Source organism: Yersinia frederiksenii ATCC 33641 (assembly GCF_000754805.1).
Lineage (GTDB): Bacteria > Pseudomonadota > Gammaproteobacteria > Enterobacterales > Enterobacteriaceae > Yersinia > Yersinia frederiksenii.
Genome location: NZ_KN150731.1, coordinates 459,420 through 574,762 on the forward strand (window position 1 = coordinate 459,420; position 115,343 = coordinate 574,762).

Sequence of the window (115,343 nt, forward strand, 5' to 3'; positions counted from 1 at the left end):
AAATGCTATTGCACTCTGTCCGAACTGTCACCGCGAAGCACACTACGGCGCGCTTGTGTTGAAGCCGGCTAACATTAAGTAGTCTTCTTATAGCCCTCAACGTCTGCTCCTCGCTCATTGCTGCCTTTATGGCTTTTACTGCGACACGTGAGAGTTATAAGCGGATTTGCTAACTAAATGGTAGGCTTTACACCCCCCAAATCTCACTTTCAGCCCATGCCGTTTTCCAGCACTCCCATGCATTGCTAGTGGCCGGGTCGTCATACTTTCCTTCAATTTTGAGTAAGTCGAAGCCTTTAGTATCAGCCCAAATTTCAAATCGCTCTTCGCAAGTATTCATCATTAATCACTTACTGCTAGTCAGGTTTTATATAACGTCTGGAAGATTTCATATAGGACAATAACTTGATCCCAGTTGATTGACACACGGCATTGTTAGCAATATCCATGAGGAGTCAATTTCGAACGTCTGCTGGTCGCTCAAAGCTGCTGGAGATCAATCTATAGACAGGTTAGTACCAGAAGCGGATGTTTAAGCATTGCGCTATGTTAATTTACGGGGAGCCGATCAGGTCAGTCGTGTGCTTTCTCTTTCAAGCCGGAGTAAATATGGTTTATCCCTATGGGATCTTAGCAACTCGATACTACGAAACCTGCGAGGCGAACTAATCACCTATGTAATGAAAATGAGGGTGTAAAGGAAATGGATCTTAGTGGGTATAGTTTCGAGCAGAAACTTTCCGATCTTCTTCTGCCAAATAAAGAATTTTACGTTACCGTAAATGCTGCATACTTTAATACTGGTGGTGTGTACGTTCTACGGAGTTTTGACGATGCGGGGCAAGTGCTGACCATACCAAGAGTATTAGGTGATGACCATGATGGGATTTTGTACATCGGCAAGGCTAAACTATTTTGTCATCGCACAGGCGACCTTGCACGTTCTTTTAGCTTTCAATATCGGCAGAGTAAGCACCAGACCGGGCAGCGTTATTGGAGCGACGAACGATACCAGAAACGTTACCCGTATGAGCATCTAAGAATGTTTATGTGGGTTAGTGATTATCCCACCGAACTCGAACAGTTATTCTTTCAAAGCTACCTTACAAAATTTGGTGAGACTCCCCCGCTTAACCGAGTGTAGATGAAGGACGCACTTTATATTAGTGGATAATGTGTATGGGGTCAGATTTGGTATGACACTGTTACTGCACAGAGCAATCCCCTAATCTGAGCAGCAGTGTGCCAAGAGCGGACGTTGCTAACAACAGTATGGGTTAATCAACAGGGAGCAGGTCAATCCCATCATAGCAAGCTAATTGCTTGGGTATATATAAAAAAACACCCTGCCAGCATAGCGCTCACAGGGTGTACAGCTAAAACTATTAGGTAACAGAGTCTTCTTTCCTGCCGTTAGCGGACTAATTTCTTTAGAAGCCTTAGTTGTAATTTTAGCGTTTATATCGCAATGAGTTCACTAGCCTATCCCAAATTTCAATCATCTGAGCTTCGCTATAACTCGTTTTTATATCATCATTACTTATTCCAATGGTTAACCATGGCTTGTTCGATGTCGCCCCGGCTTCATTAGCATAGAAAGTAAAGTCATAGGCAGGAATAACTTCATCCTCTCGGGTCACTGTATCTTCAAATTTTTGTTTACCACGAGATAACCATTCCTGTGATGGTATTCCGTCAGGCGATAGTTCGCCTTTTTTAATAGTGAACTGATTAGAGACTTTCATCGCCTCATCAATCTGAGCACTTCGATTCAAAAGCGTGTCACTTGACCCAGAAAAAGTATTGTTGGTATATAACCCCAAAATAAAGTCATCATTCTTATAACTAAACGATACTTTTTCGCTATGCTTACTGCCATCATCCTTAATAAACCCATTCGGAATACACACGCCTTTCTCTGTCGGAACATCCTCATCCTTTCTACCGCTTAATCTTGATATTAGGGATTTCATTGCTGCTAACTTTGCGGGTTTCTCATTCATCTGAGCTTCAGTAAATCCAGCATTAATATATACTTTTTTTCTTTCTGAGTATTTATCGTCTGATAAGACTAATATTTTTGTTGTTATAATAAATGCGGTCATATCTACATAAACATGGGCTTCTAAAATACGACCCAGGTCATCCTCTCCTGAAATATTTCTATCAAAAATAACACCTTTCCCCTCAGGTAAAATGATAGTTTCTTTTATGAATGGAGCGTTTTCCAGATCATTTTCAGGCTTGTGTATTTCATTCCGTAATGCTTGCTCTCGAAGAGCTATCCGTTGCTTGAAGGCGGGCGGATAGAGAAATTTACTTTCGATTTTAAAGTCATCAATAAAAATCATGTTATGGAGCTGGTTATCAAATGATTGAGGAACATCAATCACATAACGGCCAATACATTGCGGTTTGGTTTGAGAAAATAAGCTCTCTATCACTGGATTGTCCTTATGAGAGAATGTCGATGCCATGACCGGCGAAAAATGAATCATGCCCATCATAATGAGAGGTAATACCGTAAGCTGTCGGGAGTTTTTCATGGGGAGGATACCTCTTGCACCATTTTAACAATTGCTCTAAGGGTAAACTGAATCGCAGGTTTAGAATATATGTCCTTTAAATTACTGACGTTATAGGCACCCTGATGGTCAACATTGGTCGCAAGGACACTCTTGATACCGTTATCGTGACGTATCATTCTCAATGACTCGACAGGCACAGTCCCATCCCCCGGCGTCTTTGATGAGACAACTTGGTATATCTGAGAGTTATTAAATGGCAAAGGAATATTTCGATAATCATTCGGTAGTTTTTTATTACTCTCATGCATATTCTTAGTATATGTGACTGACGTTTTTCGCCATGTTAACGAGCCATCTGAGTCAATCTTATTACCATAAAATGCGTAGGTATTCGGGTGATACCCTTTTAGTTCTAATTTAGAAATAAACTGACGAACAGGTCTATCAACTAATTGGACGTAGGCATTCCAATTACTTTCACTGGTCGCCACATCTTTATCGATGATGTCTGATTCATATAAACGCCACCAGAGGGTTTTATTCAGGTAGATTTCAGTGAAGGGATCTTGATTTTTTGGTAATTTTAAATCGCTGCCATCCACGTTACCACCTTTAATGGTTAACCAGGGGGCACCGGAGAGATATTTTTCTGAGGGCAGCAATTGGAGGGGGGCGGGGGCACGGGCTAATACCGGCATGAGTTCTTCCGCCGACTTACCTAAAACAATACCTGCGGCCCCCTCTTGCTTTGCTCCAATCTTCATTCGTCTATACGCGGCTGGGGAACCGAGGTCAGGAATAACGCCGTGGATAATACCAAGAATATTATCTTTGGCCCCAAAGACTTGAGATGCATATCGAGCAACCAGTCCTCCCATTGAGTGCGTAACGATAATGACTTTTTCCTGTCCTTCAGGAAACGGCATTCCATTACCATGATGGTATTTATAGGTTTCAATTACTTTATCAATATATTTAACCAGTTCTCCCGCTGACGTTTTATTATCCTGAAGCCAGTTATAACCAAAAACATGAACCGGAAATAGAAACTTTTTAAAATGACTTAATTCGTCATCTGTCATCACTGATTCATTGGTGATCTCTGCACCTTTATCGTCAGCTAAACGTTTGTTCCTCAATTCACTTAATACACCATTTTTGCCATTGGTCTGTTTTGCTGCATTCATCATGACCTGCTGCCAGTCATCCATCAGTGCGCCCTGAAAGATACTTAAAAACTCACCATAGCTGAATGATAAAACTTCGCCCCAGCCTCGTTCTTGCCGAGATTGAAACATTTTGCCATTCGCCGATTTTCCATCATCTGAATACTTAGAATAGATTTTTTTACTGACATTACCGCGGTTATCAACATTCGTCGTCTCTGGATTGAGCAGTTCTCGACGTTGATTACCATCTTTTCTAGCCCATTCTGCATACACACCGACTTCACTGTCACCTCGCCAAATAGCTTTATCTTTTCCTTCTTGGCTAGACTTCAGATTTGACCCCATTACACCGGGGATAAATATGACGGGAATGACCTTAGTCGGCGGTTTAATTAAAATAGCCATGGCATTCAATGAGCTATCTTGGCACAACACTTCATCCCAATATACTTTCCCACTATCGTCCCATTTAGGGAGGTGATAGGAAGTATGTTGGCACTCACCTGAGGCTAACGTTTTTTCATCTGACATCACGACATCCTTATCTCGGGTTATCCATAAGCCCAATAATTTAACGCAATTTACGACATGTTACTGTCCGGAAGACTCAAAATTCTATTTGACGACGTTAGCATATCATTACCCCTTCAGCGAAATAGTCAGTACGATTTTAGGTTGACACTTAATTTTAAGATTTATTTGATAAAATGATAAAACCTGAAGGGGTTCACTCAGTGCTGCTTAGCCGTTTTCATAGAGTACAAAACCTAGCATCGATCTTTCTCAAATATCACTAGCCATCAATCTCAAATAAGTAGACTCCACTGATATCCTTCAAAGCATTGCAATAGAGTATCAATAATCTCTTGGTGTAACTCTAATGATACTGTATCGTTAACCTCAGATTAATGAGACCCGAGGTGGTTATGGCTTCTTTTGGATATGTGCGTGTCAGTAGCAAAGATCAGAATGTGAGTAGGCAAGTTGAAGCATTGCAGAACATCGGTATAGAAGAGCCGTGTTTATTCATTGATAAAGTCAGTGGTAAGAATACAGAACGGCCCGAACTCCAAAAGCTCCTAAACAAAGTACGTGCAGGCGATAAGGTCACAGTGAAATCAGTTGATCGATTAGCTCGTAACACAAAAGACCTTTTAGCTTTGCTGGAGGAATTGACCACTAAGGGTGTGTCTGTTTACTTTTTAGACAACTCTATGATGTTTGATGATAGTCCCACCAGCAAGTTCATGATTACCATGCTGGGAGCTGTGGGTGAACTAGAACGTAGCTTCATCCGCCAGCGCCAGCAGGAAGGTATAGCAATCGCTAAAGCGAAAGGTGGAGTATTCAAAGGTAAAGCAAGAGATGAAGAGTTACATACTCGGGTAAAGAGCTACCTTACTAATAGCCAGTTATCCGCTGATGAGATTGCTAAGCTATGCGAATGTGGGCGTGCTACAGTATTCCGCATTAAGAAGGAAATGGTTTTAAGTTGACGCTTGGTTGAGGCTGAATTGTTAGGAAAAACTATCAATGATAAAAAGCTTAGCACAGGGCGATTTAAGGCTATTTGATTCATACCCTTTGGGCTAGCATTGCTAGCACTTTAAAAGCACCACAACAAGGCTCTCAGGGGATTCTGGCTGCATTATAGCACTGTATCTGCGACCAAGATGAATTAATAATTTAAATCTGTAATCCTAGAGTGTGGAAAGAGCTTTGTTAAGCAGCCGACTTCTCAATGCTTCACAATATTCTTGGTAGCCAGTTTACCAAAGAGTCTGGAGCCATCAAAGCGTTTAGTTTTGTCCCCCTCAGAATATTTACCTTTGTCCTTGGCTAGATAAGATACCCGGTAAACGAACTTTTTTAATTCTCTGTTATCGTTTTGCTTAATCATATACGAATTCTCAGCCAAGTGAGAACACCCCAGCCCTTTAGTTAGCTTTTGCCACAAGTCATTTATTATCTTGAACAACCCATACTTAACATGACCCGTCTTATGTACCTGATTTCCGGGTAGTGCAATCCATAGGTGATAGTGTGGTTTTTCGGCTTTTTTAGCAGCCTCCCATACCCATCCGTAAGCAAATTTTTTAATAGGTTGGTTATCCCATTGCTTGGCTTTGAATTTGTCTCTTAATTTAGAAAATAGCACACTGATCAGAGAGTTAGATTCATCAACACTCATTCCATCAGGAATATGTAAGTCAAATCTGAATGCAAAGGTACGGTTATAGCTACTACGCATTGCATTAATTTCATTGGTAAATTTATCTAAGATCTCAATACAGATTGGTGAATATTTACGCTTTTTACCATAGTAAACCTTGTAACTCAATGAGTTATGTAAATACGGACCACTATGAAGAAGCGTAGAACGCCCCTTTCTTCTCAATGAAACATTAGTCATCAAAATACCCCTAAGCAAAAAACAAAAGAAAACCCAGCCAATCTGATGATTAGAATCCAGATAGCAGAAAGGCAGGGACAACGGTTGGATAGCGTAGGAGACCAGAGAGTTCACCCATATATCTCTGTATTCTACCCCTATATTATTTAAAACCCGTAAAAATGACATGCTGAACGCATGACTATGGCACGTTCGAATCCTAGAAAGGAGAAGGGTTTCCGGTAAGAAATTACATAAAGCGCAGAGCTAACATTTCAATCCGTAAATGTTGCAAATAAAAATACCCCAATAAATATTATATTACTTCCATACCTTTTGGCAACTGTAAAAAGAAGGTAAACCTTTTTTTTCGTCCCTCCCTTACCAGATTTCTTGGTCAACTTACTGAATAGTAAAATAAATCCTAAACTACATTTTTTATGTGATTAGGAAAATCAGTATACCAACCTTACTTAGCCTGATTACAAATCAATCTCACAGGATTTGTAGAAATTATTTTGCCAGTGATAACACTCAGTACGCCCACACAAGTCAATTGATCAATTTTACCGATCAATTTTTGTTTATCGATCGTTATTATTGATCAATAATGCATATAATGATTAACCATGCTTTACAGTAACCTTTTGTTAATTTTGATTAAATGGAGTTTTTAATGAAAAAAATGCTACTTGTAGGAACCCTGCTAGCTATCACCTTTGGGGCTAATGCAGGAGATGGGGCAAGCCAAGAATTCAAAGATGCTTCGCAAGCGATGATTATTGTCCATGGTTTTTCATGTAAAAAAGTTGATAGCGTTATACAAACGGAAGCTGGAGAGTGGCGAGTCTGGTGCAATGGGATGTACTACCAGTACAAAATTGTTGATAACGGTGGGAACTACACTGTTACATCTGAGAATTAAGTTCAAACTGAAAATACCGAGCTCGCGTTCAGCGAGCTTTTTTATATCCATGGGGTTTTATTGTAGGGACTAGGGGATGGGCTCAAGCGGTCATTAGGGTCCAAGGCTACCAATGTAAGAAAGTAAATAACGTTTTCACTAAGTATTTAGGCGGTGAGGTCGATGTGTTTTGTGATGCCATTTGCCACTACGCCATTAAAGGCAAAGGTAGTTGGTACATTGTCGAGGTAAATAACTAATGGGTTCCTTCATACACTAGACAGACGTGATAAAGGGATATACAGCACCATCTAGGTTGATGGCTAATTAATAAGTAAGGAGAATACTGGTGGCACTGAAGAATTGCCGTGAATGCAATGCTCAAGTTTCATCTGAAGCACGAGTTTGCCCACATTGTGGTATAAAGAAACCATACCAATCTCGAGTTAAGTCAATAATATTAATACTTATAATTGCATTTGTAGGGTATGTAAAGTTTAGTAGTGAAGGCCATGACTCCAGTACCTCTAAAGAATCTGCTACAACTTTTCATTCCCCCAAGGTTAATGAACCTGCAAACGAAGTTAAGCCTTTTACATTGTATCAAGTATGCCGCGCTGGTATTGCAACGGTTATGGGTCGAGAGATAAAGACAATTAAAGCATCTGCATCCCCTTCCTCGGAGATCGTTTTACTTACGTATACACGACCAGATGATAGAAAAGTTTTTTCCTACCAATGTAAATTATCTGGCAATTTTATTATTTGGTCTGAGGCTGGCGTGAGCACTAATCGCTGGGAGGGTAATGGAGAAATAGATAGTTTATTAACATATACAGTAAATACCCAAGATGAGACAACTAAAAAGAAAAGCAGGAGCGAGTTAGTGATTGAGGAGAAATATCCTGATGGAGACCAAACCTCAAAAAGCTTCCTCCTTTCAGAATTCTATACCCTAGGCAAGTAAAATCATCAAAATACATTAACATGAGACAGTGAGAGAGCCACGCTCTCTCCAAATTAGAATTTTAAATCCGGAGCCAATATATGAAACCACCACGGTATTTAGTATTAATCGGAGTGCTTATCTTCTCAGATAGCCACGCGACGGTGAACACCCTTACATTAATCGATTCCTATCCTACACAGGATGGCAAAGTCTGTGTTTACAGTGATGGTCATAGAACTGAATCCATTGTGAAGAAAGGAGTTGGTAGTTGCCCCAGTAAGAAGATATTTCGTTAATTATCCAATCTCATTTGGATCGTCATGCTCAACCTAGGCTATCAACAATGGTGATATGCTAACCATGAGCGGTACATCCAAACTGTTTTTCTAGTACTGCTAATTCTGGGATAATGATGAATATTATTTTAGTGGGAAGGAAAAAGAGAACCGCACAATTCAAATATGGCGTTCATGAAAGAACAATATAAATTATTAAAAAAAGGAAGTGATAGAATGGAGTTAATACCTAGTGTGATATTATTAGTTAGTGCGTTATGGGTCATGAAAGATGCACATAATAACCAGTTAAATCATCCTGTTAGGTGGGGTATTGGCACTGCTATTCTCTGGGTAATTGTACTACCCATATATTTAATCAAACGTAAAAAATTAATCACTGAACAAAAAATGAGAAATGGGGCTATTTCTTCATTAAATGACAGATCAACTATCTGGGGAACAGAGAAAGACTCCACCAATCTGTGGGCTGGTGGTGCCTTTATTTTTATTGCTGCTTTCGCACCGTATGCGTGGGGTGTATGGAACGGTGCATTACCTAAATGTGATTCATCAGATGTTGATAAAGTGCTTACTCAACTTTTACCCAACACTGTTTTTTCAAATCCGGCACAATATGATTATGAAAGAATTAACGAAGTACGCCATTGTAATTTAACCATTGATAACGGTATCCATTCATTTACAGTTAAATGGTACTCTGATACCAGAGAAGAATTTGTAGTGAAGTTTGAATAAACCCACAGAATAGTCCCGCTGGCTAGAAAGCTCGGATATTCAGTGCTGCTTGACCAGCTCCCCTGAGGGGCTGAGTCTAATTATAATCTTTCTCAAATATGACCAAACCTAGCGCTTAACTCACCATTAATTCATTGAAAGAAAGAGAAAAATCATGAGTAAGTTGCTATATTCAATGAACCTGCCATTAGCAGGTGATTACTACCCCAATGCCAGAAAGACCATCACCTGTAGGCTTAGCATCCCGCTCAACCATTAGGCTAATAGGCCAATTTATTAGTGGTCTATAACTTTTTTTATTGAGATATTAATTACCTACAGCTTGTACAACAACGGTAGTTACAAAGGAACAAGTAAATATGTACAATACAAAAACAAAAAACTTAACCTATTGATATAAAAAGACTATATTAGGCTTATTTGATTCAACTCAGTCGCCTTCACAGGCGTCGTGTTATATATTGTAATCAATAAGTTAAGCTCACAATCAAGCAGAACTCACTGATTGTAATACATTTTGGAACACAGCATGGTGCGCAGAGAAAGACGCAGACGCCCCCACACGCTGGTTCGTGACCAGACATATTACACTAATTTCACTGTCAGGGATTCAAAAAGTATCCCAACATCAGAAATGAGGCTTCCGGCTTATTCCGGTAAACATGTCAGTGCAGGTGGCGTTCTTAGGTGAAGGAAACTTAAATCGTTATTTGAGAGAAGAACTCAGCACAATTAATCTATTATAATACCGGACAGTCACAGCCTAAGCCGTCGTATATTGTGGCTCCGGGCTGATGTTACGCAATAGCTGTGAAACAATCCCTGCATTCATCAACATCGGTTGTAGTGTGTTGATCCCTAATTTGCCCAAAGCACTGCGCTTATGATAGCTGACCGTTTTGTTGCTTAATTGCAAATGGTCGGCAATGTCATTGTTCGATTTACCTTGCAGTAACAGAGCCAGAACGGTTCTTTCTCGTTTCGATAATATACAAGGCCGCTTCTTACTTAACTCTGGCGAGTTTGAGAATACCCGGTTTAATTGAGCAACAAATTGGCTCAGAGGCGCATTTTGCGCGATAACGGCGTAGACCTGCTCTACCCCATAGAAATATTGTTTTAGCAGATAGACACAAAATTCATCAGCGATGACAATCACGCGGCAGTGTGGACGCTGTATCCGCAACCAATCAACCACCAAACTAAGACTATCGCCAGAGGTATAATCCTCACCGCGTAAATTCAGAATAGCCAAATGCACTGCCGGAAACTTGACCAAATTATCATAGCAATCAGTCAGGGAGCTGACACTGGCGGCTATCTTGACCGATTCACTCATTAAGAGTTTTTTTAAAATACGTTCCAGAGTGAAACGGGTAAAAAAACATGGGTGTTGAATGATAGCAAGTTTCTCTTCCATAGCGCTTATTCCCTTTTAGACACATAGGTTAAATTTTATTTATCTAAATCTTCTTAATTTTTTAAGAAATACATTTATAAAAAACATGGCAATCATTGCGGAAATAAGTGATAACCATAATGAGAGCGCGATTAGCGAGTCATAAGTCTCTGCTGAGACAATGGCACCGAGATAAATTGAGTGTATGTAGTTCATAAATTCTGGAAATGTCTCAACAATAATCAAACTAAAAAGGCAAAACAGCCAGATAAACCAAAAAAGATAAAGTGAAAATGATGTCAATTTATTCATAGGGTTATAACCATAATGTCATTAATTTTGAGGGGGAACCTATAAAGCGATTATGCATTTACTGGCAAATCTAGCTGGGGGAAGCAGCAATATCCCGACATAACCGCATCAATTGCCCCGTCAAGATTAATGACGTCATCCTTTTTATATACGTATCCGCGGACCCCTATGCCAAGGCACATTTTCAGGTAGTAAATTGAGGTTAAAGAGGTATAAATAAGTACCTTTGATTCAGGTGACATCAGCATCAACTTTTGAATAAGATTAAGTTGAACATTTTTATATCCGACAAAATCTATAACAATGATGCTCGGTTTATAAATACTGGCCATTTTAATCGATTCTAACTCTTCGCCTGTTTCATAAACTTTACCCCCCTTACATTCTATAAGGCCCCTCACTACATGCCTTATTAAAGGATGTTGATCAATAATCAAAGCTGAAATGGATTTATTCATAGTAACTTCCTCGTGAAGTTATGAATATTTAGGCGAAATTATCATTAAGAATAAAATCGCCGGATAATATATTGATTTAATTAAGTGTATATTGCCCCGAAAGAGCACAATTTAAATTAAGTGATGTCTCGGCTGATGTCGACGGTGAGGAGACATACAGTCCATAAAAAATATCGTTCGTATTATACTGTTCAGAAATACCGTCAAACCCTGCAACACTAATTGGGCGCGAGAATGTATATCCTGCGGCAGTCCCTGCACTTGCATTGCTGTAGGCCCCGCAAGTCACCTGAGTGTCGCCGCCGCTCGCTATTGTTGTATTGGGCGTAATAGAGAAGTTCAGTGTTTTATTTTTTGCCGTTGATAACCAGTTAACACAATTAACCGATAAGCTGATCGCACCAATATTCTGCGACAACCGTGAGGCACTACTGTTATGTAAATAAAGATGATCGCCGCTCAACGTATTCTCAATACTAAGAGGTCCGGACGCATTGGCCTCACAAGCAACATCAAGATTTTGTTGGCTCAAATTGATGGTGTTAGTTGTATAACCGGTTCCACCGCTAGCCAGTGTACAATTGGTACCATTAAGACATGAATAACCCTCTGAAGAGGTTATAACAATAAAACGCCCATCACTGCCAACTAACTTTGAAATTTCGGCATAAGGGATTGATACATTTTGATTGAGAACGACACCATGGGCCTCTGCCACTCTAAGTGCATCATAATGATATTGTGCATTCGACAATTCAAGGTCATAGCTGCCATCACCCCGAAGGTCAATCTCACCTCGTTGTATTAGGGTACTTCCTGTTACTAAATTGAATACATAGACCAATTTGCAAGATTGTAACGATTGAGTTCCTGTCCCTGTTTTCATTTTGCATGTATTAGGATGATTAGTTAGGTGGCCAGATAAATAATAATGTTTTAAGTCAAAAGTGAGTTCACTTAAGCTGGTTCGCGGATTTTCAACTTGATAATGACCTAATGCCACATTTGGTAATACAGAAAAGGCTAATGTGAATGCTAATAAATTAAATAATTTCATAGTAAATATCCAAAATAAGATAATGACAAAGTCGGCATAAGTTCTGGCAAAGAACATTGCCTTCTTTTTAACTATTAAGCGGCGTATAGAGGGTATTAACGCTATTAAGATACCCTCTATACGGCCATTTATTTCACTATCGCCTTACATTGTTAAAACGAATTTCACACTGAATGGCACCGCTATAAACGTCGCGATATCCGTATCAGTGGTACCATTGATGGTTGCCGTCACTGTGCTATCCCCTGGGTTGGCACTGACAAGTGTCATGACGATCTCACCATTAATATCGGTTGTACCGCTAGCCGCTATCGTTGCACTGTTTGTCGCATTGAAGCTCACCAATTGATTCGCCACCACATTACCGAATGCATCGGTGACTCTGGCCTTAACACTATTTTGTGCTGTGCCATCTGCGGGCATATTGCCAATAACAGACTCCAAGCTGACCCTTGCGGTGCTGGCATTGGAGATAAAAGTGGTATCCACCACTTGGTTATTGCCATTGACCGTCGCTGTCACTTTGGTGATACCTGACTTGGTGTTGATTAGGGTCAATGTGACCGAACCATCTGCACCCGTCGTACCACTGGCGGCAATGACACCCGTGTTATCAGCAATGAAGTTGACGAGCAGATTCGGTACCCGGTTTCCGTGTGCATCGGTCACGATGGCTTTCACCGAGTTGGTTGCCACCCCATCGGCCAGCGCGCCATCCGTCTCGATACTGAGCGCGCCACTGATAATCGTTGCCGTGCCACTGTCAGGAATAAAGGTCACATCGACTACCTGACTACTGCCGTTCACCGCGGCGGTGACCCGACTGGCCCCGGCGGTGGTGCTGATCAGCGTTAATGTCACCGAACCATCGGGACCGGTGGTGCCACTGGCAGCAATCACCGCACCATTATCGGCACTGAAATTCACCAGCAGATTCGGTACACGGTTCCCTTGTGCATCGGTCACAATGGCTTTCACCGAGTTGGTAGCCGCCCCATTGGCCAGCGCGCCATCCGTCTCGATACTGAGCGCGCCACTGATAATCGTTGCCGTGCCACTGTCAGGAATAAAGGTCACATCGACGGCCTGACTACTGCCGTTCACCGCGGCGGTGACCCGACTGGCCCCGGCGGTGGTGCTGATCAGCGTTAAGGTCACCGAACCATCGGGACCGGTGGTGCCACTGGCAGCAATCACCGCACCATTATCGGCACTGAAATTCACCAGCAGATTCGGTACACGGTTCCCTTGTGCATCGGTCACAATGGCTTTCACCGAGTTGGTTGCCGCCCCATCAGCCAGTGCGCCATCCGTCTCGATACTGAGCGCACCACTGATAATCGTTGCCGTGCCACTGTCAGGAATAAAGGTCACATCGACGGCCTGACTACTGCCGTTCACCGCGGCGGTGACCCGACTAACCCCGGCGGTGGTGCTGATCAGCGTTAATGTCACCGAACCATCGGTACCGGTGGTGCCACTGGTAGCAATCACCGCACCATTATTGGCACTGAAATTCACCAGCAGATTCGGTACGCGGTTACCTTGTGCATCGGTCACAATGGCTTTCACCGAGTTGGTTGCCGCCCCATCAGCTAGCGCGCCATCCGACTCGATACTGAGCGCACCACTGATAATCGTTGCCGTGCCACTGTCAGGAATAAAGGTCACATCGACTGCCTGGCTGTTGCCATTCACGGTAGCAGTAACATGACTTATCCCAGAAGTGGGGCTGGTCAGTGTCAGTGTTACTGAGCCATCACTTCCCGTGGTGCCACTGGCGGCAATTACCGCACCATTATTGGCACTGAAATTCACCAGCAGATTGGGTACCCGGTTTCCTTGTGCATCGGTCACGATGGCTTTCACCGAGTTGGTTGCCGCCCCATCAGCTAGCGCGCCATTCGTCTCGATACTGAGCGCACCACTGATAATCGTTGCTGTGCCACTGTCGGGAATAAAGGTCACATCGACTGCCTGACTACTGCCGTTCACCGCGGCAGTGACTCGACTAATCCCGGCGGTGGCGCTGGTCAGCGTTAATGTCACCGAACCATCGGTACCGGTGGTGCCGCTGGCAGCAATCACCGCACCATTATTGGCACTGAAATTCACCAGCACATTCGGTACTCTGTTTCCTTGTGCATCGGTCACAATGGCTTTCACCGAGTTGGTTGTCGCCCCATCAGCCAGTGCGCCATTCGTCTCGATACTGAGCGCGCCACTGATAATCGTTGCCGTGCCACTGTCAGGAATAAAGGTCACATCGACTGCCTGACTGTTGCCATTCACGGTAGCGGTGACATGGCTTATCCCAGAAGTGGAACTGGTCAGTGTCAATGTTACCGAGCCATCACTTCCCGTGGTGCCACTGGCGGCAATCACAGCGCTGTTATCAGCAACGAAAGTCACCACTTTATTGGGTACCAGATTACCGGTGGCATCAGTCACAACAGCTTTAACCGAGTTAGTCGATGTACCATCTGCGGTGGCATTGTCACTGATGATCGTCAGTGCTCCACTCAGGATAGTGGCAGTACTGCCATCTGGAATAAAGGTCACATCCACCGTCTGGCTATGACCATTCACCGTAGCAGTGACATGAGTTACACCGGCAACAGTGCTGGTCACAGGCAGAGTGATAGAACCATTGGTATCCGTGGTGCCACTGGCGGCAATGACTGCACTGTTATCCGCCGTGAAGGTCACTACCTGATTCGGCACCAGATTGCCGGTAGAATCGGTCACGATGGCTTGTACCGAGTTGGTCGCAACACCATTTGCTGGCTCATTATCATGACTGACGGTCAATGCTCCACTGATAATAGTGGCGGTTCCGCTGTCGGGGATGAAGGTCACATCTACACTTTGGCTGTTACCGTTAATAGTTGCAGTCACGTGAACAACCGTTGCCGTCACATTGGTCAGTGACAGTGTTACAGCACCATCTGCACCCGTCGTCCCATTGGCAGCAATCACCGCGCCATTATCGGCGGTGAACGTCACGACCTGATTCGGTATTAGATTACCGGTGGCATCGGTCACGATGGCTTTCACCGAGTTGGTCGCTATACCATTTGCCACGGCATTGTCACTGATGATAGTCAGTGCGCCATTGACGATGGTGGCGGTGCCACTGTCGGGAATAAAGTTCACATTCACAGCCTGGCTGTTGCCATTCACCGCAGCGGTGACACGACTGGCCCCGGCGGTGCTGCTGACCAGTGTTAAGGTCACCGAACCATCGCTACCGGTGGTGCCGCTGGCAGCAATCAACGCACCATTATTGGCACTGAAATTCACCAGCAGATTGGGTATCCGGTTTCCTTGTGCATCGGTCACGATGGCTTTCACCGAGTTGGTTGCCGCCCCATCGGCCAGTGCGCCATCCGTCTCGATACTGAGCGCACCACTGATAATCGTTGCCGTGCCGCTGTCAGGAACAAAGGTCACATCCACCGCCTGGCTATGACCATTCACGCTAGCAGTCACATGAGTCACACCCGCAGTCGTATTGGTCAACGGTTGTGTAACGGAACCATCAGCCCCCGTCGTGCCATTAGCCGCTATATTTGCGCCATTACTGCCAACGAAACTAACAACAAAATTAGGAATCGGGTTCCCTCCGGCATCCGTTACCACCGCTTTTACCGAGTTTGGAGCACTGCCATTAGCCAGTGCGTTATCGGTAAGGACAGTCAGTGCTCCGGCGGCAATCGTCGCGGTACCATTGTCTGGAATAAAGTTAACCGGCACACTTTGACTCGAACCATTTAACGTAGCCGTGATATTGGTTACGCCCGTCGTAGTGTTAACGGCCGTGACAATGATCGTCCCATTGGCGTCGGTAATGCCGCTAGAGAAAGAGAGTGTGGCACCATTGTCAGCATTGAAATTAACCAGTTGGTTAGGGACAGGGTTGCCATTAGCATCTGTTACCATGACCTGAACACTGTCGGTCGCAGTGCCATTGGCCAAGGCATTGTTGCTCAGCACCGTCAAGTTATCGCTAAGAATGGAGGCGGTACTTTCATCCGCCATAAACATCACTGCGGCTTGAGCTCTGTTACCATTATCTAACACGGCATGAACTTGTCCTGCACCCGCCAAGGTACTCTTAACGGAAACTGTTGCCCGCCCCATGTTATCGGTGGTGCCAACCGGAGTGACAACGTCACCAATAGTGGCATTAAAAGCAACATTCATACCGGCCATAGGTGTATTCGCCCCATTAGCGGTATCAACCACGGAGGCCCGATAAGTGACCAATGCACTGCCATCAGCTGTTGCGGAAGTGCTCGATCCCACCACGTTTAGCGCTATCTGATGTGGTGATTCCTGCACAATAATTTGGGTGGTTGCTGTGTTAGATTTATTGCCACGAATGTCATAAGCAACCGCGCTGACTTGATAACTATTGATATTTTGCAGAGGTTGATAGGCCGGGAGTGTGACGACCGCAGACTCCATCGCCAGTGGTGTCAGGGCTCCACCTGTAGTAACCAATACCGGCGCACTCCACTCAATCCGTTCGGTGCCGTATTTAGAGGCCACGGTTCCGGTTAGGGTGACATTTTCCAGCGCATGAGCTGAAATTGTTTCCGGTAACGTTAAATTGATCAGATTCTGTTTTTCATACTGCATAACAATATTGTAATTACGATCAACCAAATCATAACGGCTGCCCGCAAGGCTGCGCATCAAGGCCACCGTGTCTTTATTAATTTGATCAATCCAAGGCACACCGAAGCGGTAATTAAAGTTCAAACCAACCTGAAGTTCATTTGAGGTGTTTTGGCCTTTCTTATGAGCGACATCGACGGTGATTAGCGGGATCGGTGTATAATTCACGCCCAATGTAACCGCGGATGGTGAGTCGCCTAAATCATCTGGGCTAGTGCTCCCGCTGTTGAGCGCCACACCTTTGCCGAAGTATTTTTCATACATTAATGAGCCGCCCAACTGAGGATAGGCAGGCAGGTAGGCCGCGGCCCGGACATCAAAGCCATTTGCCGGTCGCTCGTTATAATCTTCCATATCAGACAGCACAGATTGGTGCCAGTCAGTTAAGCGAAAATAGCCATTGGCAGAGAACTTAAGATTGTCAGTCCAGGCTTCAGCCCCTACCCCTACCCGGCTATTTTTACCCGTCAGGTCATAGTCATAAAAGCTGTTGACACCGAACATCCAGTTTTCGGTAAATTGACGAACCCCAATACCCGCATTATTTGTCGTCCGATATCCATCGTAACGCACACCTAATTGACCAAATAACAGGTTATCTTGCGATTCAACCAGTGGCAGTAAAATATCTGCATTGCCGGTACCGGAGGAATTCAGTTGAACTCTGGCATGACCAAATTGGCTTAGCCAGTCAGAGGCTGCCTGTGCTGCTAAACCTGAGGATACACCTCTTACGGCACTTTCTGCCGCTTTCGCCGAATTATCATTGCCCATTACGCCCCAAAATTGGGTGGCCGTGCTGGCAACATTATCTTCGGTGATATTAAATTTATTCGCGCCCGAACTCTCGGCTTGCGGCAAATTTTCGGAACCTAAATTAGGTAACGTACTGTCCGGCGGCACATTGACTGGAGCTTCATTCCCTATGAAAGGATTCACTGGTTGGTAATAGTAAGGAACAGCGGGTTTTTCGATATGATTATTGGGCTGTTCAGAATAAGTCTTAGGTGCCACCGCCATGGGTTCAACCAGTATTTCGGAGGAACGCATCTTCGCCATTATCTCGTCTAATTCATCTGCTCGCACAGATAGCGATATTAGCGGTGTGAAAGCTATAGTTATGGGCAGCAGTAATTGCATTAAAAGTGTATTAATTGCGACTGCTCGCATAAGTGATTTATTTGAATGGAAACCGTTCATAGTGAATTCAAAGTTCCGATTTTGAATGGCGATATCCGTTACCGCATAGATACAAGCCGTTTTATTATTGACAGACATACACATAGTCATCATTTATTAACATTAATGATGTTATTCTGTGTCTCACCCAATAAACTCAATTTTATTGATTTTGTAATAATGTAGATTACGAAAAGAAATGAGCAATTTAGCGAACTAAACTGCTCTAATCCAAATGACTATATTTGAAGTATTTCATTACCATAAAATACAATATCTGTCTCAACTAGAAGTTGAGAATGATAATCATATAAAATGCAAAACATATACACACGGATTGTTATAATTACTGCATATAGCAAATATCACTGTGTCTTATTGGATGAAAAGGCTAGATCCGTGAAAGATAATTCACTTTGTTTTGTACTTCGTTGAACGCAGTATTTCTAACTCTGGCACACACCATTTTAAGTTTTGAATCCAGTTCCAGAGAAATGAGCTGCTTAGGATCATTATCCAAAATATTTCTATTCTGTTCTAAGAAGGCATACATATCGTTGATTTGGTCAAACTGCCCTCTAAATACACCAAACTCATTTGTATTCAGTTTTTTTACCATGGAGAAATTATTGACGCACTGATCGTTGGTACTCTTTTTAATAATGGCTGCGGTCTGCTTCTCGGAGTCAATCTTTGCCTGTGTGCTGCATCCTCCCAATACTGCACTTGCCATCAAAATTACTATCGCCACTGCTTTCATAAAATACCCTCATTAATCCTTTATAAGTACTCAACCTTCTATCGGATATGCTGACACTGATGCCGATATCATTTCCACTGATTATCTGCGTAGTGATATCAGTTGCATTTGTTCAATAGAATGCCACCCAACAAATGTAGCAGGGACACTCTACATGGCGATCTTTTATGCTGTCAAACTGCATTATGTCAGATCTATACGCTAACTTATCTCATTAGTCCAGTTTAATAAACTAATTGATAATCCTGAAATGGATGTAAAGATCGTATTTTATATGTTTGGTGGTTTTATATTTCAAATTATTTATACAAAACAGTTGATCAGCCTAATTAAATTTCTGGCAAAAAAAACATAAAATAAATTAAATTTGTTGACAGAGAGCATAAAAATTAAATGTCAATTATCACCCGCTATCAAAAATAAAACATTCTGTCAGCAAGTTAATAACAATATATATCCAATCGGGGATTGTTAAATATATCTTACAGGATTGAAGGGGTTAAGAATTATCTTGGAAAATAAAAAACAGAAAACATTCAGATAAATATTGTTTTACATAAATAAAACTTACCGTTTATTTATGAGTCAATAACTCCTTTAGCATTCCATTAATTTCTTTGACGCCTAACTTATTATAGATATTACGCCGATGTGCACTCACTGTTTTGCTCTTCATATCAAGCAGCCTTGATATATCACCATTACTTAAATCCGATAATATATACTCAAGAACTTCATTCTCTTTTGGGGTTAATTGTAATTTAACTTTCTTTGAAAATGCTATTTGATCAAATTTCTTTGGTTTTTTTTGTGAAGATAACAATTTAGCTATCGCCGCTTCTATTTTATTAACAGCAGCAGCCTTACATACCACACCATCACATGATTCTGACAGACAAATAATGTCTCCGGAGTTCTCTGGTGTGCTATAAAAAGCCATAATATAAGCAGATGGGCTTAATGTCCTTATCTGCTCAATAGAGTTTAAAACCTGAATTGAAGATGTATCATCAATAATAATAACATCCCCTGGGCCTAATGAATTAGATATAATCTCATTACTGATGGAGGGATATAGCTCAACATTAATATCCTGATATTTATCCAGGATATATTTCACTCCCTTAGTTATTATTTCTAAGGACAGTCTTGTTAAGCCACAATGACTAATCACAATGACTTTCATAACGTTGTGTTATTCCTTATTTAAAGTTTTGGTTTATTCAGAATGGAATTATATTAAGTTGCTGGCACATAAATAACGGTGCCGAAGCACCGTTATTTATGAATCTTGATGACGATTAGAAGTTGTATTTAACCCCTAACATAACTGCGGTATCACTGTAGCCTTTATCGCCCAATTGCTGACCGACATTGCCCCAGACATTGAGTTGCTTGTTTAATTGCCCCTCGACACCCAGTTTCAGCTCACCAATATTTTTCGCACCGGCCTGTTTCACATCAATCGAGTTCATATTGGCACCGAAGTCTTTGGTATTGTGGATCCAGTTGGCTTCCACAAACGGCTGGAACTCACGATCCTTGCCATTATCACTTTCGTGGTGGCCTTTCATATAAGAACGAACCCCCAGACGCGTCTGGATATTACCGTCGCCCTGACCATTCACTTGAGTACCATTGGCTTCACGGTGCTCATCAGCCTTCACCCCCATCCAGGTAATCTGCGCTTTCGGCTGGATAAAGTAGGTTTCATTTTTAGACTTGTTTTCACCAATCTTAAAGGTATAGCCGCTTTCAACCGAGGCGGTAATCCCCTTTGATTTGTACTCTTCAGAGACTAAACCTTCGCCCTGTACAGTATTGTTAAACCAGCTGTATTGCGCCCATCCATCCACATACAATCCGGATTTGTCTTCGTTATTGGCGTACCAGGTGCTGTACACACCCGCGGTGTAACCATCAACAGAGCCATCAGACTGGTAACCGGATGTCGAACGAGTGTTGTTTTTGCTGTTACCGTAACCCGCCATGACACCTAAATGTAATCGGTCGAGGTCATTGTTACTCCACTGGGCGATATCGCCACCCAATTGCATCACATACCGGTTGCTTTGGGTTTTCAACTGACCACTGGTATCACGTGAACGGTTATGGCCACCTTCATTTCTCAGCCACATGCTGGTCACTTTCTGCTCGCCGGTCAGGGCGTCGATATATTGAGTTTCCCCTAAACGATCGTGCAAGCGGGTCACAAACATCGTGTTAGCGGCAGCCAGGTTAGCGGTATAACTGCCCGCTTCAGGACGTTTGGTTTCTTCACCCGGATTAACCGGACTTTCTGGATCAACCGGATTCTCAGGGTCAACCGGCAAATTACTCAAGCTGGTCAGGTACCAGTTAGTCGCGTTCTGCCCTACACCACGTACCAGAGAATAGTCATACGCCCCCGCTACAATACGGCCACTTTTGAAATCACCGTCTGACTGGCCGTTGACCTGAATCAGTTCAATACCATTTAGCGTTTTAGCCCCCAGACCACCGGCGTTATCCACACTCACATTGGTGGTTCCGCTGGTGTTGCCGTTGACTATCATGCTGTCCGTGGCGGAGTTGTCATCACCCAGTGCGGTGTTGAAATGCAGTAAACCGTTGTTACCAATATAGTTGCCATTCACCACTAATTGATTGCCGGTGGTGCCCGTGCCGTCACTGGTCTTGTTGCCGATAAAGACCGTGCCGCTGTTGGTTAAATCCGTCCCAACGGTAAATACGTTGCTGGCAGGTGCCAACCGACTCAGTACTGAAGTCACCGATGCCACCGGGTTACCGACAAATAAGGTTCCCTGATTATCAATTGCCCCCGCCACACCACCAAAGCCGCCCATAAAGGCACCGTTGGCAATATTGACTTGCTGGCTAGCCAGTGTCATTGGATCTGCACTGCTGCCCAAGATCAGGCCGCCCGCGTTAATGTCAGTTTGACCGGTATAGGCCGCAGACTGTGTTAACGATACCGTGCCAACACCATTCTTAGTCAGACTGCCGCTGCCGGTAACGTTATTTGCCAATGCCCAATGAGTGGCCGAGTTCAAGACTAATGAGCCGTTATTGGCAACAGCTGCAGTGCCTAAATTCGCGGCCTGAGAAACCGTTAACTGACTGGCATTATTGATATCAAACAGGCCGCTGAACTGGCTGTTATCACCACTGGCAGTAATATCGCTGCTATCTTGCAATACCACACTTCCGGTATCACTAATCGCATTAACCAACTGACCTGCCGCACCGGTCAATGTTAATAGACCGGCATTGATAATGTCGCCATTTCCCAGACCGGCGACATCGTTCAGTAACGCTTGTGCGCCACTGGCAATCGTAGTCACCGCGCTCAGGCCACTGTTAGCGCCATTCACGGTCAGCACATCAGCGGCAATCGTCAACGCGCCGTTACCGGTGAGTTCACCGTCAGAAATACCGCCTTGACTCAGCGTCAGACTGCCACCATTGAAGTTCAATGATGAACCGGCAGTACCGTTCAATTCACCCACTGTCTGGCTGTGGCCATCCATATCAAAAACAGTATCGGCTGCCAGAGATAACAGAGACGTATTCCCCAGCACATTGTCATTGAGCATCTGCAAGGTTCCACTACGAACCTCAGTAGCGCCGGTGTAATCGTTGTCCAGATTAGACAGTGTCACGGTATTGCCTGCGCCAGTATCAATGGCCAGATCACCCATGCCGGTGATTTTGGCACTCAACTCTGCCGCCGGACCGGTTTTATTGGTGGCATACAGTGACAGCGCATCAGCACCGCTCCCCTGCAACTCAACTTGAGTCAGACCGTAACTCACATACAAACCATCGTTATTCACGCCACTGGTCAGGCGATAATCGTAAGTCCCTTTGGCGACAGTGGTGCCATTTTGGGCAATATCAGCCGTAGTGGCATCAGTAATGATATTGCCATACTGGTCTTTCAGCACCAGATTGCCGCCATTGCCCTGTACCGCTACATCACTTATTGCCAGTTGTAGCAGGGTATTGGCATCATCTTGTTCCATGATAGGTAATACCGGATTGACTGGCGTCTGGCTGTTGTCGACACTCTCAATATTCACCTCGACTGTACCGGTACCCAACAGGTCCATCTCATTGGTCGTGTGGATAGTGCTTTGCGCGACCGTTTCACCCGGTGTGCCGGTGTTAAATTTCGCGGTACCGCCGTCGAAAATTAGCCCGCCGATAGTCTGGACCCCGTCAGCGACCGTGGTGATGCTATCAGCACCCAGTTTCAGGCTGGCATTGACCAGTGCCGTGGTATTCTGTGCTGCCAGATCAAAAGTGGCATTGCCCAGAGCTAGCACTCCGTTAAAGGCATTCTGTGCTGCATTGGCGGTAAAGTTGAATGCATTACCTGCGGTATCAACACCGACCGTACCCAACCCATTCAACTTGCTGTTGAAATCGACGGCATTCAGGTTATTAACCTGCAACAAACTGCCGTCGCCAAGGTTGAAACCGGTATTCGCATTGTCATCCTGAGCATTACCCAACGCCAGCAGGACATTATCCATTGTCAGTGTTGAGTTATTGATCAGGTCGATGTAATCCATATTTTGGATGGCATCAACATTACTTAGGGTATAAAGCGAATTATCCAAAGTCAGTGTATCGGTACCCGTGCCACCATTCAGCGAACTGAATACGCCAGTATCAGCCAGTGTCAGGTCCCGCAGGATAAATTCGTCATCACCGCTGCCGGTGGTGAAATCAGTACCTTTACTGCCTTGCATCAAGGTGACTGTGTTGTTTCCAGTCAATAAATTGACTTGACCGATAATGCTGCCGCTAGTTTGGTTAGTGAAGGCCACACCGTTCCCGGTATTGGTCACAACCGCCTGTTGTGCTGCACTGCTGGCATGGATCGCGCCACTGTTAGTGAAACTGGTGACATAACCGTTGTTGATATCCACAACCGGGTTAGTAAGTGACTGTGATGTCAAGTTACCCGACTGCTCGACCTCACTGGTAGTGCCTTGCACAATCAGCGCGGCACCACCTGCGGCATCATTGACGTTCACACTGGCACCGGTTTTCAGATTCTGACTGGAATGAGTGACAATCCCTTTACCGGCAGCCGAATTGACATTAATCACCAGACCTGCGGAGTCAGACATATCCAGCGTATTATCGGTAATGGTGTTGCCAGTGTTGGCAAACAAAATACCGGTACCGCTGCCGTTAACATTGATGGTGCCCGAGTTGGTGGCCGCCATCGATGCGCCGGTGCGGATGCCCGCGCCATTGCCCACGGTCAACGTGGTGTCTTTTAACTGAATACCTGAAATTTCGGCTTGGTTCTCAATAGCATTACCTGAACCGCCGGCAGTCATGGTAATGGTTGCGCCATCGACAGTCAGTGCTGTGGCACCGGTATCTAGCAAGACACCGTGGGCTGTGCCGCCCGCTTTGGTTTCACCATTACCCGACAGAGTCAAACTGGCTCCAGCGCCCAATAAGAAAGCGGCGGTGCCATCAGTGGCATTAACAGTACCCGAGTTATTGACTGTCGAGTTGGCACCCTGAATATTTACTGCGGTACCATTTACTGAGATCAGATTCTGGTTTGTCAGTATCCCGCCATCCACCAGCACACCCGTGCTGCCGGACTGAGTAAAATCGATGGTACCTTTGTGGATCAACTCACCGCCATTGCGGGCAATATAGCCATAAGCACCAGACGCGGTGTTGCCAGTGGTCAATACTGCAGAGCTGGTTAAGACAGATTTGCCGGTAGCGCCGGTCGCTATCCCATCCAAGCCGTAATAGTTGCCGTCAACGATACCGGCAGTGGCACCATCGCCACTGAGTGTCAGGCTAGCGTCGGCTGTGATGATACCGGTCGCCCCACCTTCAACTTTCACCCCTGTAGCACCCTCACCTGAAAGCACCATATCTAGCGCACCAGAACTGAAGTTACTACCTGCACCTGTAACCTGAATCAGAGATGAATTCTGACCGGTTGCATTCATGGTCGAGGCCGTGGTTCCCGCAAAACTGGCTCCTTTATCAACACGATATAAGGTAGAGCCTTCGGTTGAAACCGTTTCATCACCACTGGCGGTATTATTGACGCTCGCACCCGCACCATAAATCAGGTATCCCACCTGCTTCTTACCTGACACAAATTCAACCTGACCATTACCGGTAACGTTGATGGTACCTTTATCTTCAGCCACCACGCCAATAGCCCCATCGCCAGACAGATTTACCTGACCGGAAAGATTAGCGACAGCACCGACACCGACGGCCTGAATACCGTAGTTGGCCAGATTGGTGGCAGCATCAAGTCCTTTATTGACATAAATGTTACCCGCATTCGTCGCGGCGCTGTTTGTCAGCACTTTCATACCAACGGTATTGATACCATTGATAATAATATCGCCGTTATTGAAGATATTAGTGGCATTTAAGCTGGAGGAAATACCGATATTCTGTGCCGCGTTTTGTCCTGGCGTTGCACCCGCACCATTGAGCTCAATAGTGCCGTTCTGACTCACAGCTGTTCTGGCTCCTTGTGCGAGAATCGCGGTGGAGTTTTCAGTTTTACTGCCAATAACAATTTTACCACCTACATTATTGATAAATGTGGCGATATTGCTCAAATTCACAGTATCTTGAACTAATTTAACCGCATAAGATTCGGTTTTTATTGCCAGGTCAGTGACCACATCCGTTAATGAGCGCTGAGCTTGGCGACCAATATAGACAGAGCCATTATTTTCAAAGGTAGAGCCTTTCTGAACACTCACCCCTTCATTCAGATATCCGGCTGCAGGCGATGTATCGACAGTGGCAGCAATATTGATATTACCGTTATTGACGAAGGTCGAGGTGCCGTCGATGATGGCCGCGCGGGTATAAACACTGGCGCCACGTGACGCGGTATTAATCACACCATTGTTAGTGACTGAAGAGGTGCCATTAGCCAAAATCGCGGTGTGACTGCCACTGGCAACATTCAGTGGTAATGTGGCGGTCGGTGTAGATTGGAAATCCAGCATATCAGGGTTAGTCCCTGCATCCAGCACCCCAGTGGCTTCATTAATAACCGTACTGTCAGTGGCAAAAATAATATTAGTGCCACGCACCGTGGCGGCAGCTGAACCTAAAATCCCGGCATTATTCAGTGTTGCACCGTCTTGTAGACGTACAACTGAAATATCAGTGTTAAAAGCTTGAATATTGGCATCAGACCCAATATTCACAATGGCATGCTGGCCATCACCATGAATAAAGGCAACGCGAGTAGAATCGATAATATGATTTACAGCATCATTGGCATCAATCCCCATATCTAGATAGATCGGGGTAACTTTTGGTGAGGTATTAGAGCCGTTAGTGAAATAGGCTCGAGCCAGCTCGGCCTGGTAGCCTTTACTGTCCAGAACAATCGCGCCACTTTTAATACCGGCGATCAAATCATTGTTGTATTTTTGAAAATCAGCAAAATTTTGAACATTTTGCGCACCTAAATAGGGACTGGTGAAAGCACCGGTAAAGTCATCAAGTACCGCATTGGCCACTGAGGTACCGCTATCACGAATATTATTACTATTATTACCCAGATTAACGACTGTTTTAGAATTATAATTTAGTACAGTATTCTGCGATGAGGCATTATTCGAATCGACATAGAACCCAGAAGAGGTAGTTGCTGCTGTCTCATTTTTTAAACCACCTTTAAGGATGGCGCTAAAATAATTCGTACTATCATTAACCCAACCCAGAGTTGTGCTACCAACATTGACCGTAAGATCACTGCTATCTTGCACATGGAATAAGTTACGATTCACATACTGACCATCCTCACCCACTGCGTAGGAGACTGGTACCGTAAAATCAGCAAGTGGCTTAATTGACATCGCGGTGCTGCTAAATACATTAATAGTAATTAATGCGCCAGTTCCTTTGGGATCAAGGAAGGTTTCAGTAACCATGTCGCCTAAATTGAAAATATTTTTACTGATCAGATTCTCTGCACCATTGAGGAAGTTCCCCGCTGGAATATCGCCTAGCTTGCTGTTTTTAAAGCCAGCATCACCTCGGGCAATGTTACTAAAGCTCCCCGATAAAGTATTCGCGGTGCCTGTAAATGATTGTTCAAAATCAACTTCTGGCGTAAATACCGGAACAGTAATATCTGCGGCAAAAGCAGAGCTAGCCCCTAAGGTCAACATTAAGGTTATAGCCATCTGACTTAAACAAGAAGGTGCCGTTAAACTTAGAGTAGCAGCGACAGTTCCTGAACAGCATGACTTGGTTTTTTTTCCTGACTTAGAAAACTCTGATGCAACATCGTAGCGACCTAAGGCACTATTCCAAATGACTCTAAATACTCGATTCATAAGACTCTCAACTTTATCTCTATAAATGGATTGTAATTAACGAGCAATATCCTTACTTGAATAGAAAGTAATTAACCTGGCAAGCCTCCACTGATAAATGGCTTAACTCTGACATTGCATCATTAATTAAATTATAAACGTACAAGATCATACATATATATAGGAGCTGAGGACAAAATGCGTAGGAGTAATCCTACAAATCATGAGCTCTCGATTTATTACACATATATATCAATGGATTATGCACAAAAACAGCATAGGAATTATCTTGTATGGACGTATTAGCCATATATAAGACACTTCCAATTTTCTATTTATCTTAGTGACTCTCTATAGGTATTCATCAAGAAGAAAACAAAGGGAAATACTCTCAACAAAAAAACAGCAGCAAGTACTTGTTGGTGAAGCACTTTTATTTATCATCGCAGATGTAAATTCTGAGAGCATTTTTAATGAAAACTGCACAATTATACACAAAAAATGAATTTATTGTGTTTTATGATCGCAATTTTGATAAATGCGACATATAAATCTAATCGATGAAAAATAAACATATTTTATAGGATATTATTCTATTTAAGTGTTTGATGCTTAGAATAAAAGATCGTCAAATTAAAATGATATGAAATAAGGTATATTTACAATTAAATTTTCATTGGATGTGTCTTAAAAAATAATGACAGATAAAAAACATTAAATAGGCAAATAAATAATAAGTTAATTATTGTTGAGAATTTAGTTTAGCGAGCATGAAAATACACTTAACCGTTAAAAATAACGAGTCATTCATAGCGGGCCGCTACAAAATAGCATTTAAAAGCAGATAAATAGGTGAGTGATATCTTTATTTGTAGAGGATAGATTATTGAGGTGATACCCATTAACCGAATGTGGGATTGACTCTAATAACGATGTGCCATACAAAATATAAAAATAGCAGCATAAGAATAGCTATTAGAATGGGTCTAAGAGGGGGCGGGTAAACGAGTTGGATACGGGTATTTCACAAAGTAACTGATACCGTATCCAACAATTGCGAATATCTAGCGAGATGAAGCTTAGCGGAATGGGGTGGCGTCCCCCGCTCCTTCACGGATAACTTCAGGTGACGAATCAGTCAAGTCAATAACCGTTGTCGGTTGCTGGCCTAATGAGCCACCGTGAATGATTAAATCCACTTGTTTGCCCAAGTGTTCTTTGATCTCTTCAGGATCTGATTCAGCGAAATCATTACCAGGCAACATTAAGGTGGTCGACATCAATGGCTCACCCAATACATCCAGCAGAGCCAGAGCGATAGGGTTAGAGGGGACACGCAGACCAATAGTTTTACGTTTGTCATTCATCAAACGCCGGGGCACTTCTTTGGTCGCTTTTAAAATAAAGGTGTAATTGCCGGGGGTATTATTTTTGATCAACCGAAATGCCGAGTTATCGACATAGGCGTAAGTCGACAGTTCGGATAAATCACGACATACCAAGGTAAAATTATGATTGCCATCCAACTGACGAATACGACAAATACGCTCCATTGCCGATTTGTCTTCTAAACGGCAACCAAGGGCATAACCGGAATCTGTCGGATAGACAACAACCCCCCCCTTACGCAACACATCAACGCTTTGGTTGATCAGCCGTGGCTGTGGGTTTTCCGGGTGAATATAAAAAAACTGACTCATGACTTTACCTCATCATTCAACATTCGAGTTGGCTGGCTCTGTAGGCCAATCACGCCATACCGGCTCCACCCCAGCGGGCAGCCACAATTTGCGGCCTAGCTCAATCCAAGAACAAGGTTGATGGAAATCAGACCCTTGGGATGCAAGTAAATTATAATCGCGCGCATATTGGGCAAGCTGTGCTCGTTCGTGGGGGGCTTGCTGGCATTGAGCAACCTCCATGGCATCGCCGCCAAACTCGGCAAAATGAGCCAATAGCCGTTTCAACCATTTGGCGGTTAAATCATAACGACCAGGATGCGCCAGTACCGCTTGCCCACCAGATTGCTTAATTGCATCAATAGCTTGTTCTATTGTACACCATTGCGCGGGAACATAACCGGTCTTGCCTTTGGCTAAATATTTTTTAAAAACCTGCCCAACATTGCTGGCCAGTCCTAGCTCAACTAAATAGCGAGCAAAATGCCCACGGGTAACCTGACCACCACTCGCCAGCCGGTTAGCCCCTTCCCAGGCATCTGGAATACGTGCTTTTGCCAGACGAGCGCTTATCTCCTGCGCGCGAATATAGCGATGATGAGATTGTTCACTCAGCAGCTGGCAAATACTGTCATGATGAATATCAATGCCGAGTCCCACAATATGGATTTCATGGTTTTCCCATAAAGTAGAAATTTCAACGCCGGGGATAAGCCGTAATGCCAGTTGCTGCTGCGCAATAGTCGCTGCCGCTTCTGCTAATCCCGCCGTCGTATCGTGATCGGTGATAGCCAAAACCCCCACCCGCATCTGCGCTGCTCTTATCACTAGCGCCGCTGGCGTCAACGAGCCGTCCGATGCCGTGGTATGGCTATGCAAATCATAGAGTGTAAATGCCGTTGAACCAGCGACGGGATCAGGTAAATCAGCCGGACCCGATAAGGTGGCGTTATCAGATAAAACGAGTTTATTTGTCAAAACGGTCTTATTAACCAAAACAAAAATCCAGAGAAAACGTGGTTGAGTATGATACCTGCTAATAAGATTTTTACGCACCTTAATTGAAACTCGCACACGTCAGCCGCGCAAAGCAGATAAAAAAACAATCATTCAGGGGGTTGACATTCACCTCGCGAACCAGTTAACTAGTACACAAGTTCACGGGGCACTAAATTGATGTTCCCAAATAAAGCAATCTTAGAGAGTAGTGACTGAAATGAAAACTTCCCTGATTTCCTTACTGCGTTGGTGGCACATCTCCCTCACTCGGGCGATGTAATCACGCATATCAGTCATCAGACAGTGCAGATTGCTTCAGCCCGCTAATAGCGGGTTTTTTTATGGACAAATTTTGGCGAAATCACTTTTTCAGGATCAACAAATAATGATGCAAACCTCGCGCCCTACTTTACAGCTACTCACCGCCACGGCGTGTTACCGCGATGATCCTACCACACTGTTTCATCAACTTTGCGGCGCACGCCCTGCCACTTTGCTGCTCGAATCAGCAGAGGTGACCAGCAAACAGAACCTGAAGAGTCTGCTCATTATCGATAGCGCACTGCGCATTACCGCATTGGGACAAAAAGTGACCCTTGAGGCGCTCACCCGCAATGGTGCGTCTTTGTTAACATTATTAGATAGTGCCTTACCGGCTGAAGTTGATATTCAAGTGCGCCCTAATGGCCGTGAATTAACGTTCCCGGTCATTACTGCGGTACAAGATGAAGACTCTCGCCTACAGGCGCTGTCGGTTTTTGATGCGCTGCGGCTGCTATTAAAACTGGTTGATTCCCCAGTCTCCGAGCGCCAAGCCATGTTCCTTGGCGGCCTGTTTGCCTACGATTTGGTGGCGGGTTTTGAAAACTTACCGCCACTGCGCCATGAAAATCGTTGCCCGGACTTCTGCTTCTATCTGGCCGAAACCTTGTTAGTGTTGGACCATCAAAATCGCTCAACCCATTTGCAAGCCAGTCTGTTCACCCCGGATAACACCGAGCATCTGCGCCTGAGCAGCCGCTTAGAGCAACTTAGCCATCAATTGCAGCAAGCGCCGCAACCAATTCCGGCAAAATCAGTTCCTGACATGACGTTACAGTGTAACCAATCAGATGAAGAATATGGCGCGGTAGTCAGTCAATTACAGCACGCTATTCGTGAGGGAGAAATTTTCCAGGTGGTCCCGTCACGCCGATTCTCACTGCCTTGCCCATCTCCTCTGGCGGCTTACCAAACCCTGAAAGACCATAATCCCAGCCCTTATATGTTCTTTATGCAGGATAACGAATTCTCTCTGTTTGGCGCATCACCTGAAAGCGCACTGAAGTACGATGCGACTAACCGCCAAATTGAGATTTACCCCATTGCTGGTACCCGCCCACGTGGTCGCCGTGCCAATGGCGAGTTGGACCGCGATTTAGACAGCCGCATTGAGCTGGAAATGCGGACTGACCATAAAGAACTCGCTGAACATTTAATGCTGGTGGATTTGGCTCGTAATGACCTGGCGCGCATTTGTGAGCCCGGTAGCCGTTATGTTGCCGACTTAACCAAAGTTGACCGCTACTCCTTTGTTATGCATCTGGTTTCCCGCGTGGTGGGGACTCTGCGCCAAGATCTGGACGTACTGCATGCTTATCAGGCTTGCATGAATATGGGGACCTTGAGCGGCGCGCCAAAAGTTCGAGCCATGCAATTGATTGCTGGCAGTGAAGGTGCGCGACGTGGCAGTTACGGTGGCGCAGTCGGCTATTTTACTGCCCAGGGTGATTTGGATACTTGCATTGTTATCCGCTCGGCTTATGTCGAGGACGGTATCGCGACAGTGCAGGCCGGAGCCGGTGTGGTGCTCGACTCCATTCCACAGGCGGAAGCCGATGAAACCCGCAATAAAGCACGCGCTGTGTTGCGGGCGATTGCCACCGCACACCATGCCAAGGAGGTGTTCTAATGGCTGATATCTTACTGCTCGATAATATCGATTCCTTTACTTATAACCTGGTTGATCAACTGCGCTCCAGTGGCCACCGCGTGGTGATTTATCGTAACCAAATTGCGGCCGAGACCATTATTGAACGCCTGCAGCAACTCGAACAACCGGTGTTGATGTTGTCTCCTGGCCCCGGCACTCCTGCACAAGCAGGCTGCATGCCTGAATTACTGCAACGGTTATGCGGCCAATTACCGATTATCGGTATTTGCCTGGGTCATCAGGCCATCGTTGAAGCTTATGGCGGTCACGTGGGTCAAGCGGGTGAAATATTGCATGGCAAGGCCTCAGCCATTGAACATGATGGGCAAGGGATGTTTGCCGGTCTGCCAAACCCATTGCCGGTTGCCCGCTACCACTCATTAGTCGGCAGTAATATCCCGGCAGAATTAACCGTTAATGCCCGTTTTGGCGAGATGGTTATGGCGGTTCGTCATGATGCGCATCGAGTTTGTGGCTACCAGTTCCACCCGGAATCGATTTTAACCACGCAGGGTGCCCGTTTGCTTGAGCAGACATTGGCTTGGGCGTTATCCCCATCCTACGCAAAGCCGCAGGGGTGTTAGCTGCTCTCTTATACCCAAATCACTGACCAGAGTTAGCTTACTGCCTACCTGCAACTCCACGTTCTCGGGGCGGGTGTAAATAAGGAATATCAGATGCAAAATTTATCTTCTAAAGACATGCTGTTAGCCAAAGATCTGTTACTGACTAAAGAGCAGTTATTAGAAAAACTGTTTCAGGCCGAGGTCATGACCCAGCAAGAAAGCCAGATGCTGTTTGCGGCTATCGTGCGTGGTGAGCTGGAAGCCAGCCAACTGGCAGCAGCATTAATCAGCATGAAAGTTCGCGGTGAAACCCCGGCCGAGATTGCCGGTGCTGCCCAAGCGTTGTTGGCCGATGCCCAACCCTTCCCGCGCCCTGATTACTTGTTTGCAGATATCGTCGGTACCGGTGGTGATGGCACAAACAGCATTAATATTTCCACCGCCAGCGCCTTTGTTGCTGCCGGTTGTGGCATAAAAGTCGCCAAACACGGTAACCGCAGTGTATCTAGCCGTTCTGGCTCGTCAGACTTGCTGGCTGCGTTTGGTATTCGTCTGGATATGACGGCTGAACAATCGCGGCTAGCATTGGATGAATTAGGGGTTTGCTTCCTGTTTGCGCCGCAGTATCACACCGGTTTTCGCCATGCCATGCCAGTACGCCAACAGTTGAAAACCCGCACCCTGTTTAATGTGCTGGGGCCATTGATTAACCCTGCTCGCCCACCACTGGCATTAATTGGTGTTTACAGCCCAGAGTTGGTGTTACCCATTGCACAAACCCTGAAAGTGCTGGGTTATCAACGCGCTGCAGTGGTGCATGGCGGCGGAATGGATGAAGTGGCTATTCACGCGCCAACGCAGGTGGCAGAGCTGAATAACGGCAGCATCGAAAGCTATGAATTAGCCCCAGAAGATTTTGGTTTAAACCGCTATCCACTGGGTTCGTTGCAAGGTGGCGCACCTGAAGAAAACCGTGACATTTTAGCAAGGTTGTTACAAGGTAAGGGTGAAGCAGCGCACGCCGCAGCCGTCGCGGCTAACGTCGCGTTATTACTGAAGTTGCACGGTCAAGAAAACCTGCGTCATAACGCACAACAAGCATTGGAAATGATTCACAGCGGTCAAGCTTTCTCACGAGTGACTGCTCTGGCAGCAAGAGGATAAATCATGCAGGAAACCGTACTTCACAAAATAGTGCGCGATAAGGAAATCTGGGTTGCCGCGCGGAAATTGCAACAGCCTCTGGCCAGCTTTCAACACGCTATCACCCAAAGCCAGCGCGACTTTTATCAAGCGCTGCAAGGCAATAAAACCGTTTTTATTCTGGAATGCAAAAAAGCGTCGCCCTCCAAGGGGGTCATTCGTGACAATTTTAATCCGGCAGAAATTGCCGCTGTTTATAAAAACTATGCTTCCGCTATCTCAGTATTAACTGACGAAAAATACTTCCAAGGCAGCTTTGATTTTTTACCACAAGTCAGCGCGGTGGTGACTCAGCCAGTATTGTGCAAAGATTTTATTATTGATGCTTATCAGATTCAACTGGCCCGTTTTTACCAGGCTGATGCTATTTTGCTGATGCTGTCAGTGCTGGACGATGATACCTACCGCCAGTTGGCGGCGGTAGCACATAGCCTGAATATGGGGGTGCTGACCGAAGCCAGCAATGCCGAAGAACTGGATCGCGCCATTACACTGGGCGCTAAAGTGGTGGGCATCAACAACCGTGATTTACGCGACTTGTCTATTGACCTTAATCGTACCCGTGAGCTGGCACCTCGCCTGCCTGAAGGCGTCACTGTGATCAGCGAGTCTGGCATTAATCATTATCGACAGGTGCGCGAACTGAGCCATATCGCTAACGGTTTCCTGATTGGCAGTGCGCTGATGTCTGAAGCAGACCTTAATGCTGCGGTACGCCGGGTATTGCTGGGTGAGAACAAAGTCTGTGGGCTGACTCGCGCCCAGGATGCCGTTGCGGCATACCATGCCGGTGCGGTGTATGGCGGGTTGATTTTTGTGAGCAGTTCACCGCGCCATGTGGATATTGCGCAGGCCCGCACGGTTATCAGTGGCGCGCCGCTGAAATACGTCGGGGTATTCCGTGATGCTGAAATCAATACCATCCAACAAACCGCCGAGCGCTTATCTCTGACTGCCGTGCAATTACATGGGCACGAAGACCAGCCTTACATCAATCAGTTGCGTGAAGTTTTACCCGCCAACTGCCAAATTTGGAAGGCATTGAGTGTCGGTGACACCTTACCCGCGCGCAACTTACAGCATGTCGAACGTTATGTTTTGGATAATGGCAACGGCGGTACCGGCCAGCACTTTAACTGGTCACTATTAGCTGACCACGCTTTGGATAACGTGCTGCTGGCTGGCGGCTTAAATGCTCAGAATTGTGACGCGGCAGCTCAATTGGGTGCTGCAGGTCTGGATTTCAATTCCGGTGTAGAAAGCGCCCCCGGCATCAAAGACCCACAACTGATCGCCACCGTATTCCAAACATTACGCGCTTACTGATTTCTAAACACATTTGAGTTAACCCTATACCCAATAGATTTCAAGATGCAGCCAACACGCCTGCAGTTTGAAAGATGACGGGCATATAAAGGACAGAAAAATGACCACATTGAATCCTTATTTTGGCGAGTTCGGTGGCATGTATGTGCCCCAGATTCTGATGCCAGCATTGAAGCAACTGGAAGAGGCTTTTGTCAGTGCGCAACTGGACCCTGAGTTTCAGGCGGCATTTCAGGATTTGTTAAAGAACTATGCCGGGCGTCCAACCGCCCTGACCCTGTGTCAGAATCTGACCGCAGGGACAAAGACCAAGTTATATTTGAAGCGCGAAGATCTGCTGCACGGCGGCGCGCACAAAACTAACCAGGTGTTGGGCCAAGCTTTATTAGCCAAGCGTATGGGTAAGACTGAGATTATTGCAGAAACCGGTGCAGGCCAGCATGGGGTGGCGTCAGCATTAGCCTGCGCCCTGCTAGGTTTGAAATGCCGCATTTATATGGGCGCGAAAGATATTGAACGCCAATCACCGAATGTGTTCCGTATGCGACTGATGGGCGCAGAAGTTATTCCGGTACACAGTGGCTCATCAACCTTGAAAGATGCCTGTAATGAGGCACTGCGTGACTGGTCTGGCAGCTACGAAACCGCTCACTATATGTTGGGAACCGCTGCTGGCCCACACCCTTATCCCACTATTGTGCGTGAATTCCAACGGATGATCGGTGAAGAGACCAAAGCACAGATATTAGCCAAAGAAGGCCGTTTACCGGATGCGGTATTGGCATGTGTCGGCGGTGGTTCAAACGCGATTGGGATGTTTGCCGATTTTATCGATGAAGAAGGTGTTGGCTTAATTGGTGTTGAACCTGCCGGATTGGGTATCGAAACTGGCCAACATGGTGCTCCGCTTAAACACGGTAAAGTGGGTATCTACTTCGGCATGAAATCCCCGATGATGCAAACCAGTGATGGTCAGATTGAAGAATCTTACTCAATCTCGGCTGGATTAGACTTCCCGTCAGTCGGGCCACAGCATGCTTACTTAAATAGTATTGGTCGCGCCGATTATGTTTCGGTCACTGATGACGAAGCGCTGGAAGCATTTAAAGCCTTGTCATGTAAAGAAGGGATTATTCCGGCATTGGAGTCTTCCCATGCGCTGGCACATGCCCTGAAAATGATTAAAGCATCGCCGGAAAAAGAACAGATATTGGTGGTTAATCTGTCCGGGCGGGGTGATAAAGATATTTTCACCGTCCACGATATCCTGAAAGCACGGGGAGAAATTTAATGGAGCGTTATCAGCAGCTTTTCAAACAGTTGGCGGCCAAGAATGAAGGCGCTTTTGTTCCTTTCGTACAATTAGGTGACCCGTCGCCAGCAATATCATTAGATATCATTGATACCTTAATTGCGGCAGGTGCTGATGCCTTGGAGTTGGGTATCCCATTCTCTGATCCACTGGCGGATGGCCCAACCATTCAAAACGCGGCATTGCGGGCTTTTGCTGCGGGCGTGACGCCGGGTATCTGCTTTGAGATGCTGGCGGAGATCCGCAAAAAGCACCCGACCATTCCTATTGGCTTGCTGATGTATGCAAATCTGGTATTCCACAATGGCATTGATACTTTCTATCAGCGCTGTGCCGAGGTGGGTGTCGACTCAGTTCTTATTGCTGACGTACCATTTGAAGAGTCGGCCCCCTTCCGGGCTGCCGCATCCCGTTATGGTATTGCACCAATATTCATTTGTCCGCCCAATGCTGATGATGATTTATTACGCGAAATCGCCTCTCATGGCCGTGGCTATACTTATCTACTCTCACGCGCGGGTGTGACTGGTGCGGAAAATCATGGCCATCTGCCGTTAAATCACTTGATTGATAAATTGCGCGAGTATCACGCCGCCCCTGCACTGCAAGGTTTTGGCATTTCAGAGCCTGAGCAGGTAAAAACCAGTTTAGCGGCAGGTGCTGCCGGCGTAATTTCTGGCTCCGTGATGGTAAAAATCATTGAAAACAATCTCTCGCAACCCGCAGAGATGTTGGCTCAGTTATCCCGTTTTGTGACAGAAATGAAAGCCGCCACTCGTCTTTGATGTTACCTAGCGCCTGATGGTTTACCCTTTCGGGCGCTATATCCTCTTATTTTCAATATCTTCCGCACTACTGATATCAGCCATCCATTTGAATAAAACTCATTCATAACCAATACTAATTACTGCGTAATACATGCCCTATGATATCGATAAACATGGAGAGTCATTTATGAAGATTTTCAAGACCCTTTCAGCTTTATGCATGGTAGTAATTATGGCGATGGCAGTCTCTGCCTGCGCGCCTACCGCGAAGTCAGAAGGAACCGGGGGGTATCTGGATGATACCGTCGTCACCACGAAAGTGAAATCAGCGCTGCTGGGTGAGAAAAATCTAAAATCCACTGAAATCAGTGTTGAGACGTTCAAAGGTCGGGTTCAGTTGAGTGGTTTTGTGAGTTCACGTCAGGATGCAAACCGCGCAGTGCAGATCACCCGAACTGTACCAGGGGTGAAATCTGTTAGTGATCAGATGCTTATCAGATAATATAACGCTCGGAGGCGCATTTCTGCGCCTCCTTTGTGACCCAACTCTGCAATATCAAGTCCCAAGGGCTTGCCCAAAGTTATTGCCGTTATAGTTAGAAACGATAACCCGCGCCAAACATAAACACCCACGGATCAAGACGAGTATGAATAGTCTGCTCTTCACCACCCGCTTTGAATTTGACGTCGGTTTCGATATTCATCCACCAGACAGACATATTCAGCATCCAGTTCTCGCTGACCATATAATCCAGACCCGCTTGCCCTGCCACACCCCATGAATCTTTAACACTCAAATCCGTCAAACCGGCAGAGCTGCCCGTGTTATTGAATTTCTCATCAAAGAAAGTGGTGTAGTTCAGGCCGATCCCTAAATATGGCCGCAGTTTGTCTTGTTTATCACGGAAATAATATTGAGCCATTAATGTCGGCGGCAATTGCTTAACTTCTGCAATATTCCCGGTCGGCTCTAAGCCAATTTTATGGCGGAACGGTGTAGCCGCCAACAATTCTACCCCAATATTATCAGTAATGAGATAGCTGAAGGTCAGGCCCAACTGAGTATTGTTATCTGCCTTGAAAGAACCATAACCTAGTACATCATCAGACCCGGCATTGGGTCTGACAGTCGCCGTCCCTGCCCGGAAAATATAATCGCCTGCTTGATGTGCGCTTACCGCAGTCGATGCCAGAGTTGCTACGGCTAACAATGCCAAAGTGACTTTTTTCATTATCCATTCCATTTGTAGGTATATTCGCGAACTGAATATACCTACAAATGAGTATTCATGATCCAATAGAGATCACACCTTTAGCAACAAATTGAATAAATCCTAAATTAAGTAAGGTTATTTAATTCCTTAATATCATTGAAATTGATCTGGATCATAAATGACTCTTTCGCACCAAATCGCACTAATACGCATTGATGAAAAAGAGAACAGTGGTCATGCTGCTATGCTTGGATATCGTATGTGTGAAATCGTGATCGGTTGGCTGTTTACTTTGTAAGGAGCAGTAGATTAAAGATGAGCGCGGAAATGAATCCCTGTGTGAACTGCGGTGCCTGCTGTGCCTATTTTCGGGTGTCATTCTATTGGGCTGAGGCTCAAGAAGGCGGCGGTACCGTTCCTAATGCCATGACTGAGCAAGTCACTCCCTTTATCAGTTGCATGTCTGGCACCAACAGCAAATCCCCTCGCTGTATGGCCCTGCAAGGAGAGGTCGGTCAGTCTGTTTCCTGCTCAATTTATGGTGACCGGCCACCTCCTTGCCATGAATTTACACCTTCAGGTGAAGTAGGCGTTCGCAATCCACACTGTGATCGCGCCCGCGCCCACTATGGTTTGCCACCGTTACCTGTTGATAACATCCAGATAATTAGATTAGAAGAAATTGGTCATTGGCCTATCACGGGATCCCACAGCGCCCCATAACAAGGTATAATCATCGGCTAAGCGCTATTTTTTCGATCCCAAGGAGCTTTCATGCCTATCACGGCTAACACTTTATACCGTGACAGTTTTAACTTTTTACGTAATCAGCTGCCGGCTATCCTGTTACTGGCTTTGCTAACTGCGTTCATTACCGTCATGCTGAATCAGGCATTTATCCCTGGTACAGAACAACTGAGTATTTTGAGTGCTTCAGAAAGTGATTTTGCGTCATCAGGGAATGTCAGCATTCGGGATATGGTGGCGCAATTGACTCCTGAGCAACAAATCGTGCTGCTCAAAGTCTCTGCGGCGGCAACTTTTTCTGCACTAGTGGGTAATGTCTTATTAGTGGGCGGGATGCTAACGCTGATATCGATGGTATCAATGGGGCGTCGTGTAAGTGCATTGCAGGCCATTGGTCTTTCCGTGCCTACTTTGCCTCGCTTACTGTTACTGATGTTTATTGGTACGTTGCTCATCCAGTTAGGATTAATGATCTTTATCGTGCCCGGTATCGCCATTGCTGTCGCACTTTCATTGTCGCCGGTTATCGTAACCACAGAGAAAATAGGCGTTTTTGCCGCCATAAAAGCCAGTTCTAAACTGGCCTTTTCCAATGTGCGGTTAATTATTCCTGCCATGATGTTGTGGATAGCGGCCAAATTAGTCTTGCTGTATCTGGTCAATCACTTGACCGCACTGCCGACGCCAATTGCTAGTGTCATTTTAAGTACGCTGAGTAATCTGGTTTCTGCATTATTGTTGGTTTACCTGTTCCGCTTATATATGTTGCTGCGTCCAACCGATGCCAGCGCCTAAATAGCGGCTCAGATAGAACCGTAAAAAGGGCCATTACGGCCCTTTTCTCTTTACAATAATGTCCATCAGTTAATTTCAGGCTCTCCACTCTCCACTGACTCTTGTTTCTCGGCCACTCGCTGTTTACTTTGAATCAGCTTAAGGGCCAGATACAGATCGGGCACCAAGATCAAATCCTCATCATGGCTTTTTAGCCGATTAATGCGGAACCAGCGCGTCAACTCAGTACGTCTTCCGGCTAATATCAGCTTAACATTACGCTGCTTCAAATCGCGTTTAAGTTCATCAATGGCGGCCAGCACACTGATGTCGGCATAGGTAAAACTGGCGACAGCATCAATGACCACCCAATCAGCGGGATGTAGAGCGCTATCAACCAGATTCAAAATCCGCCGCTTAAAATAAGCCACATTGAAATAGGTCAATGGCGAGTTAAAACGGTACATCATAACGCCGGGGACTGGCTTAATCCCATTACCACTGCGCATCGAATGGATCATGCCATCAACGTTAACCCCCAATAGCTGCTCAGTCGGGCGGAATACCGTACGCAGGAATTGTAGTAACCCGAGTAATACGGCTAAACCAATCCCGCTAATCACCCCCACTAACACCACGCTGATAAAGGTAAAAAGCGCCAGATAGAAAGCTTGAGTATTACGTTTACGTAATTGCCATAGACTTCTGAACCCCAGCAATGACCAGGCAGCATAAATCAGCACCACCCCCAAGGCTGCGATAGGGATAAATTGCAGTGGGCGCGTCATAAATAGCAATACCATCGCAATAACCAGTGCAGCAATAATAGAAACCAACTGGCTCTTACCATTATTGGCATCATTCACTGCCGTGCGAGTACTGGCCCCACTGATAGCAAACCCTTGAGATAAGGCAGAGACGATATTGGTGATACCCAATGCACGTAATTCCACATCGGCATCAACCTCATAACCGTTTTTGGCGGCAAAACTGCGGGCCGTCAGCATCATGCTAACGAAACTCACCACGGCCAAGTTGAGTGCGGGGATAACCATGTCACGCAGCAGACCCGGTTGGAAGTCAGGCCAATGCACCATGGGCAGGCCACCTTCAAATCCCCCGACGATTGAGACACCAAATTGCTGCATATTGGCAGCCCACGAGACAAAGGTGGCAATGACAATCGCCAACAGTGGCGCAGGCCAGTTTGGTCTTAACCACTTGACACCATACAGCACCACAAACGTCAGTAACGAGATAGCGACCGTCGGCAAATGGGTATTCATCAAGTTATGTGGCAGCGCCAACACCCGCTCAATCAACTGCGGCGGCCGGGTCATAAAGCCAAAAACCTTACCTAGTTGGTCAACAATGATGGTGATGGCAACCCCATTAAGCAACCCGGTCAATATGGGTCGTGATAATAAATCAGCCAATGCGCCAAGTTTGAAACGGCTGGCCACCAAGCACCACGTCCCCATCATCAATGTCATCATTATAGTGAGTTGCCAGTGAACCTCACTATTCCCCGCCGCCAGTGGTGCCACTACCGCGGCGATCACCGCACAAGTGGCAGCATCAGGCCCCACGATCAATTGTCGCGAAGAGCCAAAAAATGCATAGGCAATCATCGGCAAAATACACGAATACAAACCGACAGCGGCGCTGACACCGGTTAATTCGGCATAAGCGATGGCAATGGGTAATGCCACTGCGGCGACGGATAATCCCGCTCTAATATCAGGCTTGAACCAGTCTCTTTCATAAGCCATTAATTGGGTCAAACCCGGCATCCAATACCGGAGTGATTTTCTCTGCATAGTTACTCCACCAAGCCTTAACCCAATATTCATTACGTATCATGCTGGGTTAATGCATGGCTGGCAATATACAGACAAAATCTGTTACTTGTTTATCGTAAGTTTCTGCAAATTCCACTGGCAGAACGCGCATTCCGGCAGATAATTAAGGATAATAGTGTTTTACCGCGGGTACCCTCACCTCACTGAATCCGGTATAGTCGGGCGATGTACAAATGATGGATTGATTCATGAAGCAACTTTTAGATTTTCTCCCATTGGTCGTATTTTTCGTTTTCTACAAGATGTATGACATTTTTGTCGCCTCAGGGGCGTTGATTGTCGCAACATTGCTGGCATTGGCCTTTACTTGGGTCAAATATCGCAAAGTAGAAAAAATGACATTGGTTACCGCAATTATGGTGTTGGTATTCGGTACCTTAACGCTGGCATTCCACAGTGACTTATTCATTAAGTGGAAAGTGACGGTGTTGTATGTGTTGTTCGCCGCCGCGTTATTAATCAGCCAGTGGTTTATGAAAAAACCATTGATTCAGCGGATGCTGGGTAAAGAGCTGTCATTGCCTGATGCCGTATGGTCAACATTGAATATGTCTTGGGCAATATTCTTCCTGGCCTGCGGCTTGCTGAACATCTATGTCGCATTCTGGTTACCGCAAGATATCTGGGTGAATTTTAAAGTCTTTGGCTTAACCGCGCTGACGTTGGTATTCACCCTGATCAGCGGCGTTTATATTTACCGACATATGCCAGAAGAACAGAAAAAGTCGTAACGTTAACGATTACCCTCGCAAATAAATGAAGTATTTGTTGCCCACTGACCTTCCAGTGGGCTATTCCAGGTGAGCAGATTTTTAGTAGGCAGAGATGACTCAGGAACAATTATCACCTCACGGTGAGCAATCATTACCTAACGGTGAATTGGTACTCCGTACCCTTGCCATGCCCGCTGACACTAATGCCAATGGCGATATATTCGGCGGCTGGTTGATGTCACAAATGGATATCGGCGGCGCTATTCAGGCGAAAGAAATAGCACAGGGCCGGGTGGTCACGGTACGTGTTGACGGGATGACATTCCTCAAGCCGGTGGCTGTGGGTGATGTCGTTTGCTGCTATGCCCGCTGTATCAAGACTGGCCGCAGCTCTATTACTATCAATATCGAAGTCTGGGTGAAAAAAGTCTCTTCCGAGCCTATCGGTCAGCGCTATCGTGCGACTGAAGCGGTCTTCACCTACGTTGCAGTGGATGATGCTGGGAAAGCTCGCGCTTTACCGGATGGCAGAGGTAATTTTGAGGTCGGTGCGACCCAATAATCGCTAACCGGGTTCTGCCGATGCAAAAAGGGTCGCATTAAAGCGGCCCTTTTTATTGTGCTGACTAAATCATGTTTAAACTAGTGCATTGATGCCTTAGTTCATCTCCATGTTGCCACCAATCTTGAACACGATGGTTGTAACATAATCTTTGGCAGCAACCGCTTCAAACCGCCACTTACGCATAACCTGCTTCACCTCACGCTCAAAGGTATTTCGCGGAGTCGCTTCCAAGATACGTACATTTGTCACACGGCCATTTTCATCAATGTCGTATTGTACTTTAACCTGCCCTTCAACTCCCAAGGCCAAGGCGCGGGCGGGATAAGTGGGTTTCGCCTTACTCAGTGCTTTTGGTCCGGCTGATGTTGATGCCCCAGGCACCGATGTCTTAGGTGCTGATTTTACCGGCGCATTATTAGAAACCAACGCAGGCTCATCAGATTTAAAGAGTTTATCATCCGGCGGAGCCACTGTTTTCTTAACATCTGGCTTCTTCACTTCCGGCTTTTTCACTTCTTTTTTCACTGGTTTAGGTTTGGGCTTAGGTTTCACCGGTTCAGGGAGTGGAACAGGGACCGGCTCTGGCAACACTTCGGGCTCAGGTGGTGTCTCTTCGACCGTTTCAGGCTCGGGTTCTGCCTGTGGTTCCGCCGCCGCAGGTTGTGGAGCGGCAAAAGTGGCAATATTGACCATAGTGACAGCCAGCGGGGCGTCCTCAATTTCAGGTTGTTCCCGCATTTGTTCGACAGATACATATAGCAATGCTGCAACTACGCTGCCATGTAGCCCTACTGAAAGTACGATTGGCCATCTAAGGCGCCGACCCAGAAAAAATTTATTTAGCTGCATAATAATTCACTGTCCTCTGATGCAGCTAAGTTTAAATGCAAATAGCAATCATATTCAATAAGCAACTGCAAACTATCTCATCGATAGGTCTTAAATGGTGTTTTAAGCGGCAATATCAACGAAATGACACTTTCTATTTACGCTTAGTTATCATTTTATTTCATTATCAATTACCGGTGTATACCAAGATTTCTACGTGACACCCAAGATTGAATTTAGTAATGGAACATGCTGTTATGGAATACCAAACTAATATCATGATAATGATTTTAAAGGTGAAACATGCTTTACGTAATCTTTGCTACCGACGTCCCGGACTCACTTGAAAAGCGTTTATCCGTGCGCCCCGCGCATCTGGCTCGCTTACAAGCATTGCAGGACCAAGGGCGCTTACTGACTGCAGGCCCAAACCCCGCCATTGACAGTGCAGACCCAGGTGCTGCCGGGTTCACCGGCTCAACGGTGATTGCTGAATTTACCTCACAACAAGAGGCTGAGGCTTGGGCTGAACAAGACCCTTATGTGGCCGCTGGCGTCTACCAATCGGTTATCATTAAACCTTATAAACGGGTATTTTGATGGCTCAATTGAAACAATACGCCTGAATTTAGGCGTATTGTATTTTAGCTATGTCATGAGATAGGCGGTACCTTATACCACTACACTTTGTAGTGCTTTAACCAATGATCCTCGCAAGCTTCCACCGCTTTATCCAGCATGTGTGCAGGTGATTTTAATATCATATGGTCTTTTCTTACCCATACAGGATAAGTGTGTTTCCCGGCAGCAATGACTTGTTCAGAATAAACAGCAGCGTGGTATATCAACTCAGACTCCTCACAATAAATCTCATATTTATAAAGTGCGGTGCTGGTTTTTAAATCCCCAAAGAATACTGTTTTAGCTAATTTATATTGAGACATGAACGATAGCCTTTGCTGTAATAGGGATTGTATCATCCACTGAACAGCATCATATAACTGTGATATTCACAGCAAAAGCCCTCTAAGTTAATGTCCTGTCAATATAATTTACCTTTTTTTGAGTGGCAGCCATGACCTTGAGCTAACGACTACCGGGCTAATATCGCGCTGAATCTATCTAATATTGGCATGCTCATAACGTAGTGGAAGATGATTTAGCTCATCCAATACCACCGAGCTAAATAAGTAACCTTGCATGGCATCAACGCCCATATTAGCAAGCTGGCTAAACTGCTGATGAGTTTCGACCCCTTCAACAACAACATTCTGGCAATGATCACGTAAACGCATCAACAGGTTATCAAAGGTGGCACTCCCTCCCCACTGCCAGTAAAAATGCTTGTCAATTTTGACACATTCAAAGAAACCACTGGCGGCCGCGGCAATGTGAGCATTGCCACTGCCAAAATCATCCAACCACAAGGAGTATCGTTTAGCCAGCTTACTTAATGGGGTATTCCTCACCCCTTCACTAAGATTGGGAAAGCTCTCCATTATCTCCAACCGGATGAAAGGCATCGAACTCAATAATGATATGACAGACTCGTCACCTAGCACGGCTTGTGTCATATCAAAATCTATATTAATTGAGAGTATTATTTGATGCTCAATAAACCATTTCTGCTGTTTTTTTACCGCCGATAATTGGTCATACAACAAGGTTGCTTTCATCTGGGCATTAAGCTGATGCAAGAAACGTTCGGTATAAATAGGCGATTTAAAAGAGCTCGTTGTGAACCGGCTCAATAACTCTACTGCAAATAACTTACCATTAAGTTTGTAAACCGGCTCACAGATAAAAGTGCAATCGACTGCAATGTTTAGCCTGCTATCCACGGTAAAAATCCTTTTATTTGATTAGAACAGCAGTATTGATCAATTGGTAAAATTGATCAATTTTTTATTATTGATCACTAAAAACGATAACAACAATTGACAAAAGAAAACACACAAAATAACAAGTCATTGATAGATAACAAAGTATTAGACAATCACGATGATTATCAAGTTTATTATTTCATAATCATTTATTTAACAGGAGAATGGCCGCCTCACCCCCTCGACAGTAACACCCCTGAAACTGAACGATGAGAACGAAGCGGCCTAATATATAGAGTAGCGCGATGTCATTCTGATGTGAAATAAACTGATTAATTGCTATTTTGCACTGTCTATTATTAATAATAACATCAGAATTATCGCATTTTGTTAATTTAGGATAGGGATGATTTTTCTGCGAAGAAAAACGTGATCTAAAGAGGAAAATATCATTAGTCAATTTCAAGTTAGCCACGAAATGTTAAAACCGTCATCGGCAACATCACAGCCAGGGAGAGTCATACTCGACGTTTTCAATAGTGAAAAATTAATAACTCGCAGGTTCTCAGAATGGTGAAAACAAAAACAGCCTCATAAAGAGACTGTTTTCATTATCTACCACGGTGAATCACCATTCATAAGCCACGGTGAACAATAGCGCCCTACGATGCTGATGTTCATGAAGCTGCCGCACACTATATATATGGCGATAACGTCGCGATTGACCTTCCAGCCAGCGGTTTCTACGGCGCTGATTTTGCCGCAGCATACGCCAACGGCCTACCTCATTCTTACTCCGTCTCATGAAGACATTCTTCCAAAGCTGAGAACCGGCTCATTATAGGCCTTTCATCTTTTGATCCAAGTCACTGTGTGGCAAAAATGCATGTTTAACCCTAAATTCCATCATCATCAGGACCGGAGTACTAGCAAACCTCTGCTATATTTACTCTTGCAAGTCCTTTAGCCTAAAAGATTTTATCTCGTAATATATCCGATTAAAGGTTTCGCCTTTAGCATACTGTGCGTACACTCTTTACTGACCGTTTGTGAACAGGATTTCCGCCCTTATGACAACATTTTATACCGTGATCAGTTGGCTCTCAGTTTTTGGCTATTGGTTGCTTATTGCCGGGGTAACATTGCGTATTCTGATGAAACGCAGAGCCGTTCCTTCGGCCATGGCATGGCTGCTTGTTATTTATATTCTGCCTTTGGTGGGAATTATTGCTTACCTCTCATTTGGTGAGCTTCATCTGGGTAAGCGGCGTGCTGAGCGGGCAAAAGCAATGTGGCCTTCCACTGCTCGCTGGCTCAGTGAGCTGAAAGACTGCCAGCACATATTTGCCAGCTCAAATAGTGAGGTGGCAACCCCCCTGTTTCAATTATGCGAACGCCGCCAAGGCATCAGTGGCGTCAAAGGTAATCAATTACAATTATTAACCACTACCGATGACACATTAAAAGCGCTGGTGCGTGACATCGAATTGGCTCGTCATAATATAGAGATGGTTTTTTATATCTGGCAGCCAGGCGGCTTAGTTGATCAAGTTGCTGAGTCTCTAATGGCCGCAGCACGGCGCGGTGTTCATTGCCGACTGATGCTTGATTCGGCCGGGAGTCAGCAATTCTTCCGTACCCCATACCCTTCCATGATGCGCAATGCTGGCATCGAAGTGGTCGAAGCGCTTAAGGTGAATGTCTTCCGGGTATTCTTTCGCCGAATGGATTTACGTCAACACCGCAAAGTGGTCTTGATTGATAACTATGTAGCCTACACCGGCAGCATGAATATGGTGGATCCGCGCTTCTTCAAACAAGATGCGGGTGTGGGTCAATGGATTGATATGATGGCGCGTATGGAAGGCCCGGTAGCGACCACTATAGGTATCGTATATGCCTGTGATTGGGAGATTGAAACCGGTAAGCGTATTCTGCCACCGCCACCCGATACTCATGTCATGCCGTTCGAAGAAGAGAGCGGCCATACCATTCAGGTTATTGCTTCCGGCCCGGGTTTCCCTGAAGAGATGATTCATCAGGCATTATTAACGGCCGTGTATGCCGCACGTCAGCAATTGGTCATGACTACTCCTTATTTAGTGCCGAGCGATGATTTGCTGCATGCCATTTGTACCGCGGCGCAGCGCGGTGTCGATGTCAGTATTATCGTGCCAAAAGATAACGATTCGATGATGGTGCGCTGGGCTAGCCGTGGCTTCTTCTCTGAATTGCTTGAAGCAGGCGTTAAAATTTACCAGTTTGAAGGAGGTCTGTTGCACAGCAAGAGTGTGCTAGTTGACGGGCAATTAAGTCTGGTGGGCACCGTTAACCTAGATATGCGCAGCTTATGGCTTAATTTTGAAATTACGCTGGTGATTGATGATGATGGTTTTGGGGCAGACTTGGCGCAAGTGCAAGATGACTATATTGCTCGTTCAGTGTTATTAGATGAGGAACAGTGGAACAAGCGCCCTCTCTGGCACCGAGTCACTGAAAGACTATTCTATTTTTTCAGCCCATTCTTGTAATAAATTCAAAGCCAACGGTCAGCCAGTTGTAGATTCTCTGAGTTATGAGCTTTCAGCAGCATAATAATTGTAAAAGTGACATAGAGAATGTTTTAATGAGCGCAATCTGCAAATACTAAATGGGAATCTGCAAATGGATCAGAATACACCAGAGCCAAGCACCATGGACCTTAATAATCGCCTGACTGAAGATGAAACACTGGAGCAGGCTTACGATATTTTTCTGGAACTGGCGGGTGATAACCTCGACCCAGCAGACATCTTATTGTTTAACCTTCAGTTTGAAGAACGTGGCGGTGCTGAGTTGTTTGATCCCGCGGAAGACTGGCAAGACCATGTCGATTTTGATTTAAACCCGGATTTTTTTGCCGAGGTGGTCATTGGTCTGGCTGACAATGATGGTGAAGAGATAAACGATGTATTTGCCCGTGTTCTATTATGCCGTGAAAAAGACCATAAGCTTTGCCACATTCTGTGGAAAGAGTAATAGGCGACTGGCCCGAACCTATGCCGTCGGTGTTTATCGGCTGTAGTTCGTCATAAACATTGATAGAAAAAATCCCCGCTTATTTATTTGGCGGGGATTTTTTTATTAACTTATCAATGTCTGAATGATGGCATCACAAAGGGTCCACTTTCAGGCAAGAGACCGCATGGCGGAAGCTTCCTTCTAATAATGGACGTGTCTTGGCACACTCTGGTCCCGCAATCGGGCAGCGAGTACGAAACACACAACCAGAAGGTGGGTTTATCGGAGACGGTAACTCCCCCTCCAGCAGTTGAATAACTTTCGCCCTCTCTTTGTCAGGATCAGGGATTGGGACTGCCGACATTAGAGCCTTGGTATAAGGGTGCTGTGGATTATGATAAACCTCATCATAGGTACCCAATTCAACCGCGTGGCCTAGATACATCACCAATACTCGGTCAGAAATGTGCTTTACCACTGCCAAATCGTGCGCAATAAAGATCAGAGATAACCCCATCTCTCGCTGTAATTGCTGCAATAAATTCACGACTTGAGCTTGAATTGACACATCTAGCGCCGATACGGGTTCATCACAAATCACCAGTTTCGGTTCCAAAATCAACGCGCGTGCAATACCTATTCGCTGGCACTGCCCCCCAGAAAACTCATGGGGATAGCGGTTGATTAAGTTAGGCAGTAAGCCCACTTTCAGCATCATAGCTTTAACTTTGTCTTTGATTTCCTGACGCGGCATTTTGGGATGATAAGTCCGCAATGGCTCGGCAATGATTTCGCCTATAGTCATTCGCGGATTTAATGACGCGAGCGGGTCTTGGAATATCATCTGAATATCACTGCGAGTCGCACGCCATTCGGCAGCACTCATATTCAGCAAATCTTTACCTAACCACGCCACACTGCCGCCAGTCGCTTTCACTAAACCAATAATGGCGCGGGCAAAGGTTGATTTGCCACAACCTGACTCACCCACAACCCCTAAAGTCTCGCCCTCATACAAACGCAGGGTGACACCATCAACCGCTTTTAGTGTTTTACTCGGCTGCCAGAACCACTGTTTACCATCCTGAATATCAAAATGAACTTTCAGATCAGCCACTTCTAACAAGACTTTCTTCTCTGTCACGGCATTCATACTAATTCCCCTACTGGCTTATAGCAGGCACGTAAACGGCCATCACCAAAGTGCTCTAATGCCGGAGCCGTTGAACAGCGGTCCATGGCATATTGGCAACGAGGCTGGAACGGGCAGCCTTTCGGCAAACGCAGTAAGTTGGGTGGATTACCCGGAATGGTCATGAGAGATTCGCCTTCAGCATCAAGACGAGGAACTGCATTCAACAGGCCAATAGAATAAGGGTGGCTTGGGTGATAAAAAATATCACGCGCCTGACCATACTCCATTGTTCGGCCGGCATACATCACCAGAACTTTATTACAAATACCGGCAACCACCCCCAAGTCATGGGTGATCATGATAATGGCGGTATTAAACTCATTTTTCAGTTCATTCAGCAAAGTCATGATTTGAGCTTGAACGGTAACATCCAGTGCCGTTGTCGGCTCATCGGCAATTAACAGCTTAGGCCGGCACAGCAATGCCATGGCAATCATCACTCGTTGCCGCATACCACCTGAAAATTCATGGGGATACATGCGCATCCGTTTACGTGCTTCCGGCATTTTTACCGCATCAAGCATGCGGATTGACTCTTCAAAGGCTTCACTCTTACTCATCTTTTTATGCAGTTGCAGCACTTCCATCAGCTGCTCACCCACGCGCATATAAGGATTCAGAGAGGTCATTGGGTCTTGGAAAATCATCGAGATCTCTTCGGCCCGTAAACGGTTCAGTTGTTTCTCCGGCAGGTTGAGAATTTCACGACCATTAAACTTAGCCGACCCCCCTATCCGACCATTACTGGCCAACAACCCCATTAAAGCAAACGCCGTTTGCGATTTACCGGAGCCTGACTCGCCAACGATGCCCAAAGTTTCACCGGCGCGCAGATCAAAATTAAGTGCGTTAACTGCGGTAACATCACCATCCGGCGTACCGAAGGTGACAGTCAAATCCTTTACATCCAGCAGTACATTTTGCTCAAACAAGGCAGATTGCTGAACAGTAGACTGATTATCTATCGTCGTCATGGCGCCACTCCTCAGCGATCTTTCGGGTCGAGGGCATCACGCAAGCCATCGCCGATAAAGTTAAAACAGAACAAAGTCACTACCAGGAAACCAGCAGGGAACATCAATAACCACGGAGAAACCTCCATTGAGTTGGCACCATCACTCAGTAATGCGCCCCAGCTACTCAGCGGCTCCTGAGTCCCTAACCCCAGAAAACTCAGGAAGGATTCAAACAAAATCATGCTCGGAACCAGCAGAGAAGCATATACCACCACTACACCTAATACGTTCGGGACGATATGGCGCAACACAATATTACGCGTGGAAACGCCCCCCACCAGCGCAGCTTCAATGAATTCTTTCCGTTTCAGGCTTAAGGTTTGTCCGCGCACAATACGCGCCATATCCAGCCAGGAAACCATGCCGATTGCGACAAATATCAACAGGATATTCTGTCCAAAGAAGGTCACCAGCAAAATAACGAAGAACATGAAAGGGAATGAGTTAAGGATTTCCAGCAAGCGCATCATCAATGAATCGACTTTACCCCCCAGATAGCCCGATAAAGATCCATACAGTGTACCGACCACCACTGCAACTAGCGCAGCAGCAACGCCCACCATTAATGATATCCGTCCACCAATAGCGACACGAACCAACAGGTCACGGCCCGAGGAATCGGTACCAAAATAGTGCCCGGATTCCATATCGGGTGCGGACGACATCATGCCCCAATCAGTATCCGAATAGGAAAACTGCGCTAACATTGGAGCCAGAATAACAAATAAGGTAATTAACATAAGGATCACCAAACTGGTGATCGCCGCACGGTTATGAATAAAGCGGCGGCGGGCATCCTGCCAAAGGCTACGCCCTTCAACTTCCAGTTTTTCACTGAAAACTTCCAGAGCTTCGCTATTTTTCTTGCTCAACATAATTGGCGTGCTCCAGTGCTAGTAACGGATTTTCGGATCAATGACGGCATAGAGCACATCAACAATCGCATTGAATAAAATAGTTAAGGCGCCCACTAGAATGGTCAAACTCAAGACCAAAGAGTAATCGCGGTTTAACGCTCCGTTGACGAACAACTGACCAATACCCGGTAGACCAAAGATAGTCTCAATAACCATTGAACCGGTGATAATTCCGACAAATGCCGGTCCCATATAAGATAGAACGGGGAGCAATGCCGGTTTTAAAGCATGTCGTAATACAATCGTTCGCAGTGGCAAGCCTTTAGCTCGCGCCGTGCGGATGAAATTAGAATGAAGAACTTCAATCATTGAGCCACGGGTAATTCGCGCGATACTGGCAATATAAGCCAGTGACAACGCCACCATCGGCAGAATAATATACTTCGGTGCTCCACCGTTCCATCCCCCACCGGGCAGCCATTTTAATATAATGGCGAAAACCAATACCAATAAAGGCGCGACCACGAAACTGGGGATAACCACTCCGGTCATGGCAAACCCCATTACCGTATAATCCCATTTGGTATTTTGATTTAATGCTGCAATAACTCCGGCACTAACACCTAAAACTACAGCTAATAAAAATGCAGCGAATCCGAGTTTTGCTGAAACCGGAAACGATGCTGAAACCAACTCATTCACGGTGTAATCTTTATATTTGAACGAAGGCCCAAGATCACCTTGCGCCAGTTGCCCCAAGTAATTGAAATACTGTTTGTAAACGGGGTCATTAAGGTGATATTTCGCCTCAATATTCGCCATAACTTCGGGAGGAAGATTACGTTCGCCGGTAAATGGGCTGCCCGGAGCGAGCCGCATCATAAAGAATGAAATGGTTATCAAAATGAAAAGTGTCGGAATTGCTTCCAGACAGCGGCGTAGAATAAATTTTAACATTGCCTGTACCTTTAGCCTCTTACTGCGACTTTATATTTCAAAGCAATAAGGGCAGCACACCGATTTAGTGGCTGCCCTTACTATACTAGTGCTTGATAATATAAAGATCTTTAACGTGCATATTATCCAGTGGATCTTTACCGGTGTAACCACCGACATAAGGCTTCACTAAACGGGCATTCACGTAGTAGAACAATGGCACAATTGAAGAGTCTTTATCCAGCTGTACTTCAGCTTGTTGGTACAAACCCGCACGCTCTTTCTCCGATGTAACTTTCAACGTATCTTGTATCAACTTATCAAACGTTGGGTTCTTATAATGCGCGGTATTATTACTGCTGTCGGATAGCATTATGTTCAGGAATGAAGAAGGTTCGTTATAGTCAGCGCACCAGCCGGCACGAGCAACATCGAAAGTCCCTTGATGGCGGGTATCCAAGAAGGTTTTCCACTCTTGGTTTTCTAGCTTGACGTCAACACCCAAGTTTTTCTTCCAGATAGATGCCGCGGCAATAGCCAGCTTCTTATGCAAATCTGATGAGTTATATAGCAGATTAAATGTCAGTGGCTTGTCTTGGGTATAGCCCGCTTCTGCCAGCAATTTCTTAGCCACTTCATTACGTTTTTCTTGTGTCCAGCCAAACCATTCTGGTGGTGTCAACTCAGCACCACTGGTATACGGTGGGGTGAAACCATAAGCAGGTAAATCACCTTGGTTTTTCACTTTGTTCACAATAATGTCGCGATCCATACCCAGTTTCAGAGCTTCACGAACCCGAGCATCGGTGAATGGGGCTTTCTGATTGTTGATTTCGTAGTAATAAGTACACAGATATGGGTCAACGTGAACTTCTTGCGGGATCTCTTTTTTCAGTTTCTGGAATAATTCAATCGGCATGTTGTTATAAGTCATGTCGATTTCGCCGCTGCGATAGCGGTTAACATCAGTCACTTCAGAAGAGATTGGCAGATAAGTGACCTGATTAATCACAGTTTTCGCGTTATCCCAATAAGTGGGGCTGCGCTCTAATACAATACGTTCGTTAACGGTCCAGTTTTTCAACTTATAGGCACCATTACCGACAAAGTTTTGTGGTTGCGTCCACTTCTCACCAAACTTCTCAACCACAGTTTTATTAACCGGTGACATAGATGGGTGAGCTAACAGCTTATCCAAATAAGGAACAGGTTCAGTCAGCGTGACTTCCAGAGTATGGTCATCCAACGCCTTCACACCCAAAGTATCAGGTGACTTTTTGCCAGTGATAATATCGTCGATATTGGCAATATGTGCATATTGCACATAGCTTGCATAAGGAGAAACTGTTTTAGGATCAGCCAGACGTTGCCAACTATAAACAAAATCCTGGGCCGTTACAGGGTCACCATTTGACCATTTAGCATCTTTACGAAGATGGAAAGTCCAAACTTTAAAGTCCTTATTATCCCAGCTTTCTGCGACACCCGGCAGTATTTTGCCGTTAGGATCGTTAATAACCAATCCTTCTAACAGGTCACGAGAGATATTTGATTCTGGCACACCTTCAATTTTATGTGGGTCCAGCGACTGAGGCTCGGAACCGTTATTACGGACTAAAACTTGTTTTTCTGCCAGTTGTACGCCTGCAGGTACATTAGCCGCAAACGTATTCCCCACAGCCATCATACCTAAGGCAGCTATAATACCCGCGGCCAGGAGACTTTTCTTCGTGATGTTGGTCATGCTGATATCCACTCCAGTTTTTATTATTGCATCACCCAGTGACTGGGCAAGCTTCACCTTTAAAAGGTATTTTTAAATTACATCACTCGGGGAACGAATCCGGTGATGTAAACACCCTATGTATTAACACCAGACGAAAATTTGTACTGTGTTATACATCCCTATTACTCTGTCTTTCCTAAATACTTTGTGACTCTATTTCTGGCTACAGTCAATATGACTGATAACTATAATTTATGTATATACAGATTTTTCAAATCCACCAAATCTTGTGGGTCTTTGCCGGTAAATCCCCCCACCGTTGGCCGAATAAGTCGAACACTGACACGGTAGTAAACCGGCACCATAGCCGAGTCTTTATCCAATAAATTCTCAGCTTGTTGGTACAAAGCGGCACGTGCTTTAGCATCGGGAGCGGCCAGAGTTTTGGCTAACAATGCATCAAACTCAGGGCTTTTATAGAAGAAAGTATTATTGCTGCTATCTGATAACAACATATTAAGGAAAGCGGTCGGCTCATTATAATCACCACACCACGTCGCCCTAGCGACATCAAATTGGCCCTGATGACGACTTTCTAATGATGTTTTCCACTCTTGATTCTGCAAAGTTACCGTGGCACCCAGATTTTTTTGCCACATAGATGCGGCGGCAATAGCCTGCTGTTTGTTTTGATCTGAGGTGTTGTAGAGCAAATTAAATTTCAATGGGTTTTCGGCGTTAAAACCGGCTTCAGCAAGCAGTTTCCTAGCCTCAGCATTGCGTTTTTCCTGAGTCCAACTTGCCCACTCTGGTGGTGCAAAATTGCCCCCGTCAGTAAATGTTGGGGTAAAACCATAAGCGGGGATCTGCCCTTGCCCCATAATTTTGGTCGCGATGATGTCACGATCCAAGGTTAATTTGATTGCCGTTCTTACCTTTGCATCAGTAAAGGGTGCTTTCTTATTATTAATTTCGTAATAGAAGGTACAAAGGTATGGATTGACGTGAACCTGCGATGGCAGGTCTTTCTTCATTTTTGCAAACAGATTGGGGGGGATGGCACTGTTGGTAATATCAATCTCGCCACTGCGATAACGATTAATATCACTGACTTCAGAGGTTATTGGTAAGAAAGTGGCCTTATTAATAACTGTTTCTTTGTTATTCCAATAAGTCGGGCTACGTTCAAGCACAATACGCTCATTAACCACCCAATCTTTTAGCCGGTAAGCACCATTACCCACAAAATTGTGCGGTAGAGTCCATTTATCACCATATTTCTCAACGAGATCGCGTTTAACTGGTTTCATCGAGGTGTGTGACAACATGCTGATAAAATAAGGGACGGGTTCGGTCAAAGTGACTTGCAAAGTTTTATTATCGAGTGCTTTTACGCCTAATTCATCAGGCTTTTTAGTCCCCTTTAGGACTTCATCAACATTCTCAATTTGGGCATATTGCAAATAGCTGGCATAAGGTGAACCTATTTTCGGATTTGCCAATCGCTGCCAGCTATAAACAAAATCCTGTGCGGTGACTGGCGAACCATCACTCCAAACGGCATCATTCCGTAGGTGGAAAGTCCAGATTTTATAACCGTCATTATTCCAGTGAGTTGCAACCGCCGGAATGACATGGCCATTAGCATCATTACTCACCAAGCCTTCTAATAGATTTAGAATAATATTTGTTTCAGGATTTCCTTCGACCTTATGCGGGTCCAAAGAAGCGACCTCGGAACCATTATTGATAGTAATACTCTGATCTATCGCTAATTCCACACCATTAGGAACAGTTGCTGCCATTGCTACACAGGAAAATGATAAACCCAGAATAGTGCTAATTATTGCCAGTGGTCGCTGCTTAAACTTTATTTGCATTTCTAACCGCCCTTTTACGAGATTTATGATGTTTTTCTCTAGGATTGCGTCAATCTGCTGCCCACAACGACTAGCAATAACTATTCCAGAATAAAAATTACGGCGCGATATTTTCTAAAAAAACAAGAAATCTCTCGGCAGAGAGTCGTCGGGAAACTAACAGAAGCCGAAATCTGACGCCAATAATTTTTACAGAAATGTTAAGCAATTCTCTTTTTCAATGAGTCACTAACGACAGTAGGGAACTATATTAGTTACAGGTAAAACACTTAACCCATTGATTATAGTTACAAAAAACAATGATGACATTAAATTCACATCAATAATTATGTTTCAAAACAACCTAAAGAAACATTAAGTTAACATTAACATCGTTAGCAGAATAAACCCCTGCTCATTGGAATGTATTCACTAATAACATCTAGATAAATTCAGCACAAGCCCCACAGAATGATGTGAGCATTTTAACAACAAACAGTGGGGTTAATTTAAACAGATGGGGGTTCAATCATTTATTAAAGATGTAAAAATAAGCCTTAAGTTAAATTTTTTATACCGAAAGGCTATTATTGCAACAATTGAGTGCAACAGATTAAACTTCATACATTATTTGCACCAAATTAAGGCTGAAATACTTGAATTGCTTCTTCATTAAACAAAAAAGGCCACCAATAATAAACAGGTGGCCCTTCTATGACGATGAGATGAATAGCTAACGGCGTGACAGCGAATTAAAGCAAACCGGGGAAAATAGCTTTGATGCCTGTCACAATAAATTCGATACCCAAGGCCATCAGCAGTAACCCCATAATACGTGTTATGACGTTAATACCGGTTTGCCCTAACAAGCGAACTAATAGTGGTGCAGCACGAAATAATAGCCAGCAGCAAAATGCAAATAGAGCAATCGCGACGGTTAACCCCAACAGGTTCTGCCAACTGTGGTAGCGCGAACTCCAAACTATGGTTGAACTGATAGCCCCCGGTCCGGCCATTAATGGCAATGCCAGTGGAACGACCCCGATACTTTCTCGTACCGCAGTTTCTGTTTTTTCTTGCTTGTTTTGTTTGTCTTCGCCGAGCTTGCCGCTGATCATCGACATCGCGATACTGACCACCAAGATCCCACCGGCAATACGGAATGAATCAATAGAAATACCGAATATTTTCAGGATGGCGTCGCCCAAGAACAGAGAGATCCACAAAATAATAGCTACCGACAGATTAGCTGTCAGATTAGTTTTATCCCGCCCTGCGGCTGCCTGATAGCTGGTCATACTGATAAAAACCGGCAGTATACCGACCGGGTTCACCAGCGCAAATAAGCCAACAAAAAACTTGATGTAACCTGAAAGGTCCAACAGTGATTGACTCACACATCACTCCGCGAAATTGCTAATAAATACATCACAGATTACAGGTCATTATAACTAATGCCCCAGACAACACACTCTATGGCCCGAATCAGGAAAATTTGCAGCACAAACGATGTTGCCTGCCCGCAGAAACTATTCTGCATTATTCAAATATCCCACCACAGTACTTTTCACCCAAAATCACCCTTAGGGCATCGCCCTACAGATGTGCGCGCTAATGTAATAGAATTAGTTACAGGAATCCACGGAATAAAGCCGCATTTATACTGGGTTTGCCCGGCCCCTCTAAAATGATGATTATTGTTAATATTCTGTAGTATCAGTGATGATTTAACGTCACGAATTATCACTTTATTCACGCTAATGATAATTACTCTCAACAAATAATAGCTGAATGGTGTCAGCTTGACGTTTTTGTGATTTAAATCACGAAAAATATACCTAGGAATAGTTAAGCTCTGAGCATTGGTAGAGAACACGCAGTGAAAGAAATTGAATATAAAGGTTGAAAATGGTCTTGTTTCCCCCATTTTATTCCTAGTGCACCAAAAGCTCTTTCAGTAAATCAGCGGTGAAAATGAGAAAGTAAGATACCAAAACTATCTCTAATTGACAGTACAGCATGCTATAGCCTGTCTATACTAATTGCTTCAACAGCTCATTTACTAAAAGAGTTTAACATTATCAGGAGAGCATTATGGCTGTAACGAATGTCGCTGAACTTAACGAGCTAGTAGCACGCGTCAAGAAAGCCCAGCGCGAGTATGCCAACTTCACTCAAGAGCAGGTTGATAAAATCTTCCGTGCCGCAGCTCTGGCTGCAGCAGATGCCCGTATTCCTTTAGCCAAATTAGCGGTAGAAGAATCAGGCATGGGTATTGTAGAAGACAAAGTCATCAAGAACCACTTTGCTTCTGAATACATCTACAATGCGTACAAAGATGAAAAAACTTGTGGCATTCTAGAAGAAGATAAAACCTTTGGTACCATCACTATCGCTGAACCTATCGGTTTAATTTGCGGTATCGTACCAACTACTAACCCAACCTCTACCGCGATTTTCAAGGCATTGATTAGCCTGAAGACCCGTAACGGTATCGTATTCTCTCCACATCCACGAGCTAAAGACGCAACCAATAAAGCCGCAGATATCGTGCTGCAAGCCGCTATCGCCGCAGGTGCGCCAGCAGATATTATCGGTTGGATTGATGCGCCGACAGTTGAGTTATCTAACCAACTGATGCACCACCCAGACATTAACCTGATCCTGGCAACCGGTGGCCCAGGCATGGTTAAGGCTGCTTACAGTTCGGGTAAACCCGCAATCGGCGTTGGTGCAGGTAACACTCCGGTTGTTGTTGACGAAACTGCGGATATCAAACGTGTTGTCGCATCTATCTTGATGTCTAAAACCTTTGATAACGGTGTGATTTGTGCGTCAGAGCAGTCCATCATTGTGGTGGATTCTGTGTACGACGCCGTTCGCGAGCGTTTCTCTTCCCATGGTGGCTACCTGTTACAAGGTAAAGAACTGAAAGCTGTTCAGGATATCATCCTGAAAAATGGTGGTCTGAACGCCGCTATTGTTGGTCAGCCAGCAACTAAAATTGCTGAAATGGCCGGCATCAAAGTTCCATCTAATACCAAAATTCTTATCGGTGAAGTTAAAGTTGTTGATGAGTCTGAACCATTCGCTCACGAAAAACTGTCACCGACTCTGGCAATGTATCGTGCGAAGAACTTCGAAGACGCTGTTGCAAAAGCAGAAAAACTGGTGGAAATGGGCGGTATCGGCCATACATCTTGCCTGTATACAGACCAAGATAACCAGCCTGCACGCGTTAAGTATTTCGGCGATAAAATGAAGACCGCCCGAATTCTGATCAACACTCCTGCCTCTCATGGTGGTATCGGTGACCTGTATAACTTCAAAGTAGCGCCTTCACTGACGCTGGGTTGCGGTTCTTGGGGTGGTAACTCCATCTCTGAAAACGTCGGTCCGAAACACTTGATCAACAAGAAAACTGTGGCTAAGCGAGCAGAAAACATGTTGTGGCATAAACTCCCGAAATCTATTTACTTCCGCCGCGGCTCTCTGCCTATCGCATTGGAAGAAGTGGCAACTGACGGTGCAAAACGTGCCTTCATCGTGACTGACCGCTACCTATTCAATAACGGCTATGCAGATCAAATCACTAGCGTACTGAAATCTCACGGGATCGAAACTGAAGTCTTCTTCGAAGTAGAAGCTGACCCTACCCTGAGCATCGTACGTAAAGGTGCGGAACAGATGAACTCCTTCAAACCAGACGTGATCATCGCGCTGGGTGGTGGTTCACCGATGGATGCCGCAAAAATCATGTGGGTAATGTACGAGCATCCTGAAACCCACTTCGAAGAACTGGCATTGCGCTTTATGGATATCCGTAAACGTATTTACAAGTTCCCGAAAATGGGTGTGAAAGCGAAGATGATCGCCGTCACAACCACATCAGGTACCGGTTCAGAAGTCACACCATTCGCGGTAGTGACCGACGATGCTACCGGCCAGAAATATCCATTGGCTGACTATGCATTGACTCCAGATATGGCAATCGTTGATGCCAACCTGGTTATGAATATGCCTAAGTCTCTGTGTGCCTTCGGTGGTTTGGACGCAGTAACCCATGCGATGGAAGCTTATGTTTCTGTATTGGCAAATGAATACTCTGATGGCCAGGCTCTGCAAGCACTGAAACTGCTGAAAGAATTCTTACCAGCAAGCTACAACGAAGGTGCTAAGAACCCGGTGGCGCGCGAACGTGTTCACAACGCTGCGACCATTGCCGGTATTGCTTTTGCTAACGCCTTCTTGGGTGTCTGTCACTCAATGGCCCATAAACTGGGTTCTGAGTTCCACATTCCACACGGCTTGGCAAACGCCATGTTGATTTCTAACGTGATCCGCTATAACGCGAATGACAACCCAACTAAGCAGACTGCTTTCAGCCAGTATGACCGCCCACAAGCGCGTCGTCGTTATGCTGAAATTGCAGACCATCTGGGTCTGAGTGCACCGGGCGACCGTACTGCACAGAAAATCCAGAAACTGCTGACTTGGTTAGATGAAATCAAAGCAGAACTGGGTATCCCTGCTTCAATCCGTGAAGCTGGCGTTCAGGAAGCTGATTTCTTGGCTAAAGTAGACAAACTGTCTGAAGATGCATTTGATGACCAGTGTACCGGTGCTAACCCACGTTACCCACTGATCTCTGAGCTGAAACAGATTCTGATGGATACTTACTACGGCCGTGAATTCAGTGAAGAGCTTGGCCGTGAAGAAGTTGCCGCAGTGGCAGCTCCAGCAGCGAAAGCTGAAAAGAAAACCAAGAAGTAATATCAATCTTAATGTGTAAACCTCATGTTTAATTGAGGCAAGCAATAGAAGATATAACCCCCGAGCAGCAACTGCTATTCGGGGGTTTCTTTTTATCTGCCGTCAGTGGGCATACATCACTGCTATTACCGTCTTAAACGCCCTCAGAACGACTATTTAACCAACCTTTACCGTTCTACTCTTTTTATTAAATAAGCTCGCCACGCCCCACCGATAGAACTGCATGTAGCGAAATGCCAAGTTAATCGCTGATAAAATAAACTAGCCTTAAAATCATCTGCGTTGAGATTATGGATAAAACGCTTAATAAACGATTCGTGTTGGCGCTGGATAAGAATAACCTGCAAAGAAGAGCTTGCATGGCGTTTAAGCGCGATGAATAAGGCACTATGGCGTTAATACCAGAAGAGGCTAACTACCTCACGGCTGCAATGATAAAGCGCGTGAGGTATGCGGGTTGAGATATTGGGTGCTTAAGAATGCAACGGAAGACAAGCCGCTTTGATGGCTTCTTTATAATGGCGGCGACAAACAGAAACGTAGCTTTCATTCCCCCCTATCACGACTTGTTCACCATCGTGCACTGCCCGGCCCTGCTCATCCAATCGCAACACCATATTCGCTTTGCGCCCACAATGACAAATCGTTTTTAGTTCCACCAACTTGTCAGCCCACGACAGCAGATATTTACTGCCAGGGAATAACTCACCGAGGAAATCGGTACGCAAGCCGTAACACAAAACAGGAATATGCAATTCATCGACCACCTGGCACAATTCCTGAACTTGTTCTTTGGTCAAGAACTGGCATTCATCGAGCAGAATACAATGCACAGGTTTGTCCTGATGCTCTGCGCTAATAATAGATAATAATTGTGTTCCGCTATTGTACAGTAGAGCCTGCGAAGACAGTCCAATACGAGAACTGACAGTTCCCACGCCAAAGCGATTATCAATCTCGGCAGTAAACACCAGAGTACGCATGCCACGCTCTTGGTAGTTATAAGAAGACTGTAGCAGCGCGGTAGACTTACCTGCATTCATAGCTGAGTAATAGAAATAAAGTTGAGCCATGGGCCCGTGACTCCAATGATATAATAGATAGTCATAGTGACAACGTATCCGAAGTTTATCATAAATTCAGGCGTTACGGGGAGCTGACGAGTTTCTCTATATTACTGTTTTCTATATTAAGTAATGATATAACGAATGAAATTGATAGCAATTTCAAGCCAAGCGCTTCGCTATTATTAGGTACATTACATGACCTATTTCACAATATTGATACAGGATAAATATTGTGCTTGAACATTAACCAGCCTCAAGAGAGCGGAAAGCAATTGTGTTCGATATGCGCGCCGCACGATTGGTTCATTAATCATACGAGTAATGTGTTCTCATGATTAATTGGTAAAATAGTGATAACAAATATTGTCATCATCTGACAAATCCTATGTAGCATGCTTTTTTCTTACTCAATATTTCGTTCAGCTATATCAATATCTCGTGGTACTCATGTGATCAGTTATTGTGCATCCCAATGCTGGAAGTAACCTATTTTGGCTTTATTGATATAAAGCAAACTTATAACTTAGTGGGAAAATCATGTTTGAGAGTAGGATCATTAGGGAGCAAAATGAACTTTCGTGTTAAAAAGAGCTCAGATAATAACAAGTGCCCATCGTTTATTAGTAGCAAGCAGCAAGTTTTCGCTAATAAAATACGTAAATTCGAGTATACCTATCAAATTGGCTATTGCAGAAATTAAAATAGCACTCTATTATTAACCAGACGCCCCCCCACCAATTATAATTTGAGACCAGGACAATGAGCGAAGCGTTAAAAATTCTTAACAACATCCGTACTCTGCGTGCACAAGCACGTGAATGCACTCTTGAAACATTAGAAGAGATGCTTGAGAAACTCGAAGTGGTCGTTAACGAGCGCCGCGAAGAAGACTCCCAAGCACAAGCAGAAATTGAAGAACGCACACGTAAATTACAGCAGTACCGTGAAATGCTTATTGCAGACGGTATTGATCCAAATGAATTGTTGAATACTATGGCTGCTGCAAAAGCTGCTACTGGTAAATCAAAACGTGCTGCGCGCCCTGCTAAATATCAGTACACAGATGAAAATGGCGATGTGAAAACCTGGACAGGCCAAGGCCGTACTCCAGCTGTGATTAAGAAAGCCATTGAAGAACAAGGTAAATCACTGGATGATTTCCTGCTGTAATTGTAATAGATAATTGACTATTATGATGAAAATACCCTCCTATTATATGGGGGGTATTTTTTTGTTTATCTCTTGGCAGCCATTCAGCAATTGTGCCACCTATTGATGAATAATCGCGCTCAATCGTTAACAGACAATCGCAAAGTACCAGTCAGCCTGAACATATCACTTTCAATAAATAACACTTAGTAACCACTCTGGTTGTAAATCGATAAGAATACTCTGCTAATTTATAACAGTTTAATAATCGATATAACTGTCATGCCCGAACGACACCATAGTTTTGTGATATAAGTAAACTTTGGCAATACATTGCTGTTACTGAATCCCACAATGATGGGGTTGGATACAAAACAGGGCTAATTAAATTGTTGTACCCAACACATAAGTTCATCATTATCACTTATTATGCACGACTAATCGAAGCGCCACGGCCAATGCCATAATAAGTGAATCCTCGGCTATTTAGGCGCTCAGGATCGTACAAATTACGTCCATCGAAAATAACAGGTTGCGTTAACCGGGCTTTGATCATGTCAAAATCAGGCGCTCTAAAATTCTGCCATTCCGTACAAATAATCAATGCATCCGCACCTTGTAATGCTGACTCTTTTGTACCCATTAATCTTAAGTCATCCCTTGCGCCATAAATTCGCTGAGCTTCATCCATTGCCTCTGGGTCATAAGCTTGAATGGTCACCCCCGCTTTCCATAATGTCTCCATTAAGATTCGGCTTGGAGCCTCTCGCATATCATCAGTATTGGGTTTAAATGCTAACCCCCAAAGGGCCAATGTTTTCCCTGCAAGTTGTGAAGAAAAATGATGTTGAATAAATTCGACCAATTTATACTTCTGCTCGTTATTGATTTGTTCGACTGCCTGTAACAGTTTAGGTTGATAGCCACAACTTTCCGCTGTACGAATTAATGCCTGAATATCTTTAGGGAAACAGGACCCCCCGTAACCACAGCCGGAATAAATAAAGTGGTAACCGATGCGGGAGTCAGAACCAATACCTTGCCGTACCTTTTCGATATCTGCACCGAGCCGTTCCGCTATATTAGCGATCTCATTCATAAAGCTGATTTTGGTGGCAAGCATGCCATTTGCTGCATATTTCGTCAGCTCCGCACTGCGAATATCCATAATTAACATACGGTCATGATTTCGATTAAAGGGCTCATATAGCTCACTAATTAAATCAATCACGCCATTATCATTAGTATCAATGCCGATGACGATACGCTCAGGACGTTTACAATCAGCAACAGCTGCCCCTTCTTTTAAAAATTCAGGGTTTGAAACAACGTTGAATGCTATTTCCTGGCCACGTTGCTGTAGAATAGTTTTTATCCTTTGCTGCACTTTATCCGCAGTTCCTACCGGCACAGTAGATTTATCGATAATGACTTTAGGTGCATCCATATATTTTGCAATAGTACTCGCGACCTCAAGGACATATTTCAGGTCAGCAGCACCATCTTCATCAGGGGGCGTTCCAACGGCAATAAACTGAATAGTGCCGTGTGCCACACCTGCTTCTGCATCCGTAGAAAACCGCAATCTACCCTCTTCATAATTTTCTTTCACCAGTGACGCTAGTCCGGGCTCAAAAATAGCGATACGGCCTTTTTGTAGGTCAGCAACTTTATTTGCATCCACATCAATGCAAAGTACATCATGGCCAACCTCGGCCAGTACTGCTGCCTGAACCAGTCCTACATAACCAATACCAAAAACCGTAACTTTCATCCAAACAATCCTCGAGTAGAAATCCGATAAGGGTGTACTGTTAGCCATTATCAAGAACTAATCTTAATTTAACCTGAAGCGACGCAACCTTATTGCTAGCGAATAATAAAGCTAGCCGTAAATTTGCAGAGATAAGTAAGGAGGAAAGTATATCAATCGATATTTTTCACATCTCGGTCATACACATCGATTGAAACAAATTAGCGTTATTTCACAGATTCGTTATAGAACGATTTATGTTGAGGCAGATGTAAGGCAAATAAAAGGAGAGACATATTAATGATCAGAACGATTCATCAGTTGAAAGCATCAAACGTAAGCGACTCCCGCCCCCCCAGACTTGACATTGCCATGCTTCACAGCGCTGGCTAATTTGATTCAAGTGGGTTGTTTTTAATGTTCCCAAGGGCACACCATTACTAAGTTGAATCTGATTTTTACCGGCGTTGACGTTTGCATGTAACCCCGCAGATACCAAGATTAAATTCTGATATTCCACATGATAATAGCCAACCAGCAAAGGAAATTGTCCATCAAGATGAGTGCGTCTCAATAGCTGATTAACCTGTTCGAGTAGGGATGACATCTGCGGCAGACGATGTTGCTGATGTGCCAGATGCTCTTGTAAAATTCCGTTAAATAACACGCGCAATAGCAAAGCCGCTAAAACACCATTATCTCCTGCTCGTGTAACGTCCAGACAGTAAAAAGCTAAATCCTTATCTGACAATGCTGCAATATCAAGAACTAATCCCGGCTTCTCAACCATCGTTAATTGTCGGTAATTGATGCGACAGCGAGCAATAGTTTGTTGGGCCGGAGGTTGCAGTTGTTTTAATAGTTGAGCTGCCTCATAAGGATTCTTACGTAGGGCATCCCAATCTTGTATCAACTCAGTCTCTTCGATAGCATGAGAGGTGAACAATGCAGGGTAAAGGCAAGCCAACACAGCTTCGCGCAAGCGATTTAAATCAACAATCGGCTTTAGCAGCACGTCCTTAACACCCAGACGCAAGACTTTAGCAATATCAGCCATTTTATCTGTCGCCGATATCACCAAAACAGGGATTTTTACACCTTGAATCAGTAAGTGCTCAACAAATTCAATTCCTCCCATCTTTGGCATAGCCAGATCGCACAAAATAAGTTCAGGAGTCTGGATTTTTAGCTGTTCTAAAGCCTCCAGCCCATTGCCAGCCTGGTGGACCGTCGCACCAAGTGACCCTAAGAATCCCGCTATTACTGAGCGAAAAACCGTTTCATCCTCGATGACTAAAATATGTTTACCTGCTAGTGGTTTTTCCATGCCCTGCTTCTCTTACTAACCTTAATGGTAATAGTGGCTCATAATGATAGATTGTGCTTGTCAGAAATTGTCATGCTTTGTTTTCAAATACATACTAAACCCTATCTCGGCCTTATCAGATGGCACAACATGTCGGCATTTTTCTCCGTGGCTAATTGTCCTGCAGTAATGGCTTCATCTGCACGATGGAAATCCAGCATGGATATCTGTGGGCAATAAGGTTGGATCAGCACATCAGGAGGATCACCCGCCATACGGTTACGTTTCAGACGGTTTTCCAGCACTTGTATAGAGGTAGACATTATCTCCATCGCACTCGGAACACGATTTGCTGGGCTGGCTGACATATTTGTTATCCGCGCCGTCAAGCGCTTATGCCAACTTTCAGAAATATTAGCAGGCTTGTCTTCAACCGGTGTTTGTGAGGAGAACATATCTTGTTGGATCAAATGAGCATCATGTTGCAAGTCAACTGCAATCACGACATCAGCCCCCATGGCTCTGGCTAATGAGACAGGAACCGGATTAACGACGGCACCATCAACTAGCCAATACCCACCAAACCAAACTGGTGAAAGTAAACCAGGCATGCTGCACGAAGCTCTAATTGCTTGTTTAATATCCCCTTCAGTTAACCATAACTCACGACCCGTGGTTAAATTGGTCACCACTGATCCGAAAGGGAGTCTACACTCTGCAATATCCTGCACTTCTATGATTCTGTTGACTGCATTGAAGACCCGTTCCCCACGCAGTAATCCGCCGCGGCGCCACGAAAAATCCATCAGTCGAATAACATCCCAGTACTTAAATGAGCGAACCCAGTGCTCCATGACAGCCAAATGGTCACTGGCATAAGCTGCACCGACCAGAGAGCCAACCGAACATCCCGCCACCACATCGATCTTTACGCCCATTTTATTCAGAGCATTAATGACACCGATGTGTGCCCATCCTTTAGCAGCCCCGGCTCCCAGTGCCAATCCAACCTTGATCTGTCTCATTGTATTTCATCCATTTTCAACTGATTCGGCGCTTTATTATAGCCTGAACAAATCGAATAAACGTCGCCTGGTCCACCTAACTAGTCGGTCCGCAAATTAGCGAAAACCAACGTCCCTTATGCTCAGTAGTAAAATGTATATTTCTCAACTTACTTAGCTGGATCACTTATATAACTATAGTGAATATTTATCTTCCTGGTAATTTGATACAAATATTTTACATTTAATGGCTAAGATATAACGTGAAATGCGAAGGATATACTATGAACATTGAAATATGCCAAACCGATCGGTTTATTCCTGAACTTATTGCATTGATTAGTCAATTAGATGCGTACCAAGAGGCACTCTACCCAGATGAAAGTAATCATGCAGAATCCATTGAAAACCTGGCTCAGGCAACCACTTTCATTTATATCGCAAAACGGGAAGAATCTATTGTCGGATGCGCAATGCTTACGCTACCCGAAACAGCATACCCTGAAGTTAAACGTGTTTTTGTCAATCCAGAGTACCGAGGACACGGGATTGCATCATTACTGATGACAGCTATCTTAGAGAAAGCGAATTCATTGAAATTAGCTAACATTTACCTTGAAACAGGGAGTTACCAACCTGAAGCAATAAGGCTGTATAAGCGATTCGGTTTTGAATTGATACCTCAATTTGGACATTATCAATATGATCCATTGAGTATATATATGATGAAATCGCTAACGGCTAATCAATCAGCGAATGGAGAAACTTATAGGTAAGTGGGTAATTTATCAAATCGCTTAATTTACAACTATCTGTCACTCAAAATTTATTATTCCAGCAATAGATTAAATGCAAAATAGCCACACTAATTGGCGGCTATTTAGAGCAAACATTCTGAATTAAGTAAAATAAAAAGATTAAATATCTTCTAATAATAACAAATCCGATAAATAGGTCGAGCGCACTTTGCTTTCGCTTTCTGGCCTGCTTGCAATAGATGCAGCGCCATTACCTACCAACCGAATTTAAATCAGAATATTATGAATAATTTTCTAGTTAATAGTGAAACAATTAACCGTTGATAGTGCCAAATGAGACACTCATTTTTTCGAACATTGCGATAACTTTATTGATCAGTTTCATAGGTTGCTCCTGTAAATATCTTTATTTTTATGTGATACACATCACAGTTATTAAGTTACGCCAGAATGAAACGATGGTCAAGTTTTTTTGTGAGGTGCATCACAAATCTTTTCACCCTCTTGCCTCTCTTGCGAGATTATCAACTTTGAACCTCTACACGTGATTAGGTAAGATAGCGTCTTTACCAATACACCATGTTCCAGCCTTGGTCTGTTGCTAACCACCACGCCAGATATCACGGCCAAATTGATTATTTCGGAGAGATTTTGTCAGAACAATGTCCATGCGGCAGCCAACTTGAATATCAGAAGTGCTGTGAACCTTATATTCTGGGCGAGAAAATTGCAGCGAAACCGGCAATTTTGATGCGCTCACGCTATAGCGCCTATGTAAGAAAGAATGCAGATTATCTGATTAACACTTGGCATCCCGAATGCAATGCTCAGGAATGGCGTGATGGCATAACTCAAAGTTTTACCCAGACAACATGGCACGGGTTAACCGTCATTGCTGAGAGTGCAGGTGCAGACGATAATGAAGCTTTTGTTGAGTTCATGGCGCGTTTTACTGATGAAAATAATCTCCAGATAATCACAATGCATGAACGTTCGCGCTTCCTTCGCATAAATGAACACTGGTACTATATTGACGGAATCCGACCATCCGTAGGTAGAAATGATTCATGTCCTTGCGGTTCGGGGAAAAAATATAAGAAATGCTGCGGACACTAACAGTAAAATCGTTCCATTACTGACCGTAACATCAAACATTTACATAACATCAAGTCATGTTAAGACAGGATTTACCACCTTATGCCACACCAGAATGTACAAAAGAAAGTGTTACGCACTATTTGCCCTGATGCCAAAGGCTTAATCGCAAAAATCACCAATATCTGTTACAAGCATCAACTGAATATTGTGCAAAATAATGAATTTGTAGACCATCTAACAGGTCGCTTTTTCATGCGTACAGAGCTTGAAGGAATTTTTAACGATACGACCCTGCTAGCGGATCTGGATGATGCATTACCAGAAGGAACCAACCGAGAATTACATACTGCTGGACGTCGTCGCATTGTAATTATGGTGACCAAAGAAGCGCACTGCCTCGGTGACTTATTAATGAAAAGTGCTTACGGTGGCCTAGATGTTGAAATTGCGGCCGTCATTGGTAATCACGATGCATTACAAAATTTGGTTGAGCGCTTTGATATTCCCTTCCATCTTATTAGCCATGAAGGTCTGACCCGCGATCAGCATGACCAACTGTTGATTGAACAAATTGAGCAATACCAACCAGACTATGTGGTATTGGCAAAATATATGCGTGTATTAACACCAGCTTTTGTTCAGCGTTTCCCTTATCAGATTATTAATATTCATCACTCATTCTTGCCCGCATTTATCGGGGCGCGTCCTTATCATCAGGCTTATGAACGAGGTGTGAAAATTATTGGTGCTACTGCACATTATGTGAATGATAGTCTGGATGAAGGGCCAATCATTATGCAGGATGTGATCCATGTCGATCACTCTTATACTGCAGAAGATATGATGCGAGCGGGTCGAGATGTTGAGAAAAATGTTCTAAGCCGCGCGCTATATCGTGTTTTAGCGCAGCGCGTTTTTGTTTACGGTAACCGTACTGTTATTCTGTAACCACACAATAAATCGATATTTTTTGCCCATATAAACATCGTCACGGACAAAAAAGCATCGAACGAATTATTTTTTTCATTTCAAGTCTTTACAGGGGCGCTTCATTTGATATGATGCGCCCCGCTTACCAAGACAGTGTTGTTGAGCAGTTAGGCCAGTGGTGGGGTTCCCGAGCGGCCAAAGGGAGCAGACTGTAAATCTGCCGTCATCGACTTCGAAGGTTCGAATCCTTCCCCCACCACCATTTCTGACCTTGAGCCTTAAATGATTTGAAGTAATGAATCTAAATAGAACTCCAGGGGGAAAATAGAGCTTTTATATTGAGTATGTACGGCCAAATATCTTAGTGTTAAAAACCACGAATTCTGTGGTGGGGTTCCCGAGCGGCCAAAGGGAGCAGACTGTAAATCTGCCGTCATCGACTTCGAAGGTTCGAATCCTTCCCCCACCACCATCTCTTAGTTATCCTCTATCTGCCCAATAAATAATTAAATCAAAAATAACAGCTATTCGGGGAAGGTAAGAACCTTCAACCAGGTTCGCACCGAGCGCAGTGAGACAACGACGCAAAGCGGCGGCCCGCAGGGTGAGCGAATAATCCTTCCCCATCACTAATACATTATAATGCTCCCCACTTCACCAATGAATTGGGTAATAGGTAATTATTTAGTTAAGGGAAGGAAATAATACTTAATAATGTCGGACTAACAGTAAATTAATGAGATGACAATTTCAGGTCAGCATACAGATGTAGTCAATAAGCCTATTTAAGACGCTCGAATGTGACCTTGATTTATAAAAATATAATTTACTCTCATCTTGAAAACTCGCTAAATTAATAAAATCTAATTGAGAATCTCCGTTGAAATTATCCATAATAGAGTCTGTAATACATATGTATCGCCCTGAGTAGATAAAATCCAAACAACAAGCCAAGTTATCCACCAACCTGACGCTCACTTTACTATGTTGTTTTTTAACGCATTCTTCTAGGTATTTAACAAACTTGCTTCTATATAACGTTGGATTGCACAGCCAAATATTGTTATGAAGAATGTTAATAACATCCTGACTTTCATTGATAATGTCTTTTCTTCCATAAATACCAAAACCACTATCCGGAACTTCATTCAGTAGTATAAATCTTTCACTGGTGACTTTTTCAGATGACAAAATAAGCGAATTACCATCATAATCTCCAATCTCATCAATGTTTTCATAATAAAATTTTATTATATTAGCCTGGATGTTATTCTTTTCAGCGACATTATATAAATCTGTCAACTTTTCACTTTTCCCCCAGTCGTAATAAATATTGATGACATTGGAAATATGCCCTGTCAGATGCTTTTTAGTTATTTCTTTTTCTTGCTGATATAAATCTTTTAGATCATTATAAAGCACCTCACCATCGCGTGTTAAACTCATACCAAACTTCTCTCGTTTAAATAATTTCTTCCCTATTATGCTCTCAAAATCCTTTATAGACTTAGCCACCGGTGGCGTAGTCCTGTTCATAACTCTTGCAGCTTTACTTAGCGAACCATTTTCGACTACAGCCATAAAGGCTTCCAACTTACGAGATAAAAACATAATTCACCAATCCTTTGCTTTGCGTCAAAATTGAACAGAAAAAAAAGACAAGCATGCCTACATATATAATGCTAACTTTAGATATTCTTTTATATATAATGTAAAACACACCAGTTGGATTTGGAATAATTGAGAGAAAAATTATTATCGCGTAGAAAATAGCGACGTGAAGTTGCATGTTTTGCAATCAATACTTTAGAAATCTTGTGTATTACTGCTCTATTACTACAAATATTTCTAACAGAGATCACTATGTAGATCCATGATATTAAATGACTATTTTTTATTTACCTTGTTACAAAATTAATTAACTCAGTCAAAAATCAATTAAGTAAAAATGTTTTTTATTTATGATGGAAATTAATTTATGCACTTAAGCATATAAGACATTTTCAAGAATATTCATGACGAAAGAATAAAAAAACAGATTGATAGATGCTTGTTACAACTAATAACTTAAAGCGAAAAAATTTTTAATGGGTATTTAAAAAATGGATATCTATTGAAGATATTTAAATTGATCACCAAAAAATCTCCATGACCAATGGGTGTATACAATTTTCATTAAATTCATCATGACTGATATGGCTTAAATTTAATACATAACAAAGTGATATTAATATGATTATTTTAAATTCCTTGTCACTCTTATTCATAAATATTTATTGATTACCTATTTTTATTATCTATTCTCTGCTGGTGCATTACATTTTTATTTTGCATCTGCTAAAATTCCAATTCATTTCTAACGAATAAAACGGTGCTGACCATGAAGTTTGTCTCTTTTAATATCAATGGCCTACGTGCTCGACCTCACCAACTGGCGGCTATCATTGAACAACATCAGCCTGATGTTATCGGACTTCAGGAAACGAAAGTGCATGATGATATGTTTCCGCTTGAAGACGTCAGTCAGCATGGTTATCACGTCTTTTATCATGGGCAAAAAGGTCATTACGGTGTAGCACTGCTGACCAAGCAAGAGCCTTTAGCTGTTCGTCGTGGTTTTCCGAGTGACGAAGAAGATGCTCAACGCCGTATTATCATGGCGGATATAGCAACACCACAAGGGACTTTAACTGTTATTAATGGCTATTTCCCACAAGGAGAAAGTCGCGACCATCCAACAAAGTTTCCTGCTAAAGAGCGCTTTTATGCTGACTTGCAGCAGTATTTGGAACAACAACTTTCTGCTGATGCACAGATTCTTATTATGGGGGATTTAAATATCAGCCCAACGGACCTGGATATTGGTATTGGTGAAGAAAGCCGCAAACGTTGGTTGCGTACCGGTAAGTGTTCATTCTTGCCTGAAGAACGCGCATGGTTGGAACGTTTGCAAAGTTGGGGTCTGGTTGATACTTTCCGTGCAGCTAATCCTGATTGTAACGATCAATTTTCGTGGTTTGATTACCGCTCACGGGGTTTTGATGAAAATAGAGGTCTGCGCATAGATTTATTGCTGGCAAGTCAGCCATTGGCTGCTCGTTGTATTGCCACTGGCATCGACTATAAAATCCGTGGAATGGAAAAACCGTCAGATCACGCACCGGTATGGTCTGAGTTCGCACTCTGATTTTTATATCCTCGCTCCGACCATTATGGAAACGACCATATCATTTATTTGAGTCGTGCAGTTCCAATCGTTCTGGGTATATCGCCGCTATTTAAATATAGGGCGATTTCTCAATGGAATATACCCACCATCGTTATCAGGGAAAAAGAAATGATTGATGTCGTCGCAGCGATAATTGAACGAAATGGCAAAATTCTATTGGCACAGCGAGACTCACAACGTGATCAGGCTGGGTTGTGGGAGTTCCCCGGCGGGAAAGTTGAAGCCGGTGAGAGTCAACCTCAGGCTTTGATACGTGAACTGGCTGAAGAATTGAATATTACGGCCACAGTCGCAGAGTATATTGCAACCAACCAGTGGGATTCGCCAAAAAACACCATCCGGCTGCACGCCTGGCATATAGAAAGCTTTAGTGGCGAGCCTGTTTTACATTGTCACTCAGCGCTGCTTTGGTTAGCACCAGAGGATGCTTACCGCTACCCTCTGGCACCCGCCGATATTCCACTGCTAGATGCTTTTATTGCCCAAAAGCGCTAAGCCACTATTTGGTTAATCGTTTCCAAATTAGTGGGTTAGTTCCAATAACACTGGAATCACGCACACATTGCAGCACTTCACCCTCGACCCGCAATACCGCCCCTTCCGAGTAGTTCTGGTTTTGATAAACACAACAACGGGTGCATGGATTATTGTTAGTATTACGATTTGCGGCGTTATTCCATATCTCTGGCGGCAAAGGAACGACAACATCGACATTATTTCGGTTCGCCATAGCCGCACCGGAAATCAGCGTGGTAACACCAATAACCCCCAACAGTAACCGTGTTCTCATGACTTATTCTCCTTGGCTTTAGACGGTGTTTTCTTGCGCTTCTTTGTCGCACCAGAGGGGGCTGCTGGCAACCCACGGAAAACCTGAGGTGAACGATTCTGTTTTGCCTGACTAATGAGATCCTGCAAAGTTGCCACCAGCGGTTGCATAAAATCCTGATACCGACAATTTTTTTCACTAATTTGGGTCAGTGTCGATTCCCAATGTGCTGTCATATCAGGTCGCGCCGCGATATCGGGCAATGCATGAATCAATGCTCTTCCCGCCGGGCTGGCATGAATATAGCGGCCTTTTTTAAACAAAAAAGTTCGTTTGAAGAGCAGTTCAATAATACCTGCGCGCGTTGCCTCGGTACCCAGCCCATCAGTGGCGCGCAGCACTTTCTTCAGCTCTTTATCTTGCACAAAGCGCGCGATCCCTGTCATGGCCGATAACAAACTGGCATCTGTGAATGGCCGTGGGGGTTGAGTTTGACGCTCAACAACCTCACCCCGCTCACACAATAATTCAGCCCCTTTCTCCACCACGGGCAGCGGCGCGCCTTCGTTTTCTTCATCACGTTCTTTACTGCCCAGCAACGTCCGCCAACCGGCTTCAGCCAGAAAACGAGCTTTAGCAATAAACTTTCCACCGGCAATATCCAATTCAATGACGCATTTACGAAACTGAGCATCAGGGCAGAACTGCATCAGATATTGTTGCGCCACTAGTCGGTAAACCTTGCTCTCATCAGTGGTTAGATTCACCTTACTGGCGCGCGCAGTGGGAATGATGGCATGGTGCGCATCCACTTTTTTGTCATCCCAACAACGGTTACGCCGGTCACTGTCCATTACCTCCAGCGGCAAAAGATCGGCCTGGTGGATACTGATGGCATTGAGCACGGAATGACGTCCGGCAAAATGCTCTTCAGGTAGGTATCGGCAATCTGAGCGAGGATACGTAATCAATTTGTGCGTTTCATATAAACGCTGGCAAATATCTAACACTTGCTGGGCACTCAGACCAAATCGTTTGGCAGCTTCAATCTGCAACGTCGAGAGAGAAAATGGTAAGGGTGCAGTTTCTGATTCCCGTTTATCATTATAGGACGTGACAATGGCTGGCTGCCCAGTGATCCGGTTAACCACGTGTTCTGCCAGCGGACGATGCAATAAACGCCCTTCTTCATCCTGATAAGATTCACAAGAATCACTGGGTTGCCAAAGTGCAATAAAACGCTCATCAGCGGGGGTGACAATGTGCGCTTTAACTTCAAAAAAATCTTTGGCAACAAAATCTTCAATCTCTTCATCGCGACGTACTACCAGCCCCAATACCGGCGTCTGTACTCGCCCGACCGACAAAACACCGTCATAGCCAGCATTACGGCCAAGAATGGTATAGGCCCGTGTCATATTGATGCCATAGAGCCAATCGGCTCTGGCCCTTGCCAGGGCGGAAACACACAGCGGGATAAACTCACGGTTATAGCGTAAACGCTCTACTGCGCGCTCGACTGCCTGTGGGTTTAAGTCATTAATCAAACAACGGCGCACATTTTGCCGTTTCTCTGTCGCTAAATCGAGGTAGTCCAGCACCTCGTCAACTAAGAGTTGCCCTTCACGGTCAGGGTCACCCGCATGTACGACTTCATCAGCCTGTTGTAATAACTGTTTGATAACATTCAGTTGCTTACTCACCGAGGGCCGTGGTTGTAATCGCCACTTTTCAGGAATAATCGGCAAATCAGCTAATGACCAACGTGCGTAACGGCTATCGTAGGCATCAGGTTGGGCTTGTTCCAACAAGTGCCCCACGCACCAGGTCACCATTTGGTCACTACCACAGGCAATGAATCCATCCCCGCGGCGATGCGGCTTCGGCAATATATCGGCAATAGCCCGTGCCAAACTGGGTTTTTCGGCAATAAATAGTCGCATCATTCACCGCATAACTGCATCAAAGAAAGGGTCATTCTGTTATCTCAATCAGCGCCCGGCCATTATCCACCCCATTTAGCTCGCCAATAGCACTGAGCGTCATACCATGTTGAGCGGCAACTTCTTGTACTTGTGCTTCAGCCTCAGGCAGTACCGCCAGCAGCAAACCGCCGGATGTCTGCGGGTCACAGAGTAGATTTTTTTGTAACTCAGACATCTTGCCAATCAGATGACCATAGCTATCAAAGTTTCGCCCGGTGCCTCCCGGTACACAGCCAGCCGCAATATACTCTTCCACCGCCGGCAAACGTGGGATAGCTGAAAAATGGAGTGTCGCCTGCACCCCCGACCCCTGACAAATTTCACTTAAATGCCCTAACAGACCGAAACCGGTCACATCTGTCATGGCGGTCACACCCGGAATATGCGCAAAGTCAGCACCTGATTTATTCAACTGGCACATGGTTTGTGTAGCGACACCCTGATGTTCCGGGCGTAATTTACTTTTCTTTTCTGCCGTGGTCAGGATGCCTATCCCCAGCGGTTTGGTCAGAAACAACTTGCAACCGGCTTGGGCTGCACTGTTCTTCTTCACTTGATCAGTGCTGACAATACCGGTCACCGCTAAACCAAAAATCGGTTCCGGCGCATCGATAGAGTGCCCTCCAGCCAGTGAAATACCGGCTTGCTGGCAAACATAGCGCCCACCTTCGATGACCTGCTGGGCAACTTCTGGTGCCAACTTGTCAATGGGCCACCCCAAAATGGCAATCGCCATAATAGGCTTACCCCCCATGGCATAAATATCACTAATGGCGTTTGTGGCAGCGATGCGCCCAAAATCGAAAGGATCATCAACAATCGGCATAAAGAAGTCAGTAGTACTGATAATGCCAACGCCACTGCCAATATCATAGACAGCAGCATCATCACGGGTTTCGTTGCCCACCAGCAGACGGGGATCTAAGAATTTTTGTTGCTCAGAATGCAAAATTTTATCCAAAACTTTGGGCGAAATTTTGCAACCGCAGCCCGCTCCGTGGCTGTATTGAGTAAGACGTATCGCTGGCGATGTCATAACACTCTCCCGTCTGAAGGTTCAATAAAAAGCAGTTTAATCAATCTGTAAGCTATTTAGTCAGGAATGATGCATATAGGGCAAGTATCCAATGTGGCCTATGGTAGCGCCTATAGCATAGCTTGGTAAGTAGATAGCGGTTATCAGGCAGATAGGTTGGTCACAAAGCGCGCTAAAACGCAGCTTATTGCTGGAAAAACCGGCAAGCTGCGTCTTAACATGAGAAACAAAGTATAAGTGTTAGAAATGGCGAACAAAAGTCGAGTAATCCGCTGGCGTCACTTTGGTCGCTGACTTCAGTTGTGGTGTTCCAAGATAGAGGAAACCGACAATTTCATCTTGTTCGCGGCAAGCAAAACCCTGACGAACAACCGGGTGCTGAGTCCAAGAGCCGGTGCGCCAAATGCCATTAAATCCTTGTGCCAAGGCTGCCATTTGCATCGCTTGTACTGCACAACCCGCAGAAACGATCTGTTCCCAATTCGGTACTTTAGGATTTTCTGTTACATGAGCAATCACCGTAATAATCAAAGGTGCGCGGAATGGTGCCAACTTGGCTTTTTCCAATACTGCAGCATCTGATCCATCGTGTTTAACGGCATCTTGTAATAACTGGCTAAAGCGCTCTAAACCCTCATTTTGGATTAAAACAAAGCGCCATGGTTGTAATGTGCCATGATCAGGTGCACGCATACCAGCATGGATAATATGATCCAATGCGTCTCCCGTAGGGGCTGGAGTGGTAAGGCGGGACGCCGAACGACGATTGAGTAACAATTCCAATGCATCCATCATTTTCTCCTGATAACGATTTTCATTTTCAGCACGGTAGCATAAGTTGTCGTTTTGTTACCAGTGTTGACCTATTAGCTAGGTTTTTCGGTGATTTAAAGCTGACTTTTGTTCGTCAGGTCATTAGGATAACGATACTTGCCCGGTTTTGTTGGAGATAACATGCGCACTTTGTGGCGAATTATTGCTGGTTTTTTCAAGTGGACCTGGCGTCTGCTGAATTTTGTCAGAGAGTTTATTCTTAATCTTTTTCTAATACTGCTGATTTTGGTCGGCGTCGGTATTTACCTTCAGTTCCAAAGCAAACCGGCAGAACCGGTTAAGGGCGCACTGTTAGTTAATTTAAGTGGTGTAGTGGTTGACCAGCCAGCGGTCAATAATAAGCTACGCCAATTGGGGCGCGAGTTATTAGGGTCATCCAGTAATCGTCTACAGGAAAACTCTCTGTTTGATATTGTAGAAACTATTCGTTTGGCAAAAACCGATAACAATATTACTGGTTTGGTATTATCGCTGAGCGATTTTACCGGTGCTGACCAGCCCTCTCTACAATATATCGGTAAAGCACTGCGGGAATTCCGTGACACTGGCAAGCCGATTTATGCTATTGGCGACAGTTATAATCAGACGCAATATTATTTAGCCAGCTTTGCTAACAAAATCTATCTATCGCCACAAGGGGCAGTCGACCTGCATGGCTTTGCCAGCAATAATCTGTATTACAAATCGTTGTTGGAAAAACTCAAAGTCACTACTAATATTTTCCGCGTGGGTACCTATAAATCTGCGGTTGAACCAATGATTCGTGATGATATGTCCCCGGCAGCCCGTGAAGCGGATAGCCGCTGGATTGGTGGGTTATGGCAAAATTATTTGACTGCTGTTTCCGCTAATCGACAATTAACGCCAGAGCAATTGTTCCCAGGTGCAGCCGGTGTTATCAGCGGATTACAAGCTGCAGACGGCTCCCCTGCGCAATATGCTCTTACTAGCAAACTGGTCGATCAATTAGCCTCTCGTCCAGAAATGGAAACAGAACTGGTTAAAACCTTTGGTTGGGACAAAAAGAATAATGACTTTAATTACGTCAGTATTTATGACTACCAACCAACGCCAGCCCCGCAACAAGGTGAGCAGATAGCCGTTCTCTTTGCTAACGGCGCAATCATGGATGGCCCGCAAACCCCAGGGAATGTCGGCGGCGATGCACTGGCGGCGCAAATTCGTCAAGCGCGTTTAGATCCGAAAATCAAAGCGGTCATCTTGCGGGTAAACAGCCCTGGGGGCAGTGTCAGCGCCTCTGAGTTAATTCGTTCTGAGTTAGCGGCATTGCGCGCAGCCAATAAGCCATTGGTAGTGTCAATGGGTGGCATGGCGGCCTCGGGTGGCTATTGGATCTCGACTCCAGCCAACTATATTATCGCCAACCCAAGTACATTGACCGGCTCAATTGGTATCTTCGGTGTGATTAATACATTCCAAAACTCGCTGGAGAGTATTGGGGTTCATACTGATGGTGTTGCCACCTCGCCTCTGGCGAATGTGTCGATGACCAAAGATTTGCCGCCTGAATTCTCCCAGATGATGCAAATCAATATCGAAAACGGCTATAAGACCTTTATCGATCTGGTGGCCACCTCACGCCACAAAACACCTGAACAAGTCGATCAAATTGCGCAAGGCCACGTATGGATTGGTATGGATGCCAAAAATAATGGTTTGGTAGATCAGTTAGGTGACTTCGATGATGCCGTTAATAAAGTGGCTGAACTGGCAAAACTGAAAACCTGGCAGCTGAATTGGTTTGTTGATGAGCCAAGCCTCAGCGATTTGATTTTTGGCCAAATGAGCGCGTCAGTACAGGCGATTTTGCCTGCCGCAATTCAGGCCTGGTTACCTGCGCCAATCTCTGCCATGGCACAGGCCGTCAAAGATCAACCTAGTTTGCTCAATACCCTCAATGACCCGCAGAATCGCTATGCGTTATGTCTTACTTGTGGTGATGTGCGCTAGTTAATGCATTAAATTGTAGATAAATACTCCGCCCGGCACCTGCCGGGCTTTTTTTCCTCGCCAGTCGCCCTATAATTCACCCATCTTATTCAGCTCGACTTATCAGGCATATTGCTTATGCAGAAGAAATCTATTTACGTCGCCTATACCGGCGGCACGATTGGTATGCAGCGTTCCGATCACGGATACATCCCTGTATCAGGCCACCTGCAACGCCAACTGGCGCTGATGCCTGAGTTTCATCGACCAGAAATGCCTGATTTTACTATTCATGAATATGCCCCATTAATTGATTCCTCAGATATGACTCCTGAGGACTGGCAGCATATCGCCAATGATATTCAGCAGAATTACGATTTATACGACGGTTTTGTTATTTTGCATGGTACCGACACCATGGCATTTACCGCATCAGCCCTCTCTTTTATGCTGGAAAACTTGGCTAAGCCGGTAATAGTTACTGGCTCACAAATCCCTCTGGCCGAGCTGCGTTCTGACGGGCAAACCAACTTGCTGAATGCCCTGTATCTGGCGGCTAATCATCCAGTCAATGAAGTCAGTTTGTTCTTTAACAACAAACTGTTCCGTGGCAACCGCACAACAAAAGCGCATGCTGATGGCTTTGATGCTTTTGCTTCGCCCAACCTCTCGGTGTTGCTTGAAGCGGGTATCCACATTCGTCGTATGGCCTCAGTGGTGTCACCAATCAACAATGGTTCATTGATTGTCCATAGCATCACACCGCAGCCGATTGGCGTGGTGACTATTTATCCTGGAATTTCCGGTGCGGTGGTGCGTAACTTCCTCCTTCAACCGGTGAAAGCCCTTATTCTGCGGTCCTATGGCGTGGGCAACGCACCACAGAAAGCCGAGTTATTGGACGAATTAAAAAATGCCAGCGAGCGCGGTATTGTGGTGGTCAATCTGACTCAATGTATTTCTGGCAGAGTGAATATGGGCGGATATGCAACTGGCAATGCTCTAGCGCATGCGGGGGTTATCAGTGGCTTTGATATGACAGTTGAAGCCGCCCTGACAAAACTGCATTTTCTGTTGAGTCAATCGCTATCCCCTGAAGATATCCGCCGATTAATGCAACAGAACCTGCGCGGTGAATTAACTGACACTAACTGATCTGGCGGAGTTTTTATGAATGCGGCACTGCTCTTAATTGATTTGCAAAATGACTTCTGCCCAGGTGGGGCTTTGGCAGTTGAGGAAGGTGACCGGGCGATTGTGGTTGCCAATGAGGCCATTGCTGCTTGTTTGGCACAACAAATACCGATCATTGCCAGCCAAGATTGGCACCCCGCCGAACATCGGAGTTTTGCCATCAACTCCAATGCGGAGCCAGGAAGCGTCGGTAAGTTAGAGGGCTTAACGCAAGTCTGGTGGCCGGTGCATTGTGTGCAGGATAAACCTGGTGCTGCACTGCACCCGCAGTTGAACCAAGCGGCTATTACCGCAATTTTCCGTAAAGGCCAAGACCCGAATATCGACAGCTACAGTGCCTTTTTCGACAATGGTCGGCGAGCCAAAACCCCCTTGGATGAGTGGTTGCAGCAGCACGGAATAAACCGTTTGTTCATTATGGGATTGGCGACAGATTACTGCGTGAAATACACCGTTTTGGATGCATTAGCCTTAGGCTACCAAACCACCGTCATCAGTGATGGTTGTCGTGGCGTCAACCTGCAACCACAAGACAGCCAGCAAGCCTTTGATGTTATGCGTGACGCAGGGGCAAACATACAGACCTTGGCGCACTTCCTTGCTGACTGAAGCGAACAACAGCTCATTAAGATTAATACTCAACGGAGCCGTTATCAGCACCGTTGAGTCTTTCACTCCGGCTTCAGCTTCACCAAGGTTGGTTGGTTGAATTGCTGTTTCAGCTCTTGCTTCGATTTCATCACGATCTGACCATCAGTGCCAATACTCATATGCTGAGCATTGGTGTTATGACGGGCTTGCCATAGCATCACCATTTGCAGGCTATTCTCTTTCTGCTCTGGCGTGAGTGCCACGCCGTCTGGCCATTTCCCTAACTCAACGGCTTGCACCAAACGTTGATAGATTTCCGGCGTCATCACTGAAATCAGGTCTTCAAGCTCCATCAAAGCATCCTCAGGTAAACGAATAATAAGCTGAATCGATTTTTCTTAAATCAAATAGGGACGTCAGGCCGCACTACCCGGCGGTCTGTTCACCATTTTGGTCATCAACAAAATTCAGTGATGCCGAATTCACGCAGTAGCGCTCTCCGGTAGGCTGCGGGCCATCAGGAAACACATGTCCCAAATGGGCATCACAATTACCACAGCGAATCTCGACACGATGCATATTATGAGAATAATCATCAATATAGCGAATTGAGTTAGCATCAAGAGGTTGATAGAAACTCGGCCAACCACAGCCTGAATCAAACTTGGATTCGGAGATAAAAAGCGGTTGATGGCAGCACAAACATTGGTATACACCATCACGTTTATTATGCAGTAATTTGCCGCTAAACGGCGCTTCTGTCCCCCGTTGTTGGGTGACATGACGCTGAATATCGGACAGTTTCTCAATATTTTCTGTAGGGTTCAGTTCTTTAGCCATTTGTGCGGTTCTCTGGCAGGAAATAAAGTCAACGAAAACAACGTCTAATAATAACAAAAAATTAACAACAAAGCAGTTAAAATTGTCCTAAACTGTATGCCATCGAAGCGGCAACAGTATAAATGTGATAAAAATCGCAAATATTACTGATTCTCACTTTAAACTGAATAATTCGCCCCAATATAAAAATGAGGCTAATCGTATCAAGGAAACGCGCGATTAATGCTCGATCTACCTCCCCTGGTTTGATTTGTAGCAATAATTGACACGATTCCGCTTGACGCTCGGTAAGGTTTTTGTAATTTTACAACCAACCTTTTATTCACTAACAAATAGCTGGTGGAATATATGACTATCAAAGTAGGTATCAACGGTTTTGGCCGTATCGGTCGCATTGTTTTCCGTGCTGCTCAGGAACGTTCTGACATCGAAATCGTTGCAATCAACGATCTGTTGGACGCTGACTACATGGCGTACATGCTGAAATACGACTCTACCCATGGTCGTTTCGACGGTACAGTAGAAGTAAAAGACGGCCATCTGGTTGTTAACGGTAAAACCATCCGTGTTACCGCAGAGAGAGATCCGGCTAACCTGAAGTGGAACGAAGTTAACGTGGACGTCGTTGCTGAAGCCACTGGTCTGTTCCTGACCGACGAAACTGCACGTAAGCACATCGCTGCTGGCGCGAAGAAAGTGGTTCTGACTGGTCCTTCTAAAGACGACACCCCGATGTTCGTTATGGGCGTTAACCACAAGTCTTATGCTGGCCAAGAAATCGTTTCTAACGCTTCTTGCACCACTAACTGCCTGGCTCCACTGGCTAAAGTTATCAACGACAAGTTCGGTATCGTTGAAGCGCTGATGACCACTGTGCATGCAACTACCGCAACTCAAAAAACTGTTGATGGCCCGTCTCACAAAGACTGGCGCGGCGGCCGCGGCGCATCCCAGAACATCATCCCTTCTTCTACCGGTGCTGCTAAAGCAGTAGGTAAAGTTATCCCAGAACTGAACGGCAAACTGACTGGTATGGCGTTCCGCGTTCCTACCCCTAACGTTTCTGTTGTTGACCTGACTGCACGTCTGGAAAAACCAGCTTCTTACAAAGAAATCTGTGCTGCCATCAAAGCAGCTTCAGAAGGCGAGCTGAAAGGCGTTCTGGGCTACACCGAAGATGACGTTGTTTCTACCGACTTCAACGGCGAAAAACTGACTTCAGTATTTGATGCTAAAGCAGGTATCGCGCTGAATGACAACTTTGTGAAACTGGTTTCTTGGTACGATAACGAAACTGGCTACTCAAACAAAGTTCTGGATCTGATCTCTCACATCTCCAAATAATGGATTGATGTAGATTTCTGCCAAAAGCCACCTTCGGGTGGCTTTTTTATTGTCTAAAAACAGCGAGATAAGTGTGACAGTTAATTAGACAATAAATTGCGCAATATCAATGATTCACTACTACTCTGCCCTAGGTTTGCTGCAAGATCTGACGGCTGTGATATTATCGAAAATCTGAAGTTCAATGGATCTCAAGCTCCTATTCCCATAAGGCCAAACGAATGAACGAGAAAATATTCACCCTACCTGTTGTTGAACAAATTTCGCCTTACATCAGCCAACGCCAGTTAGATGAACTGCCCGTCGTGGTTGTTTCCCATCCGAAAGTGCGCGCAGCAGTGAGCTTGCAAGGTGCTCATTTACTGGCATTCCAGCCAAGTGGTGAGCAACCGGTCATCTGGTTGAGTAATAACACCCCATTTAAAGATGGCGTCGCTATTCGTGGCGGTGTGCCTATCTGCTGGCCTTGGTTTGGTCCATCCGCACAGCCTTCTCATGGGTTTGCTCGTTTATTGCCATGGACTCTCAGCGCACACGATGAGAATGAGAATGGGGTTATCCTGACCTTCACTCTGGAAGACAGCGATGCATCACGTAAATTCTGGCCACATGCATTCACTTTGATTGCTCGCTTCAAGCTGGGTGATGAATGTGAAATGGAATTAGAATCACATGGTGATTACGAAGCCGTGGCAGCGTTACATACCTACTTCCAGATTGGTGATATAAACCAAGTTAAAATCAGCGGTCTGGGTGAAAAATACCTGGATAAAGTGCTAAAAGTTGCTGATGCCACCCAGCAAGGTGACTTAGTCTTTAATGGTCAAACTGACCGAATCTATACACAGCCAGAAGCTTATAGCCTGATAAAAGATGCCGCACTGAAACGCACCATTGAAGTGCATCATCATCACCAAAGTGATGTTGTTGCCTGGAACCCTGGTGCTGAACTGTCCAGCAGCATGGTCGATATGCCAAATGATGGTTATAAAACGATGGTTTGCGTGGAAACTGCGCGGGTGAATAAGCCGTTAGTCGCGACACCAGATGCCCCTGCGCGTCTGGCCATGACTATTCGTAGCCGTAAAAATTCCTGATAACGATATAAACTGTCAGATATAAAAATGGGGCTTTGTGCCCCATTTTTTATTATTCGCTTTTTATTGCATCGATGTTTTGTGCAGTAAATTAACGGAAAGTATAAGTCACACCAGTCCACAATAAGCCGCTATACGATGCATCGACCATTGGGCTGTTTTTTACTTCGCTAGCCAAACGAATATAACGGCCAGTAAAGAAAGCATTCCAGTTTGGATTAATGTTGTAGTTGACCGATAACTCCAGATACGGAGCCCAGCTATCACTAGGGCTGTATTGTGCTAAACCACTACGCGCTGATTCACTACGGCTGACACCATAGTAGTAATCATTCTGATCGTCACTACTCCAGCTAACACCCACACCTGGTGTCAAGGTCCAGCTATCGACGTTAAAGCGATAGAGGTAGGCCAGATCGCCGATAAACCCACCGCTGTTATCCAGTACATCGCCAGAGAACATCGTGCGCAGAGTCCCCCAATCTTCGATATGGGAATATGAAACCCCAGCCATCATGGTACTGCGGCGTTTATCCAACTGCTTCATCTGCTGATCATCACTGTCGCCTGGCTTAAAGTGCAGCGGCAAAAAATAAGCATCAATAGATAAACGATTAGTATCATCTTTCCACAGGTAATAACCGGCCGCCAAGGTTCGGAAGTAGAAATTATCACTTTCATAAGAAACGATAGGCACAGGATAGACACGGTCATTCTTACCGCGGTAAGGGTCTGGACTGACTAAGGCGGATGCCCCCAGAGACCATGTTCCAGCCATCGCGCTTGGCATACAAACCGCAGTAGCAACAGCCAATGCTGCCAAGGTTTTTACTTGTTTCGCTTTTATGTAATGTTTTTTCACGGATTAAATCCCATTGGTAACAAAATCATGAGTTAACGTAGTGTAAATCAATTGTTTGCCCGTGGCGAAATCTTTACACATGCCAGCCTGACATCAATAGTTTCTGTACAACTTATCACCGATACACCGCACACTGACAAGCTAAAAATTTACGTAGATTTGATTACAATAAAATAACAATATATTCAAGTAGATAATCTCGATTAATCATATATAAAACACTGTAAATGAAATAAAAAATAGATTTAATTACCAAATGGTGGTTATTTATTGTACTAGAGGTGGCAAATCTGTGATTAAGGTGAACTTGACCTTTAGAGGAGACGCGACCATAACAATAAGGTAGTAGTTTCAAAATTTTAACCCAATAAAGCGCTACTATTATTTTATGTTCCCAACCATTCAAACAGGACGGGCATCGCTATGAACATATTTGATCACTATCGCCAGCGCTACGAAGCTGCCAAGGACGAAGAGTTCACACTGCAGGAGTTCCTCACTATCTGCCAGCAAGATCGCAGTGCCTATGCCAATGCGGCTGAGCGTCTGCTGATGGCTATTGGTGAACCAGTCATGGTCGATACCGCGCTTGAGTCCCGCATGTCTCGGCTGTTCTCGAACCGAGTTATCGCCCGTTACCCTGCATTTGAAGAATTCTATGGCATGGAAGAAGCCATAGAGCAGATCGTTTCCTATCTCAAACATGCTGCACAAGGACTGGAAGAGAAGAAACAGATTCTGTATTTATTGGGTCCAGTAGGTGGGGGTAAATCATCACTGGCCGAACGTTTGAAAGCACTGATGCAGCGCGTGCCAATCTATATTCTCAGTGCCAATGGAGAGCGCAGCCCGGTCAATGACCATCCATTGTGTTTATTCAACCCGCAGGAAGATGCGGCCATTTTGGCCAAAGAATACAATATTCCGAGCCGTTATCTCGGCACGATTATGTCGCCGTGGGCGGCTAAACGCCTGCATGAGTTTGGTGGTGATATTACCAAATTCAAAGTTATCAAAGTCTGGCCGTCTATCCTTGAGCAAGTGGCGATAGCGAAGACTGAGCCAGGTGATGAAAACAACCAGGATATCTCAGCACTGGTCGGTAAAGTTGATATCCGTAAACTGGAGAATCACGCCCAGAACGATCCTGATGCCTATGGTTATTCAGGGGCATTGTGCCGTGCAAACCAAGGGATAATGGAATTCGTCGAGATGTTCAAAGCACCCATTAAGGTGCTGCACCCGCTGCTGACAGCGACCCAGGAAGGGAACTATAACGGTACCGAGGGAATATCTGCCCTTCCATTTAGCGGCATTATTCTCGCGCACTCTAACGAATCAGAGTGGGTCACATTCCGTAACAACAAGAATAATGAGGCATTCCTTGACCGTGTCTATATCGTCAAAGTGCCTTATTGCCTGCGGGTTTCAGAAGAGATCAAAATCTACGACAAACTGTTGAATCACAGTGAGTTAACCCATGCACCTTGCGCCCCTGGCACCTTGGAAACACTGGCTCGCTTCTCGATTCTTTCTCGCATGAAAGAACCGGAAAACTCCAGTATTTACTCCAAAATGCGGGTATATGACGGTGAAAGCCTGAAAGATACCGATCCGAAAGCCAAGTCTTATCAGGAGTATCGGGACTACGCCGGGGTTGATGAAGGCATGAACGGTCTTTCTACCCGTTTTGCCTTCAAAATCCTGTCACGGGTGTTTAACTTTGACCACGCTGAGGTCGCCGCTAACCCGGTACATCTCTTCTATGTATTGGAGCAGCAGATTGAGCGTGAACAGTTCCAGCAAGATGTCGCGGAAAAATACCTCGAACATCTCAAAGGCTATCTGATCCCGAAATATGCTGAGTTTATCGGCAAAGAGATCCAGACAGCTTATCTGGAATCCTACTCTGAGTATGGACAGAATATTTTCGACCGCTATGTTATCTACGCCGATTTCTGGATTCAGGATCAAGAGTATCGTGACCCAGATACCGGGCAACTGTTTGACCGCGAATCACTGAATGCTGAACTGGAGAAAATTGAAAAACCTGCGGGTATCAGCAACCCGAAAGACTTCCGTAATGAAATCGTCAACTTTGTGTTGCGTGCCAGAGCCAATAACAATGGCCGTAATCCAAACTGGACCAGTTATGAGAAGCTGCGCACGGTTATCGAGAAGAAAATGTTCTCCAACACTGAAGAGTTATTGCCGGTCATCTCCTTTAACGCCAAGACCTCAACGGATGAGCAGAAAAAACATGATGACTTTGTCGATCGAATGATGGAGAAAGGTTATACCCGTAAGCAAGTTCGTTTACTGTGTGAATGGTATCTGCGGGTAAGAAAATCATCATAATCTGATGAACCCCGGGAGTTTAGTTGACTAAGTGACCGGGGTGAATAAAGGCAGCCAACACCGCAACAACGTGAAAGATACAGGGTCCACCCTAATAACTTTCGCGTTGTAGCAAGGCGGCAACTGAGCGAAACCCTGGGAACTGAGTCCGCTAAGTGACTAGGGTGAGTGAAGGCGGCCAACACAGCAACGACGGGAAAGATGCAGGGGCTGGGGGAGCTATGGGCTACTTTATTGACCGACGACTCAACGGCAAAAATAAAAGCATGGTCAATCGCCAGCGCTTTTTGCGCCGCTATAAGTCGCAAATTAAACAATCTATTTCCGATGCTATCAATAAAAGGTCGGTCACTGATATTGAAAGTGGCGAATCAGTCTCTATACCTATCGATGATATAAATGAACCGATGTTCCATCAGGGCCGCGGTGGATTACGCCATCGAGTACACCCCGGCAATGATCACTTTGTGACCAATGACCGAGTGGAGCGCCCTCAAGGTGGCGGCGGTGGTAGCGGCAGTGGTCAGGGTAATGCCGGTCAGGATGGTGAAGGCGAGGACGAGTTTGTCTTTCAGATTTCCAAAGACGAATACCTTGATTTACTATTTGAAGACCTTGCACTGCCCAATCTGAAGAAAAATCAGTACAAACAACTGACTGAGTTTAAAACTCATCGTGCGGGTTATACCTCCAATGGCGTGCCGGCCAATATCAGTGTGGTACGTTCACTGCAAAACTCACTGGCGCGTCGCACGGCCATGACAGCCAGTAAACGTCGCGAACTGCGTGAGTTGGAAGCGACCCTCACCGTGCTGGAAAACTCTGAGCCAGCACAATTGCTGGAAGAAGAACGTCTGCGTAAAGCTATTGCCGAATTAAAACAGAAAATCGCCCGGGTACCTTTTATTGATACCTTCGATTTACGTTATAAAAATTATGAACGTCGCCCTGAGCCTTCAAGTCAGGCGGTGATGTTCTGCCTGATGGATGTGTCCGGTTCAATGGATCAGGCGACCAAAGATATGGCAAAACGGTTTTATATCCTGCTGTATCTTTTCCTGAGTCGCACCTATAAAAACGTCGATGTGGTGTATATCCGCCACCATACACAAGCGAAAGAAGTGGATGAACAGGAGTTTTTCTACTCGCAAGAAACCGGCGGAACCATTGTCTCCAGTGCCCTTAAACTGATGGATGAAGTGGTTCAGGAGCGCTATGACCCGGCCCAATGGAATATCTACGCCGCCCAAGCCTCTGATGGTGATAACTGGGCTGATGACTCGCCGCTGTGTCATGAATTACTGGCGAAAAAGATTTTGCCGGTGGTGCGTTACTACAGTTATATCGAAATAACGCGCCGTGCCCATCAAACGTTATGGCGGGAATATGAAGACTTGCAGGCAAGATATGAGAATTTTGCCATGCAACACATTCGTGAACCCGAAGATATCTACCCAGTATTCCGTGAGCTGTTCCATCGGCAAACCGTGGAGAATTGAGTTCGACGCTAACGACCCAGCCGGTTAACTTTTTCTGTGACAGAAATAGCTTTCCGGCTTTTTTATGTTCATGCGTTAGAATAACCCCTCCTTTGTTATCTTCAGAGTGACCCAATGAAATGGCATGATGGATTACGCCAGCCCGGTGTGCTTGCTGCGTTAACCGCCGCAATACTGTTTGGCACCGGTACTCCGCTGGCAAAACAGTTGCTTAATACTGTTAGCCCATGGCTACTGGCGGGCTTGCTTTATTTAGGCTCTGGTGTGGGCCTGGCACTCTATCGGTTAATCACTCGTCCGCCAGCCGTCCGCCTGCCACGCAATGAACTACTGTGGTTGATTGGCGCGATTACCTCGGGTGGGATTATTGCTCCGGTGTTATTGATGGTCGGCTTGACCGGAATGCCCGCCTCAGGCGCTTCACTGCTCCTCAATGCTGAAGGGGTATTTACTGCCCTGCTGGCTTGGTTTGCTTTCAAAGAGAATTTTGACCGTCGCATTGCCTTAGGCATGATAGTTATCGTCGCCGGTGCGGCGATTTTAACTTGGCCGGGTGAAGCACGTTTTGCCGGTTTATGGCCGACGTTGGCCATTCTTGGTGCCTGCTTCGCATGGGGGATTGATAACAATCTGACTCGCAAAGTCTCTCTGACGGATGCCACCTGGATTGCATCCGTCAAAGGGCTGATTGCGGGAATGGTCAACCTCAGTCTGGCTTTTGCTCTCGGTGCTACCTTGCCGCCACTAACGAATTTGGCCGGGGCTTTACTGGTCGGATTTTTTGCTTATGGTGTCAGTCTGGCGCTATTTGTGATTGGTTTACGTCACCTTGGCACTGCGCGCACTGGGGCTTATTTCTCTATCGCACCCTTTTTAGGGGCGATATTGGCTGTTGCAATGGGCGATGCTGTCACACTGCCATTAATCGTCGCTGGCCTGCTGATGGCAATAGGGATTTGGTTGCATCTGACTGAGCAACATGAACACCTACATCATCATGATGATTTGATACATGAACACGAGCATCTGCATGATGAACATCATCAGCATTCACATGATTGCCCAGTTAGTCCAGGGGTGCCACATAAACATTCCCATCAGCACCAACCGCTAGAGCACTCTCACCCGCATTTTCCCGATTCACACCATCGCCACAAACATTAATACAAATAAGGATTAACATTGATAAATCATCATTTCATACTGTCGTAATCGGCACTTTGCATGAGGTTGCCAAGGTTAATCCGCGCAAAAACAGGCTTTACTGCCACATGGGATAAACGGATGAAAGTCTGGGGGCAATATTGCCGCCACAAAACAGTGAATGACCGCCAGATGAGTTTATCGGTCATCCAGTTGGCTAAAACGCAGCTCCAAATAGTCAAGCACGCTGCGCACTGAGGGGAGTAATCCTCGCCGTGACGCAAACACGGCATGGATGATTTCGTGGCGCAGTGACCAATCCGGTAGCAGGCGAATAAGTGCGCCTGTCGCCAATGACTCAGTTACCATCATTACCGGGAGTTGCACCACCCCGACCCCACTGAGTGCCGCACTACGCAAAGTGGTCATGTCTGCCGTCACCAACCGTGGTTGATGATAAATAGCAGCATGCGCCCCTTCCGGCCCATCTAAATGCCAGATAAACTCTTGTTGTGGCTGCCCTAGCCCAAGGCTTGGCCACCCGGTTAAATCAGCAGGAGCGTTGACCTCCCCTTGGCGCGTTAGCAACTCAGGGCTGGCAACCAGGCATTGACAGCGATTACCCAACACCTTCAATACCAACTCACTGTCTTGCAATGGTGGTGGCCGGACACGAATAGCAATATCTACGGCCTCAGCGATCGGATCGACTTGCCGGTTAGTTGACTCAAGGTGAATTGTCACCAAAGGACAAGTGGCCATAAAATCCGCCAGCATAGTACTGACCGTTGCCTGTAACAATGCCACTGGGCAAGTTATGCGCACCACCCCACGGGGTTCCGCCCGGGTTAAATCAATTGACTCTTGCGCGGCCCTGGCTTCTTCCAACATCGCCTTACAGTGTTCGTAATAGCTGCGGCCAATATCCGTCACGGCGAAACGTCGCGTGGAGCGCTGAATTAGCCGGACACCTAACCGCTCCTCTAGCAAGGCCACCCGTCGGCTCAGCTTTGACTTCGGCAGGCCTAATACCCTGGCTGCGGCGCTAAATCCGCCATGCTCTACCACCTCTGCATAATAATAGAGATCATTAAGATCCTGCATAAGCCGCCTCTCAGCTATTGGCCTTCACTTTGATTATTGTTCCAATAATAGAACACTGATACTCAATTTCGCTATCTACTGCTTAGATTATCCCGAATATATACTTTCTCCAACTTGTGGCCAGAGGCATAAAGCAACATGGCTGCTATAACTTATTAATGATGCTGTAAGGAGAAAGTGATGAAAAAAGTTCAGGGTATTTATCGTGCTCCACGTCAACATTGGGTGGGTGATGGCTTCCCGGTACGTTCACTGTTTTCATATCAGAGCCATGGCAAGCAACTGAGTCCTTTCTTACTGCTGGATTATGCCGGGCCGATGGATTTTACCGCCACCCAGCATCGTCGTGGGGTCGGGCAGCATCCACATCGTGGCTTTGAAACGGTCACTATCGTTTACCACGGTGAAGTTGAACATCGTGACTCTACCGGTAAAGGCGGTGTTATTGGCCCCGGTGATGTGCAATGGATGACGGCAGGCGGTGGTATTTTGCATGAAGAGTTTCATTCAGATGCATTTGCACAACGTGGTGGGGCCTTTGAAATGGTGCAATTGTGGGTCAATCTACCGGCCAAAGACAAAATGACAGCGCCCGGTTATCAAGCGATTCGCAGTGAAATGATTCCTCGGGTTGCATTGCCAGAAGAGGCTGGCAGCCTGCGCGTTATCGCAGGTGACTATGTGGGGAAAAATGGCCCAGCTCATACTTTCTCACCCCTGAATGTATGGGATATCCGGCTGAATCAGGGTAAAAGCGCCGAGTTCTCACTTCCGAATGGCTGGAACACCGCACTGATTGTGTTGCGGGGCACGGTGCAGGTTAATGGTGATGCCATTGCCCGCGATGCAGAAATGGTATTGCTGGATGCTGCAGGCAGCCATGTGACTATTGAGGCCAATAATGACGCCGTGCTGTTATTACTTAGCGGCGAACCTATTGATGAGCCTATTATTGGTTATGGGCCATTTGTGATGAACTCGCAAGAGCAAATCGCTGAAGCTATTGCTGATTTTAACAGTGGTCGTTTTGGCTCGATGGATGCCCAACCTTAACTGCTGATCTGCCTGCCATTACCTGATAGCCATGTTGTCAGGTAATGGCATTTTTTTGTCTGCAGAAAATACGCCGTTAGAAACAGACCGCTCGCGGCGTAATACACGCAATAAATTCCTCTTTTTCCTCTCCGGTTATCAACTAAACTTACTGATATACCAAATATATGAAAATAGTGCTGAGATAAATAAGACGGCAGTATTTTTTTAACATTTATTGTTAATTAGCACTTTAATATTTGTCATTTATCCTATTTTATTTATTCATAAATAGTGATATCTCAATGGGGATACCTAATTTGATTTAGCTAATACGACTGCCAGCGCTTCTTTCGCATAGGAATTCACCATGAAGCCCAAACACACAGCGGCATCACAAGATGTCACGCAGTCTGAATACAACGAAAACAGTGCATTATTAAGTGCCTTAGATCGGTCATTAGCCATTATTGAGTTTGACCTTTCCAGCCGTATTATCACGGTTAACCAAAACTATCTTGATTATTTTGGCTATCAGCGTGATGAAGTTATTGGTCAACATCACTTGATGTTTTGCCCTCCGGGTTACAGCACTAGCGAAGAATATCAAACACTTAAAAAACGCTTAAGTGCCGGAGAATCTCTGGAGGGAACTTTTGAGCGATTGCACAAAGATGGCTCAACGGTCTGGCTGGCTGCAATTTATCAACCGGTTCCCGGCCCTGATGGCTCACTGACCCGCATGGTGAAAATTGCCAAGGACATTACTTTTTTAATTGAGCAACAAAAAACCACCCAAGAGTGGGTACAACTGCTGACTCAATTAACCGACCGTAGCGACAGTGCGATGTTTATTGCGGCCAATAGTAGTCATGGGCAACAAGCCGTTTATATCAATCAAGGGTTCACAAAGTTATTTGGCTATACCCCTGAGCAAGCCCTTGGGCAAAATATGGTGGATTTGCTCCAAAGCGCCCATCCTGAACAGTTGGCATTGATAGATTCATCAGCCACTGATGTGCGCCAACAACTGCTGCCTAAAGAGCTTTTCTACAGTAAGGATAGGCAACCCCATTGGTGCTCCGCAGTGATTAACTCGCTGGTTAATGAGCAAGGTGAGCAGAGTTATAGCATCGGCGTATTAACCGATATTACCCTGACCAAAATGTACGAAGTGTTGCAATATAAAGTATTAGAAGCGCTGGTTAAGGAACGTCCTCTTGAAGAAGTGATGTCTTTGCTGTGCTATGAAGTCGAACGCATTGCTCCAGAGGTAACTGCCAGTATTTTACTGGCTAATGGGCCTGAGCACCTGAGCCACCTCGCCGCGCCGAGCCTCCCGCTAAGTTATACCGACGCGCTCACCAATGTGCCTATCGGGCCATACGCGGGCTCCTGTGGCACCGCCGCTTTTCGTAAAGAGCCCGTCGATGTACAAGATATTGCCACTGACCCATTGTGGGCGGACTATCGCCACTTAATTCTGCCATATGGGTTATTGGCCTGCTGGTCAACGCCCATTCTGTCCAGTCAAGGGGAAATCCTCGGTACTTTTGCTTTCTATTACAAGCAGAAACGTAGCCCAAGCGAATTTCATCGCCAGTTAGTCAAGTTAATTGCCAACTTGTGTTCTCTGGCGATGGAGCGGGAAGTATCACGCAAACAAATTCAACATTTGGCATTTTATGATTCTCTGACCGGTTTACCTAATCGCAGCCAGTTTTTGATTTATGCTAAAAAAACCATTGCGTTAGCCGCTGAAGTTGGCCACTCACTGGCGGTTTTAGTGATTAACTTAGATCGCTTCAAGCAAGTGAATGATTCTCTTGGACATGCGGCTGGCGATGAACTTCTGGCGTCTATCGCCCAACGACTACGCAATGAGCTGCCAAAAAATGACATTATTGGCCGCCTGTCTGGCGATGAATTTATTATTATTCTGTCCTCTTGCACCATGCAGCAAGCCACCGTAAAAGTTGAGAAGATGCTCAGTTTACTGTCTCAGCCCTGCATGATAGCCAACGTCAATATTATTCCTTCCGCCAGTATTGGGATCAGTTTATATCCAGAAAATGGTGAGGAAATGGATACGTTGATGAACCATGCCGATATTGCGATGCATAAAGCCAAAAATAGAGGGCATGGGCATTTCAATTTCTTCAGTGTGGAAATGAATGATATCAATCAACAACGCCAGGATATGGAAGATGCCCTGCGTCATGCCTTCCATATCGGTTCTCTTGAGTTATTTTATCAACCACAAGTAATGCTGAAAGATGGGCATCTGTATGGTGTCGAAGCCCTGAGCCGCTGGGTTCACCCAATACTGGGTAATATCCCACCACAGCGTTTTATTCCTATTGCCGAAGAGAGCGGCCTGATTAACGAACTTGCTCTGTGGGCGATTGAAACAGCCTGTGAGCAGTTGGCTGACTGGCGTTTGCGAGGGATTGATGTCCCCTCGGTATCGGTGAACTTGTCTCCGACCAACTTCCACAATCCCGGCTTAGCCGACATGATTTTGCATATTTTGCAGCATTATCATTTGCCGCCACAGGACCTGACGTTAGAGATTACTGAAGATATATTGATTGAAAATAACCCGGCGATTTTCACCACCATCGAAAAGATTCATCGTCTAGGCGTTCGATTATCTATGGATGACTTTGGCACCGGTTACTCTAGCCTGAGCTACCTGCGCCGTCTGGACCTCGATGAGATCAAGCTGGATAAGAGTTTTGTCCACGACCTTGAGCATGATGAAACTAGCCGCACCCTGAGTGAGGCCGTGATACGCATTGGCGAAAGCTTGCAACTCTCGGTCATTGTTGAGGGGGTCGAAAACGAAGCTCAGCGCACTTTATTGAGCCGTCAAGGCTATCAGATTGGTCAAGGGTTCCTGTTCTCTGAAGCCCTACCCGCCATCAAACTGGAGAAATGGCTAGAACACCGCCTTACCACTTAATGGTTCCCCCAGTTAATGAGTGATAAGTAATTGTTAATGAATAATAAGAAATAGTGAGTGAATGACAAGAGATATCTGATGAGTTGTAGTACCCTACTAGCCGATTCCAAACACTAATAAGTGACACCGTCACTATTTTTGGTTTTGGCTGTGCTCAACCTTTTCATTAGTCGGCGGATATTTATCCTTGCCACCTGTGTAATCTGGATGTCGTCTTGTTGCCATGCAAAAATTTCTCTTTCTATTATTAAGCCTCATTCTACTCGGCCCATTGGGTATCGACCTCTATCTACCGACGATTCCGGCCATCGCTATAGGGCTCAACAGTAGTGAGTCACTGATCCAGTCTACGATTGCCCTGTTTATTCTGGTGCTGGGCCTGGGTCAACTCATAGCCGGCCCCTTGGTTGATAAATATGGTCGCAAGCCAATCGCTATCATCGGTATCATTCTTTACATGCTGGGTGCCGCTATGGCCGCGCTGGCGGTCAGCCCGATGATGTTTGTCAGTTCCCGCCTGCTACAGGGTGTGGCGGTTTGTTGCACTGCGGTGGTAGCCTTCAGTGGCGTGCGTGACCGTCTTAATGGCAATGAAGCCGCCCGCGCCTTTGGATTCCTCAATGGAACATTAAATATTGTTCCGGCATTGGCCCCCCTGCTGGGTGGTTTATTAGCCGAAGCCTTTGGTTGGCGCGCCCCTTTCTGGTTCCTGGCACTCTACGGCTTATTAGTGTTAATTCTGATAATTATTTTCCTACCAGAAACTCGTCCGGCAGATACACAGCCGGTAAAAAGTTTACCCATAAAGAATTATCTACGCATCTTGCGTGATGACCGCTTCCTGATTTTCTCACTGGTTAACGCGGGTGCAATGGGCATGGCATTGACCTATGTTTCGCTGGCCCCCAATGTGTTGATGGTTGGCGCAGGGCTCAGCCCATTGCAATTTTCGCTGGTGTTTGGGGCCAATGGTTTTTGGATTATGGCGGTCAGCTTTTTTGCCAGCCGGGTTATCCAGAAAGTGGGCCGTCCGACGTGCCTGATGACCGGCAGTGTACTGATGGCACTAGGTTGTCTGGGGTTACTATTCGGGCTGACCCAACTGTCAACTGCCACACAGGATCACTGGTTGGTTTACATGTTACCGGTCGCCAGTGCCTGTGCCGGTTTAGCCTTTATGATGGGGCCCGCCACCAGTTATGCACTGGAGCCTTATGCCAATGAAGCTGGTGTTGCCTCAGCCTTAGTCGGTTTTGTGCAAATGGCAGGGGGAGCCGGATTAGGTTTACTGGCCATGGCACTCCCCATTGAGCCAAAACTCTCACTGGCTATTGTGATGCTGGTAGGTTGCATACTGGCATGGCTAGCACGCCGCGCCAGTAAACATGTTCGTGGGACACTACAAAAAATCAACTAACATACCGCAAACACTGGCCAATACCTTTGGCGTTGTAGCTGGACAGCAAACCAATGGCTCACGATGAGCAGATGATACTCATTGGGTGATAACAGCCGCTGACCATGTGACAACGTCAAGGGCGTAAGGTAACCGGCACTCTATTGGCCAGCGCGCACATCAACTCATACCCCACTGTGCCCGCGGCTTTAGCCACATCATCAATAGGTTGGTTTTCACCCCAGACTTCGACTTTGCTACCTATTTGCGCTTGCGGGCACGGGGTTAAATCTACCGTCAACATATCCATCGAGATTGACCCGACCGTCTGCGTCAATATGCCGTCGACCCTGATGGGTGTCCCACTGGGTGCCAGCCGTGGGTAACCATCGGCATAGCCACAGGCAACCACACCGATCCGTTGCGCCGCACTGGCGGTGTAGCGGCTGCCATAGCCCACCGAGTGACCGGTTGACAATGATTGCAGCGCAATAATTTCACTGTTCAAGCTCATCACCGGTTGCAGCCCCATTTCTGCGATATCGGCACTATCACCACTGGGTGCCGCGCCGTAGAGGATAATGCCGGGGCGCACCCAGTCATAGTGAGTTTCTGGATGACGCAATATTGCGGCTGAATTCGCAAAGCATCGCGCGGCCGGAATCTGCGCGGTGGCCTGTTGAATAAGGGAAAATTGCGTCTCTACACCGATATCATTATCCGCATTGGCAAAATGGCTCATTAGCGTCACCTCACCCACGTGACTCAAACTCTTCGCCCATTGCCAGATGGCCTCCGCCTGCCCAACCGGAAAACCTAAGCGATTCATCCCACTGTTGAGTTTTAAATAAATATTCAGCGGAGCAGACAAACGGGCGGCTTTGATCGCCTCAAGCTGCCAGTCACTGTGCACCGTAGTCGTTAGGCGATAGTAGTCCAGCAGCACTAAGTCCTGCGGCTGAAAGAAGCCCTCAAGCAGCAAAATCGGCCCCTGCCAGCCCTGTTCACGCAACATTATTGCTTCATTTAAATCCAACAGTGCAAAGCCATCCGTTGCCGCCAGCCCTTGCCAAATACGCGCCAGACCGTGCCCATAGGCATTGGCTTTCACCACTGACCATATCTTGGCGGATCCGGCATGATGGCGAACAGTACTCAAATTATGGCGCAGTGCAGATAAATTAAGGGTGGCAGATATCGGGCGAGGCATGCTTATTCCTTCCAAAGCAGTAGTCAGCCATACACAACCTATTGCAGTTTTTCCATAGATTATGCATGGCTGATACGAGTTTTAGCGAACCGGGTGAATGTCGTGTAATGGCGCAGTATTCAATGGCCGAAAGCCCGCGCTATAACGCGATACCGCAAGGTCATCAGCCAAAATTGCAGGTCGGCGACCATACATAATATCAGCCAATAATTGGCCTGAACCACAGGCCATCGTCCAGCCCAAAGTGCCGTGCCCGGTATTCAGATAGAGGTTCTTAATAGAGGTTCGCCCGACGATGGGCGTGCCATCCGGCGTCATTGGGCGCAAACCGGTCCAGAATATGGCCTGGCTAATATTGCCCCCATGGGGATACAAATCTGTGACCACCATTTCCAATGTTTCACGCCGTGCCTGTTCCAATTGGGTATTAAATCCGACAATTTCGGCCATACCGCCAACGCGGATGCGGTCGTCAAAGCGAGTAATTGCAATCTTGTAGGTTTCATCCAACACGGTAGAAAATGGGGCTGACGCCGGGTCAGTGATAGGGATAGTCAGTGAGTAGCCTTTGAGTGGATAAACGGGAATCGACACTAACCCGGCTAACAGCGCAGTTGAGTAAGCACCAAAAGCGACCACATAAGCATCTGCTTTTATGATGTCATCGCCACACAATACTCCCGCGATTTGATCACCATCCACCAGCAACTTATCCACCGAACAGTTAAAGATGAATTTGACTCCGGCGTGTTCCGCCATTTTTGCCAGCCGCTCGGTAAATAGCTGACAGTCACCCGTTTCATCATTGGGGAGACGTAAACCACCCGTGAGTTTGTGTGCCACTTTGGCCAATGCCGGTTCGACAGTAGCCAGCTGATCAGCCGTCAGCAACGAATATGGCACCCCTGCATCATCCAATACCGCAATATCTTTCGCCGCATTATCAAATTGCTGTTCGGTACGGAACAGTTGCAGTGTGCCCCCCTGCCGGCCCTCATACTGAATCCCCGTCTCTTCGCGCAGGTCTTTTAAACAATCGCGACTGTACTCCGCCAGCCGAACCATACGGCTTTTATTGGTCATATAGTGGGAAGTGTCGCAGTTTCTCAACATCTGCCACATCCAGCGCAACTGGAATGCACTGCCATCCAGATGAATCGCCAGCGGGGCGTGGCGTTGAAACATCCATTTAATGGCCTTTAAGGGAACACCGGGCGCGGCCCAAGGGGCGGCATATCCGGGGGATATTTGGCCCGCATTAGCGGCACTGGTCTCTTGCGCGGGCCCCTCCTGGCGGTCAATGACGGTGACATCATGGCCATCTTTGGCTAAGTACCAGGCACTGGCGACACCCACTACACCACTTCCTAAAATGACAACGCGCATATCATCCTCACTCCAAAATCACATCAAAAGCATAATATTCTGTTGACATAAAATTAACCTAGCAGAAAAAACTATCCAACACATTAATTATAGACCGTGACTTGATTCACAATTAATTTACAGTGCCGTGACTTTCTAATTCAATAGCGTCAGGAAAATAGCGATAAGATGCTATTTTTATGCGATTAAACAAAAAAAAGGCTGAGAAATTGGCTAAATATCCCTATTAACAGCACGAATAATTAGCATGTTGCAGAAGTTGATTTTATTGGTTTTATATTCCAGAAAATAAGCAAAATTACAGAATAATAATCTAATAAAAACCCATTTAAGATTATCCGTTAGGACGATAAAAAATAATCTATATTGACATAAGGTCTTGCCATGCCTCAGTTTGTTTATATTGAGCTAGGATTATTGAAGTGACCAGTATTTTGCAGGGTTATAAAACCGTGAGGATGCGCTAATGACAACTTCAACACCGAAACACACCGCGCAAGATAAGCGCCTGACTGACGGCCCGGACTGGACATTTGAATTGTTACAGGTCTATCTGGATCAAATCGACCGGGTGGCAAAACATTACCGGCTTGATACCTATCCCCATCAGATAGAGGTGATCACCTCAGAACAAATGATGGATGCCTATTCAAGTATCGGCATGCCAATCAACTATACCCATTGGTCTTTCGGTAAGAAATTTATCGAAACCGAGCAAAAATATAAGCATGGTCAACAAGGACTGGCCTACGAGATTGTGATTAACTCCAATCCTTGCATTGCTTATTTAATGGAAGAAAACACCATCACTATGCAAGCCTTAGTCATGGCTCACGCCTGCTATGGCCATAATTCCTTCTTTAAGAATAACTATTTATTCCGCGCGTGGACGGATGCCAGTTCCATCGTGGATTATCTGCTGTTTGCTCGCCATTACATTAGTGAATGCGAAGAACGTTATGGTGTTGAAGAAGTCGAGCGCCTACTCGACTCTTGCCACGCACTGATGAATTATGGGGTGGATCGCTATAAACGCCCGCAAAAAATATCTTTAATTGAGGAAACTGCCCGCCAGAAAAGCCGTGAGGAGTATCTGCAAAGTCAGGTCAACTCTTTGTGGAAAACCTTACCACGTAAGGATCGGGGGGAAGTACAAGCTCAGGCTCAGCGCTATCCGAGTGAGCCACAAGAAAATCTGCTGTATTTCATGGAGAAAAATGCCCCACTGTTGGAATCATGGCAGCGGGAAGTGCTGCGCATTGTGCGCAAAGTTAGCCAGTATTTTTATCCACAGAAACAGACTCAAGTGATGAATGAAGGCTGGGCCACCTTCTGGCATTACACTATTTTGAACCATCTGTATGACGAGGGCCGAGTCACAGATAGGTTTATGATGGAGTTCTTGCACAGCCATACTAACGTGGTCTACCAGCCGCCGTACAACAGCCCTTATTACAATGGTATTAACCCCTATGCTCTGGGGTTTGCCATGTTCCAAGATATCAAGCGCATCTGCCAATTTCCAACTGAAGAGGACTATTACTGGTTCCCTGATATTGCCGGTAAAGATTGGTTGGATACCCTGCATTTTGCCATGCGCGACTTTAAGGATGAAAGCTTCATCAGCCAATTCTTATCACCGAAAGTGATGCGTGACTTCCGTCTCTTTACTGTGATGGATGATGATAAGAATAATTATCTGGAAATTTCGGCCATTCATAACGAAGAGGGTTATCGCGCCATTCGTAATGAGTTGTCTGCTCAATATAATTTGAGCAACCATGAGCCAAACATTCAGGTCTGGAATGTTGATTTGCGCGGTGACCGCTCTCTGACGCTACGCTATATTCCTCATGACCGGGCGCCACTGGATAAAAGTCGTCAGCAAGTGATGAAACATATTCATCGGTTATGGGGGTTTGATATTCATATGGAACAACTGAATGCTGATGGCAGTATTGAATTGCTCGACAGCGTTCCGCCCAGGGCCAACAAACTCTAAACGCGATTAACAATCATGAAAAAGGGGCATCGAATGCCCCTTTTGCTTTATTATTTTAACGCTATTACCTAGCGGCGAGCTTCAGCCAAATCACTTGGCATGGTGCCCTGCATACTGTGCCAGATAGCGCCACTCTCTTTACCGTAGGTCCGCAAGCATTCTAATACCTGCTCGTGCCCTTTCTCATCGCACAATGTCGACAGTTTGCTATAAAACGTCAGTGCCAACTTACGCGCTTCAGGATTAGAGAAATAGTAACGCCCCACCCGGGTATAAAGCCCTTTCAGTCCATTGAGGATCAAGCCATAGATCGGATTACCTGAAGCAAACGCCAAACCACGGAAAATACCATAATCCAGAGCAGTAAAGGCCTCTGAATTATCATCAACCGTCTGGGCTTGTGCCAGAATTTCCTGGGCTTTTTCCGGATGATTACGAATAGCCGTCCGGACAAAGATGGTAGCGATATTGGTTCGAACAGCCAGTAAGTTGTCTATCAATTGTGGCACACTGTCATGGTCAAGCCGCGCCAGCGTTTCCAAGATATTAAGACCGGACGTCTCCCAAAAGTTGTTTACTTTCGTCGGTTTACCATGCTGAATAGTGAGCCAGCCATCGCGGGCTAGCCGTTGCAGCACTTCGCGCAATGTTGTGCGGGTAACTCCAATAAGCTCTGAAAGTTCACGTTCCGCGGGCAAAATAGTGCCTGGAGGGAAGCGATTATTCCAAATACTTTCAATAATATACTCTTCCGCGAAACCGGCAGGACTTTGCGCCTTTATAACCATATTTTTTGACGTTCCGTAGCGATAAATATCAGCAATTTAGTGTGCTCATCATACCAGACGACTCTATTCTGACATAGCATCGGAGCAGAACAAATGGTGAAAGCAGTCATAAAGTTGCAAAAATTGCGCAGATAGAATGATGAGCAGATTATACGTGTTGCATTTAGACCAATAACGTAAAGTAAAATGTAACTTTGAGCAGCAATAGCATCATAATAATTTATTAAGGAGACCATAAGCCACAATGGATATGACCATTAGACAAGCCGTACTTAGGAATTTTCTTGGTAACTCACCAGATTGGTACAAACTGGCAATTATAGGGTTCCTCATCATTAACCCGTTGGTGTTTTTCTTCGTCAGCCCGTTTCTCGCCGGTTGGATGCTGGTGATAGAATTCATCTTTACACTGGCAATGGCACTGAAATGTTATCCACTGCAACCCGGTGGTTTACTCGCCATTCAAGCCGTAGCTATCGGTATGACCAGCCCGCATCAAGTAGCCGAAGAGATTGCTAATAATCTGGAAGTCCTGTTGCTACTGGTGTTTATGGTAGCGGGCATCTACTTTATGAAGCAGCTATTATTATTCGTTTTTACCAAACTGCTACTCAACATCCGTTCAAAGATTACGCTGTCATTAGCCTTCTGTGTGGCTTCTGCTTTTCTTTCCGCTTTCCTGGATGCCTTAACCGTTATCGCGGTAGTTATTAGTGTCTCTGTCGGTTTTTATACTATTTATCATCATGTTGCATCCAATCACTCGGATAAAGACATTAACGATGACAGTTGGATCGACAGTCAAGATAATCGCAAAACACTGGAGCAATTCCGAGCATTTCTGCGCAGCCTAATGATGCATGCAGGGGTGGGCACTGCACTGGGTGGCGTGATGACCATGGTGGGAGAACCGCAAAATCTGATTATCGCCAAAAGTGCAGGTTGGAATTTTGCGGATTTCTTTATCCGCATGTTGCCTGTCACTCTGCCGGTGCTGTGCTGCGGTTTATTGGTATGCCTGTTGGTAGAACGTTTTAAACTGTTTGGCTATGGTACAGAGTTACCTGAGCGTGTCCGTCAGGTTTTAACTGATTACGACAAACAAGCCAGTGCAAAGCGAACCCGGCAGGAGAAAATGAAACTTCTGGTTCAGGCGCTGATTGGCGTGTGGCTGGTACTGGCGCTAGCATTCCATTTAGCCGAGGTAGGCTTGGTGGGGCTGTCGGTCATTATTCTTGCGACCTCTCTTTGCGGCATCACCAATGAACATGCACTGGGTAAAGCATTTCAGGAAGCATTGCCTTTCACTGCCCTGCTCACGGTCTTTTTCGCGGTGGTGGCAGTAATTATCGAGCAAAGTTTATTCACACCTATTATTCAGTTCGTTCTGCAATCTTCACCATCAGCTCAGTTATCCCTGTTTTATCTGTTTAACGGTTTGCTATCGTCGGTATCAGATAATGTCTTTGTTGGCACGGTGTATATCAATGAGGCGCGCAATGCATTTGAGCATGGCATCATTTCACTCCAGCAATTTGAATTATTGGCTGTCGCCATTAATACCGGGACTAACTTGCCGTCAGTTGCCACACCAAATGGTCAAGCCGCATTCTTGTTCCTGCTGACCTCGGCACTCGCACCATTGATTCGCCTCTCATATGGCCGCATGGTGTATATGGCCCTGCCTTATACCATCGTGATGACAGTTGTGGGTCTGTTGGGTGTTGAGTATCTATTAGTTCCGGTGACAGAATGGATGATGCAAAGTGGCTGGATAAGTTTGCCTCACATAGCGACCGAGGTTAGCATCACACACTGATTGCTTGCATTATTGTCTCTGCCAGCCCTACACTTTCCCTCGCCACGAGGGACAGTGCTATACCCATAGACATGAGTTTCAAATACTATGGGGTAGACTTAAAAGGATTATGGGCTGGCAAAACAAACCAATATCTTACCCAAAGCAAAATTTATGTTCGTGGTAGTCGGTCATTCGCGAGAAATAACTGATTTTTGCCTAATTTTGCCTTTGGGTAGCTGGCAGCAAAGATGAATTGGTTTACACTGCCGGTACAATTGCTTACTGCATGGAAAATAAAGATATGTTGCAATTCCTTAACCGCTGCTCTAAAGGGCGCGGTGCTTGGCTATTACTGGCCCTGACTGCACTTGCATTAGAATTAGTTGCGCTCTATTTTCAACACGTGATGCTGCTGCAGCCTTGCGTGATGTGTATTTACGAACGCGCCGCATTATTCGGTATTCTTGGTGCAGCATTGCTGGGTGCTATTGCACCTAAATCACCTTTGCGTTATCTGGCTATTTTCATCTGGATTTACAGCGCCTGGAAAGGGGTTCAGCTGGCCTGGACACATACCATGCTGCAACTGCATCCATCACCTTTCACCACCTGTGATTTCTTTGTGAGCTTCCCCTCTTGGCTACCATTGGATAAATGGTTCCCGGCTATTTTTGTTGCCAGTGGCGATTGTGCGGTAAAGCAATGGGAATTCTTGAGCTTGGAAATGCCACAATGGTTAGTGGGTATTTTTGCGGTTTACCTGTTGGTGTCGCTATTAGTGCTGATAAGTCAGTTTGTTAAGCCGAAAAGACGCGATCTGTTTGGCCGATAGTTTTCATACATATCTTTATCTGTTTAAGGCGCCCATAGAATGTGGCGCCTTTTTTATATACACTAACAGAGTGAAGCTATCACACTGCTAGTGGTACTGACCCGCATGAGAAATAAGACAAATCAGCAATCTTTGACCTGATTCATTTAACGAATAATTCCACGTGCAGAGCGGGAGAAAAAAGGCTTATAGGGGATTAATATTTGCCACTCTTTCGCCAAGGTCTCAATTTCTTCATTAACATCCGCGACCAATTTACCCGCATGATAAATAAGCTGATAAGCATTTTGGACAGCTTGCCCATCCCCCCAGTTTAGCCCATCTGCCTTGACGCCAATGGGTACAGCACGATTCCCTTCGGCAATAACATACGGAGGAATATCCTGTACCACACAGGAACCTGTATTGACCAATGCATAAGTACCAATCACGCAAAATTGATGCACCGCACTTGCTGCCCCGATGACTGCAAAATCATCAATCTCAACGTGCCCGGCTAATCCCACATTCGACGCCAATAAACAGTGGTTACCAATAATGCAATCATGACCAATATGGACGTGGCTCATCAGATTATTATCATCACCAATATGGGTCACGCCGCCACCCTGCAAGGTACCGCGATGGATAGTGACATTCTGTTGAATCAAATTACGGCTGCCGATAACAACCTTAGTGGCCTCACCCTTATATTTAAGATCCTGATTAACCTCCCCAATGGAGGAGAACTGTCCAATATTATTGTCACATCCCAGCTCAGTAATACCATTAATCACGACATGTGATTTAAGTACTGTGCCAGAACCAATAGTGACTTGAGAACCAATGTAACAAAAGTGACCAATCTGTACATTCGCACCAATCACCGCGCCCTTCTCAATGATTGCAGAAGCAGAAATTATTGCGGTGTTATCAATCAAGCTATTTAACTCTTCAGATGGAAGACTCACTTTACTACTTTGTGGGTAACTTCAGCATCGGCTAAGGATTAATCCATCCGTTGGTTTAATCAAATTTACTAATATAAAAAAGTGGCTGTCATTTTGTTTAGTTAGGCCCAGATACAAAAAACCCTGGCAAAAACCAGGGTTTTAAAAGGGTGCCGGTGCTTTCCCGACCGTCATGTTATGGTGTAAGCGTTCATCGTACACTCCAACGTTACACAGCCTAAGCATGACTATTGCACAACAGAGAAACGCACTGGAAAACCACCCACTAAGCTTCTCTGTTAAGCATCTTTCTTTCGGCCATCTAACTGCGCGATGACCAAAAATATTGCTATGCATTTACTTCATCGGACTAATAATCATACAGCGTTATAATATTTCATCAAGATAAATTGAAAATTTTCTTCCACCGAGACTCTCTTTGGATTTTTTATTTCTCAACTTTTATGCGTAGAACTTTTTTGCTACGGGTCACATAATTAAAAAGGCCACCGTTAGGCAGCCTTAAGTGAATCCAGTTATCAAAGGGTTAAGCTTTGGTATGAGTGCAAATATATTGATTAGCTTGCTCACCATCGACAATAGCCAAACGAATTGGCAATGCCGAAATGTTAAGAGAAGCGATCACTTGCTCTTGGCTACTGGCCTTCTGGAAGATTAACGACTCACCCTGACCTTCTGGATTTACTTTCACAAATTGAAACACCGAGTTATCGATGGTCAATTGCTGATTTGGACCATCCAATACCGCGGTAAGGCTGGCGCCATCCTTCAATTCACACTCAAGGTTAATTAACGAAGCCCCTGCGGCCTGAACCTGGTGTGAAACACTACCTAAAGTAGCGGAGATGCCGATGATGACAGCGGCTAATGTTGAATATTTCATTTTTTAGGTTTCTTGGTTAAATTTCGGCGTAAGTCAGCCATATCGAGCTTATTCATAGATAAGAACTATCTGGCCCACTGTGGTTTATTCAGAATGTGATCTTGCCAGTCAATGACTTCGCTCTCGCGAACCGCAATATGACGCACTGAAATTCGTTCACCATGCATCGCAGATTTTGACCCGGTTAACAGTGGATGCCAGCTTGGTAAATCATGGCCCTCACCAATTAAACGATAGGCACATGTTGGTGGCAGCCAATCAAAAGTGACCAGATTTTCGCGCGTTAACTTGATGCAATCTTCTTCTAATTCAAAGCGACGCTCATAGTTACGGCATTGACAGGTTTTAATATTGAGCTGATCACAGGCCACATTGGTGAAATAGATTTCATCAGTGTCCTCATCAATCAATTTATTTAAACAGCATTGACCGCATCCGTCACACAGCGATTCCCATTCACTATCTGACATCTCAGCGAGTGTTTTTTGTTGCCAAAAAGGACGTTGTGACATATCTGTATCCGGTGTAGTTGATGAGCATGCAGCTAATGGGCATATAGCTAAATAAGCGGGTCGTTATAGACGTTTTGGCTATCAGATGCAAGTTTTGCCGCCCATCCAAGTGGACAAACGGCACTGTTTTCTTAGATTATGCGGGTGTTTAACGTTTTACCATTTAGCATAATTTTAAGCATATCGCCTGATTTCATCGGCCCGACACCCTGTGGCGTTCCTGTCAGCACCACATCGCCCGCACGTAATGTAAAGAAGCGGCTGATATAGCTTATCAATGGAATGATCGGGGTAATCATGTCGCGAGTGTTACCCTGCTGGCGGATTTCATCATTAATGGTCAGGGACAAATCAGCATTTTGTGCATCGCCAAATTCAGCCACCGGTATAAAACCGGAAATGGGGCACGATCCATCAAATGCCTTGGATTTCTCCCACGGTTGCCCCGCTTTTTTCAAGCCTGATTGTAGTTCACGCAGCGTTAAATCCAATGCCACACCATAACCGGCAATAGCACGCGCCACTCTATCTTCATTGGCTTGTTTTAACGGCGTACCGATCAAGACCGCTAATTCCACTTCATGATGTACCGCACCGAAATCTTTCGGAATAGAGACCGGCTGGCGAATATCGCATAATGCCGTTTCAGGTTTGATAAACAGCACCGGTTCAGCTGAGGCTGTACTCCCCATTTCTTTAATATGTTCGGCATAGTTGCTGCCGACACAAACCACTTTACTTACTGGAAAATCCAGCAAAGACCCTTGCCAGTCTCTATGTTGGTACATACTGCCTCTCCTGAATTCACATCCTGATAGACACTACACCGCGGCTATTTAACCGGGGTATACAACAACTATTTAATCATAGATATTATTAGCCACAAACATTATTGGCTAATGCTATCAGCCATCATACCTATGCTGATGGCGAAATAGTAAGAGCGGTTCCAGTGCATAATGGTCCGAAAATTATCATAGACCAGAAATGCTCGCCCTTGAATATCATCGGGGATAACCACCCAAGCACGTAAGCCTGGGTTAGCAACCTTCCCGACCGGTATCGGTGTCACACCAAGCTGTTGCCATTGTGCCACTGTCTTGGCTTGCTTATCTTTTAAACCCGCAAGTGCAACATTGAATCCTGCCGGCAACTGCGCTTCCTGACCCCAACCTATGTCGGGTTGCCAACCTTCAGTAGACAGATAGTTAGCAGTAGAAGCAAATACATCATCAATATTATTCCAAATATCGATTTTGCCATCGCCATCACCATCGGCACCATAGGTCAGGAAAGAACTGGGCATAAACTGACTTTGCCCCATAGCTCCGGCCCAAGACCCTTTTAATTGCCGGTCCTCAACCTTACCTTGTTGGATAATCTGTAGCGCCGCCATCAGTTCTTGAGTAAAAAAAGCTTCTCGCCGCCCTTCAAATGCTAATGTCGATAAAGCCGAAATCACATCTTCTTTACCCTGAATCTTGCCAAAACTACTCTCCAGCCCCCACAGCGCAACAATATAGCGCTCAGGTACACCGTAGCGGGCGGTCACTTGAGATAACTGAGGTCGATAGCGCTGATAGTTCTCCTTGCCCTGCTTTATTCTGTTCGCCGTCAAAACCTTGGCCAGGTAATCATCCAGTGTGACTTTCTTCTCTAGCTGATTACGGTCAGATTGAATCACCCGGTCAACAAAATGAATATTTGCAAAAGCAACATTCAACGTCGCATCACTGATCCCATTGACGCGGGCCTGGGTTTTCAACTGTTCAACATAAGCAGGGAATGCCGCCGGATCCCGCCCCTGCGAAGAGAGCATCGTTGCAGTATTGCTGCTATTGGTAGAGGCTGACGTTGCCATCACTTGAGGTGCCGCAACTTGGGTTTGTATTGGCGCGGCCGAATTCTTATTGGCACAACCCACAGAGATAACCGTCAGCAGTGCGACGGCAATCTTTGACAATTTCATCGGCGCATTCCTATGTAAAGCAACAGCCAGTGAGGAAGCTGGGCGTTTAAAATCAGTGGGTTTCACCCAAATGCATTTTCAACAAACTTTCTGGCGGCGGCGGGACTTGCAAATAAAACCCCTGTTCGACAAGTGCCTTTTTTACTTTCTCGATATCCGCTGTTGCCAGGCTTTTGCGCTCGTTCAATGAAAGCAGCATCGCGAATTGCGGTTTGCCAAAACTGGCAAGTAACTCAGCCGGGACTCTCGAAAAATCATCTTTTGTTTCAATATATAGGTAGGTTTGATCCCGTTTCGGACTTCTATAGATAGCACAAAGCATGTTCTGGACTCTGGTTGATAAATTCAATAATAAAACAGCATAGTTAGCTTAAGATTATAACACGTCAGGCCCTGTTGCAGGCCCGAGTTGTCAATAGACGGGAATTTCTATGCCTACACGGCCCGCACAAGGGTCTGGCGTATAGTATTGATACTTACCATTGTCAGCACGTCGGCGTGATAGATATTCCTGCTGCTGACATTTGGCCTGTTTCTCAGCTTCACGTCTTGCCGTCTCTGCATCCATCCGCGCTTTTTCTTCATCCAGTTGCCGTTGCCATGAGTCCGCATCCGGAACCACCGAACCGAGCGCCTTACGTTTTTCCAGATAATCGGGAGAAACCTTACTATCTTTTGGAATTTCAGCATGATAACTATAGTCAGCCGATGTAGTTACCGGGGTAGACAATGCTGTAATGCAGATAAATGATAGCAGGATGAAATTCCTTTTCATCATTGATTTCCTTTAGATTGAACGTCATAGAAAGCGCAAATTATCACAAAATGATTATCATTCTCAATGTTAAATAACTAAAAATAGCACTTATTGGCGCAGTTTATATCGAGCCCAAAAAAATGGACTGGGCCTTATCATTTATGATCATTTTCCATTCTGTTTCACACATTGGCAAAGTACTAAGTGAGATTTTTCTGAAATAATATTGTGAGGTATTTCACCAAGCCGATAATAACAACATTCGCCACCCCAATTTCATCATCTTAAAAGTGATAATAATGGTCAGCTATTACTATATTTTATAAAAAACAACTTCAACTGATAAAAAAATGACCACATTGTAGAGAAAAAAACGATTTTTATGGGCAGAGCGAAATCCGCATAAAACCACGCTGACTGCTGAAAAAACAAACAACTCAATCATGGTCGTGATAATAGCTAAATATAGGCGGGTCAGGGCTAGCGAATAAGCAGAAGTTATGCTGTAATTTCTTGTCGGATTGGAGTCATTGTGACCATAGGATTTCAATATATTGATACGGATAGATTTCTTTTTATATTACCTATAACATGCTTAGGAAGATCAGAATATTGTACCCCGAATGATATTGCGGGGATTAAGCGCAGCTGAAACTGAGTCAGGATAGATGTCACAATCGCCAATTGAGTTAAAAGGCAGTAGTTTTACCCTATCGGTCGTTCACTTACATGATTCTCGACCAGAGATAATCCGTCAGGCATTACAGGAAAAGGTAGATCAAGCGCCTGCTTTCCTGAAAAACGCCCCTGTTGTGATTAACGTTGCAACGTTACCTAACGGTGCTAACTGGAAAGATCTCCAACAGGCTGTCACTTCAGCAGGTCTGCGTATTGTGGGCATCAGTGGTTGTCAGGATGAACGTCAAAAACGTGCAATAGCGCGTGCAGGCTTGCCGTTACTGAGCGAAGGCAAAGGCCAGAAAATGGCGCCAGAGCCAGTTGTCAGCCCGCCTGAAAACGTTCCTACCAAGACACGAATCATCAACACACCTGTCCGTTCTGGCCAACAGATTTATGCTCGAAATTGCGATTTGATTGTTATCAGCAGTGTCAGTGCCGGTGCTGAATTAATTGCCGACGGCAATATTCATATCTATGGAATGATGCGAGGCCGTGCGCTAGCAGGTGCATCGGGTGATGCTCAATGCCAGATTTTTTGCACACATCTGGGTGCTGAACTAGTCTCTATCGCAGGGCAGTACTGGTTGAGTGATCAGATCCCGCGCGACTATTTTGGTCAAGCTGCGCGTTTGCATCTGCTGGATAACGCATTAACTATACAACCTTTAAATTAAGCCCTTTTGACAAGGAATCCATTTCATGGCACGCATTATTGTTGTTACATCGGGTAAAGGGGGCGTTGGCAAGACCACATCAAGCGCGGCTATCGCAACCGGCTTGGCCCAAAAAGGTAAAAAAACCGTTGTTATCGATTTCGATATCGGGCTGCGGAACCTAGACTTGATTATGGGATGTGAGCGCCGGGTGGTTTACGATTTTGTTAATGTTATTCAAGGTGACGCCACTTTGAACCAGGCATTAATAAAAGATAAGCGCACAGATAATCTATATATTCTGCCCGCTTCACAAACCCGTGACAAAGACGCCCTGACCAAAGAAGGTGTTGAAAAGATTTTAAACGATCTTGGCGACATGAATTTTGAGTTCGTTGTGTGTGACTCACCGGCGGGTATCGAAAGCGGTGCTTTGATGGCTCTGTATTTTGCTGACGAAGCGGTTATCACAACCAACCCTGAAGTTTCTTCCGTACGTGACTCAGACCGTATCCTTGGGATCCTGTCATCTAAATCACGTCGTGCAGAAAAAGGCCAGGATCCAATTAAAGAACATCTGCTATTGACCCGCTACAATCCAGGGCGTGTTAATCGCGGCGATATGCTTAGCATGGAAGATGTCCTCGATATCCTGAGGATCCCACTGGTTGGCGTTATTCCGGAAGATCAGTCTGTATTGCGTGCCTCGAACCAAGGCGAGCCTGTGATTCTGGACAAAGAGTCAGATGCCGGTAAAGCTTATGACGATACCGTTGACCGTTTGCTAGGAGAAGAACGTCCCTTCCGCTTCATCGAAGAAGAGAAGAAGGGCTTCCTGAAACGCCTTTTTGGGGGATAAACCATGGCTTTGTTAGACTTTTTTCTGTCCCGCAAAAAACCGACAGCCAATATAGCCAAGGAACGGCTGCAAATTATCGTCGCTGAGCGTCGTCGTGGGGACAGTGAGCCCCATTATTTGCCTGACTTGAAACGCGATATTTTGGCGGTTATTTGTAAATATATTCAGATCGACCCTGAAATGCTGCATGTGCAATTTGAGCAAAAAGGGGATGATATTTCGGTGCTTGAACTTAACGTGACATTACCGGAAACGGAAGAAACGCCTAAATGATTTCTTCGCAATAACTATCCCCTGTATTTATTTACAGGGGATATTTCTCTTTAGCTGACTGTATATATATCCAGCTCAAACTTCATTTTCAAATATATCGCCATAAAAAAAGGATGTTCCAGATCCTTATTTTAGTTTTCTAGCTACTGGCTATAAATTTAAACTGAAACATTCAGAGTGAAGTCTCCTCCCCTCTGAATATCAATTAATACTGTTGTAAAATCTCGGTCAATTCCACCGACAATAAATCCCCACGCCAACCACTTAATAATTCGGGCTGAGTATCTGTTGATTTCAGTTTCCAATGCCAACTGAGTAATTGGTTTATTTGACGACGTGATGCCAATAACTCACTGCTAAGCCCACTGCGTTCACTGACTGAGAGAATAAGTGCTTTAATATCTTTAAAGACTTTCTTATAGCCGGGCTGATCAATCAAATTGATCACCGGTGGGGGCAGTTGGTCTTCAGGGACAGCATTACCCTCAGCCACCAGCGCCAACAAAGTACGCCCGTGATAACGAATCTCTTGGCCACTTAATCCCAGAGCATCCAACTCCCCTAGTGAGGTTGGCTGATAGCGGGCAACCTGCCACAGATTTTCTTCACGCACGACAAAATTCACCGCCAGATCGCGCTCGCGTGCTTGATGCAAACGCCATGATGCCAGCTTTTGTAAACAAGCCAACTGGTGGCCACGCAACTGCCAGGCATTGGTGATTTCACGGTATGCCAATTCCGGATCCAATGTCTCGCTACGGCGTCGACACAGCAGTTGGCATTCATCAATAGCCGCATCCATCCGCTCAGCAGCCTCGGTCGCTGCAACCAGCTTAGTGGCTAATGGCAACAGATAAAACACATCCGCGGCCGCATAATCACACTGTTTTTCACTGAGCGGCCGTGCAATCCAATCCGTGCGAGATTCACTTTTATCTAACTCGACACCTTCAAACTCATTCACCAGCATGGCAAAGCCACAAGATAGCGTACGCCCCGAGAATGCAGCCAATACCTGAGTATCAATCATCGGCGTAGGCATCAGACCAAAGGCATTGAGGAAGACTTCAAGATCTTCACTACCGGCATGCAGATACTTCACCACATTCAAATCTTGTAGTAGTTCGCGGAAAGGTTGCCACTCAGTGATAGGTAAAGGGTCGATCAGTGAAAGTTGTTCACCGTCATACAGCTGAATCAGGCCCAACTGCGGATAGTAAGTACGCGTTCTGACAAACTCTGTATCCAGCGCGACATGGGCATGTTTTCGGGCTAGTTCGCAGACCTGCTGCAACGCACTGTCGGTCGTGATCAACTGATAATTCAAAACGTCATTCTCTTGGTCGTTATACCCGCTATCGTTCAACTGGGTATAGTCTATGGCAAACACAACAACGCCGGTAATGACCGGCGTTGTTGATGATGATTGAGTGACTTGGTTACGCTAAGCCGCGTTTTGCTCGCCAGCTTTAGCCTTAACCTGTTCGTCACGCAGTTCCCTTCGTAAGATTTTACCGACATTCGATTTCGGCAATTCGTCACGAAACTCTACTATTTTCGGTACTTTATACCCTGTAAGGTAGCGGCGGCAATGGGTTAGCAGCTCTTCAGGCGTCAATGAAGCATCTTTTTTCACTACGAACAATTTTACCGTCTCGCCTGAGACCTCATTAGGCACCCCGACGGCGGCAGACTCCAGCACTTTCGCATGTAACGCGACCACATCTTCAATCTCATTGGGGTAGACGTTAAAGCCGGAAACTAAAATCATGTCTTTCTTACGGTCAACAATTCGCAAGAAACCTTGTTCATCGAGTGTCGCAATATCACCGGTTGCCAACCAGCCGTCTTTTAGCACTTCATCGGTCGCATCAGGCCGTTGCCAATAGCCTAACATAACTTGTGGACCACGCACCCATAGTTCGCCCGACTCACCGAACACCGTCACCTCGTGACCTTCATCATCAACCAGCCGAACATCCGTGGAGGGGACGGGCAAACCAATGCTGCCACTGTAATGCTTCAAATCGTAAGGGTTACCGGTGACCAGCGGCGAACATTCCGTTAAACCGTAGCCTTCTAATAAGTGTTTACCGGTCAGTTTTTCCCACTTTTCAGCCACCGCTTTTTGCACTGGCATACCGCCTCCCACTGAAAGCCGTAATGTCGAGAAATCTAACTTGGTAAATTCTTCATTATTTAGCAGCGCATTAAATAATGTATTCACACCGGTCATTGCCGTGAATGGATAGCGGCTTAGCTCTTTCACCATGCCCGGAATATCACGGGGATTGGTGATTAACAGGCTACGCCCGCCTAACTCGATAAACAGTAAGCAGTTCATGGTTAAAGCAAAGATATGGTAGAGAGGCAGTGCCGTCACGACCAATTCATGGCCCGGTTGCAGTAATGGCGCATAAGCCGCTTTTGCCTGCTCTAGGTTCGATTGCATATTGCGGTGAGTCAGCATCGCGCCTTTCGCGACACCGGTCGTCCCGCCGGTATACTGCAAGAAGGCCATATCCGTATTGATAACATCCGGCTTCACATATTGCATGCGTCGGCCTTTTTGTAAGGCGGTACGGAACGAAATGGCATCAGGCAAAT

94 protein-coding genes, 2 tRNA genes, 1 other RNA gene, 1 pseudogene and 1 other annotated feature (2 of these 99 cut by a window edge) are annotated in these 115,343 nt (G+C 45.3%); of the genes and pseudogenes, 47 read left to right on the forward strand and 51 right to left on the reverse strand.

Annotated elements, in window-relative coordinates; translation table 11 throughout:
• Positions 1 to 82 carry the 3' portion of an HNH endonuclease gene (locus DJ58_RS19285; RefSeq protein WP_004712168.1) on the forward strand. Its footprint begins 635 nt before the window's first position, so only the last 82 of its 717 coding nucleotides appear in the window; the start codon falls outside the window, past its left edge; it ends in the stop codon at positions 80 to 82.
• Between the two features lie 105 nt (positions 83 to 187).
• On the opposite strand, the gene DJ58_RS23295 is transcribed toward DJ58_RS19285, so the two are convergent.
• Positions 188 to 343 carry a hypothetical protein gene (locus DJ58_RS23295; RefSeq protein ID WP_004712170.1) on the reverse strand — a complete coding sequence of 52 codons (156 nt, stop codon included), beginning with the start codon at positions 341 to 343 and terminating at the stop codon, positions 188 to 190.
• A 360-nt stretch (positions 344 to 703) separates the two neighbouring features.
• Between DJ58_RS23295 and DJ58_RS19280 the strand changes: the two genes are divergently transcribed.
• Positions 704 to 1,144, forward strand: a complete 441-nt coding sequence (locus tag DJ58_RS19280) for a hypothetical protein (protein ID WP_032913182.1) — start codon at positions 704 to 706, stop codon at positions 1,142 to 1,144.
• A gap of 307 nt (positions 1,145 to 1,451) precedes the next feature.
• Here the strand turns inward: DJ58_RS19280 and DJ58_RS19275 are convergent, their stop codons facing one another.
• Both DJ58_RS19275 and DJ58_RS19270 read right to left on the reverse strand, forming a co-directional pair.
• The gene (locus DJ58_RS19275) at positions 1,452 to 2,546 is read right to left on the reverse strand and encodes a T6SS immunity protein Tli4 family protein (RefSeq protein WP_032913183.1); all 1,095 of its coding nucleotides are present in this window, start codon (positions 2,544 to 2,546) and stop codon (positions 1,452 to 1,454) included.
• Positions 2,543 to 4,228 (reverse strand): lipase family alpha/beta hydrolase, encoded by a 1,686-nt coding sequence (locus DJ58_RS19270; protein ID WP_032913185.1) that lies wholly within the window; start codon positions 4,226 to 4,228, stop codon positions 2,543 to 2,545. The genes DJ58_RS19275 and DJ58_RS19270 overlap by 4 nt, the downstream gene beginning before the upstream one ends.
• A gap of 395 nt (positions 4,229 to 4,623) precedes the next feature.
• Between DJ58_RS19270 and DJ58_RS19265 the strand changes: the two genes are divergently transcribed.
• Positions 4,624 to 5,193 carry a recombinase family protein gene (locus DJ58_RS19265; protein ID WP_032912268.1) on the forward strand — a complete coding sequence of 190 codons (570 nt, stop codon included), beginning with the start codon at positions 4,624 to 4,626 and terminating at the stop codon, positions 5,191 to 5,193.
• A 242-nt stretch (positions 5,194 to 5,435) separates the two neighbouring features.
• On the opposite strand, the gene DJ58_RS19260 is transcribed toward DJ58_RS19265, so the two are convergent.
• Positions 5,436 to 6,110, reverse strand: a complete 675-nt coding sequence (locus DJ58_RS19260) for a YagK/YfjJ domain-containing protein (RefSeq protein WP_032912269.1) — start codon at positions 6,108 to 6,110, stop codon at positions 5,436 to 5,438.
• Between the two features lie 655 nt (positions 6,111 to 6,765).
• On the opposite strand from DJ58_RS19260, the gene DJ58_RS19255 reads away from it, so the two are divergent.
• The 3 genes from DJ58_RS19255 to DJ58_RS19245 all read left to right on the forward strand — a co-directional run bounded on the left by DJ58_RS19255 (position 6,766) and on the right by DJ58_RS19245 (position 8,976).
• On the forward strand, positions 6,766 to 7,014 hold the full coding sequence (locus DJ58_RS19255; RefSeq protein ID WP_032912270.1) for a hypothetical protein: 249 nt from the start codon (positions 6,766 to 6,768) through the stop codon (positions 7,012 to 7,014).
• A 328-nt stretch (positions 7,015 to 7,342) separates the two neighbouring features.
• Positions 7,343 to 7,960 carry a zinc ribbon domain-containing protein gene (locus DJ58_RS22125; RefSeq protein WP_050413933.1) on the forward strand — a complete coding sequence of 206 codons (618 nt, stop codon included), beginning with the start codon at positions 7,343 to 7,345 and terminating at the stop codon, positions 7,958 to 7,960.
• Positions 7,961 to 8,412: 452 nt separating this feature from the next.
• Positions 8,413 to 8,976, forward strand: a complete 564-nt coding sequence (locus tag DJ58_RS19245; RefSeq protein WP_004712726.1) for a hypothetical protein — start codon at positions 8,413 to 8,415, stop codon at positions 8,974 to 8,976.
• Between the two features lie 763 nt (positions 8,977 to 9,739).
• Here the strand turns inward: DJ58_RS19245 and DJ58_RS23985 are convergent.
• The 9 genes from DJ58_RS23985 to rnm all read right to left on the reverse strand — a co-directional run bounded on the left by DJ58_RS23985 (position 9,740) and on the right by rnm (position 29,850).
• Positions 9,740 to 10,396: a helix-turn-helix transcriptional regulator gene (locus DJ58_RS23985; RefSeq protein ID WP_004712727.1), complete on the reverse strand. Its 657-nt coding sequence runs from the start codon at positions 10,394 to 10,396 to the stop codon at positions 9,740 to 9,742.
• A gap of 341 nt (positions 10,397 to 10,737) precedes the next feature.
• Positions 10,738 to 11,145: a response regulator gene (locus DJ58_RS0121430; protein ID WP_072013959.1), complete on the reverse strand. Its 408-nt coding sequence runs from the start codon at positions 11,143 to 11,145 to the stop codon at positions 10,738 to 10,740.
• A 76-nt stretch (positions 11,146 to 11,221) separates the two neighbouring features.
• Entirely contained in the window at positions 11,222 to 12,202 is a 981-nt protein-coding gene (locus tag DJ58_RS19235) for a hypothetical protein (RefSeq protein WP_032912277.1), read from the reverse strand.
• A gap of 144 nt (positions 12,203 to 12,346) precedes the next feature.
• Positions 12,347 to 17,944: an Ig-like domain-containing protein gene (locus DJ58_RS19230; protein WP_168132510.1), complete on the reverse strand. Its 5,598-nt coding sequence runs from the start codon at positions 17,942 to 17,944 to the stop codon at positions 12,347 to 12,349.
• 511 nt (positions 17,945 to 18,455) lie between these two features.
• Complete coding sequence (locus DJ58_RS19225) at positions 18,456 to 18,824, reverse strand: hypothetical protein (protein ID WP_004708337.1); 369 nt, start codon at positions 18,822 to 18,824, stop codon at positions 18,456 to 18,458.
• A 574-nt stretch (positions 18,825 to 19,398) separates the two neighbouring features.
• Positions 19,399 to 20,010, reverse strand: coding sequence for a helix-turn-helix transcriptional regulator (locus tag DJ58_RS19220; RefSeq protein WP_032910827.1), 612 nt, complete (start codon positions 20,008 to 20,010; stop codon positions 19,399 to 19,401).
• 115 nt (positions 20,011 to 20,125) lie between these two features.
• Positions 20,126 to 27,196 (reverse strand): autotransporter outer membrane beta-barrel domain-containing protein, encoded by a 7,071-nt coding sequence (locus DJ58_RS19215; RefSeq protein ID WP_032910828.1) that lies wholly within the window; start codon positions 27,194 to 27,196, stop codon positions 20,126 to 20,128.
• Between the two features lie 1,058 nt (positions 27,197 to 28,254).
• The gene (locus tag DJ58_RS19210; protein WP_004708342.1) at positions 28,255 to 28,875 is read right to left on the reverse strand and encodes an L-threonylcarbamoyladenylate synthase; all 621 of its coding nucleotides are present in this window, start codon (positions 28,873 to 28,875) and stop codon (positions 28,255 to 28,257) included.
• A gap of 12 nt (positions 28,876 to 28,887) precedes the next feature.
• The gene (gene rnm / locus DJ58_RS19205) at positions 28,888 to 29,850 is read right to left on the reverse strand and encodes an RNase RNM (protein WP_032910830.1); all 963 of its coding nucleotides are present in this window, start codon (positions 29,848 to 29,850) and stop codon (positions 28,888 to 28,890) included.
• A gap of 220 nt (positions 29,851 to 30,070) precedes the next feature.
• Here rnm and trpL point away from each other — a divergent pair, with 220 nt between their 5' ends.
• From trpL to DJ58_RS19170, 7 genes and pseudogenes are all read left to right on the forward strand, one after another.
• Positions 30,071 to 30,133 carry a trp operon leader peptide gene (gene trpL, locus DJ58_RS23300; protein WP_115155793.1) on the forward strand — a complete coding sequence of 21 codons (63 nt, stop codon included), beginning with the start codon at positions 30,071 to 30,073 and terminating at the stop codon, positions 30,131 to 30,133.
• Positions 30,095 to 30,196, forward strand: a sequence feature (Trp leader region). It overlaps the preceding gene by 39 nt.
• Positions 30,197 to 30,241: 45 nt before the next feature.
• Positions 30,242 to 31,804: an anthranilate synthase component 1 gene (locus DJ58_RS19200; RefSeq protein WP_032910892.1), complete on the forward strand. Its 1,563-nt coding sequence runs from the start codon at positions 30,242 to 30,244 to the stop codon at positions 31,802 to 31,804.
• Positions 31,804 to 33,555 (forward strand): annotated as a pseudogene (trpD, locus tag DJ58_RS24070) (anthranilate phosphoribosyltransferase). The gene DJ58_RS19200 and the pseudogene trpD overlap by 1 nt, the downstream one beginning before the upstream one ends.
• Positions 33,556 to 33,558: 3 nt before the next feature.
• A complete protein-coding gene (trpCF, locus tag DJ58_RS19185) occupies positions 33,559 to 34,920 on the forward strand; it encodes a bifunctional indole-3-glycerol-phosphate synthase TrpC/phosphoribosylanthranilate isomerase TrpF (protein WP_004708350.1) in 1,362 nt (453 codons plus the stop codon).
• A 100-nt stretch (positions 34,921 to 35,020) separates the two neighbouring features.
• Positions 35,021 to 36,211 (forward strand): tryptophan synthase subunit beta, encoded by a 1,191-nt coding sequence (gene trpB / locus DJ58_RS19180; RefSeq protein ID WP_004708352.1) that lies wholly within the window; start codon positions 35,021 to 35,023, stop codon positions 36,209 to 36,211.
• Positions 36,211 to 37,017, forward strand: coding sequence for a tryptophan synthase subunit alpha (gene trpA, locus DJ58_RS19175; protein ID WP_032910832.1), 807 nt, complete (start codon positions 36,211 to 36,213; stop codon positions 37,015 to 37,017). Before trpB ends, trpA begins: the two co-directional genes overlap by 1 nt.
• A 169-nt stretch (positions 37,018 to 37,186) precedes the next feature.
• Positions 37,187 to 37,501, forward strand: coding sequence for a BON domain-containing protein (locus DJ58_RS19170; RefSeq protein ID WP_032910834.1), 315 nt, complete (start codon positions 37,187 to 37,189; stop codon positions 37,499 to 37,501).
• Between the two features lie 94 nt (positions 37,502 to 37,595).
• Here DJ58_RS19170 and ompW read toward each other — a convergent pair whose 3' ends face one another.
• Positions 37,596 to 38,231: an outer membrane protein OmpW gene (ompW, locus tag DJ58_RS19165; RefSeq protein ID WP_032910835.1), complete on the reverse strand. Its 636-nt coding sequence runs from the start codon at positions 38,229 to 38,231 to the stop codon at positions 37,596 to 37,598.
• A gap of 297 nt (positions 38,232 to 38,528) precedes the next feature.
• Here ompW and DJ58_RS19160 point away from each other — a divergent pair, with 297 nt between their 5' ends.
• Positions 38,529 to 38,936 (forward strand): YkgJ family cysteine cluster protein, encoded by a 408-nt coding sequence (locus DJ58_RS19160; RefSeq protein WP_032910836.1) that lies wholly within the window; start codon positions 38,529 to 38,531, stop codon positions 38,934 to 38,936.
• Positions 38,937 to 38,987: 51 nt separating this feature from the next.
• Positions 38,988 to 39,755 (forward strand): YciC family protein, encoded by a 768-nt coding sequence (locus DJ58_RS19155; RefSeq protein WP_004708361.1) that lies wholly within the window; start codon positions 38,988 to 38,990, stop codon positions 39,753 to 39,755.
• 65 nt (positions 39,756 to 39,820) lie between these two features.
• Here DJ58_RS19155 and DJ58_RS19150 read toward each other — a convergent pair whose 3' ends face one another.
• Complete coding sequence (locus DJ58_RS19150) at positions 39,821 to 41,554, reverse strand: SulP family inorganic anion transporter (protein ID WP_032910837.1); 1,734 nt, start codon at positions 41,552 to 41,554, stop codon at positions 39,821 to 39,823.
• Positions 41,555 to 41,784: 230 nt separating this feature from the next.
• On the opposite strand from DJ58_RS19150, the gene DJ58_RS19145 reads away from it, so the two are divergent.
• A complete protein-coding gene (locus tag DJ58_RS19145) occupies positions 41,785 to 42,327 on the forward strand; it encodes a septation protein A (protein WP_032910838.1) in 543 nt (180 codons plus the stop codon).
• A gap of 94 nt (positions 42,328 to 42,421) precedes the next feature.
• Positions 42,422 to 42,871 (forward strand): acyl-CoA thioester hydrolase YciA, encoded by a 450-nt coding sequence (yciA, locus tag DJ58_RS19140; RefSeq protein ID WP_004708366.1) that lies wholly within the window; start codon positions 42,422 to 42,424, stop codon positions 42,869 to 42,871.
• A gap of 96 nt (positions 42,872 to 42,967) precedes the next feature.
• Here yciA and tonB read toward each other — a convergent pair whose 3' ends face one another.
• Positions 42,968 to 43,723: a TonB system transport protein TonB gene (tonB, locus tag DJ58_RS19135; protein WP_032910839.1), complete on the reverse strand. Its 756-nt coding sequence runs from the start codon at positions 43,721 to 43,723 to the stop codon at positions 42,968 to 42,970.
• A 282-nt stretch (positions 43,724 to 44,005) separates the two neighbouring features.
• Between tonB and DJ58_RS19130 the strand changes: the two genes are divergently transcribed.
• A complete protein-coding gene (locus DJ58_RS19130) occupies positions 44,006 to 44,302 on the forward strand; it encodes a YciI family protein (RefSeq protein ID WP_032910841.1) in 297 nt (98 codons plus the stop codon).
• Positions 44,303 to 44,382: 80 nt separating this feature from the next.
• Here DJ58_RS19130 and DJ58_RS19125 read toward each other — a convergent pair whose 3' ends face one another.
• From DJ58_RS19125 to DJ58_RS22375, 3 genes are all read right to left on the reverse strand, one after another.
• Positions 44,383 to 44,646 (reverse strand): hypothetical protein, encoded by a 264-nt coding sequence (locus tag DJ58_RS19125; RefSeq protein ID WP_004708374.1) that lies wholly within the window; start codon positions 44,644 to 44,646, stop codon positions 44,383 to 44,385.
• 174 nt (positions 44,647 to 44,820) lie between these two features.
• Positions 44,821 to 45,543: an EAL domain-containing protein gene (locus tag DJ58_RS19120; RefSeq protein ID WP_004708375.1), complete on the reverse strand. Its 723-nt coding sequence runs from the start codon at positions 45,541 to 45,543 to the stop codon at positions 44,821 to 44,823.
• A 610-nt stretch (positions 45,544 to 46,153) separates the two neighbouring features.
• Positions 46,154 to 46,330, reverse strand: coding sequence for a YciY family protein (locus tag DJ58_RS22375; RefSeq protein WP_071985029.1), 177 nt, complete (start codon positions 46,328 to 46,330; stop codon positions 46,154 to 46,156).
• A gap of 265 nt (positions 46,331 to 46,595) precedes the next feature.
• Between DJ58_RS22375 and cls the strand changes: the two genes are divergently transcribed.
• Positions 46,596 to 48,056, forward strand: coding sequence for a cardiolipin synthase (cls, locus tag DJ58_RS19115; protein WP_004708379.1), 1,461 nt, complete (start codon positions 46,596 to 46,598; stop codon positions 48,054 to 48,056).
• Between the two features lie 163 nt (positions 48,057 to 48,219).
• The gene (locus DJ58_RS19110) at positions 48,220 to 48,543 is read left to right on the forward strand and encodes an HI1450 family dsDNA-mimic protein (protein ID WP_032910897.1); all 324 of its coding nucleotides are present in this window, start codon (positions 48,220 to 48,222) and stop codon (positions 48,541 to 48,543) included.
• A 133-nt stretch (positions 48,544 to 48,676) separates the two neighbouring features.
• Here the strand turns inward: DJ58_RS19110 and oppF are convergent, their stop codons facing one another.
• The 7 genes from oppF to DJ58_RS19075 all read right to left on the reverse strand — a co-directional run bounded on the left by oppF (position 48,677) and on the right by DJ58_RS19075 (position 57,511).
• Positions 48,677 to 49,678, reverse strand: coding sequence for a murein tripeptide/oligopeptide ABC transporter ATP binding protein OppF (gene oppF, locus DJ58_RS19105; protein ID WP_032910842.1), 1,002 nt, complete (start codon positions 49,676 to 49,678; stop codon positions 48,677 to 48,679).
• A complete protein-coding gene (oppD, locus tag DJ58_RS19100; RefSeq protein WP_004708385.1) occupies positions 49,675 to 50,694 on the reverse strand; it encodes an ABC transporter ATP-binding protein in 1,020 nt (339 codons plus the stop codon). Before oppD ends, oppF begins: the two co-directional genes overlap by 4 nt.
• A gap of 11 nt (positions 50,695 to 50,705) precedes the next feature.
• On the reverse strand, positions 50,706 to 51,614 hold the full coding sequence (gene oppC, locus DJ58_RS19095) for an oligopeptide ABC transporter permease OppC (RefSeq protein WP_032910843.1): 909 nt from the start codon (positions 51,612 to 51,614) through the stop codon (positions 50,706 to 50,708).
• Positions 51,615 to 51,629: 15 nt separating this feature from the next.
• A complete protein-coding gene (gene oppB, locus DJ58_RS19090) occupies positions 51,630 to 52,550 on the reverse strand; it encodes an oligopeptide ABC transporter permease OppB (protein WP_004708389.1) in 921 nt (306 codons plus the stop codon).
• Positions 52,551 to 52,635: 85 nt separating this feature from the next.
• Positions 52,636 to 54,273, reverse strand: a complete 1,638-nt coding sequence (oppA, locus tag DJ58_RS19085; protein ID WP_032910844.1) for an oligopeptide ABC transporter substrate-binding protein OppA — start codon at positions 54,271 to 54,273, stop codon at positions 52,636 to 52,638.
• A gap of 227 nt (positions 54,274 to 54,500) precedes the next feature.
• A complete protein-coding gene (locus tag DJ58_RS19080; protein WP_004708392.1) occupies positions 54,501 to 56,135 on the reverse strand; it encodes an ABC transporter substrate-binding protein in 1,635 nt (544 codons plus the stop codon).
• A 731-nt stretch (positions 56,136 to 56,866) separates the two neighbouring features.
• Positions 56,867 to 57,511 (reverse strand): YchE family NAAT transporter, encoded by a 645-nt coding sequence (locus DJ58_RS19075; RefSeq protein WP_004708395.1) that lies wholly within the window; start codon positions 57,509 to 57,511, stop codon positions 56,867 to 56,869.
• Positions 57,512 to 58,208: 697 nt separating this feature from the next.
• Here DJ58_RS19075 and adhE point away from each other — a divergent pair.
• Positions 58,209 to 60,887, forward strand: coding sequence for a bifunctional acetaldehyde-CoA/alcohol dehydrogenase (gene adhE / locus DJ58_RS19070; RefSeq protein WP_004708397.1), 2,679 nt, complete (start codon positions 58,209 to 58,211; stop codon positions 60,885 to 60,887).
• A gap of 473 nt (positions 60,888 to 61,360) precedes the next feature.
• Here the strand turns inward: adhE and DJ58_RS19065 are convergent, their stop codons facing one another.
• The gene (locus DJ58_RS19065; protein ID WP_004708398.1) at positions 61,361 to 61,960 is read right to left on the reverse strand and encodes a thymidine kinase; all 600 of its coding nucleotides are present in this window, start codon (positions 61,958 to 61,960) and stop codon (positions 61,361 to 61,363) included.
• 753 nt (positions 61,961 to 62,713) lie between these two features.
• On the opposite strand from DJ58_RS19065, the gene hns reads away from it, so the two are divergent.
• Positions 62,714 to 63,124: a histone-like nucleoid-structuring protein H-NS gene (gene hns / locus DJ58_RS19060; RefSeq protein ID WP_004708400.1), complete on the forward strand. Its 411-nt coding sequence runs from the start codon at positions 62,714 to 62,716 to the stop codon at positions 63,122 to 63,124.
• Between the two features lie 406 nt (positions 63,125 to 63,530).
• Here hns and DJ58_RS19055 read toward each other — a convergent pair whose 3' ends face one another.
• From DJ58_RS19055 to rssA, 3 genes are all read right to left on the reverse strand, one after another.
• Positions 63,531 to 64,877: a UDP-glucose dehydrogenase family protein gene (locus DJ58_RS19055; protein WP_004708404.1), complete on the reverse strand. Its 1,347-nt coding sequence runs from the start codon at positions 64,875 to 64,877 to the stop codon at positions 63,531 to 63,533.
• A gap of 283 nt (positions 64,878 to 65,160) precedes the next feature.
• Entirely contained in the window at positions 65,161 to 66,183 is a 1,023-nt protein-coding gene (gene rssB, locus DJ58_RS19050) for a two-component system response regulator RssB (RefSeq protein ID WP_004708407.1), read from the reverse strand.
• Positions 66,184 to 66,284: 101 nt separating this feature from the next.
• A complete protein-coding gene (gene rssA / locus DJ58_RS19045; RefSeq protein ID WP_032910846.1) occupies positions 66,285 to 67,187 on the reverse strand; it encodes a patatin-like phospholipase RssA in 903 nt (300 codons plus the stop codon).
• Between the two features lie 263 nt (positions 67,188 to 67,450).
• On the opposite strand from rssA, the gene DJ58_RS0121440 reads away from it, so the two are divergent.
• The 6 genes from DJ58_RS0121440 to DJ58_RS22385 all read left to right on the forward strand — a co-directional run bounded on the left by DJ58_RS0121440 (position 67,451) and on the right by DJ58_RS22385 (position 70,585).
• Positions 67,451 to 67,942, forward strand: a complete 492-nt coding sequence (locus tag DJ58_RS0121440) for a GNAT family N-acetyltransferase (protein WP_004708410.1) — start codon at positions 67,451 to 67,453, stop codon at positions 67,940 to 67,942.
• Between the two features lie 633 nt (positions 67,943 to 68,575).
• Complete coding sequence (locus DJ58_RS19040) at positions 68,576 to 69,040, forward strand: YchJ family protein (RefSeq protein ID WP_032910905.1); 465 nt, start codon at positions 68,576 to 68,578, stop codon at positions 69,038 to 69,040.
• An 81-nt stretch (positions 69,041 to 69,121) separates the two neighbouring features.
• Complete coding sequence (gene purU / locus DJ58_RS19035; protein WP_004708413.1) at positions 69,122 to 69,970, forward strand: formyltetrahydrofolate deformylase; 849 nt, start codon at positions 69,122 to 69,124, stop codon at positions 69,968 to 69,970.
• Positions 69,971 to 70,129: 159 nt separating this feature from the next.
• Positions 70,130 to 70,214: transfer RNA gene (locus tag DJ58_RS19030), tRNA-Tyr, on the forward strand.
• 125 nt (positions 70,215 to 70,339) lie between these two features.
• Positions 70,340 to 70,424 (forward strand) — tRNA-Tyr (locus DJ58_RS19025).
• A 45-nt stretch (positions 70,425 to 70,469) separates the two neighbouring features.
• Positions 70,470 to 70,585: non-coding RNA, RtT sRNA (locus DJ58_RS22385), on the forward strand.
• 117 nt (positions 70,586 to 70,702) lie between these two features.
• Here DJ58_RS22385 and DJ58_RS19020 read toward each other — a convergent pair.
• A complete protein-coding gene (locus DJ58_RS19020; protein WP_004708415.1) occupies positions 70,703 to 71,563 on the reverse strand; it encodes a LysR family transcriptional regulator in 861 nt (286 codons plus the stop codon).
• A gap of 769 nt (positions 71,564 to 72,332) precedes the next feature.
• On the opposite strand from DJ58_RS19020, the gene xthA reads away from it, so the two are divergent.
• Positions 72,333 to 73,139 (forward strand): exodeoxyribonuclease III, encoded by an 807-nt coding sequence (xthA, locus tag DJ58_RS19015; RefSeq protein WP_032910847.1) that lies wholly within the window; start codon positions 72,333 to 72,335, stop codon positions 73,137 to 73,139.
• A 150-nt stretch (positions 73,140 to 73,289) separates the two neighbouring features.
• On the forward strand, positions 73,290 to 73,676 hold the full coding sequence (locus DJ58_RS19010) for a pyrimidine (deoxy)nucleoside triphosphate diphosphatase (RefSeq protein ID WP_004708419.1): 387 nt from the start codon (positions 73,290 to 73,292) through the stop codon (positions 73,674 to 73,676).
• Between the two features lie 4 nt (positions 73,677 to 73,680).
• Here the strand turns inward: DJ58_RS19010 and DJ58_RS19005 are convergent, their stop codons facing one another.
• The 4 genes from DJ58_RS19005 to DJ58_RS18990 form a co-directional block, all read right to left on the reverse strand.
• Positions 73,681 to 73,971 carry a DUF1496 domain-containing protein gene (locus tag DJ58_RS19005; RefSeq protein ID WP_032910849.1) on the reverse strand — a complete coding sequence of 97 codons (291 nt, stop codon included), beginning with the start codon at positions 73,969 to 73,971 and terminating at the stop codon, positions 73,681 to 73,683.
• Complete coding sequence (locus DJ58_RS19000; protein WP_032910851.1) at positions 73,968 to 75,893, reverse strand: DNA topoisomerase III; 1,926 nt, start codon at positions 75,891 to 75,893, stop codon at positions 73,968 to 73,970. Before DJ58_RS19000 ends, DJ58_RS19005 begins: the two co-directional genes overlap by 4 nt.
• Positions 75,894 to 75,924: 31 nt before the next feature.
• Positions 75,925 to 76,971: a selenide, water dikinase SelD gene (gene selD, locus DJ58_RS18995; RefSeq protein ID WP_032910852.1), complete on the reverse strand. Its 1,047-nt coding sequence runs from the start codon at positions 76,969 to 76,971 to the stop codon at positions 75,925 to 75,927.
• Between the two features lie 240 nt (positions 76,972 to 77,211).
• The gene (locus DJ58_RS18990; RefSeq protein WP_032910853.1) at positions 77,212 to 77,763 is read right to left on the reverse strand and encodes an NAD(P)H nitroreductase; all 552 of its coding nucleotides are present in this window, start codon (positions 77,761 to 77,763) and stop codon (positions 77,212 to 77,214) included.
• 162 nt (positions 77,764 to 77,925) lie between these two features.
• Between DJ58_RS18990 and sppA the strand changes: the two genes are divergently transcribed.
• The 3 genes from sppA (at position 77,926) to pncA (ending at position 81,558) form a co-directional block, all read left to right on the forward strand.
• Complete coding sequence (gene sppA, locus DJ58_RS18985; RefSeq protein ID WP_032910854.1) at positions 77,926 to 79,776, forward strand: signal peptide peptidase SppA; 1,851 nt, start codon at positions 77,926 to 77,928, stop codon at positions 79,774 to 79,776.
• Between the two features lie 117 nt (positions 79,777 to 79,893).
• Positions 79,894 to 80,910 (forward strand): asparaginase, encoded by a 1,017-nt coding sequence (gene ansA, locus DJ58_RS18980; RefSeq protein ID WP_004708430.1) that lies wholly within the window; start codon positions 79,894 to 79,896, stop codon positions 80,908 to 80,910.
• A 15-nt stretch (positions 80,911 to 80,925) separates the two neighbouring features.
• The gene (gene pncA, locus DJ58_RS18975) at positions 80,926 to 81,558 is read left to right on the forward strand and encodes a bifunctional nicotinamidase/pyrazinamidase (protein ID WP_004708432.1); all 633 of its coding nucleotides are present in this window, start codon (positions 80,926 to 80,928) and stop codon (positions 81,556 to 81,558) included.
• Positions 81,559 to 81,620: 62 nt separating this feature from the next.
• On the opposite strand, the gene DJ58_RS18970 is transcribed toward pncA, so the two are convergent.
• Entirely contained in the window at positions 81,621 to 81,893 is a 273-nt protein-coding gene (locus DJ58_RS18970) for a YeaC family protein (protein ID WP_004708433.1), read from the reverse strand.
• A gap of 73 nt (positions 81,894 to 81,966) precedes the next feature.
• Complete coding sequence (msrB, locus tag DJ58_RS18965; protein ID WP_004708435.1) at positions 81,967 to 82,380, reverse strand: peptide-methionine (R)-S-oxide reductase MsrB; 414 nt, start codon at positions 82,378 to 82,380, stop codon at positions 81,967 to 81,969.
• A gap of 348 nt (positions 82,381 to 82,728) precedes the next feature.
• Here msrB and gapA point away from each other — a divergent pair, with 348 nt between their 5' ends.
• Both gapA and DJ58_RS18955 read left to right on the forward strand, forming a co-directional pair.
• On the forward strand, positions 82,729 to 83,724 hold the full coding sequence (gene gapA / locus DJ58_RS18960; RefSeq protein ID WP_004875218.1) for a glyceraldehyde-3-phosphate dehydrogenase: 996 nt from the start codon (positions 82,729 to 82,731) through the stop codon (positions 83,722 to 83,724).
• 221 nt (positions 83,725 to 83,945) lie between these two features.
• Entirely contained in the window at positions 83,946 to 84,821 is an 876-nt protein-coding gene (locus DJ58_RS18955) for a D-hexose-6-phosphate mutarotase (protein WP_004708439.1), read from the forward strand.
• A gap of 91 nt (positions 84,822 to 84,912) precedes the next feature.
• Here the strand turns inward: DJ58_RS18955 and DJ58_RS18950 are convergent, their stop codons facing one another.
• Positions 84,913 to 85,683 (reverse strand): MipA/OmpV family protein, encoded by a 771-nt coding sequence (locus tag DJ58_RS18950; protein WP_004708441.1) that lies wholly within the window; start codon positions 85,681 to 85,683, stop codon positions 84,913 to 84,915.
• A gap of 423 nt (positions 85,684 to 86,106) precedes the next feature.
• Between DJ58_RS18950 and yeaG the strand changes: the two genes are divergently transcribed.
• The 3 genes from yeaG (at position 86,107) to DJ58_RS18935 (ending at position 90,704) form a co-directional block, all read left to right on the forward strand.
• Positions 86,107 to 88,041, forward strand: coding sequence for a protein kinase YeaG (gene yeaG, locus DJ58_RS18945; RefSeq protein WP_004708444.1), 1,935 nt, complete (start codon positions 86,107 to 86,109; stop codon positions 88,039 to 88,041).
• A gap of 221 nt (positions 88,042 to 88,262) precedes the next feature.
• Positions 88,263 to 89,540, forward strand: coding sequence for a YeaH/YhbH family protein (locus DJ58_RS18940; RefSeq protein WP_032910856.1), 1,278 nt, complete (start codon positions 88,263 to 88,265; stop codon positions 89,538 to 89,540).
• A gap of 114 nt (positions 89,541 to 89,654) precedes the next feature.
• A complete protein-coding gene (locus DJ58_RS18935; RefSeq protein ID WP_004708447.1) occupies positions 89,655 to 90,704 on the forward strand; it encodes a DMT family transporter in 1,050 nt (349 codons plus the stop codon).
• 177 nt (positions 90,705 to 90,881) lie between these two features.
• On the opposite strand, the gene DJ58_RS18930 is transcribed toward DJ58_RS18935, so the two are convergent.
• The gene (locus tag DJ58_RS18930) at positions 90,882 to 91,787 is read right to left on the reverse strand and encodes a LysR family transcriptional regulator (protein ID WP_004708452.1); all 906 of its coding nucleotides are present in this window, start codon (positions 91,785 to 91,787) and stop codon (positions 90,882 to 90,884) included.
• Between the two features lie 180 nt (positions 91,788 to 91,967).
• Between DJ58_RS18930 and DJ58_RS18925 the strand changes: the two genes are divergently transcribed.
• The 3 genes from DJ58_RS18925 to DJ58_RS18915 all read left to right on the forward strand — a co-directional run bounded on the left by DJ58_RS18925 (position 91,968) and on the right by DJ58_RS18915 (position 97,201).
• The gene (locus DJ58_RS18925) at positions 91,968 to 92,840 is read left to right on the forward strand and encodes a pirin family protein (protein WP_032910858.1); all 873 of its coding nucleotides are present in this window, start codon (positions 91,968 to 91,970) and stop codon (positions 92,838 to 92,840) included.
• A 349-nt stretch (positions 92,841 to 93,189) separates the two neighbouring features.
• Complete coding sequence (locus DJ58_RS18920) at positions 93,190 to 95,784, forward strand: bifunctional diguanylate cyclase/phosphodiesterase (protein WP_004708457.1); 2,595 nt, start codon at positions 93,190 to 93,192, stop codon at positions 95,782 to 95,784.
• Positions 95,785 to 96,007: 223 nt separating this feature from the next.
• Positions 96,008 to 97,201, forward strand: a complete 1,194-nt coding sequence (locus DJ58_RS18915) for a Bcr/CflA family efflux MFS transporter (RefSeq protein WP_004708458.1) — start codon at positions 96,008 to 96,010, stop codon at positions 97,199 to 97,201.
• Positions 97,202 to 97,316: 115 nt separating this feature from the next.
• On the opposite strand, the gene dadX is transcribed toward DJ58_RS18915, so the two are convergent.
• Positions 97,317 to 98,390: a catabolic alanine racemase DadX gene (dadX, locus tag DJ58_RS18910; protein ID WP_004708461.1), complete on the reverse strand. Its 1,074-nt coding sequence runs from the start codon at positions 98,388 to 98,390 to the stop codon at positions 97,317 to 97,319.
• Positions 98,391 to 98,471: 81 nt separating this feature from the next.
• Positions 98,472 to 99,776 carry a D-amino acid dehydrogenase gene (locus DJ58_RS18905; protein WP_004708462.1) on the reverse strand — a complete coding sequence of 435 codons (1,305 nt, stop codon included), beginning with the start codon at positions 99,774 to 99,776 and terminating at the stop codon, positions 98,472 to 98,474.
• A gap of 466 nt (positions 99,777 to 100,242) precedes the next feature.
• Between DJ58_RS18905 and DJ58_RS18900 the strand changes: the two genes are divergently transcribed.
• Entirely contained in the window at positions 100,243 to 101,778 is a 1,536-nt protein-coding gene (locus tag DJ58_RS18900) for a SpoVR family protein (protein ID WP_004708463.1), read from the forward strand.
• A gap of 68 nt (positions 101,779 to 101,846) precedes the next feature.
• Here DJ58_RS18900 and fadR read toward each other — a convergent pair whose 3' ends face one another.
• Positions 101,847 to 102,566, reverse strand: coding sequence for a fatty acid metabolism transcriptional regulator FadR (gene fadR, locus DJ58_RS18895; protein WP_004708466.1), 720 nt, complete (start codon positions 102,564 to 102,566; stop codon positions 101,847 to 101,849).
• 244 nt (positions 102,567 to 102,810) lie between these two features.
• Between fadR and nhaB the strand changes: the two genes are divergently transcribed.
• Together nhaB and dsbB are read left to right on the forward strand one after the other, a co-directional pair.
• Positions 102,811 to 104,385, forward strand: coding sequence for a sodium/proton antiporter NhaB (nhaB, locus tag DJ58_RS18890; RefSeq protein ID WP_004708468.1), 1,575 nt, complete (start codon positions 102,811 to 102,813; stop codon positions 104,383 to 104,385).
• A 283-nt stretch (positions 104,386 to 104,668) separates the two neighbouring features.
• Complete coding sequence (gene dsbB / locus DJ58_RS18885) at positions 104,669 to 105,199, forward strand: disulfide bond formation protein DsbB (RefSeq protein WP_032910907.1); 531 nt, start codon at positions 104,669 to 104,671, stop codon at positions 105,197 to 105,199.
• Positions 105,200 to 105,345: 146 nt separating this feature from the next.
• On the opposite strand, the gene lpxA is transcribed toward dsbB, so the two are convergent.
• The 7 genes from lpxA to DJ58_RS18850 form a co-directional block, all read right to left on the reverse strand.
• The gene (gene lpxA, locus DJ58_RS18880) at positions 105,346 to 106,119 is read right to left on the reverse strand and encodes an acyl-ACP--UDP-N-acetylglucosamine O-acyltransferase (protein WP_032910909.1); all 774 of its coding nucleotides are present in this window, start codon (positions 106,117 to 106,119) and stop codon (positions 105,346 to 105,348) included.
• Positions 106,120 to 106,675: 556 nt separating this feature from the next.
• Positions 106,676 to 107,032 (reverse strand): hypothetical protein, encoded by a 357-nt coding sequence (locus tag DJ58_RS18875; RefSeq protein ID WP_004708471.1) that lies wholly within the window; start codon positions 107,030 to 107,032, stop codon positions 106,676 to 106,678.
• Positions 107,033 to 107,097: 65 nt separating this feature from the next.
• A complete protein-coding gene (locus DJ58_RS18870) occupies positions 107,098 to 107,544 on the reverse strand; it encodes a YcgN family cysteine cluster protein (protein WP_004708473.1) in 447 nt (148 codons plus the stop codon).
• Between the two features lie 131 nt (positions 107,545 to 107,675).
• Positions 107,676 to 108,332, reverse strand: coding sequence for a fumarylacetoacetate hydrolase family protein (locus tag DJ58_RS18865; protein WP_004708474.1), 657 nt, complete (start codon positions 108,330 to 108,332; stop codon positions 107,676 to 107,678).
• Between the two features lie 101 nt (positions 108,333 to 108,433).
• Positions 108,434 to 109,513: a lytic murein transglycosylase gene (locus DJ58_RS18860; RefSeq protein ID WP_004708475.1), complete on the reverse strand. Its 1,080-nt coding sequence runs from the start codon at positions 109,511 to 109,513 to the stop codon at positions 108,434 to 108,436.
• Positions 109,514 to 109,565: 52 nt separating this feature from the next.
• Positions 109,566 to 109,835 carry a YcgL domain-containing protein gene (locus DJ58_RS18855; protein WP_032910860.1) on the reverse strand — a complete coding sequence of 90 codons (270 nt, stop codon included), beginning with the start codon at positions 109,833 to 109,835 and terminating at the stop codon, positions 109,566 to 109,568.
• Between the two features lie 90 nt (positions 109,836 to 109,925).
• The gene (locus tag DJ58_RS18850) at positions 109,926 to 110,288 is read right to left on the reverse strand and encodes a hypothetical protein (protein WP_032910861.1); all 363 of its coding nucleotides are present in this window, start codon (positions 110,286 to 110,288) and stop codon (positions 109,926 to 109,928) included.
• A 650-nt stretch (positions 110,289 to 110,938) separates the two neighbouring features.
• On the opposite strand from DJ58_RS18850, the gene minC reads away from it, so the two are divergent.
• From minC to minE, 3 genes are read left to right on the forward strand one after another with little or no spacing between them, the layout of a single operon-like run.
• Positions 110,939 to 111,625 (forward strand): septum site-determining protein MinC, encoded by a 687-nt coding sequence (gene minC, locus DJ58_RS18845; RefSeq protein WP_004708480.1) that lies wholly within the window; start codon positions 110,939 to 110,941, stop codon positions 111,623 to 111,625.
• 25 nt (positions 111,626 to 111,650) lie between these two features.
• A complete protein-coding gene (minD, locus tag DJ58_RS18840; RefSeq protein WP_004708482.1) occupies positions 111,651 to 112,463 on the forward strand; it encodes a septum site-determining protein MinD in 813 nt (270 codons plus the stop codon).
• Between the two features lie 3 nt (positions 112,464 to 112,466).
• The gene (gene minE, locus DJ58_RS18835; RefSeq protein WP_002211180.1) at positions 112,467 to 112,736 is read left to right on the forward strand and encodes a cell division topological specificity factor MinE; all 270 of its coding nucleotides are present in this window, start codon (positions 112,467 to 112,469) and stop codon (positions 112,734 to 112,736) included.
• A gap of 205 nt (positions 112,737 to 112,941) precedes the next feature.
• On the opposite strand, the gene rnd is transcribed toward minE, so the two are convergent.
• Positions 112,942 to 114,063, reverse strand: a complete 1,122-nt coding sequence (gene rnd / locus DJ58_RS18830) for a ribonuclease D (protein ID WP_032910910.1) — start codon at positions 114,061 to 114,063, stop codon at positions 112,942 to 112,944.
• A 117-nt stretch (positions 114,064 to 114,180) separates the two neighbouring features.
• Positions 114,181 to 115,343, reverse strand: partial view of a long-chain-fatty-acid--CoA ligase FadD gene (gene fadD, locus DJ58_RS18825; RefSeq protein ID WP_032910862.1) — the 3' portion only. It continues 535 nt past the right edge of the window; the window shows 1,163 of its 1,698 coding nt (coding positions 536-1,698); its start codon lies off the right edge, out of view — the gene reads right to left on this strand; its stop codon occupies positions 114,181 to 114,183.

What these genes read in the sequence shown, in the direction of transcription:
- DJ58_RS23295 (WP_004712170.1), bottom strand. Translation starts at nt 343, where the DNA reads ATGATGAATACTTGCGAAGAGCGATTTGAAATTTGGGCTGATACTAAA.
- DJ58_RS19280 (WP_032913182.1), top strand. Translation starts at nt 704, where the DNA reads ATGGATCTTAGTGGGTATAGTTTCGAGCAGAAACTTTCCGATCTTCTT.
- DJ58_RS19275 (WP_032913183.1), bottom strand. Translation starts at nt 2,546, where the DNA reads ATGAAAAACTCCCGACAGCTTACGGTATTACCTCTCATTATGATGGGC.
- DJ58_RS19270 (WP_032913185.1), bottom strand. Translation starts at nt 4,228, where the DNA reads ATGTCAGATGAAAAAACGTTAGCCTCAGGTGAGTGCCAACATACTTCC.
- DJ58_RS19265 (WP_032912268.1), top strand. Translation starts at nt 4,624, where the DNA reads ATGGCTTCTTTTGGATATGTGCGTGTCAGTAGCAAAGATCAGAATGTG.
- DJ58_RS19260 (WP_032912269.1), bottom strand. Translation starts at nt 6,110, where the DNA reads ATGACTAATGTTTCATTGAGAAGAAAGGGGCGTTCTACGCTTCTTCAT.
- DJ58_RS19255 (WP_032912270.1), top strand. Translation starts at nt 6,766, where the DNA reads ATGAAAAAAATGCTACTTGTAGGAACCCTGCTAGCTATCACCTTTGGG.
- DJ58_RS19245 (WP_004712726.1), top strand. Translation starts at nt 8,413, where the DNA reads ATGAAAGAACAATATAAATTATTAAAAAAAGGAAGTGATAGAATGGAG.
- DJ58_RS23985 (WP_004712727.1), bottom strand. Translation starts at nt 10,396, where the DNA reads ATGGAAGAGAAACTTGCTATCATTCAACACCCATGTTTTTTTACCCGT.
- DJ58_RS0121430 (WP_072013959.1), bottom strand. Translation starts at nt 11,145, where the DNA reads ATGAATAAATCCATTTCAGCTTTGATTATTGATCAACATCCTTTAATA.
- DJ58_RS19235 (WP_032912277.1), bottom strand. Translation starts at nt 12,202, where the DNA reads ATGAAATTATTTAATTTATTAGCATTCACATTAGCCTTTTCTGTATTA.
- DJ58_RS19230 (WP_168132510.1), bottom strand. Translation starts at nt 17,944, where the DNA reads ATGGCGAAGATGCGTTCCTCCGAAATACTGGTTGAACCCATGGCGGTG.
- DJ58_RS19225 (WP_004708337.1), bottom strand. Translation starts at nt 18,824, where the DNA reads ATGAAAGCAGTGGCGATAGTAATTTTGATGGCAAGTGCAGTATTGGGA.
- DJ58_RS19220 (WP_032910827.1), bottom strand. Translation starts at nt 20,010, where the DNA reads ATGAAAGTCATTGTGATTAGTCATTGTGGCTTAACAAGACTGTCCTTA.
- DJ58_RS19215 (WP_032910828.1), bottom strand. Translation starts at nt 27,196, where the DNA reads ATGAATCGAGTATTTAGAGTCATTTGGAATAGTGCCTTAGGTCGCTAC.
- DJ58_RS19210 (WP_004708342.1), bottom strand. Translation starts at nt 28,875, where the DNA reads ATGAGTCAGTTTTTTTATATTCACCCGGAAAACCCACAGCCACGGCTG.
- DJ58_RS19200 (WP_032910892.1), top strand. Translation starts at nt 30,242, where the DNA reads ATGCAAACCTCGCGCCCTACTTTACAGCTACTCACCGCCACGGCGTGT.
- trpCF (WP_004708350.1), top strand. Translation starts at nt 33,559, where the DNA reads ATGCAGGAAACCGTACTTCACAAAATAGTGCGCGATAAGGAAATCTGG.
- trpB (WP_004708352.1), top strand. Translation starts at nt 35,021, where the DNA reads ATGACCACATTGAATCCTTATTTTGGCGAGTTCGGTGGCATGTATGTG.
- trpA (WP_032910832.1), top strand. Translation starts at nt 36,211, where the DNA reads ATGGAGCGTTATCAGCAGCTTTTCAAACAGTTGGCGGCCAAGAATGAA.
- DJ58_RS19170 (WP_032910834.1), top strand. Translation starts at nt 37,187, where the DNA reads ATGAAGATTTTCAAGACCCTTTCAGCTTTATGCATGGTAGTAATTATG.
- ompW (WP_032910835.1), bottom strand. Translation starts at nt 38,231, where the DNA reads ATGAAAAAAGTCACTTTGGCATTGTTAGCCGTAGCAACTCTGGCATCG.
- DJ58_RS19160 (WP_032910836.1), top strand. Translation starts at nt 38,529, where the DNA reads ATGAGCGCGGAAATGAATCCCTGTGTGAACTGCGGTGCCTGCTGTGCC.
- DJ58_RS19155 (WP_004708361.1), top strand. Translation starts at nt 38,988, where the DNA reads ATGCCTATCACGGCTAACACTTTATACCGTGACAGTTTTAACTTTTTA.
- DJ58_RS19150 (WP_032910837.1), bottom strand. Translation starts at nt 41,554, where the DNA reads ATGCAGAGAAAATCACTCCGGTATTGGATGCCGGGTTTGACCCAATTA.
- DJ58_RS19145 (WP_032910838.1), top strand. Translation starts at nt 41,785, where the DNA reads ATGAAGCAACTTTTAGATTTTCTCCCATTGGTCGTATTTTTCGTTTTC.
- yciA (WP_004708366.1), top strand. Translation starts at nt 42,422, where the DNA reads ATGACTCAGGAACAATTATCACCTCACGGTGAGCAATCATTACCTAAC.
- tonB (WP_032910839.1), bottom strand. Translation starts at nt 43,723, where the DNA reads ATGCAGCTAAATAAATTTTTTCTGGGTCGGCGCCTTAGATGGCCAATC.
- DJ58_RS19130 (WP_032910841.1), top strand. Translation starts at nt 44,006, where the DNA reads ATGCTTTACGTAATCTTTGCTACCGACGTCCCGGACTCACTTGAAAAG.
- DJ58_RS19125 (WP_004708374.1), bottom strand. Translation starts at nt 44,646, where the DNA reads ATGTCTCAATATAAATTAGCTAAAACAGTATTCTTTGGGGATTTAAAA.
- DJ58_RS22375 (WP_071985029.1), bottom strand. Translation starts at nt 46,330, where the DNA reads ATGAGACGGAGTAAGAATGAGGTAGGCCGTTGGCGTATGCTGCGGCAA.
- cls (WP_004708379.1), top strand. Translation starts at nt 46,596, where the DNA reads ATGACAACATTTTATACCGTGATCAGTTGGCTCTCAGTTTTTGGCTAT.
- DJ58_RS19110 (WP_032910897.1), top strand. Translation starts at nt 48,220, where the DNA reads ATGGACCTTAATAATCGCCTGACTGAAGATGAAACACTGGAGCAGGCT.
- oppF (WP_032910842.1), bottom strand. Translation starts at nt 49,678, where the DNA reads ATGAATGCCGTGACAGAGAAGAAAGTCTTGTTAGAAGTGGCTGATCTG.
- oppD (WP_004708385.1), bottom strand. Translation starts at nt 50,694, where the DNA reads ATGACGACGATAGATAATCAGTCTACTGTTCAGCAATCTGCCTTGTTT.
- oppB (WP_004708389.1), bottom strand. Translation starts at nt 52,550, where the DNA reads ATGTTAAAATTTATTCTACGCCGCTGTCTGGAAGCAATTCCGACACTT.
- oppA (WP_032910844.1), bottom strand. Translation starts at nt 54,273, where the DNA reads ATGACCAACATCACGAAGAAAAGTCTCCTGGCCGCGGGTATTATAGCT.
- DJ58_RS19080 (WP_004708392.1), bottom strand. Translation starts at nt 56,135, where the DNA reads ATGCAAATAAAGTTTAAGCAGCGACCACTGGCAATAATTAGCACTATT.
- adhE (WP_004708397.1), top strand. Translation starts at nt 58,209, where the DNA reads ATGGCTGTAACGAATGTCGCTGAACTTAACGAGCTAGTAGCACGCGTC.
- DJ58_RS19065 (WP_004708398.1), bottom strand. Translation starts at nt 61,960, where the DNA reads ATGGCTCAACTTTATTTCTATTACTCAGCTATGAATGCAGGTAAGTCT.
- hns (WP_004708400.1), top strand. Translation starts at nt 62,714, where the DNA reads ATGAGCGAAGCGTTAAAAATTCTTAACAACATCCGTACTCTGCGTGCA.
- DJ58_RS19055 (WP_004708404.1), bottom strand. Translation starts at nt 64,877, where the DNA reads ATGAAAGTTACGGTTTTTGGTATTGGTTATGTAGGACTGGTTCAGGCA.
- rssB (WP_004708407.1), bottom strand. Translation starts at nt 66,183, where the DNA reads ATGGAAAAACCACTAGCAGGTAAACATATTTTAGTCATCGAGGATGAA.
- rssA (WP_032910846.1), bottom strand. Translation starts at nt 67,187, where the DNA reads ATGAGACAGATCAAGGTTGGATTGGCACTGGGAGCCGGGGCTGCTAAA.
- DJ58_RS0121440 (WP_004708410.1), top strand. Translation starts at nt 67,451, where the DNA reads ATGAACATTGAAATATGCCAAACCGATCGGTTTATTCCTGAACTTATT.
- purU (WP_004708413.1), top strand. Translation starts at nt 69,122, where the DNA reads ATGCCACACCAGAATGTACAAAAGAAAGTGTTACGCACTATTTGCCCT.
- DJ58_RS19020 (WP_004708415.1), bottom strand. Translation starts at nt 71,563, where the DNA reads ATGTTTTTATCTCGTAAGTTGGAAGCCTTTATGGCTGTAGTCGAAAAT.
- xthA (WP_032910847.1), top strand. Translation starts at nt 72,333, where the DNA reads ATGAAGTTTGTCTCTTTTAATATCAATGGCCTACGTGCTCGACCTCAC.
- DJ58_RS19010 (WP_004708419.1), top strand. Translation starts at nt 73,290, where the DNA reads ATGATTGATGTCGTCGCAGCGATAATTGAACGAAATGGCAAAATTCTA.
- DJ58_RS19005 (WP_032910849.1), bottom strand. Translation starts at nt 73,971, where the DNA reads ATGAGAACACGGTTACTGTTGGGGGTTATTGGTGTTACCACGCTGATT.
- DJ58_RS19000 (WP_032910851.1), bottom strand. Translation starts at nt 75,893, where the DNA reads ATGCGACTATTTATTGCCGAAAAACCCAGTTTGGCACGGGCTATTGCC.
- selD (WP_032910852.1), bottom strand. Translation starts at nt 76,971, where the DNA reads ATGACATCGCCAGCGATACGTCTTACTCAATACAGCCACGGAGCGGGC.
- DJ58_RS18990 (WP_032910853.1), bottom strand. Translation starts at nt 77,763, where the DNA reads ATGGATGCATTGGAATTGTTACTCAATCGTCGTTCGGCGTCCCGCCTT.
- sppA (WP_032910854.1), top strand. Translation starts at nt 77,926, where the DNA reads ATGCGCACTTTGTGGCGAATTATTGCTGGTTTTTTCAAGTGGACCTGG.
- ansA (WP_004708430.1), top strand. Translation starts at nt 79,894, where the DNA reads ATGCAGAAGAAATCTATTTACGTCGCCTATACCGGCGGCACGATTGGT.
- pncA (WP_004708432.1), top strand. Translation starts at nt 80,926, where the DNA reads ATGAATGCGGCACTGCTCTTAATTGATTTGCAAAATGACTTCTGCCCA.
- DJ58_RS18970 (WP_004708433.1), bottom strand. Translation starts at nt 81,893, where the DNA reads ATGGAGCTTGAAGACCTGATTTCAGTGATGACGCCGGAAATCTATCAA.
- msrB (WP_004708435.1), bottom strand. Translation starts at nt 82,380, where the DNA reads ATGGCTAAAGAACTGAACCCTACAGAAAATATTGAGAAACTGTCCGAT.
- gapA (WP_004875218.1), top strand. Translation starts at nt 82,729, where the DNA reads ATGACTATCAAAGTAGGTATCAACGGTTTTGGCCGTATCGGTCGCATT.
- DJ58_RS18955 (WP_004708439.1), top strand. Translation starts at nt 83,946, where the DNA reads ATGAACGAGAAAATATTCACCCTACCTGTTGTTGAACAAATTTCGCCT.
- yeaG (WP_004708444.1), top strand. Translation starts at nt 86,107, where the DNA reads ATGAACATATTTGATCACTATCGCCAGCGCTACGAAGCTGCCAAGGAC.
- DJ58_RS18940 (WP_032910856.1), top strand. Translation starts at nt 88,263, where the DNA reads ATGGGCTACTTTATTGACCGACGACTCAACGGCAAAAATAAAAGCATG.
- DJ58_RS18935 (WP_004708447.1), top strand. Translation starts at nt 89,655, where the DNA reads ATGAAATGGCATGATGGATTACGCCAGCCCGGTGTGCTTGCTGCGTTA.
- DJ58_RS18930 (WP_004708452.1), bottom strand. Translation starts at nt 91,787, where the DNA reads ATGCAGGATCTTAATGATCTCTATTATTATGCAGAGGTGGTAGAGCAT.
- DJ58_RS18925 (WP_032910858.1), top strand. Translation starts at nt 91,968, where the DNA reads ATGAAAAAAGTTCAGGGTATTTATCGTGCTCCACGTCAACATTGGGTG.
- DJ58_RS18920 (WP_004708457.1), top strand. Translation starts at nt 93,190, where the DNA reads ATGAAGCCCAAACACACAGCGGCATCACAAGATGTCACGCAGTCTGAA.
- DJ58_RS18915 (WP_004708458.1), top strand. Translation starts at nt 96,008, where the DNA reads ATGCAAAAATTTCTCTTTCTATTATTAAGCCTCATTCTACTCGGCCCA.
- dadX (WP_004708461.1), bottom strand. Translation starts at nt 98,390, where the DNA reads ATGCCTCGCCCGATATCTGCCACCCTTAATTTATCTGCACTGCGCCAT.
- DJ58_RS18905 (WP_004708462.1), bottom strand. Translation starts at nt 99,776, where the DNA reads ATGCGCGTTGTCATTTTAGGAAGTGGTGTAGTGGGTGTCGCCAGTGCC.
- DJ58_RS18900 (WP_004708463.1), top strand. Translation starts at nt 100,243, where the DNA reads ATGACAACTTCAACACCGAAACACACCGCGCAAGATAAGCGCCTGACT.
- fadR (WP_004708466.1), bottom strand. Translation starts at nt 102,566, where the DNA reads ATGGTTATAAAGGCGCAAAGTCCTGCCGGTTTCGCGGAAGAGTATATT.
- nhaB (WP_004708468.1), top strand. Translation starts at nt 102,811, where the DNA reads ATGGATATGACCATTAGACAAGCCGTACTTAGGAATTTTCTTGGTAAC.
- dsbB (WP_032910907.1), top strand. Translation starts at nt 104,669, where the DNA reads ATGTTGCAATTCCTTAACCGCTGCTCTAAAGGGCGCGGTGCTTGGCTA.
- DJ58_RS18875 (WP_004708471.1), bottom strand. Translation starts at nt 107,032, where the DNA reads ATGAAATATTCAACATTAGCCGCTGTCATCATCGGCATCTCCGCTACT.
- DJ58_RS18870 (WP_004708473.1), bottom strand. Translation starts at nt 107,544, where the DNA reads ATGTCACAACGTCCTTTTTGGCAACAAAAAACACTCGCTGAGATGTCA.
- DJ58_RS18865 (WP_004708474.1), bottom strand. Translation starts at nt 108,332, where the DNA reads ATGTACCAACATAGAGACTGGCAAGGGTCTTTGCTGGATTTTCCAGTA.
- DJ58_RS18860 (WP_004708475.1), bottom strand. Translation starts at nt 109,513, where the DNA reads ATGAAATTGTCAAAGATTGCCGTCGCACTGCTGACGGTTATCTCTGTG.
- DJ58_RS18855 (WP_032910860.1), bottom strand. Translation starts at nt 109,835, where the DNA reads ATGCTTTGTGCTATCTATAGAAGTCCGAAACGGGATCAAACCTACCTA.
- DJ58_RS18850 (WP_032910861.1), bottom strand. Translation starts at nt 110,288, where the DNA reads ATGAAAAGGAATTTCATCCTGCTATCATTTATCTGCATTACAGCATTG.
- minC (WP_004708480.1), top strand. Translation starts at nt 110,939, where the DNA reads ATGTCACAATCGCCAATTGAGTTAAAAGGCAGTAGTTTTACCCTATCG.
- minD (WP_004708482.1), top strand. Translation starts at nt 111,651, where the DNA reads ATGGCACGCATTATTGTTGTTACATCGGGTAAAGGGGGCGTTGGCAAG.
- minE (WP_002211180.1), top strand. Translation starts at nt 112,467, where the DNA reads ATGGCTTTGTTAGACTTTTTTCTGTCCCGCAAAAAACCGACAGCCAAT.